The organism is Streptomyces sp. MMS24-W38 (assembly GCF_059889265.1).
Genome location: NZ_JCBCPP010000001.1, coordinates 2,236,934 through 2,352,276, shown reverse-complemented (window position 1 = coordinate 2,352,276; position 115,343 = coordinate 2,236,934). Strand labels below are relative to the sequence as shown.

General features: G+C 71.4%; 97 protein-coding genes, 3 pseudogenes and 1 riboswitch (2 of these 101 running past the window's edge). Of the genes and pseudogenes, 62 read left to right on the top strand and 38 right to left on the bottom strand.

Going from position 1 to position 115,343, the window contains the following annotated elements:
- Positions 1-1,786: the 3' portion of a DNA helicase PcrA gene (pcrA, locus tag AC6F7H_RS09375; protein ID WP_500756484.1), read on the top strand. It extends 698 nt beyond the left edge of the window; only the last 1,786 of its 2,484 coding nucleotides appear in the window; its start codon lies off the left edge, out of view; it ends in the stop codon at positions 1,784-1,786.
- A gap of 71 nt (positions 1,787-1,857) precedes the next feature.
- Here the strand turns inward: pcrA and AC6F7H_RS09370 are convergent, their stop codons facing one another.
- Together AC6F7H_RS09370 and AC6F7H_RS09365 are read right to left on the bottom strand one after the other, a co-directional pair.
- Positions 1,858-3,603 carry a M23 family metallopeptidase gene (locus AC6F7H_RS09370; RefSeq protein ID WP_500756483.1) on the bottom strand — a complete coding sequence of 582 codons (1,746 nt, stop codon included), beginning with the start codon at positions 3,601-3,603 and terminating at the stop codon, positions 1,858-1,860.
- A 178-nt stretch (positions 3,604-3,781) separates the two neighbouring features.
- Positions 3,782-4,648: an esterase/lipase family protein gene (locus AC6F7H_RS09365; RefSeq protein WP_500756482.1), complete on the bottom strand. Its 867-nt coding sequence runs from the start codon at positions 4,646-4,648 to the stop codon at positions 3,782-3,784.
- A 454-nt stretch (positions 4,649-5,102) separates the two neighbouring features.
- On the opposite strand from AC6F7H_RS09365, the gene icmB reads away from it, so the two are divergent.
- Positions 5,103-5,519 (top strand): coenzyme B12-dependent isobutyryl CoA mutase small subunit, encoded by a 417-nt coding sequence (gene icmB, locus AC6F7H_RS09360; protein WP_279334358.1) that lies wholly within the window; start codon positions 5,103-5,105, stop codon positions 5,517-5,519.
- A 144-nt stretch (positions 5,520-5,663) separates the two neighbouring features.
- On the opposite strand, the gene AC6F7H_RS09355 is transcribed toward icmB, so the two are convergent.
- Positions 5,664-7,379 (bottom strand): DUF5691 domain-containing protein, encoded by a 1,716-nt coding sequence (locus tag AC6F7H_RS09355; protein ID WP_500756480.1) that lies wholly within the window; start codon positions 7,377-7,379, stop codon positions 5,664-5,666.
- Between the two features lie 344 nt (positions 7,380-7,723).
- Positions 7,724-9,079 carry an SWIM zinc finger family protein gene (locus AC6F7H_RS09350; protein WP_500756479.1) on the bottom strand — a complete coding sequence of 452 codons (1,356 nt, stop codon included), beginning with the start codon at positions 9,077-9,079 and terminating at the stop codon, positions 7,724-7,726.
- 132 nt (positions 9,080-9,211) lie between these two features.
- On the opposite strand from AC6F7H_RS09350, the gene AC6F7H_RS09345 reads away from it, so the two are divergent.
- The 6 genes from AC6F7H_RS09345 (at position 9,212) to sucD (ending at position 17,973) form a co-directional block, all read left to right on the top strand.
- Positions 9,212-10,522 carry an AAA family ATPase gene (locus tag AC6F7H_RS09345; protein ID WP_500756477.1) on the top strand — a complete coding sequence of 437 codons (1,311 nt, stop codon included), beginning with the start codon at positions 9,212-9,214 and terminating at the stop codon, positions 10,520-10,522.
- Positions 10,519-12,906 (top strand): DUF5682 family protein, encoded by a 2,388-nt coding sequence (locus AC6F7H_RS09340; protein WP_500756476.1) that lies wholly within the window; start codon positions 10,519-10,521, stop codon positions 12,904-12,906. The genes AC6F7H_RS09345 and AC6F7H_RS09340 overlap by 4 nt, the downstream gene beginning before the upstream one ends.
- Before the next feature lie 62 nt (positions 12,907-12,968).
- On the top strand, positions 12,969-14,132 hold the full coding sequence (locus AC6F7H_RS09335) for a VWA domain-containing protein (protein WP_500756474.1): 1,164 nt from the start codon (positions 12,969-12,971) through the stop codon (positions 14,130-14,132).
- Positions 14,133-14,376: 244 nt separating this feature from the next.
- Positions 14,377-15,291: a hypothetical protein gene (locus AC6F7H_RS09330; RefSeq protein WP_500756473.1), complete on the top strand. Its 915-nt coding sequence runs from the start codon at positions 14,377-14,379 to the stop codon at positions 15,289-15,291.
- Between the two features lie 597 nt (positions 15,292-15,888).
- Positions 15,889-17,067 (top strand): ADP-forming succinate--CoA ligase subunit beta, encoded by a 1,179-nt coding sequence (gene sucC, locus AC6F7H_RS09325; RefSeq protein WP_500756472.1) that lies wholly within the window; start codon positions 15,889-15,891, stop codon positions 17,065-17,067.
- Between the two features lie 21 nt (positions 17,068-17,088).
- On the top strand, positions 17,089-17,973 hold the full coding sequence (sucD, locus tag AC6F7H_RS09320; protein WP_500756470.1) for a succinate--CoA ligase subunit alpha: 885 nt from the start codon (positions 17,089-17,091) through the stop codon (positions 17,971-17,973).
- Between the two features lie 90 nt (positions 17,974-18,063).
- On the opposite strand, the gene AC6F7H_RS09315 is transcribed toward sucD, so the two are convergent.
- A complete protein-coding gene (locus AC6F7H_RS09315) occupies positions 18,064-19,221 on the bottom strand; it encodes a helix-turn-helix domain-containing protein (protein ID WP_500756469.1) in 1,158 nt (385 codons plus the stop codon).
- Positions 19,222-19,317: 96 nt separating this feature from the next.
- Here AC6F7H_RS09315 and AC6F7H_RS09310 point away from each other — a divergent pair, with 96 nt between their 5' ends.
- The gene (locus tag AC6F7H_RS09310; RefSeq protein WP_500756467.1) at positions 19,318-20,949 is read left to right on the top strand and encodes a cell division protein PerM; all 1,632 of its coding nucleotides are present in this window, start codon (positions 19,318-19,320) and stop codon (positions 20,947-20,949) included.
- Positions 20,950-20,991: 42 nt separating this feature from the next.
- On the opposite strand, the gene AC6F7H_RS09305 is transcribed toward AC6F7H_RS09310, so the two are convergent.
- On the bottom strand, positions 20,992-21,786 hold the full coding sequence (locus AC6F7H_RS09305; RefSeq protein WP_500756466.1) for a hypothetical protein: 795 nt from the start codon (positions 21,784-21,786) through the stop codon (positions 20,992-20,994).
- Positions 21,787-22,144: 358 nt separating this feature from the next.
- Here AC6F7H_RS09305 and purN point away from each other — a divergent pair, with 358 nt between their 5' ends.
- Both purN and purH read left to right on the top strand, forming a co-directional pair.
- Positions 22,145-22,783 carry a phosphoribosylglycinamide formyltransferase gene (purN, locus tag AC6F7H_RS09300; protein WP_500756465.1) on the top strand — a complete coding sequence of 213 codons (639 nt, stop codon included), beginning with the start codon at positions 22,145-22,147 and terminating at the stop codon, positions 22,781-22,783.
- Entirely contained in the window at positions 22,780-24,366 is a 1,587-nt protein-coding gene (gene purH, locus AC6F7H_RS09295; RefSeq protein WP_500756464.1) for a bifunctional phosphoribosylaminoimidazolecarboxamide formyltransferase/IMP cyclohydrolase, read from the top strand. Before purN ends, purH begins: the two co-directional genes overlap by 4 nt.
- A 232-nt stretch (positions 24,367-24,598) precedes the next feature.
- Here purH and AC6F7H_RS09290 read toward each other — a convergent pair whose 3' ends face one another.
- Positions 24,599-25,177 carry a hypothetical protein gene (locus AC6F7H_RS09290; RefSeq protein WP_500756462.1) on the bottom strand — a complete coding sequence of 193 codons (579 nt, stop codon included), beginning with the start codon at positions 25,175-25,177 and terminating at the stop codon, positions 24,599-24,601.
- A 397-nt stretch (positions 25,178-25,574) separates the two neighbouring features.
- Here AC6F7H_RS09290 and AC6F7H_RS09285 point away from each other — a divergent pair, with 397 nt between their 5' ends.
- From AC6F7H_RS09285 to AC6F7H_RS09230, 12 genes are all read left to right on the top strand, one after another.
- Complete coding sequence (locus AC6F7H_RS09285; protein WP_500756461.1) at positions 25,575-26,429, top strand: bifunctional methylenetetrahydrofolate dehydrogenase/methenyltetrahydrofolate cyclohydrolase; 855 nt, start codon at positions 25,575-25,577, stop codon at positions 26,427-26,429.
- A 64-nt stretch (positions 26,430-26,493) separates the two neighbouring features.
- Positions 26,494-26,985: a DUF3017 domain-containing protein gene (locus tag AC6F7H_RS09280; RefSeq protein ID WP_500761728.1), complete on the top strand. Its 492-nt coding sequence runs from the start codon at positions 26,494-26,496 to the stop codon at positions 26,983-26,985.
- 476 nt (positions 26,986-27,461) lie between these two features.
- A complete protein-coding gene (locus AC6F7H_RS09275; protein ID WP_500756460.1) occupies positions 27,462-28,553 on the top strand; it encodes a helix-turn-helix domain-containing protein in 1,092 nt (363 codons plus the stop codon).
- A gap of 437 nt (positions 28,554-28,990) precedes the next feature.
- Positions 28,991-29,980, top strand: coding sequence for a malate dehydrogenase (locus tag AC6F7H_RS09270; RefSeq protein WP_500756457.1), 990 nt, complete (start codon positions 28,991-28,993; stop codon positions 29,978-29,980).
- Between the two features lie 306 nt (positions 29,981-30,286).
- A complete protein-coding gene (locus AC6F7H_RS09265; protein ID WP_500756456.1) occupies positions 30,287-31,807 on the top strand; it encodes an aldehyde dehydrogenase family protein in 1,521 nt (506 codons plus the stop codon).
- A 184-nt stretch (positions 31,808-31,991) separates the two neighbouring features.
- Positions 31,992-33,527, top strand: a complete 1,536-nt coding sequence (locus AC6F7H_RS09260) for a GMC family oxidoreductase (protein WP_500756455.1) — start codon at positions 31,992-31,994, stop codon at positions 33,525-33,527.
- On the top strand, positions 33,527-34,651 hold the full coding sequence (locus tag AC6F7H_RS09255; RefSeq protein WP_500756454.1) for a quaternary amine ABC transporter ATP-binding protein: 1,125 nt from the start codon (positions 33,527-33,529) through the stop codon (positions 34,649-34,651). Before AC6F7H_RS09260 ends, AC6F7H_RS09255 begins: the two co-directional genes overlap by 1 nt.
- Positions 34,651-36,594 (top strand): ABC transporter permease, encoded by a 1,944-nt coding sequence (locus AC6F7H_RS09250; protein ID WP_500756452.1) that lies wholly within the window; start codon positions 34,651-34,653, stop codon positions 36,592-36,594. Before AC6F7H_RS09255 ends, AC6F7H_RS09250 begins: the two co-directional genes overlap by 1 nt.
- Before the next feature lies 1 nt (position 36,595).
- Positions 36,596-37,552, top strand: a complete 957-nt coding sequence (locus AC6F7H_RS09245) for an ABC transporter substrate-binding protein (RefSeq protein WP_500756451.1) — start codon at positions 36,596-36,598, stop codon at positions 37,550-37,552.
- Positions 37,553-37,831: 279 nt separating this feature from the next.
- Complete coding sequence (locus tag AC6F7H_RS09240; RefSeq protein ID WP_500756450.1) at positions 37,832-38,170, top strand: hypothetical protein; 339 nt, start codon at positions 37,832-37,834, stop codon at positions 38,168-38,170.
- Between the two features lie 35 nt (positions 38,171-38,205).
- Positions 38,206-39,429, top strand: coding sequence for a glutathionylspermidine synthase family protein (locus AC6F7H_RS09235; RefSeq protein WP_500756448.1), 1,224 nt, complete (start codon positions 38,206-38,208; stop codon positions 39,427-39,429).
- A gap of 421 nt (positions 39,430-39,850) precedes the next feature.
- Positions 39,851-39,956, top strand: a riboswitch (ZMP/ZTP riboswitch).
- Positions 39,957-39,987: 31 nt separating this feature from the next.
- Positions 39,988-41,436 carry a glycine hydroxymethyltransferase gene (locus AC6F7H_RS09230; RefSeq protein WP_500756446.1) on the top strand — a complete coding sequence of 483 codons (1,449 nt, stop codon included), beginning with the start codon at positions 39,988-39,990 and terminating at the stop codon, positions 41,434-41,436.
- Positions 41,437-41,499: 63 nt separating this feature from the next.
- On the opposite strand, the gene AC6F7H_RS09225 is transcribed toward AC6F7H_RS09230, so the two are convergent.
- The 3 genes from AC6F7H_RS09225 to AC6F7H_RS09215 all read right to left on the bottom strand — a co-directional run bounded on the left by AC6F7H_RS09225 (position 41,500) and on the right by AC6F7H_RS09215 (position 43,818).
- Positions 41,500-42,255, bottom strand: coding sequence for a hypothetical protein (locus AC6F7H_RS09225; RefSeq protein WP_500756445.1), 756 nt, complete (start codon positions 42,253-42,255; stop codon positions 41,500-41,502).
- 133 nt (positions 42,256-42,388) lie between these two features.
- Entirely contained in the window at positions 42,389-43,264 is an 876-nt protein-coding gene (locus tag AC6F7H_RS09220) for a hypothetical protein (RefSeq protein ID WP_500756443.1), read from the bottom strand.
- Complete coding sequence (locus tag AC6F7H_RS09215) at positions 43,261-43,818, bottom strand: RNA polymerase sigma factor (RefSeq protein ID WP_109377775.1); 558 nt, start codon at positions 43,816-43,818, stop codon at positions 43,261-43,263. Before AC6F7H_RS09215 ends, AC6F7H_RS09220 begins: the two co-directional genes overlap by 4 nt.
- A 124-nt stretch (positions 43,819-43,942) precedes the next feature.
- Between AC6F7H_RS09215 and trpS the strand changes: the two genes are divergently transcribed.
- From trpS to AC6F7H_RS09200, 3 genes are all read left to right on the top strand, one after another.
- Complete coding sequence (trpS, locus tag AC6F7H_RS09210; protein WP_500761726.1) at positions 43,943-44,956, top strand: tryptophan--tRNA ligase; 1,014 nt, start codon at positions 43,943-43,945, stop codon at positions 44,954-44,956.
- A 187-nt stretch (positions 44,957-45,143) separates the two neighbouring features.
- Positions 45,144-45,722, top strand: coding sequence for a 2'-5' RNA ligase family protein (locus tag AC6F7H_RS09205; protein WP_500756441.1), 579 nt, complete (start codon positions 45,144-45,146; stop codon positions 45,720-45,722).
- Positions 45,723-45,762: 40 nt separating this feature from the next.
- The gene (locus AC6F7H_RS09200) at positions 45,763-46,674 is read left to right on the top strand and encodes a YihY/virulence factor BrkB family protein (protein WP_500756440.1); all 912 of its coding nucleotides are present in this window, start codon (positions 45,763-45,765) and stop codon (positions 46,672-46,674) included.
- Here the strand turns inward: AC6F7H_RS09200 and AC6F7H_RS09195 are convergent.
- Positions 46,622-47,914 (bottom strand): D-alanyl-D-alanine carboxypeptidase family protein, encoded by a 1,293-nt coding sequence (locus AC6F7H_RS09195; protein WP_500756438.1) that lies wholly within the window; start codon positions 47,912-47,914, stop codon positions 46,622-46,624. The two genes, AC6F7H_RS09200 and AC6F7H_RS09195, sit on opposite strands and share 53 nt — an antisense overlap.
- Before the next feature lie 172 nt (positions 47,915-48,086).
- On the opposite strand from AC6F7H_RS09195, the gene AC6F7H_RS09190 reads away from it, so the two are divergent.
- Positions 48,087-48,335, top strand: coding sequence for an SCO4848 family membrane protein (locus AC6F7H_RS09190; RefSeq protein ID WP_500756437.1), 249 nt, complete (start codon positions 48,087-48,089; stop codon positions 48,333-48,335).
- A gap of 24 nt (positions 48,336-48,359) precedes the next feature.
- Positions 48,360-49,679, top strand: coding sequence for a metallophosphoesterase (locus AC6F7H_RS09185; RefSeq protein WP_500756435.1), 1,320 nt, complete (start codon positions 48,360-48,362; stop codon positions 49,677-49,679).
- 33 nt (positions 49,680-49,712) lie between these two features.
- On the opposite strand, the gene AC6F7H_RS09180 is transcribed toward AC6F7H_RS09185, so the two are convergent.
- From AC6F7H_RS09180 to AC6F7H_RS09150, 7 genes and pseudogenes are all read right to left on the bottom strand, one after another.
- Positions 49,713-50,486: a TetR/AcrR family transcriptional regulator gene (locus tag AC6F7H_RS09180; RefSeq protein ID WP_500756434.1), complete on the bottom strand. Its 774-nt coding sequence runs from the start codon at positions 50,484-50,486 to the stop codon at positions 49,713-49,715.
- Between the two features lie 63 nt (positions 50,487-50,549).
- Positions 50,550-51,161 (bottom strand): annotated as a pseudogene (locus AC6F7H_RS09175) (Uma2 family endonuclease).
- A 155-nt stretch (positions 51,162-51,316) separates the two neighbouring features.
- Complete coding sequence (locus AC6F7H_RS09170; RefSeq protein WP_500756432.1) at positions 51,317-52,096, bottom strand: succinate dehydrogenase iron-sulfur subunit; 780 nt, start codon at positions 52,094-52,096, stop codon at positions 51,317-51,319.
- Positions 52,096-53,850 carry a succinate dehydrogenase flavoprotein subunit gene (gene sdhA / locus AC6F7H_RS09165; RefSeq protein WP_500756430.1) on the bottom strand — a complete coding sequence of 585 codons (1,755 nt, stop codon included), beginning with the start codon at positions 53,848-53,850 and terminating at the stop codon, positions 52,096-52,098. The genes AC6F7H_RS09170 and sdhA overlap by 1 nt, the downstream gene beginning before the upstream one ends.
- Positions 53,851-53,869: 19 nt before the next feature.
- Positions 53,870-54,352, bottom strand: coding sequence for a succinate dehydrogenase hydrophobic membrane anchor subunit (locus AC6F7H_RS09160; RefSeq protein WP_500756428.1), 483 nt, complete (start codon positions 54,350-54,352; stop codon positions 53,870-53,872).
- A gap of 5 nt (positions 54,353-54,357) precedes the next feature.
- Positions 54,358-54,738 (bottom strand): succinate dehydrogenase, cytochrome b556 subunit, encoded by a 381-nt coding sequence (sdhC, locus tag AC6F7H_RS09155; RefSeq protein ID WP_109377789.1) that lies wholly within the window; start codon positions 54,736-54,738, stop codon positions 54,358-54,360.
- A 237-nt stretch (positions 54,739-54,975) separates the two neighbouring features.
- Entirely contained in the window at positions 54,976-55,548 is a 573-nt protein-coding gene (locus AC6F7H_RS09150; protein ID WP_500756426.1) for a 2-oxo-4-hydroxy-4-carboxy-5-ureidoimidazoline decarboxylase, read from the bottom strand.
- 307 nt (positions 55,549-55,855) lie between these two features.
- Here AC6F7H_RS09150 and AC6F7H_RS09145 point away from each other — a divergent pair, with 307 nt between their 5' ends.
- From AC6F7H_RS09145 to AC6F7H_RS09135, 3 genes are all read left to right on the top strand, one after another.
- Positions 55,856-57,436 (top strand): beta-N-acetylhexosaminidase, encoded by a 1,581-nt coding sequence (locus AC6F7H_RS09145; protein WP_500756424.1) that lies wholly within the window; start codon positions 55,856-55,858, stop codon positions 57,434-57,436.
- Between the two features lie 116 nt (positions 57,437-57,552).
- Complete coding sequence (locus tag AC6F7H_RS09140; RefSeq protein ID WP_500756422.1) at positions 57,553-58,092, top strand: hypothetical protein; 540 nt, start codon at positions 57,553-57,555, stop codon at positions 58,090-58,092.
- A 108-nt stretch (positions 58,093-58,200) separates the two neighbouring features.
- Positions 58,201-58,761, top strand: a complete 561-nt coding sequence (locus tag AC6F7H_RS09135; RefSeq protein WP_500756421.1) for a hypothetical protein — start codon at positions 58,201-58,203, stop codon at positions 58,759-58,761.
- A 91-nt stretch (positions 58,762-58,852) separates the two neighbouring features.
- Here the strand turns inward: AC6F7H_RS09135 and AC6F7H_RS09130 are convergent, their stop codons facing one another.
- Complete coding sequence (locus tag AC6F7H_RS09130; protein ID WP_500756419.1) at positions 58,853-59,347, bottom strand: DUF1877 family protein; 495 nt, start codon at positions 59,345-59,347, stop codon at positions 58,853-58,855.
- Between the two features lie 189 nt (positions 59,348-59,536).
- Here AC6F7H_RS09130 and AC6F7H_RS09125 point away from each other — a divergent pair, with 189 nt between their 5' ends.
- From AC6F7H_RS09125 to AC6F7H_RS09105, 5 genes are all read left to right on the top strand, one after another.
- Entirely contained in the window at positions 59,537-59,920 is a 384-nt protein-coding gene (locus tag AC6F7H_RS09125; RefSeq protein WP_500756417.1) for a hypothetical protein, read from the top strand.
- 249 nt (positions 59,921-60,169) lie between these two features.
- Positions 60,170-60,787: an RNA polymerase sigma factor gene (locus tag AC6F7H_RS09120; RefSeq protein WP_500756415.1), complete on the top strand. Its 618-nt coding sequence runs from the start codon at positions 60,170-60,172 to the stop codon at positions 60,785-60,787.
- 234 nt (positions 60,788-61,021) lie between these two features.
- Positions 61,022-61,951, top strand: coding sequence for a hypothetical protein (locus AC6F7H_RS09115; protein WP_500756414.1), 930 nt, complete (start codon positions 61,022-61,024; stop codon positions 61,949-61,951).
- 372 nt (positions 61,952-62,323) lie between these two features.
- Positions 62,324-62,998: an RNA polymerase sigma factor gene (locus AC6F7H_RS09110; RefSeq protein WP_500756412.1), complete on the top strand. Its 675-nt coding sequence runs from the start codon at positions 62,324-62,326 to the stop codon at positions 62,996-62,998.
- On the top strand, positions 62,998-64,128 hold the full coding sequence (locus tag AC6F7H_RS09105; protein WP_500756410.1) for a hypothetical protein: 1,131 nt from the start codon (positions 62,998-63,000) through the stop codon (positions 64,126-64,128). The genes AC6F7H_RS09110 and AC6F7H_RS09105 overlap by 1 nt, the downstream gene beginning before the upstream one ends.
- A 214-nt stretch (positions 64,129-64,342) precedes the next feature.
- Here the strand turns inward: AC6F7H_RS09105 and AC6F7H_RS09100 are convergent, their stop codons facing one another.
- Positions 64,343-65,212, bottom strand: coding sequence for a L,D-transpeptidase family protein (locus tag AC6F7H_RS09100; protein WP_500756409.1), 870 nt, complete (start codon positions 65,210-65,212; stop codon positions 64,343-64,345).
- Between the two features lie 322 nt (positions 65,213-65,534).
- On the opposite strand from AC6F7H_RS09100, the gene AC6F7H_RS09095 reads away from it, so the two are divergent.
- The 3 genes from AC6F7H_RS09095 (at position 65,535) to leuE (ending at position 68,502) form a co-directional block, all read left to right on the top strand.
- Positions 65,535-67,133, top strand: a complete 1,599-nt coding sequence (locus tag AC6F7H_RS09095; protein WP_500756408.1) for an acyl-CoA mutase large subunit family protein — start codon at positions 65,535-65,537, stop codon at positions 67,131-67,133.
- Between the two features lie 93 nt (positions 67,134-67,226).
- A complete protein-coding gene (locus AC6F7H_RS09090; protein ID WP_500756406.1) occupies positions 67,227-67,802 on the top strand; it encodes a Uma2 family endonuclease in 576 nt (191 codons plus the stop codon).
- 43 nt (positions 67,803-67,845) lie between these two features.
- A complete protein-coding gene (gene leuE / locus AC6F7H_RS09085) occupies positions 67,846-68,502 on the top strand; it encodes a leucine efflux protein LeuE (RefSeq protein ID WP_500756405.1) in 657 nt (218 codons plus the stop codon).
- A 19-nt stretch (positions 68,503-68,521) separates the two neighbouring features.
- Here leuE and AC6F7H_RS09080 read toward each other — a convergent pair whose 3' ends face one another.
- Positions 68,522-68,722, bottom strand: coding sequence for a hypothetical protein (locus tag AC6F7H_RS09080; protein WP_500756404.1), 201 nt, complete (start codon positions 68,720-68,722; stop codon positions 68,522-68,524).
- Positions 68,723-69,019: 297 nt separating this feature from the next.
- Between AC6F7H_RS09080 and AC6F7H_RS09075 the strand changes: the two are divergent.
- The 6 genes and pseudogenes from AC6F7H_RS09075 to AC6F7H_RS09050 form a co-directional block, all read left to right on the top strand.
- Positions 69,020-69,136: pseudogene (locus tag AC6F7H_RS09075) on the top strand (IS5/IS1182 family transposase); the annotation flags it as partial.
- A gap of 148 nt (positions 69,137-69,284) precedes the next feature.
- Positions 69,285-70,108, top strand: a pseudogene (locus tag AC6F7H_RS09070) (IS5 family transposase).
- Between the two features lie 367 nt (positions 70,109-70,475).
- Positions 70,476-73,733, top strand: a complete 3,258-nt coding sequence (locus AC6F7H_RS09065; protein ID WP_500756403.1) for an ALF repeat-containing protein — start codon at positions 70,476-70,478, stop codon at positions 73,731-73,733.
- A gap of 90 nt (positions 73,734-73,823) precedes the next feature.
- Positions 73,824-74,207 carry a hypothetical protein gene (locus AC6F7H_RS09060; protein ID WP_500756402.1) on the top strand — a complete coding sequence of 128 codons (384 nt, stop codon included), beginning with the start codon at positions 73,824-73,826 and terminating at the stop codon, positions 74,205-74,207.
- A gap of 28 nt (positions 74,208-74,235) precedes the next feature.
- Positions 74,236-74,748: a hypothetical protein gene (locus tag AC6F7H_RS09055; protein WP_500756401.1), complete on the top strand. Its 513-nt coding sequence runs from the start codon at positions 74,236-74,238 to the stop codon at positions 74,746-74,748.
- A 149-nt stretch (positions 74,749-74,897) separates the two neighbouring features.
- Entirely contained in the window at positions 74,898-76,964 is a 2,067-nt protein-coding gene (locus tag AC6F7H_RS09050; RefSeq protein WP_500756400.1) for a trypsin-like serine protease, read from the top strand.
- Between the two features lie 156 nt (positions 76,965-77,120).
- On the opposite strand, the gene AC6F7H_RS09045 is transcribed toward AC6F7H_RS09050, so the two are convergent.
- From AC6F7H_RS09045 to AC6F7H_RS09005, 9 genes are all read right to left on the bottom strand, one after another.
- Complete coding sequence (locus AC6F7H_RS09045) at positions 77,121-78,344, bottom strand: acyltransferase family protein (RefSeq protein WP_500756398.1); 1,224 nt, start codon at positions 78,342-78,344, stop codon at positions 77,121-77,123.
- A 63-nt stretch (positions 78,345-78,407) separates the two neighbouring features.
- Complete coding sequence (locus AC6F7H_RS09040) at positions 78,408-79,334, bottom strand: class I SAM-dependent methyltransferase (protein WP_500756397.1); 927 nt, start codon at positions 79,332-79,334, stop codon at positions 78,408-78,410.
- Between the two features lie 263 nt (positions 79,335-79,597).
- Positions 79,598-80,683 carry an acyltransferase gene (locus tag AC6F7H_RS09035; RefSeq protein ID WP_500756395.1) on the bottom strand — a complete coding sequence of 362 codons (1,086 nt, stop codon included), beginning with the start codon at positions 80,681-80,683 and terminating at the stop codon, positions 79,598-79,600.
- Positions 80,684-80,808: 125 nt separating this feature from the next.
- A complete protein-coding gene (locus AC6F7H_RS09030; RefSeq protein ID WP_500756394.1) occupies positions 80,809-82,164 on the bottom strand; it encodes a polysialyltransferase family glycosyltransferase in 1,356 nt (451 codons plus the stop codon).
- Positions 82,165-82,167: 3 nt separating this feature from the next.
- Positions 82,168-83,133, bottom strand: coding sequence for a glycosyltransferase family 2 protein (locus AC6F7H_RS09025; protein ID WP_500756392.1), 966 nt, complete (start codon positions 83,131-83,133; stop codon positions 82,168-82,170).
- 122 nt (positions 83,134-83,255) lie between these two features.
- Positions 83,256-85,478: a polysaccharide pyruvyl transferase family protein gene (locus tag AC6F7H_RS09020; RefSeq protein WP_500756390.1), complete on the bottom strand. Its 2,223-nt coding sequence runs from the start codon at positions 85,476-85,478 to the stop codon at positions 83,256-83,258.
- Positions 85,475-86,737 carry a hypothetical protein gene (locus AC6F7H_RS09015; RefSeq protein WP_500756388.1) on the bottom strand — a complete coding sequence of 421 codons (1,263 nt, stop codon included), beginning with the start codon at positions 86,735-86,737 and terminating at the stop codon, positions 85,475-85,477. The genes AC6F7H_RS09020 and AC6F7H_RS09015 overlap by 4 nt, the downstream gene beginning before the upstream one ends.
- A gap of 136 nt (positions 86,738-86,873) precedes the next feature.
- Complete coding sequence (locus AC6F7H_RS09010; protein ID WP_500756387.1) at positions 86,874-88,208, bottom strand: alpha-2,8-polysialyltransferase family protein; 1,335 nt, start codon at positions 88,206-88,208, stop codon at positions 86,874-86,876.
- On the bottom strand, positions 88,205-89,185 hold the full coding sequence (locus AC6F7H_RS09005; RefSeq protein WP_500756385.1) for a glycosyltransferase family 2 protein: 981 nt from the start codon (positions 89,183-89,185) through the stop codon (positions 88,205-88,207). Before AC6F7H_RS09005 ends, AC6F7H_RS09010 begins: the two co-directional genes overlap by 4 nt.
- Before the next feature lie 198 nt (positions 89,186-89,383).
- Here AC6F7H_RS09005 and AC6F7H_RS09000 point away from each other — a divergent pair, with 198 nt between their 5' ends.
- From AC6F7H_RS09000 to AC6F7H_RS08985, 4 genes are read left to right on the top strand one after another with little or no spacing between them, the layout of a single operon-like run.
- A complete protein-coding gene (locus tag AC6F7H_RS09000) occupies positions 89,384-90,715 on the top strand; it encodes a DUF6716 putative glycosyltransferase (RefSeq protein ID WP_500756384.1) in 1,332 nt (443 codons plus the stop codon).
- 32 nt (positions 90,716-90,747) lie between these two features.
- Positions 90,748-92,016 carry a cytidylyltransferase domain-containing protein gene (locus AC6F7H_RS08995; RefSeq protein WP_500756383.1) on the top strand — a complete coding sequence of 423 codons (1,269 nt, stop codon included), beginning with the start codon at positions 90,748-90,750 and terminating at the stop codon, positions 92,014-92,016.
- Between the two features lie 12 nt (positions 92,017-92,028).
- Entirely contained in the window at positions 92,029-92,976 is a 948-nt protein-coding gene (locus AC6F7H_RS08990; RefSeq protein WP_500756382.1) for an N-acetylneuraminate synthase family protein, read from the top strand.
- 47 nt (positions 92,977-93,023) lie between these two features.
- Positions 93,024-94,097, top strand: coding sequence for a hypothetical protein (locus AC6F7H_RS08985; protein ID WP_500756380.1), 1,074 nt, complete (start codon positions 93,024-93,026; stop codon positions 94,095-94,097).
- A 939-nt stretch (positions 94,098-95,036) separates the two neighbouring features.
- Here the strand turns inward: AC6F7H_RS08985 and AC6F7H_RS08980 are convergent.
- Positions 95,037-95,198, bottom strand: coding sequence for a type II toxin-antitoxin system HicB family antitoxin (locus AC6F7H_RS08980; RefSeq protein ID WP_500756378.1), 162 nt, complete (start codon positions 95,196-95,198; stop codon positions 95,037-95,039).
- A gap of 183 nt (positions 95,199-95,381) precedes the next feature.
- Positions 95,382-96,071, bottom strand: a complete 690-nt coding sequence (locus AC6F7H_RS08975; protein ID WP_500756376.1) for a class I SAM-dependent DNA methyltransferase — start codon at positions 96,069-96,071, stop codon at positions 95,382-95,384.
- 397 nt (positions 96,072-96,468) lie between these two features.
- Between AC6F7H_RS08975 and AC6F7H_RS08970 the strand changes: the two genes are divergently transcribed.
- The 9 genes from AC6F7H_RS08970 (at position 96,469) to AC6F7H_RS08930 (ending at position 107,011) form a co-directional block, all read left to right on the top strand.
- Positions 96,469-97,746, top strand: a complete 1,278-nt coding sequence (locus AC6F7H_RS08970) for an amidohydrolase (RefSeq protein WP_500761724.1) — start codon at positions 96,469-96,471, stop codon at positions 97,744-97,746.
- Positions 97,747-97,962: 216 nt separating this feature from the next.
- Positions 97,963-99,021 carry a BMP family lipoprotein gene (locus AC6F7H_RS08965; protein WP_500756375.1) on the top strand — a complete coding sequence of 353 codons (1,059 nt, stop codon included), beginning with the start codon at positions 97,963-97,965 and terminating at the stop codon, positions 99,019-99,021.
- Between the two features lie 307 nt (positions 99,022-99,328).
- Entirely contained in the window at positions 99,329-100,378 is a 1,050-nt protein-coding gene (locus tag AC6F7H_RS08960) for a BMP family lipoprotein (protein ID WP_500756373.1), read from the top strand.
- A 206-nt stretch (positions 100,379-100,584) separates the two neighbouring features.
- Positions 100,585-102,153 (top strand): ABC transporter ATP-binding protein, encoded by a 1,569-nt coding sequence (locus AC6F7H_RS08955; protein ID WP_500756372.1) that lies wholly within the window; start codon positions 100,585-100,587, stop codon positions 102,151-102,153.
- Positions 102,153-103,277: an ABC transporter permease gene (locus tag AC6F7H_RS08950; protein ID WP_109377824.1), complete on the top strand. Its 1,125-nt coding sequence runs from the start codon at positions 102,153-102,155 to the stop codon at positions 103,275-103,277. The genes AC6F7H_RS08955 and AC6F7H_RS08950 overlap by 1 nt, the downstream gene beginning before the upstream one ends.
- Positions 103,274-104,548, top strand: coding sequence for an ABC transporter permease (locus tag AC6F7H_RS08945; protein ID WP_500756371.1), 1,275 nt, complete (start codon positions 103,274-103,276; stop codon positions 104,546-104,548). The genes AC6F7H_RS08950 and AC6F7H_RS08945 overlap by 4 nt, the downstream gene beginning before the upstream one ends.
- Positions 104,545-104,958 (top strand): cytidine deaminase, encoded by a 414-nt coding sequence (locus AC6F7H_RS08940; protein ID WP_500756369.1) that lies wholly within the window; start codon positions 104,545-104,547, stop codon positions 104,956-104,958. The genes AC6F7H_RS08945 and AC6F7H_RS08940 overlap by 4 nt, the downstream gene beginning before the upstream one ends.
- 94 nt (positions 104,959-105,052) lie before the next feature.
- Entirely contained in the window at positions 105,053-106,330 is a 1,278-nt protein-coding gene (locus AC6F7H_RS08935; protein WP_500761722.1) for a thymidine phosphorylase, read from the top strand.
- 96 nt (positions 106,331-106,426) lie between these two features.
- Positions 106,427-107,011, top strand: a complete 585-nt coding sequence (locus tag AC6F7H_RS08930; protein ID WP_500756368.1) for a Uma2 family endonuclease — start codon at positions 106,427-106,429, stop codon at positions 107,009-107,011.
- 1 nt (position 107,012) lies between these two features.
- On the opposite strand, the gene AC6F7H_RS08925 is transcribed toward AC6F7H_RS08930, so the two are convergent.
- Positions 107,013-107,933, bottom strand: a complete 921-nt coding sequence (locus tag AC6F7H_RS08925) for an AEC family transporter (protein ID WP_500756366.1) — start codon at positions 107,931-107,933, stop codon at positions 107,013-107,015.
- A 139-nt stretch (positions 107,934-108,072) separates the two neighbouring features.
- Here AC6F7H_RS08925 and AC6F7H_RS08920 point away from each other — a divergent pair, with 139 nt between their 5' ends.
- Entirely contained in the window at positions 108,073-108,474 is a 402-nt protein-coding gene (locus AC6F7H_RS08920; RefSeq protein ID WP_500756364.1) for an STAS domain-containing protein, read from the top strand.
- Here the strand turns inward: AC6F7H_RS08920 and AC6F7H_RS08915 are convergent.
- Together AC6F7H_RS08915 and AC6F7H_RS08910 are read right to left on the bottom strand one after the other, a co-directional pair.
- Positions 108,358-109,374 carry a sigma-70 family RNA polymerase sigma factor gene (locus AC6F7H_RS08915; protein WP_500756363.1) on the bottom strand — a complete coding sequence of 339 codons (1,017 nt, stop codon included), beginning with the start codon at positions 109,372-109,374 and terminating at the stop codon, positions 108,358-108,360. The genes AC6F7H_RS08920 and AC6F7H_RS08915 overlap by 117 nt on opposite strands.
- 170 nt (positions 109,375-109,544) lie before the next feature.
- Positions 109,545-110,870: an MFS transporter gene (locus AC6F7H_RS08910; RefSeq protein WP_500756361.1), complete on the bottom strand. Its 1,326-nt coding sequence runs from the start codon at positions 110,868-110,870 to the stop codon at positions 109,545-109,547.
- A gap of 63 nt (positions 110,871-110,933) precedes the next feature.
- Between AC6F7H_RS08910 and AC6F7H_RS08905 the strand changes: the two genes are divergently transcribed.
- Positions 110,934-111,887 carry a LysR family transcriptional regulator gene (locus AC6F7H_RS08905; RefSeq protein WP_500756359.1) on the top strand — a complete coding sequence of 318 codons (954 nt, stop codon included), beginning with the start codon at positions 110,934-110,936 and terminating at the stop codon, positions 111,885-111,887.
- Between the two features lie 28 nt (positions 111,888-111,915).
- Here AC6F7H_RS08905 and AC6F7H_RS08900 read toward each other — a convergent pair whose 3' ends face one another.
- Entirely contained in the window at positions 111,916-112,677 is a 762-nt protein-coding gene (locus tag AC6F7H_RS08900; protein WP_500756357.1) for an alpha/beta hydrolase, read from the bottom strand.
- Between the two features lie 402 nt (positions 112,678-113,079).
- Between AC6F7H_RS08900 and AC6F7H_RS08895 the strand changes: the two genes are divergently transcribed.
- Positions 113,080-114,237 carry an adenosine deaminase gene (locus tag AC6F7H_RS08895; protein WP_500756356.1) on the top strand — a complete coding sequence of 386 codons (1,158 nt, stop codon included), beginning with the start codon at positions 113,080-113,082 and terminating at the stop codon, positions 114,235-114,237.
- A gap of 135 nt (positions 114,238-114,372) precedes the next feature.
- Positions 114,373-114,735, top strand: coding sequence for an ATP-binding protein (locus AC6F7H_RS08890; RefSeq protein WP_500756354.1), 363 nt, complete (start codon positions 114,373-114,375; stop codon positions 114,733-114,735).
- Between the two features lie 100 nt (positions 114,736-114,835).
- On the opposite strand, the gene AC6F7H_RS08885 is transcribed toward AC6F7H_RS08890, so the two are convergent.
- Together AC6F7H_RS08885 and AC6F7H_RS08880 are read right to left on the bottom strand one after the other, a co-directional pair.
- Positions 114,836-115,036: a PspC domain-containing protein gene (locus tag AC6F7H_RS08885; RefSeq protein ID WP_500756353.1), complete on the bottom strand. Its 201-nt coding sequence runs from the start codon at positions 115,034-115,036 to the stop codon at positions 114,836-114,838.
- An 82-nt stretch (positions 115,037-115,118) separates the two neighbouring features.
- Positions 115,119-115,343, bottom strand: partial view of a VanZ family protein gene (locus tag AC6F7H_RS08880; RefSeq protein ID WP_500756351.1) — the final stretch only. The gene runs 357 nt beyond the window's last position; the window shows 225 of its 582 coding nt (coding positions 358-582); its start codon lies beyond the right edge, outside the window; the stop codon is at positions 115,119-115,121.

The window sequence follows — 115,343 nt, the reverse complement described above, 5'->3', positions numbered from 1 at the left end:
CCTCGCCCAGGCCTACGCGCTCTACCAGTCGCGGCTGCGCGAGGCCAACGCGCTCGACTTCGACGACCTGATCATGACGACGGTCAACCTGCTGCGCGCCTTCCCGGACGTCGCCGAGCACTACCGCCGCCGTTTCCGGCACGTCCTGGTGGACGAGTACCAGGACACCAACCACGCCCAGTACGCGCTCGTGCGCGAGCTGGTCGGCGACTCCGAGCACCCCGGCGACGGACAGCCGGGCGCGCACGAGCTGCCGCCCGCCGAACTGTGCGTGGTGGGCGACGCCGACCAGTCGATCTACGCCTTCCGCGGCGCGACGATCCGCAACATCCTCCAGTTCGAAGAGGACTACCCGAACGCGACGACGATCCTGCTCGAGCAGAACTACCGCTCCACGCAGACGATCCTCAGCGCCGCCAACGCCGTCATCGAGCGCAACGAGTCCCGCCGCCCCAAGAACCTGTGGACCAACGCGGGCACCGGCGCGCAGATCACCGGATACGTCGCCGACACCGAGCACGACGAGGCCCAGTTCGTCTCCGACGAGATAGACCGCCTCACGGACGCGGGCGAGGCCAAGGCCGGGGACGTCGCCGTCTTCTACCGCACCAACGCCCAGTCCCGGGTCTTCGAAGAGATCTTCATCCGGGTCGGCCTGCCCTACAAGGTCGTCGGAGGCGTCCGCTTCTACGAGCGCAAGGAGGTCCGGGACGTCCTGGCCTACCTGCGGGTGCTCGCCAACCCCGAGGACTCGGTGCCGCTGCGCCGCATCCTCAACGTCCCCAAGCGGGGCATCGGCGACCGCGCGGAGGCCATGATCGACGCGCTCTCCCAGCGCGAGAAGATCAGTTTCCCGCAGGCGCTGAAGCGCGTCGACGAGGCGTACGGCATGGCCGCGCGCTCCACCAACGCGGTGAAGCGGTTCAACACGCTGATGGAGGACCTCCGTACGATCGTCGAGTCCGGCGCGGGCCCGGCGACGGTTCTGGAGGCGATCCTCGAACGCACCGGCTACCTCGCCGAGTTGCAGACCTCCACCGACCCGCAGGACGAGACCCGGATCGAGAACCTCCAGGAACTCGCCGCCGTGGCCCTGGAGTTCGAGCAGGAGCGGGGCGAGGGCGAGTCGGTCGCGCTGTCCGACTTCCTGGAGCAGGTCGCCCTGGTCGCCGACTCCGACCAGATCCCCGACGAGGACGAGGACGGCTCCGGCGTCATCACCCTGATGACCCTGCACACCGCCAAGGGCCTGGAGTTCCCCGTCGTCTTCCTGACCGGCATGGAGGACGGCGTCTTCCCGCACATGCGCGCCCTCGGCCAGACCAAGGAGCTGGAGGAGGAGCGGCGCCTGGCGTACGTCGGCATCACGCGTGCGCGTGAGCGGCTGTACCTCACCCGGTCGACGCTGCGCAGCGCCTGGGGGCAGCCCTCGTACAACCCGCCCTCGCGTTTCCTGGAGGAGATCCCGGCCGCCCATCTGGAGTGGAAGCGGACGGGTGCGAGCTCCCCGGTGGCCTCCGGACCGGTGTCCGGGGTGGCGGCCTCGCTGTCGTCGTCCCGCTCCCGCTCGGCGGCGTCGGGCGCGTCCGGCTTCGCCACGCGCCGGGCCGCCGAGAAGCCGGTGGTGTCGCTGGCGGTCGGGGACCGTGTCACGCACGACCAGTTCGGGCTCGGCACCGTCGTCGCGGTGAAGGGCACGGGGGGCAACGCCGAGGCGACGATCGACTTCGGGGACACCAAGCCGAAGCGACTGCTGCTGCGGTACGCGCCGGTCGAGAAGCTGTAGCCGGGTGCCGGGACCGCCCGGCACCGGAGCCGGGCGGTGAGCCCCCGCTGTCGCCGGGCGGCGGGGGTGGTCTACGTCGGGTCGAGGCCGTGGCTGCGGAACCACGCCAGCGGGTCGATCGCCGAGCCGCCGCTCGGGCGGACCTCGAAGTGGAGGTGCGGACCGGTGGAGTTGCCCGAGTTCCCGGAGAACGCGATCGGCTGGCCGGCCTTCACCGCCGTGCCGGAGGGGACCTGGTAACTGGAGAGGTGGCAGTACCACGTCTCCGTGCCGTCCATCGCGGTCACGATCATCATGTTGCCGTAGGCGCTGTTGTACTGGGTGCGGACCGTGCCGTCGGTCGCGGCCATCACCGTCGCGCCGTACGAGACGGGGAAGTCGATTCCGCTGTGCACGGACATCCAGTTGATGCCGGACTGGCCGTAGTAGGCGCTGAGGCCGTGCTGTGCGACGGGAAGCGCGAACTTCGGGCGCAGCCGCTCCTTGCGGGCCGCCTCCTCCGCCGCGGCCTTGCGGTCGGCCTCCTGCTGGGCCTTCAGGTCGATGCGTTCCTGGGTGCGGCTGGCCCGGTCGGCGAAGTCGTTGGCCCCGGCGGAGAGGCTCTCGAGCTGGGTGTTGAGTTCGTTGTTGACGGTGGCGGGCTGCACCGGCGGCGGGTCCGCCGCGGTCGTCCTGGTCTCCGGGCCGCCGCCGTCCTCGGCCAGATCGCCGACCGAGGCCGCCGCGATACCGGCGACACCCATCACACACGCCGAGGGCACGGCCACCGTCAGCAGCGCGGAGCGCTTGGCGGGCGTGCGGCGGCGGGAACGGGACCCGCCGCGTGACGCCGCGCGCGGTGCGGGCAACGGGGTGGACTCCTCCTGCTCGTCGAGCAGCGGGGCCGTCGTGGGCGGCTCACCGGCGTCGTCCGGTGCGTCGTGCACGGGCTCGTAGGAGACCTCCTCGTAGGAGACCTCGTAATCGACCTCGTGGAGCTCCTGATCGGATTCCTGGGAATCGAAGCCCGGGGAGGGGGCGGCGGTGGAGGACCGCAGGTCCGGGTGCCGCTCGAACGTGGCGGTGGCCTGCTGGTCGAACGGTACGGCCTGATGCTCGTAGGAGGGGGTCTCGTAGGACTCGGAGACCTGGGTGGCCGTGACCTGTGTGGCCGTACTGCCGTCGGAGTTCCACTGCGTGGCGTCGTAGGCGCCGGTGTCGAAGGTCTGGGTGCCCCAGTGCCACTGCTGGGTCGGATCGGCGGTGCTCTGGGCCTGGTCGGGCTGGAGCCAGGCGCCGGCGTCCCACTGGCCGCTCGCGTCGGGTGCCGTGGCCTGCGGCGGGACCGTCGGCGTCTGCTGCTGCCCGGTGGTCCAGGCGGTCGCGTCGTAGCCGCCCGTGTCGTAGGTGACCTGCTGCTGAGCCGGGTAGGCGTCGTAGTACGCGGGGTCATGGCCGCCCGCGGACCAGTCCCCGGTGGCGTATGAAGCCGGGTCGTGACCGCTTCCCGAGAGGTTGCCGAAGAGGGGGTCGGCGGTGAAGGCCGCGGTGGCCGGAATGTCGGTTCCGAAACCCGTTGAGTCGAAACCGTTGGTGTCGTAGCCGCTGTACGTGGTGAAGTCTCCGTACTGGGCTTCCTGGGTGCCGTAGGACGCGTAGTGCGCCGAGACGGCGTCGGAAGCCGGGGGCGGGGCCATTGTCCCCGACGGGTGACGGTCGTTCACCAACTTCTCTTTCGCCTCGACAACAGGGGCTGGCAGAGCAGTGCGGCGACTGTACCCGGCGGTACGCGGGCGCGACAATCTTCCACAGGTTTCGCGCGCGCAGGAAACGGGCATTCGGTTGCGTTTTGGCGGCGGGTATTTACGGTCTTGGCCTTGTGTTCGAAGTCTGTTCGAGATTTGTATGCGTTCACGTCGCCAAGTCGGCCGGGCGGAGCGGCTGTTGTTCGGGTGGGGAAGTGCTGCCGTCGTGATGGTCGAGGGGTGTGCGCTTCGGGCGTGTCGCCGCCTCCCGTCACGCCACCGTCAGGCCGCCCGCATGGCCGGTGGACGGCTCTCCGGGGTGCGCCGCGTCGAGGGCCTCCCGTATGCCGGTCGCCACGGCGGGGTGCACGGGCAGGGCGAGGTGGCCGACGCCGCCCACCCGCACGTTCTGCGCGACCAGGTCCCGGTGCCGGATGCAGGCCGATTCCAGCGGGTCCATGATGTGGTCGAGGTCGCTCCAGAAGGCGACGAAGCGGGTGCGGCAGCCGGGCGCGGGGCGGGCGAGCTCCTCGACCACCGGTGAACCGGGCCGCATCTGGCGCACGATGGGGTGCGCGTTGGCCAGCGGCGCGACGCGCGTGCCGGAATGCGGGGTACCGAGCGTGACGAGGGTCCGTACGCGGATGTCACCGCCCAGGCGCTGCGCGTAGTACCGCGCTATCAGCCCTCCGAGGCTGTGCCCGACGATGTCGACGCGGCTGCTGCCGGTGCGCTCGCACACTTCTTCTATGTGTCGGCCCAGCAGTTCGGCCGCGACGCGGATGTCGCAGGTCAGCGGAGAGTAGTTGAGCGACTCGACCTGTTGCCTGCCGTGCTGGGCGAGACTGCGGCGCAGCAGCAGGAACACCGAGCGGTTGTCGATGAAGCCGTGCAGCAGCACGACCGGGGGCCGGCACTCCGTCGGCAGCTTCGCGGTGCCGTCCGGTGGGGGGAGCTCAGACGTCGTGTCCCGCCGCTCCTGCACGATGCCGGCGGGATAGAGGAGCATGTGGCCCACCAGGATGGCGAGCTCCAGGGCGGTGGCCTTCAGCAGGGCGGTGGAGAGACCTGCCAGCCGGCTCGGCACCAGGCGCCGGCAGAGCGGCAGAAAGGGGAGTACTGCCTCCGTGACCTTCATGGCCGACCTCCTGTCGGCACGCGAAGGACAGCTCTGTCCCCCATGTGCCCTCATGGGGTTCGCTACGAAAAGCGGTCGACGCCGCGCCCGTCAGGAGCCTTGACTGGTCGCGGCAGTGGGACGACCTCGTTGCGAATCCCTTATACGCATGTTCCCACTGTTGTCCGCGTGTCGCACGGGCAGCAGTACCCGGCTCGTGAGGCACCGGGACGGTGCGCGGTGAACATGTCCCTCTGTGTGATTTCCCCCTCGCTCCGCACCGTGAAACTGCCGGTTGCGGGATGCTGGGGGATAACGTTCGTTCACTTCTCCGGTCCGGTACGGGCCGGGGCGTCTGTGCCTTGGCGGCGTGTTCGGTGGGCGGCGGAGGCCTGCGGCACGTGACGGGTGCGGCATGGCTTGTATGTGCGGTATTGCTCGGTACGGATGGATGTAGTCGCTTCAGGAGGCAGTAATGGGTGTGGCAGCCGGTCCGATCCGCGTAGTGGTGGCCAAGCCGGGGCTCGACGGCCACGATCGTGGGGCCAAGGTGATCGCGCGGGCCCTGCGCGACGCCGGTATGGAGGTCATCTACACCGGGCTCCACCAGACTCCCGAGCAGGTCGTCGACACCGCGATCCAGGAGGACGCCGACGCGATCGGTCTGTCCATCCTCTCCGGTGCGCACAACACGCTCTTCGCGGCGGTGATCGAACTGCTCAAGGAGCGGGACGCGGCGGACATCTTGGTCTTCGGCGGGGGGATCATCCCCGAAGCGGACATCGCTCCGCTGAAGGAGAAGGGCGTCGCGGAGATCTTCACCCCGGGTGCGACGACGGCGTCGATCGTGGACTGGGTGCGCGCGACCGTGCGGCATCCCGCGGAGGCGTAGACCCTGGCCCGGGCGACCCCCGTCGACCGCGCGGGCCCCGGCTCGGAACCGACGGTGTGGGCTCCGGCTCCGATGCAGACCACGCGGCCGGCCCCGGGTTCATCCGCGAGGGTGGTGCGCGGTGGTGGTGGGGGAGCCGGGGAGTCAGGGGTGGCCGGGTGGCGCCGGGGTCAGCTCCGCCAGCATCGCGGCGCGCAGCCGCAGCGTGGTGACCAGTCGCTGGAACGCCTCCGACCAGTAGCCACCGGAGCCCGGCGAGGCGTCCTCCGGCTCGTCCGGTACGGCCAGGAGCGCATCGAGGTGGCCCGCCTCCGAGGGGTCGAGGCAGCGCTCGGCCAGGCCCATGACACCACTGAAACTCCAGGGATAACTCCCCGCGTCCCGGGCGATGTCGAGCGCGTCCACCACGGCCCGGCCGAGCGGTGGTGCCCACGGCACCGCGCACACGCCGAGCAGCTGGAACGCGTCCGGCAGCCCGTGTGTCCCGATGAACCCCGCCACCCACTCGGCTCGTTCGGCCGCGTCCAGCGTGCCGAGCAGCTTGGCCCGTTCGGCCAGGGACACGGCTCCCGGGCCGCCCGCCTCCACCGCGGCGGGCTCGCCGAGCAGCGCCCGTGACCACTCCGCGTCCCGCTGGCGCACCGCCGCGCGGCACCATGCCGCGTGCAGTTCGCTCCGCCAGTCGTCCGCCACGGGGAGGGCCACGATCTGCCGGGGGGAACGTCCGCCGAGCCGCCGCGACCAGGTGCCCAGGGGGGCTGCCTCCACCAACTGCCCCAGCCACCAGGACCGTTCGCCCCGGCCTGTGGGAGCCTTGGCCGTCACCCCGTCGCGCTCCATGTCCGCGTCGCACTCGTGCGGCGCCTCGACGGTGAGGGTGGGTGTGTCCCGGGTGTGGTCCACGGCCACGCACACCCCGGCCCGGACCGCCATACGCTCCGCGAGGGCCGAACCGGGCAGCGCCGACAGCAGCTCGGCGGCCGTCGCCCGTACGTTGCGGCTGCGGTCGGCGAGTGCCAGCTCCAGGAACGGCTCGTCGTCCGGGGCGAGACGGGTGCGCAACGAGTCGAGGAACATCAGCCGGTCCTCGGCCCGCTCCGTCGCCCAGGTCGTCGCGAGGAGTTCGCGTGCGGCGGCGGGCCGGTGGGAACGGAGGGCGGCGAGCAGGGCGACCCGTTCCGCGAAGAGGCCCTCCTGCCAGAGCCGCAGGGACGACTCCGTGTTCTCGGGGGCCTCGGGGCCCTTGGGAGCCTCGGGGTTCACGGCGTTCATGGTCCCCGGCAGTGACATGCCCCCTCCCGGCGTCGAGCGCAGGGCGAACCGCCAGTCCGGGTTGAGGCGGGCCAGCCACAGAGCGCGCGGCCCCGCGAACCGCAGGGCCGCCGGTCGCAGGTCCGTACGCCCCCGCGCGGCGTCGAGCAGCGCGGGCAGCGCCGGGGCGGGCGCCGCGAAGCCGTGAGCGTTCGCCGCCGCCAGCCACTGGGGCAGCAGCTCCATCAGGTCCGGTGCCGTGCCCCGGCGGCCGCCGCCGGAGGTGCCGGGGCGGTCGGCGAGCAGCATCGTGAGCCTGCGGGCGGCGGCGGGTGGCAGCGCGGGGCGCGGGTCCCGGGGCGCCGGTCGCGGACGCTTCGCCGCCCCGGCGGGGCGCAGTCCGGCGCGCCGCCGCACGGTCGCCACGGCCGCCGCGTCCAGCAGGGCCCTCGGGGCGTCCGCGCCGGGCGCGGCGCCGGCCGGAGTACGCCGGTCCGTCCCCAGCAGCGCCGTGGTGACGAGGTCCTCCCAGGCGCCGGGGAGGGACGGGTCTGCAGAGTGCGGCGCCGACGCGGCCGAGGGTGCGGCCGGTACGGAGGTCCTGCTCATCTGATCTCCTTCGAGGGAAACCCGTCCTTCGGGGGCGATGAGTCGTCGGCCGCCCACGGCCCCGGATAGGGTGATATGTGCGGGATGCCCGGTCGGTGAGAACCAAGCTGACCGGGCATCCCGCCGGGCCGGCGGGATGTCAGGTCTGTGGAGCCGGCGTAAGACCGATGACCGGTACACCAGTCCTCGCTGTTGGTTCGGGTCGGCTGCTGTCGATGAAACAGAAAGATCGACCCGTGAGGGTTGAATCCCCCTGCTCGGCCGGGGGAGATGTCAAGAGATTCCTTTCCGTCGGACGCACGGGAGCGGCCGGAGGCGGGTGGGGCCGGCGAAGTGCGGACGGCTCAGCACAGCGGCACCACCTCGCCGGGTCCCTCCGGCCAGGCCGCCAGCGGGGTGAATCCCCGGTGGCCGCACTCGCCGAAGACCGTGACCGGCGCACCGCCCGAGAGGGCGACGAGACGCCACAGGGCGGGACGGGAACGCGCGGCCGCGGTGAGCGGCAGGGCGGTGTCCTCGTCGGCGTCCGCGAGCTGCCAGGAGTCACCGTCCGGGGCCGGTATCACCCGGTCCAGGGTCACCGGAACGGAGTCCAGCCAGGGATCGTCGCGCAGCGCGGCGCCGTAACGGGCGGCGGCCCGGGCCGTCGTCGTCCCGGGGGGCCGCTCGGCCGTAGGGGCGGGCGCCGCGAACCGCTCACCGAGCGCCGCCCGCGACTGCCCGCTGCCCGGGTAGGCGGACAGCTCCGCGTCCAGGGCCAGACCCACCGGCAGCGCGAGTTCCGGAGCACGCCCCGCGGCCCTGTAGGAGAGGAGCAGCGCGGTGCGCCGCGAGTCCGTGCCGTACAGCCAGATCCGGCGGGTCGTCAGGCGCGCGTCCGCCGAGTCGTACTGGGCGAGGACCAGCCAGCGGTCCCGCACCGGCGGGCCGTCCGCCGAGGTCGGCAGACCGATGCGGGAGCGGACGGTCGCGGCCAGCCCCTCCGGCAGCCGGTCACGGCGCAGCCAGCCCTGATCGAGGAGGTGGAGCAGCGCGCACTCCTCCAGCAGTCGCACCGGCCACCCCGGGCCCGTGCCCGGAATCGCCCCCAACTCCCGGACCCTGGTGGCCAGTCCCTGCGCCTGTGCGTCGACCATGCGGGCCGCCGTCTCCTCCCACAGGCCGTACCCGGACCGCTCCGCCGCGGCCAGTCCGCCGCGGAGCAGATCCGCCAGCCGCTGCTCCAGCTCCGACGCACCCGCGGTGACCCGCTCGGCCCGGCGCTCCGCCCTGCGCCGGGCCGCCTCCGGATCGGCGGGTCCGGACGGGGAACCCGACGGGGCCGCGGTCCCGTTCCGTTCCGCGCGCCCGCGCCTGCCCGTGATCCACTGCCCGGCCCACTCCGGCACCTCCGTCCGCGGCACCGCCCCCTCGTCGCCCGCCCAGAGCAGCAGCAGACCCAGGGCGTGCTTGCACGGGAACTTGCGACTCGGGCAACTGCACTTGCACGCGGGCCCGGAGACGTCCGCGATGTCGACCACCGTCCGGTACGGCTTGCTGCCGCTGCCCTCGCACAGCCCCCACACCGCCCCCTCGCCCGAACTGCCGGCCTCGGACCACGGACCGGCCGCGCCGAGCTTGCTTCCCGCTGTGCGCGACGCGACGTCAGGCGCCAAGGCCAGCACCTGGTCCGCGGTCCAGCGCACCCCCTGCTGAGTCATGTCGTCGAAGGTAGATCCCCCCACTGACAATCGCCCTCGCATGAGCGTTTTCCCAGGTCACAGCGATTGTCAGTGGTGTGGTGCACGGTGGGTACCAGATCCGAACCGGCCGAGCTGGAGGGGGACTCCGCCATGTCTGTGTCTGCCGAACCGACGGATGCCGAACCGACGGATGCCGAACCGACGGATGCCGAACCGACGGATGCCGAACCGACGGATGCCGAACCGACGGATGCCGAACCGACGGATGCCGAACCGACGGATGTCGAACCGACGTCTGCCGCCCCGGCACCCGTCGACCCGAGCCGGAACGGCTCCGCGCCCGTGAACGGGGGCGCGGGGGCCACCCCGCCCGCGCCTGCGGCCGAGGTGCTGCGGGCGCATGCCGAGGACGCCTTCGCCGCCGAACTCACCGCGCTGGCCGCGCAGGACGACCGTCCGCGGCCGGCCCGCTGGAAGCTGTCCCCGTGGGCCGTCGCCACCTACCTGCTCGGCGGCACACTGCCGGACGGCACCGTGATCACACCGAAGTACGTCGGCCCGCGCCGCATCGTCGAGGTCGCCGTCACCACCCTGGCCACCGACCGCGCCCTGCTTCTGCTCGGCGTGCCCGGCACCGCGAAGACCTGGGTGTCCGAGCACCTGGCCGCGGCGGTCAGCGGCGACTCCACCCTGCTGGTCCAGGGCACCGCGGGCACCCCCGAGGAGGCCATCCGCTACGGCTGGAACTACGCCCGGCTGCTCGCTCACGGCCCCAGCCGCGACGCCCTCGTGCCCAGCCCCGTCATGCGCGCGATGACGGAGGGGACGACGGCCCGCGTCGAGGAACTGACCCGGATCCCGGCCGATGTGCAGGACACGCTGATCACGATCCTGTCGGAGAAGACGCTGCCGATACCGGAACTGGGCCAGGAGGTGCAGGCGGTCCGCGGCTTCAACCTGATCGCCACCGCCAACGACCGCGACCGGGGGGTCAACGACCTGTCCAGCGCCCTGCGCCGCCGGTTCAACACCGTGGTGCTGCCGCTGCCCGAGACCCCCGAGGCGGAGGTCGACATCGTCTCGCGCCGGGTGGACCAGATCGGCCGCTCCCTCGACCTGCCGACCGCGCCCGACGGCATCGACGAGATCCGCCGTGTCGTCACCGTCTTCCGCGAGCTGCGCGACGGGGTCACCGCCGACGGCCGGACGAAGCTGAAGTCACCCAGCGGCACCCTGTCGACCGCCGAGGCGATCTCCGTGGTCACGGGCGGGCTGGCGCTGGCGGCCCACTTCGGGGACGGCGTGCTGCGGGCCGGGGACGTGGCGGCGGGCGTGCTCGGCGCGGTCGTCCGCGACCCGGCGGCGGACCGCGTCGTCTGGCAGGAGTACCTGGAGACCGTCGTCCGCGAACGCGACGGCTGGAAGGACTTCTACCGGGCCTGCAGGGAGGCAGGCGCGTGAGCGAGGTGGAGCAGCCCGGCGGTGGCCGGGGAGCGGGACCGCTGCTGCTCGGGGTACGGCACCACGGACCGGGGTCGGCGCGGGCGGTGCGGGCGGCCCTGGAGGAGGCCCGTCCGGGAGTCGTCCTGATAGAGGGTCCGCCCGAGGCGAACGATCTGATTCCGCTCGCCGCGGACGACGGCATGCGTCCGCCGGTCGCCCTGCTCGCCCATGCGGTGGACGAGCCAGGCCGCTCGGCGTTCTGGCCGCTCGCCGGGTTCTCCCCGGAGTGGGTCGCGATCCACTGGGCGCTGGAGCACGGCGCCCCGGCCCGCTTCATCGACTTGCCGGCCACCCACACCCTGGCCTGGGGGAGGGGCGAGGCGAACGACGGAGAGCAGGCGGACACCGGGCAGCAGACCGATGTGCGGATCGATCCGCTCCGGGTGCTGGCCGAGGCCGCAGGGTACGACGACGCCGAGCGGTGGTGGGAGGACGTCGTCGAGCACCGCGGAGTGGGGGAGGAGGGCGACGCGCTCGCCCCGTTCACCGCGCTGGAGGAGGCCATGACGGCGCTGCGTGAGGTGTACGGCAGCGGGGGACACGACCGGGATCTCGTGCGCGAGGCGTACATGCGGCTCCAGATCCGGGCGGCGCGGCGGGAGTTCGGGGGCGGCGTGGCCGTCGTCTGCGGGGCCTGGCACGTGCCCGCGTTGCGGCGGAAGGCCACCGTCACCGCCGACCGGGCCCTGCTCAGAGGCCTGCCGAAGGTCAAGACGGACATGACGTGGGTGCCGTGGACGAACCGCAGGCTGTCCCGGTTCAGCGGATACGGCGCGGGCATCGACTCGCCCGGCTGGTACGGGCATCTGTTCGGCGTGGAGGACCGGCCGGTCGAGCGGTGGATGACGAAGGTGGCGGGGCTGCTGCGCGCCGAGGACCGGATCGTGTCCTCCGCCCATGTCATCGAGGCGGTACGGCTGGCGGAGACACTCGCCGCGATGCGCGGCCGGCCCCTGCCCGGACTGGGCGAGACGACGGACGCGGTACGGGCGGTGATGTGCGAGGGCTCCGACGTGCCGCTGGCACTGGTGCACGACCGGCTGATCGTCGGTGACGTGCTCGGAGAGGTGCCGGCGACGGCCCCCGCGGTGCCCCTGCAACGGGACCTCACCCGGACACAGCGCCGGCTGCGGCTGAAACCCGAGGCCGCGGAGCGGGAACTGGAACTCGACCTGCGCAAGGAGACCGACGGGCAGCGCAGCAGGCTGCTGCACCGGCTGCGGTTGCTCGGCATCGGCTGGGGGGAACCGGCGGCCTCGTACGGGAACACGGGCACGTTCCGGGAGACATGGCGGCTGTGCTGGGAGCCGGAGCTGTCCGTGCGGGTCGCCGAGGCCGGGATATGGGGGACGACCGTACTCGCCGCCGCGACCGCCAGGGCCGAGGCGGACGCCGTCGCGGCGCGGGACCTCGCCGCCGTCACCGGGCTCGCCGAGCACTGCCTCCTGGCCGAACTGCCCGACGCGCTGCCCACGGTGATGCGGATACTCACCGACCGCGCGGCCCTCGACACGGACGTCGGCCATCTCGCCCAGGCCCTGCCCGCCCTGGTCCGCTCGCTGCGCTACGGCGATGTGCGCGGCACCGGCACCGCGGCGCTGGCCGAGGTCGCCGCCGGGCTGGCGGAGCGGGTCCTGGTCGGCCTGCCCCCGGCCTGCGCCGGACTGGACGCGGACGCCGCCGACGAGATGCGGCGCCATCTCGACGCCGTGCACGGGGCGGTGGGACTCCTCAACGACGTTCCCGCGCGGGGCCACGGGAACCTGCGCGCCCGCTGGGCGTCGGCACTGCGGAAGCTGGCGACGCGGGACACCGTGCCCGGTGTCGTACGGGGGCGGTCCGTCCGCCTGCTGCTGGACGACGGGGAGTTGGCGCAGGACGAGACGGCCCGGCAGATGGGGCTGGTGCTGTCGTCACCGGGTACGTCCCCGGCGGACGCGGCGGCGTGGATCGAGGGGTTCGTCGGCGGCTCGGGGGGCGGGCTGCTCCTCGTCCACGACGAGCGGCTCCTCGCACTGGTCGACGCGTGGCTGACGGGGGTGCCGGCGGAGGCGTTCACGGACGTACTCCCGCTGCTGCGGCGGACCTTCTCGGCGTACGAGCCCGGGGTGCGGCGCACGCTCGGCGAGCTGGTCCGGCGTGAACCGGGGGCGCGGGGCGGTGCGGAGAGCGCCGGTCGTGGGACACCCGGCTTCGCGGCCGGCCTCGACACCGGCCGGGCGGACGCGGTCCTGCCCGTGGTGCGGCTGCTGCTGGGGCTGGGACCGGGAGTGGAGGAGGCGGCCGGAGGCGACGGAGGCGGCGAGGACACAGACGCCGGCCTGGTGGGAGCGGTGCGATGACGGCCGCCCGGCCACCGGACGAAGGAGCAGGGGACGAAGGAGCAAGGGACGGAGGGAAACGTATGACGGCAGCGGTGACGGACCCGGCGCGGGAACGGCTGCGACGGTGGCGGCTGGTGCTCGGCGGGGGCGCGGCGGACGGCACCGGACGCGCGCTGTCCGGCCAGGACGCCGCCATGGACGGAGCGCTCACCGCGCTCTACGGCAAGGGGGACAAGCCGCGGACGGGGCGGGAGCGTTCGGCTGGACTGGGGGCGTCCGCGCCGTCGGTGGCGCGCTGGCTCGGGGACATCCGGACCTACTTCCCCTCCTCCGTCGTCCAGGTCATGCAGCGCGACGCCATCGACCGGTTGGGGCTCGCCACCCTCCTGCTGGAACCGGAGATGCTGGAGGCGGTCGAGGCCGACGTCCATCTCGTGGGCACGCTGATGTCACTCGACAAGGCGATGCCCGACACGACGAAGGAGACGGCACGGGCCGTCGTCCGCAAGGTCGTCGACGAACTGGAGAAGCGGCTCGCCACCCGCACCCGGGCCACCCTCACCGGCGCCCTCGACCGGAGCGCCCGCGTCAGCCGGCCCCGCCACCACGACATCGACTGGAACCGCACGATCGCGGCCAACCTCAAGCACTACCTCCCCGAGTACCGGACGGTCGTGCCCGAGCGGCTCATCGGCTACGGGCGTGCCGCGCAGTCCGTGAAGAAGGAGGTCGTCCTCTGCGTCGACCAGTCCGGGTCGATGGCGGCGTCCGTCGTCTACGCCTCGGTGTTCGGGGCGGTGCTCGCGTCCATGCGGTCCGTCGACACGCGGCTCGTCGTGTTCGACACGGCGGTGGTCGACCTCACGGACCAACTCGACGACCCCGTCGACGTGATCTTCGGTACCCGGCTCGGCGGGGGCACGGACATCAACCGGGCGCTGGCGTACTGCCAGTCGAGGATCACCCGGCCCGCGGAGACGGTGGTCGTACTGATCAGCGACCTCTACGAGGGGGGCATCCGCGACGAGATGCTCAAGCGGGTCGCGGCGATGAAGGCGTCGGGGGTGCAGTTCGTGACGCTGCTGGCGCTGTCCGACGAGGGGGCGCCCGCCTACGACCGGGAGCACGCGGCGGCCCTCGCCGCGCTGGGCGCGCCGGCGTTCGCCTGCACGCCCGACCTGTTCCCGGAGGTGATGGCCGCGGCGATCGAGAAGCGGCCGCTGCCGATACCGGAGCCGGTGTGAGGAGGGAAGAGGAAAGAAGGGAGAGAGGAAAGAAAGGCGAGGGGAGAGAAAGGCGAGGGGAGAGGGAGGGGCGATTTGTCGATCCTTCGTCGTCCGACTCGGGTCGGCAAAGGCGGACATGACGCCCCATCGGTGAGAGAGGGCTTGCGCACCCTCCGGAGTCGCGTGCGAGGATCGACGACGCTCGACGCCTGAGGCATCGAGTTTCCTTCATGTACCGCCGTCCACGAGGAACCTTCCTCCCTTGACCTGGTCAGCCCTCCTGCCCGGTGCCGCTCTGCGCGCGATGCGCACGGCGGCCGGCAGGCGTGCGCTGCACCTGGCGTTCCTGGTGGGCGCGGTGCTCGTGCTCGGCGTGCTGTGCGGGGAGCGGGCCCAGGCGGCGGACGGCGGCGGCCCGGTGAACACCTCCTCCGCTTCTCCGGTCACCGGTGCGGTGGTGTCGGTTTCGGGGTCGGTGGGTGAGCGGGTGGTGACCCCGGTCGCCGATCGGCTGGGCGGGGTTGTCACCGACCTGACCGAGGTGCCCGCGAAGGTGCTCCCGGTACCGTCTCCGCCTTCACGCCCGCAGGCTCCCGCCCTGCCGACCTTGCCCGGTCTGACGCAGCCCGCGCCCCTTCCGGAGTTCCCGGGGCTGCCCGAGGTCCCGGTGGAGCCCCGGCTCCCGCGACTGCCCGCCGTCCCGCCGGACGCACCGGATGCACCGGACGCACCGGACACGCTGGACGCACCGGGCGCACCAGCCCCCCTCCCGGTGCCGTTCACTCGGTCGGAAGCCCCCGCGCCACCGGCGACCGACGCCTCCGTTCCCACCGCGCGGCCCGAAGCCCCGGAGGCCGCCCCGTACGGCCCGGACGCCGGAGGTGCCGGCGCAGGCCTCGCCGTCGACCCGCTGCCGTGCGACGACACCGAGCACCGTGCCACGCCCCCCGCGCCGCACAGCGACCCGGCCCCGGCCTCCCACGCTCCCGGCGGGAGCCCGGACGGCACGACGGGCCACCGCTCCGCGGCGGACCACACCGCACCACGCCACGGCGACGCGCACGCCGTCACCCCGGGTCACCGTCTCCGCGTCCGGCTCGTACCCGGCGCCACCGTGTCCACCGAGGCGGCCGAGCCCCGGGACCGGTGCCGGGACGTACCGGTCTCTCCCGCCTAGGCGGAGCCCCCGCGGGCAGGCCGCGCAGCTGCGGAGGTCCTCCCCGGCTGTCCGGGCGCGAGCGCACCCCCGCGCCCGTACGGGCGCCCTGCATCCGCACGCCCGTACACCCCATACGCCCCGTACGCCCCGCGTACCTCGTACGTACGGCACCTGACTCGCGAGTAAGAAAAGCTTCACGGGGGTACTCGGAACCGGACGGCCGAACGCCATCGGCTGGTCCGGCCGCAACCCCGTGGATGGGGTGATCGGCCCCCATTGGGGTGGGGGCCGGCCACCCCGCACCCGGAGGGCAGGGACGTCGTCCCTGCTCCGGGTGCACGGCGGGCCTCACCGGGTCAACCCCAGCCCGGTGAGGCCCCACACCGATGGCACGCTGTGCCACTGTTTGCGGCATCATGTGACAGGTATCACCGCTCATGTGTGACCCGCGATTTAGAGACACCTTGCAACCGGGGCTAACCTGCGAGACGGACATGCCGCGCGCTCGGACACCGTGTGCGCTCCCTCTGTGACACTGCGGACGTAGTCACGTTGCCCTTCGCGGCACGCCCACGCATCCAACGAATCGCGAATCACTGATAGGGACGGAAGCGCGTGGACCTGTTCGAGTACCAGGCGAGGGACCTCTTCGCCAAGCACGATGTACCGGTGCTGGCCGGTGAAGTCATCGACACGCCTGAGGCGGCGCGCGAGATCACCGAGCGTCTGGGCGGCAAGTCCGTCGTCAAGGCCCAGGTGAAGGTCGGTGGACGCGGCAAGGCCGGCGGTGTGAAGCTGGCGGCCACTCCGGATGAGGCCGTCGCCCGTGCGACGGACATTCTCGGGATGGACATCAAGGGCCACACGGTCCACAAGGTGATGATCGCCGAGACCGCTCCGGAGATCGTCGAGGAGTACTACGTCTCCTTCCTCCTCGACCGTGCCAACCGCACGTTCCTCTCCATCGCGTCCGTCGAGGGCGGCATGGACATCGAGGAGGTGGCGGCCACCCGTCCGGAGGCCGTCGCCAAGACGCCGGTGGACGCCAACGAGGGTGTGACCCCCGAGAAGGCGCGCGAGATCGTCGAGGCCGCGAACTTCCCGGCCGAGGTGGCCGACAAGGTCGCCGACGTCCTCGTCACCCTGTGGAAGACCTTCATCGCCGAGGACGCGCTCCTCGTCGAGGTCAACCCGCTGGCCAAGGTCGCCTCCGGTGACGTCCTCGCCCTCGACGGCAAGGTCACCCTGGACGACAACGCCGAGTTCCGTCACCCGGACCACGAGGCGCTCCAGGACAAGGCCGCGGCCAACCCGCTCGAGGCCGCCGCCAAGGAGAAGAACCTCAACTACGTCAAGCTCGACGGCGAGGTCGGCATCATCGGCAACGGCGCGGGGCTCGTGATGAGCACCCTGGACGTCGTCGCCTACGCCGGTGAGGCGCACGGTGGCGTCAAGCCCGCCAACTTCCTCGACATCGGCGGCGGCGCCTCCGCCGCCGTCATGGCGAACGGCCTGGAGATCATCCTCGGCGACCCGGACGTCAAGTCCGTGTTCGTCAACGTCTTCGGTGGCATCACCGCCTGTGACGAGGTCGCCAACGGCATCGTGCAGGCGCTGCAGCTGCTCGCGGACCGGGGCGAGGAAGTCACCAAGCCGCTGGTCGTGCGGCTGGACGGCAACAACGCCGAACTGGGTCGCAAGATCCTCTCCGACGCCAACCACCCGCTGGTGCAGCGCGTGGACACCATGGACGGCGCGGCCGACAAGGCCGCCGAGCTCGCGGCCGCGAAGTAAGGGACGAGGGACACCACAGCCATGGCTATCTTCCTCAACAAGGACTCCAAGGTCATCGTCCAGGGCATGACCGGTGCCACGGGCATGAAGCACACCAAGCTCATGCTGGCCGACGGCACGAACATCGTCGGCGGTGTGAACCCGCGCAAGGCCGGCACCTCCGTCGACATCGACGGCAACGAGATCCCGGTCTTCGGCACGGTCGCCGAGGCGATGGAGAAGACGGGCGCGAACGTATCCGTCCTCTTCGTACCGCCGGCCTTCGCGAAGTCCGCCGTCGTCGAGGCGATCGACGCCGAGATCCCGCTCGCGGTCGTCATCACCGAGGGCATCGCCGTCCACGACTCGGCCGCGTTCTACGCGTACGCCGTGGAGAAGGGCGACAAGACCCGGATCATCGGCCCCAACTGCCCGGGCCTGATCAGCCCCGGTCAGTCGAACGCCGGCATCATCCCGGGCGACATCACCAAGCCGGGCCGGATCGGCCTGGTCTCGAAGTCCGGCACGCTGACGTACCAGATGATGTACGAGCTGCGGGACATCGGCTTCTCCTCGGCCGTCGGCATCGGTGGCGACCCGGTCATCGGCACGACGCACATCGACGCGCTGGCCGCGTTCGAGGCCGACCCCGACACCGACCTGATCGTGATGATCGGTGAGATCGGCGGCGACGCCGAGGAGCGGGCCGCGGCCTACATCGCGGAGAACGTGACGAAGCCGGTCGTCGGCTACGTCGCGGGCTTCACCGCGCCCGAGGGCAAGACCATGGGCCACGCCGGCGCCATCGTCTCCGGTTCGTCCGGCACCGCCCAGGCGAAGAAGGAGGCCCTCGAGGCCGCGGGCGTCAAGGTGGGCAAGACGCCGACCGAGACGGCCAAGCTGGCGCGCGAGCTCCTCGCGGGCTGAGCCACCGCAGAACACGGGTGGGCCCGTTCCCTCAGGGGGGACGGGCCCACCGTCGTTTCCGGCCGTGCCGCCCGTCACGATGCCGACCGGTCACCGCGGCTGCGGTGCCAGTCGTTGCGGGCCGTGCTGCAGCTCCTTCCGGAGCTTGTTCCGCAGCTTCCGTTCCTTGTCCGAAAGGGGGCCCGGGGCCATCTGCGGCGGCACCCCCTGGACGATCTCCCCGGGCGGCGGCGGTGGGTCGTAGCGCGTGGGCGCCGTGGCCAGGGTGAACGCGGTGGCGCCGATCAGGGCGACCGTGAAGGCGATGACGGCCCGGGTCCGGAACCGGGCCCTGCGCTCGCTGCCGCCCCGCACCTCCGGCGGCTTGGCGGACCGCAGGTGCTCGGCGGAGGCCAGCTCGGCCAGCCGTTCGTGCAGCACCCGCGGGTCCGACAACTCCGGCAGCCGGGCCGCGACGATCTCGTGCGCGTGCAGCAGCCGGCTCGCGGCCGCCCGCGTGCTGGCCTCCGTCTCCGCCGCGGTCTCCGGCAGGCCGAGGCCGACACCGTCGTAGAGCACGAGCGTGCGGCGGTACGGCGGTGGCAGGTGCAGCAGGACGTCCAGCAACTCCCGGTCGGACTGCTCCGCGGGCGGCGGTTCCGGGCGCCGGTGGCAGGGCCGGAACCGGTGCCACGGGGACAGCGCCCACTCGTACGCCGCCGCACGCACCCAACCGGCCGGGTCGCGGTCGCGGGCCACTTCGGGCCAGCGGTCCCAGGCCAGTTGGAAGGCCCGCTCGACCGATTCGCGCGCCAGTCCGCGGCGGCCGGACAGCAGATACGCCTGCCGTACGAGCGCCGGGGCACAGAAGGAGTACAGGGCGTCGAAGGCCTGAGCGGGCGTCAGGGCGGAGGGATCGCCGTCCTCTTGGCCGGACGGGGCGAGTGCCGACTCGGGGTGTTCGGAGTATTCGAAGGATGCGGAGGACGCGGAGGGCGCGGAGCGAGCAGGGTGTTCGAGGGGCCGCCCAGGCCGCTCGGACCGCCTGGGCCGCTCCGTCGGCGCGGGCGCCGTCGTGGTCGTCAGCAGTTTCGCGTACATCTCCCGCTTCCGGCCGCGCGGTGTGCTGCGACCGGACTCCCACGCACGCACCGTCTCGCGGCTGACGCCGATCCGCTTCGCGAGCTGAGCCTGCGTCAGCGAACTGGATTCACGTAGGCGTCGTCGTTCCCCGGGCGAGGGGAGGGGGGTAGCAGGGCTCCGTGTCACAGGACGCCCCTTCGTGCGAGAAGGTACATAAAGTTATATTGAGCGACACAGCGGTGCTTCGCCCGTTACGAGGGGAAAGCGCGTGTCGTTGGGAGCATGGCGGGTGTGATCCAGACGACTGCCCGCCGATCGACGCCGGCCCTGCTGCTCACCCGGATGCGTGACCGCCCGCCCGGACTGACCTCAGGTCTCCTCGGTGGTGCTCTCGCCGCGGGACTCGGACTCGCCGCGTTCGCCACGCTCGTGATCCTGCTGTGGATCAGCTCGCCCTACCCCGACAGCGGACCTGACGGCGCGCTGCACATCGCGGCGGCGCTGTGGCTGCTGGCGCACGGCACCGAGCTGATCCGTACCGACACGCTCTCCGGTGTGCCGGCGCCCCTGGGCGTTCCGCCGCTGCTGCTGCTCACGGTCCCGGTGTGGCTGCTGCACCGGGCGGCCCGCGACGCCACGGACGGGGACGAGTCGGACGACGCTCCGCTCGTCGACGGCCCGACCGCATGGGCGGGCGTCGTCCTCGGCTACCTGACCGTCGGTGTGCCCGCCGCGCTCTATGCCGCGGGCGGTGAGCTGCGGCCCGCGTGGGCGTCGGCGGGCGTGTGCGTTCCGCTGGTCGCCGTGCTGGCCGCGGGGGCGGGGGTGTGGCGGGCGTACGGCTGCCCCAGTGGGCCGCTGGAACGGACCGTGGGGGCACTGCTGCCGAGGAGGGTGCGTCATCTGCTCCTCGGCCCGGACGGACGCCTCGGGGTCGCGGCACGCGCGGCGACGGCCGGAGCCGCGGTGCTCGTCGGCGGCGGGGCACTGCTGCTGACGGTGTCGCTGGTGTGGCACGGTGGGGAAACCCAGGCGGCCTTCCTGCGGTTGACGGAGGGATGGTCGGGGCGGGCCGCGGTGTTGCTGCTCGGCGTCATGCTGCTGCCGAACGCGGCGGTGTGGGCGGCGGCCTATGCGATGGGCCCCGGGTTCCTCCTCGGGGCCGGCACCGCCGTGACCCCGTTCGCCTCCGCCCCGGCCCCGCTGCTGCCCGCCTTCCCGCTGCTGGCGGCGGTGCCGGACGCGGGGCCGGGGACGCCGGTGAACTGGGCGGCCGGGGCGGTGCCGTTGGCGGCCGGTGTGGTGACGGGGTGGTTCGTCGGGAAGGGCGCCACGGCGACCGGACATCCGGCGCCGCCGGAACGGGAGGGCCTGCGGTCGGAGCGGGCGCCGGACGCGGCCTGGTCGCGGAGCCGGACGGCCGGCGCCGCCGGGGTGGCGGCGGTGTTGTGCGCGACCCTGCTGGCGCTGTCCGCCGCGCTGGCGGGCGGGCCGATGGGGGTCGCGGCGCTCTCCCGCTTCGGGCCGGTGTGGTGGCAGGTGGGAGGCGCGACGCTGGTGTGGATCGGACCGGTGGCCACGGCGACGGCCCTGGCGGTACGGGCACGGCGGTGCCGCACGCCTCGGGACGAACCGGCGGAACGGGCACCGGCGGGGACGGGACCAGGGACAGGGGCGCAGGCGTGGGTGCGGGTGCCGAGGATCGGCAGGCCGCGCAGGCGGCCACCGGAGGGCGAGGCGCGCACCACGGGCGCGCGACGGCCCCCGGACGCCTCCGGCCCCTACGACTTCCTGCCCGCGGACCCCATCCCGGTCGGACCCGGTGCTCTCCCGGCTCCCGACGCTCCCGCGGTTCCCCCCGCGCCCCGCGCCCCCGAGCCCCCGAACACACCTGAGCCGCCCCCCGCGGTGTGAGGGGGCGGCTCAGGTGTGTGGGAGCGGCTGTCGGCAGGTCTCTCAGTCGGCCGTCCCGAGGAAGTTCCGGAGTTCGTCCGGCAGGAGGGTGTTGCAGGACTGCCTGGCCTCCTGGGTGAGGGCGTCATGCGTACAGGTGTAGTAGTCCCGGTACACCAGCTGTGCCGTGAAGTTGGCGGCGACCAGGGCGAGTGCCAGGGAGGCCGTGACCAGCCCGCTCACCGCGGCCGTGGTCTGCGGGCGGCCCTTCTGCGCCGGTGCCGGGGAGTCGGGGTCGGAGGCCGCGCGGGGTTCGGCGCGCAGGGCGCTGATCGCCCAGTACAGGGCGAGCGCGCCCAGCAGCAGTGCGACGTAGGGCCAGCTGAACAGGGCGAAGAAGAAGGCCCACATGCCGGACAGCAGGGAGTAACGCGCCCGGCGCTGGACCGGGTCCGTCGGGTCCCAGCGCGGTCCGGGGCCCTGGGGCCCGCTGTTCCCGCCGCCCTGTCCCTCCGGGCTGCGCGGGCGATCGCCGAAGCCGCCCGAGGAACGGCCGGGCTGCCGGTCACTCCACCGCCCGCCCCACGGGGAGCGGCCGCCGTCTCCCCGGCCGCCACCGTCACCGCCCTCGTCGCCGGACGGGTGCCGGGGCTGCCAGGACTGGTCGGGGGTCCCCTCCGGGGGCGGCGCGAACGGGTTGTTCTCCTCGGAGCCACGGCGCCGCTCGCCGCCGCTGCCCTCGTCCCGGGGCGTCTCGGGCGGCGAGGAGGGGCGCTCCCGCAGCAGCACGGCGCCACGCTCCCCTCCCTGTGCCGACGGCTGGGGGAACGTGAGGAATCGCAGGCTGCGGTCCGGCATCAAGTGAGCGTCTTCCCCTTTTAACGAAGTGCGACTGATCGAGTACGGCTGGCCACGGACGACTTCCACGGCTGAGCCGGAGTGTTCCGTCCGTTCTCCGGTCCCGGGCTCCCTCCTGTGAACGCTTGGTGCACAGGAGGCGTTCCCGGGCGACCCGAACGTTCCCGGACCGGCTCTTCCCAGACGCTACCTTCCAGCCACGCCCCCGTCCCGTGAGAGCCGCCCAGTGTGCCGGTATCGTTGCTGACGGTCGGCCGCTTCGTAGGCTTCCCCGTATCCGAGGGAGCGAAGCATTCGTACGAATACACAAAGCGCTGTGCCTCCGACCGCACGAGCGCTCCCGAGAAAGGGCCCCACCGTGGCCGCCAAGCCCGTGGCCGAGCGCCCCAGGCGCCTCGTCGTGCTGGTCTCCGGATCCGGCACCAACCTGCAGGCGCTCCTCGACGAGATCGCCGCCACCGGCGCCGAGGCGTACGGAGCCGAGATCGTGGCCGTCGGCGCCGACCGCGAGGGCGTCGAGGGGCTCGCCCGCGCCGAGCGCGCCGGGCTGCCGACCTTCGTGTGCCGGGTCAAGGACTTCGCCGACCGCCAGGAGTGGGACGCGGCGCTCGCCGAGGCGGTCGCCGCCCACGCACCCGACCTCGTGGTGTCCGCCGGGTTCATGAAGATCGTGGGCAAGGAGTTCCTCGCGCGCTTCGGCGGGCGGTTCGTCAACACCCACCCCGCCCTGCTGCCCAGTTTTCCCGGAGCCCACGGCGTACGGGACGCGCTCGCGTACGGCGCCAGGGTCACCGGCTGCACCGTCCACTTCGTCGACGACGGTGTCGACACCGGGCCGATCATCGCGCAGGGCGTGGTGGAGGTCCGGGACGAGGACGACGAGAGCGCGCTGCACGAGCGCATCAAGGAAGTCGAGCGAAGGCTGCTCGTCGAGGTCGTGGGGCGGCTCGCCCGCAACGGCTATCGCATCGAGGGACGAAAGGTAGTTATCCAGTGACCGCCGAGAGCAACAAGCGGGCCGTCCGACGGGCGCTCGTCAGCGTCTACGACAAGACCGGGCTCGAGGAGCTCGCCCGTGGCCTGCACGAGGCGGGCGTCGAACTCGTCTCCACCGGGTCCACGGCCGGCCGCATCTCCGCCGCAGGCGTCCCCGTCACCAAGGTCGAGGAGCTGACCGGCTTCCCGGAGTGCCTGGACGGCCGGGTCAAGACCCTGCACCCGAAGGTGCACGCCGGCATCCTCGCCGACCTGCGCCTCGACAGCCACCGGGAGCAGCTCGACGAGCTGGGCGTGCAGCCGTTCGACCTGGTCGTGGTCAACCTCTACCCGTTCCGCGAGACCGTCGCCTCGGGCGCGACGCCCGACGAGTGCGTGGAGCAGATCGACATCGGCGGCCCCTCCATGGTCCGCGCCGCCGCCAAGAACCACCCGTCCGTCGCCGTGGTGACCGACCCCGCCCGGTACGCCGACGTCCTGTCCGCCGTCCGCGACGGCGGCTTCGACCTCGCCATCCGCAAGCGCCTGGCCGCGGAGGCCTTCCAGCACACGGCCGCGTACGACGTGGCGGTCGCCTCCTGGTTCGCCTCCGAGTACGCCCCCGTCGACGCCGCGGCCGACAGCAGCTCCGCTGCGGGGCGGTTCCCCGACTTCCTCGGCGCCACCTGGGAGCGCAAGAACACCCTGCGCTACGGCGAGAACCCGCACCAGCCCGCCGCTCTGTACGTCTCCGGCACAGGCGGCCTCGCCGAGGCCGAGCAGCTGCACGGCAAGGAGATGTCGTACAACAACTACACGGACACCGACGCCGCGCTGCGTGCCGCGTACGACCACGCCGGGCCGGCCGTCGCGATCATCAAGCACGCCAACCCGTGCGGGATCGCGACCGGCGCGGACGTCGCCGAGGCGCACCGCAAGGCGCACGCCTGTGACCCGCTGTCCGCCTTCGGCGGCGTGATCGCCGTCAACCGCCCGGTGTCCAAGGAGATGGCCGAGCAGGTCGCGGAGATCTTCACCGAGGTCATCGTCGCGCCGGACTACGAGGACGGCGCCCTCGAAGCCCTCACCAAGAAGAAGAACATCCGCGTGCTGCGCACCCCCGAGGCCCCGGCCGCCCCCGTCGAGGTGAAGCCGATCGACGGCGGAGCCCTGCTCCAGGTCACCGACCGCCTCCAGGCGGAGGGCGACGACCCGGCCACCTGGACGCTGGCCAGCGGCGAGGCCCTCTCCGAGGCGGAGCTGGCCGAGCTGGCCTTCGCGTGGCGGGCCTGCCGGGCCGTGAAGTCCAACGCGATCCTGCTCGCCAAGGACGGCGCCTCGGTCGGCGTCGGCATGGGTCAGGTCAACCGCGTCGACTCCGCGAAGCTGGCGGTGGAACGGGCCGGCGCCGAGCGCGCCCAGGGCGCCTATGCCGCCTCGGACGCCTTCTTCCCCTTCCCGGACGGCCTGGAGATCCTCACCGCGGCGGGCGTCAAGGCCGTGGTCCAGCCGGGCGGTTCGGTCCGTGACGAGCAGGTCGTCGAGGCGGCGAGGAAGGCCGGCGTCACGATGTACTTCACGGGCACGCGCCACTTCTTCCACTGACGGACCGTCCGCCCGGTCGCTCACACGGGCGACCGGGCGGACTAACCCCCTGCTTGTCCACCTCGCACCGGCCGACCTCGGGGACACCACGGGCGCGCCGGCCCGGGCCGGAGACGGCCCCCTGCAGCTTCCGCCGTTTCCGGATCCGCTCGCCCCGGACGCGCCGAGGGCCGTGTCCCACCCGTTCGGGGAGACACGGCCCTCGGCGGCGGTGTGCTCGGGGCGGTCGCTCTCAGTAGCGCGGGCGGTTGAACCAGGCGCTGCCCGCGGCGTTGCCGACGAACACGGCGATCAGGATCGCCAGCACCGTGTGGATCAGGCCCACGAAGACGAAGGGGTAGATGCCGAGGATGGCGGTGATGATGCCGAAGATCAGCGCGGTGATGCGGACACCGTTGCCGCCCTTGCCGAACTTGACGGCCAGTACGAGTGCGAACACGCCCCACGCCAGTGCGAACAGGGTCAGACCCCAGAGCAGGCCGGACGAGTAGTCGGCGAGCTGATCGAACGCGGGCTCCTCACTCAGCGCCGGGTCGTTCTTCGCGGCCTGCACGCCCACGGCACTGATCGCGAACAGCGCCACGCCGATGAGCTGCAGGCCCACGATGACCCACAGCAGCACACGTGCCGTGCTCACCGTTCCCGGCATGGACGTCGGTATCGGGGCACCGGGGTAGGCACCCACCGGCGGCGCCGCCGGGTAGCCGTAGCCGGGCTGACCGGGGGGCTGCTGCTGGGGGTAGCCGTAGCCGGGCTGGCCGGGCTGCTGCTGCGGCTGTCCGTAGGGGTTGTTCGGGTCGCCGAAACTCATGGCGCTTCTTCCTCCGTTGTCGCTGCGGGTGCGGGGACGACGCGGGGCGCGGTTCGGAGGAAGTTCTGCAGACGCGGTCCGTCCCCCCGGTTCTTGCCCGCGGCACCGTGCCGTTCATCGTTCTTGACCGATCTGCCGATTGTCCAGCCGCAGACGGTATGTGTTGTGCAAGTGCAACATTGCTGATCTTGGCCGGATACGGGTGAAACACGGCCGGTCCGAGGGTGGACTGGAGGTGAAATATGGGATCGCGAACCTCGCGGTCGTCCGGGACGAGCCGGGGACGCGTCCGGAGCACCTCCGGAACGCGTCCGGAGCACGGGCGGAGCGCGTTCGGAGCACGGATCGAACGCGCGCGGATTGGTACCGGGGCCCGGTCATCCGCGAGGATGGGTCCATGACTGCCCAGATTCTCGATGGCAAGGCCACCGCAGCAGCGATCAAGTCCGATCTGACCGCCCGCGTGGCGGCGCTGAAGGAGAAGGGCGTCACGCCCGGCCTCGGCACGATCCTCGTCGGCGACGATCCCGGCAGCCGGAAGTACGTCGCCGGCAAGCACCGCGACTGCGCCCAGGTCGGCATCGCCTCCATCCAGCGGGAGCTGCCCGACACGGCCACGCAGGAGGAGATCGAGGCGGTCGTCCGCGACCTGAACGAGGACCCGGCCTGCACCGGATACATCGTCCAGCTGCCGCTGCCCAAGGGCATCGACGAGAACCGCATCCTGGAACTCATGGACCCGGACAAGGACGCCGACGGCCTCCACCCGATGAACCTCGGCCGCCTCGTCCTGAACGAGCCGGCCCCGCTGCCCTGCACCCCCAACGGCGTCCTCACCCTGCTGCGCCGCTACGGCGTGGAGATCAAGGGCGCCGAGGTCGTGGTCGTCGGCCGCGGAGTGACCATCGGCCGTCCGATGCCGCTGCTGCTGACCCGGCGCAGCGAGAACGCCACCGTGACCCAGTGCCACACCGGCACCCGCGACCTGTCGGCGCACCTGAAGCGCGCGGACATCATCGTCGCCGCCGCCGGCTCCGCCCATCTCGTCCGCGCGGAGGACGTCAAGCCCGGTGCGGCCGTCCTGGACGTCGGGGTCTCCCGCAACGCCGAGGGCAAGATCGTGGGTGACGTGCATCCGGACGTGGCCGAGGTGGCCGGCTGGGTCTCCCCGAATCCCGGCGGTGTCGGCCCGATGACCCGGGCCCAGCTGCTGGTCAACGTGGTGGAGGCGGCAGAGCGCAGTGTCGGCTGACAGCGACGCCCGCGAGGGGCGGGCACCCGGGTCGGCGCCGGAGCGGCCTCAGGCGCCGGAGTCGGTGTCGGCCCCGGCCTCGGCGCGGGCCGAGAACGCCGAGGCCCCCGACCTCGCCGAGGCCCCCGACCCCGTCAGCGCGCCCGACGCCGAGGGGAGGCCGCGGCGCACCACCCGCCGCTTCCCGCGGTTCACCAGGGACACCGCCCGCCCGGAGGGCGGCGGCCGGGCCGCCGCCGGCGACGCCCCCGCGCCCGCCCGGCAGTGGCCGATCCTCGCCGTGCTGCTCACGGCCGGACTCGGCCTGCTGCTGACCGTGTTCGACCTGTTCCGGATCGGCACGCTGCTGATCGGCGTGGCGCTGCTGGCGGGCGGTGCGCTCCGCTGGGCGCTGCCGGGTGTCGGCATGCTCGCCGTGCGCTCCCGCTTCACGGACATCGTCACGTACGGCGTCCTGGGGCTGGCGATCGTGCTGCTGGCGCTGATGGTGCAGCCGGATCCCAAGCTGAAGATCCCGTTCCTGGAGGACCTGCTGCACTTCACGGTCAGCAGTTAGCGGGGCCTGTCCCAGGATGATCCGGGGAATCCGGGGGACGTAGCGGAACGGTCACTTCCGTGCCACAGCGACCGGACAGCCGTTGAACAGGGGGTTCGGCGTGCAGGAAGGTTGTTTCCGGCGGCGGCCCGTCCTTTCACGGGGGTGAGGACGGGCCGCCGTTCACGGCAGGGCGGGCACTTCGGGCGACCGGCGTGACCGGTGTGACCATCCTGACGATCCCGGGCAATCCGCGCCGCCCTCCCGTGTTCTGCCCGGTTCTGTTCGGTCGAGGGGGCTGCCGGTGGGAGACTGGGCCACGAGCGAGCGAGCGCGCGACGGCGCATGCCCGCGGCCCTGACGCTCCTGTGCGCCCCCACCCCGGGAACTGAGATCCTGACTGGCGGCATCCATGTGGGTAGCCGGAACGGCGACTCGGCAGAGGGCCACCACGCGCGAGGGACATACCAGTACGACCGGGGAAGAGGGGGGAAGCAATGCCTCGTTGGAAGGCCTTGCCGGATGAACTCGATCCGCAGATCAGGGAGTTCACGAGCCAGCTCAGGCGCGTCGTGGACCGCAGCGGCCTGAGCGTCGCGTCGGTCTCCGACCGCACGGGCTACAGCAAGACGTCCTGGGAGCGTTATCTGAACGGCCGGCTGCTCGCGCCCAAGGGCGCGATCGTGGCCCTGGCCGAGGTCACCGGAACCAATCCGGTGCACCTGACCACCATGTGGGAGCTGGCCGAGCGGGCCTGGAGCCGCTCGGAGATGCGGCACGACATGACGATGGAGGCGATCAGGATCTCGCAGGCGCGCTCCGCGCTGAGCGAGCTCGCCGGACCGCCGTCGAACGGCGGGGGCGGCAGGGGCCGCAAAGGCGGCGGTGCTCCGGTCCGGCCAGGCGTCGCCGGACCGGCCGGCGTCTCACCGGCAGTGCCGCCGCAGCCGACCGCCTCGGACGTCCGTGACGCCTCCGGGGCGAACTCCTGGGGCATGGCCGGGTACGCCGGGCCCGCCCCGTCGGGCCGCCGCGGCGCCGCCGCCCCTCCCGCGCCGCCCCGGGGCGGCGGAGGCCGTGGCGGCTCCGGTGGCCCGGACGGCAAGCGGCGGACGGGGATGTTCCTCACGGGCGCCGTCGGAGTGCTGGTGGTGATCGCCGCCGCGTTCTACGTCATCGGGAGCGACGACGGCAAGAAGGGCGAAGCCGGGAAGTCCCCCTCGCCCACCGCCTCCGCCCCCGTGGAGCTGCCCGCCGGAGTGAAGTGCAGCGGCGACGGCTGCGACGGCAAGGACGCGGAGAACATGGGGTGCAGCGGCGACCTCGTGACCACCACGCAGACGGCGACCGTCGGCGCCACCACGGTCGAGGTCCGCTACAGCAAGACCTGCGGCGCCGCATGGGGCCGTATCACCCAGGCGACGCAGGGTGACGAGGTCGAGATCGCCGGGGGGAAGTCGAAGCAGAGCGACAGCATCACCGAGGTCGGCGACACGGTCGCCTACACCCCGATGATGGCGGTCGAGAGCGCCGCACAGGCCAAGGCCTGCGTGGTGCTGGCCTCCGGTGAGGAGGGGTGCACGGAGTAGGGCGGTGCCGAGGCGGCGAGCCGGGCGCGCCGTGCAGCCGCCCGTGAAGTTCGTGGCGCGGTGTGCGCATGGGACGGCGGAACCGGGGCACGTGAACCTCACCCCCACGGGAGTCCGGCACGATCGGTCCCCCGATCGGCGGCCGCCTCCGACCCTCTCCCGGACAGGCGGCCGCCTTCCCCGGGCACGCTCGTGCACACGTTCGCCACTCTGTGGGACTGACCACATGGAGCCTGGGCGTCCACGATCGTGGATGCCGCGATAGCCTGACCGCTGGATCTCTCTTGACGCCAAGAGATCGATCACCGGTACTCGCCACGATGACCCGTCCGCACCGGTGACCGATCATCGTGGCGGGCACCGGTCACGCGCCGGAGCGGGATCCGTACCCCCCGGGGCCGGGACGCCCCACCGCCAGCTGTCATACGGAGAACGCCATGACCCGCACTCCCGTGAACGTCACCGTCACCGGCGCGGCCGGCCAGATCGGTTACGCCCTGCTCTTCCGCATCGCCTCAGGCCAGCTGCTCGGCGCGGACGTGCCGGTCAAGCTGCGCCTGCTGGAGATCACCCCCGCGCTCAAGGCGGCCGAGGGCACGGCCATGGAGCTGGACGACTGCGCGTTCCCGCTCCTGCAGGGCATCGACATCACGGACGACCCGAACGTGGCCTTCGACGGTGCCAACGTCGCCCTGCTCGTGGGTGCCCGTCCGCGCACCAAGGGCATGGAGCGCGGTGACCTCCTGGAGGCCAACGGCGGCATCTTCAAGCCGCAGGGCCAGGCCATCAACGCCCACGCCGCGGACGACGTCCGGGTGCTGGTGGTGGGCAACCCGGCCAACACCAACGCGCTCATCGCCCAGGCCGCCGCCCCGGACGTACCGGCCGGGCGCTTCACCGCGATGACCCGTCTGGACCACAACCGCGCGCTGACCCAGCTGGCGAAGAAGACGGGTTCGACGGTCTCCGACATCAAGCGTCTGACCATCTGGGGCAACCACTCCGCCACCCAGTACCCGGACATCTTCCACGCCACCGTCGCCGGCAAGAACGCCGCCGAGGTCGTGAACGACGAGAAGTGGCTGGCCGAGGACTTCATCCCGACCGTCGCCAAGCGCGGTGCCGCGATCATCGAGGCCCGTGGCGCCTCGTCGGCCGCCTCCGCCGCCAACGCGGCCATCGGCCACGTCCACACCTGGGTCAACGGCACCGCGGACGGCGACTGGGTCTCCATGGGCATCCCGTCGGACGGCTCCTACGGCGTCCCCGAGGGCCTGATCTCCTCCTTCCCGGTCACCGTGAAGGACGGTAAGTACGAGATCGTCCAGGGCCTGGAGATCAACGACTTCTCCCGTGCCCGCATCGACGCCTCCGTCAAGGAGCTCGAGGAGGAGCGCGAGGCGGTCCGCGGCCTCGGCCTCATCTGATCCCGACGGATCCGTCCGATCAGTCGGATCCGTCCGACCCGTCCGCTCCGCCCGACGGGCTTCGGGTCAAGGGCCCCGTACCGGTCTCCGGTACGGGGCCCTTCCGTGTCGCGGGGCGCGGGGTTTCCACCCTTTCGACCGCATCTTCCGTGATGTAGCACACCTCCGGGCATGAATCGTGCATGCATTCGGGTCTTGTGGGCAGGCGCCACCCCGTTCCGTGGGTGACGCCCGTGTGACTCGACCTGGTCACTGGACCTGTGTCACTCATGGGCGCTGAACAGGAACGGAAGGCAGCAGGCGATCATGGCGGACAGTGCAGAGCTCCAGGTGCGTACCTCGATCCACGCGGGAGGCGAGTGGCGAGCAGCCCTCTCGGGGGCCACCCGCGAGATCCTCGACCCCGCGGACGCGCTGCCGTTCGCCGTGGTCGCGGAGGGCGACGAGAAGGACGCCGACCTGGCGGTGGCCGCCGCCCGGCGGGCGTTCGACGAGGGCCCGTGGCCGCACACCCCCGTCGCCGAGCGGGCCGCGCTGCTGCGCCGCGTCGCCGGTCTCCTCGTCCGGGACAGGGAGGCGCTCGGCCTGCTGGAGAGCCGGGACGCGGGCAAGACCGTCGAGGAGGGGCGCGTCGACATCGACTGTGTCGCCGACGCCTTCCGCTACTTCGCCGACCTGGTCGCCGGGGAGGCTCCCGGCCGGGTCGTCGACGCGGGTTCCACCGACGTCCACAGCGTCGTCGTGCACGAGCCCGTCGGTGTCTGCGCGATGATCACGCCCTGGAACTATCCGCTGCTCCAGGCCAGTTGGAAGATCGCCCCCGCCCTCGCGGCCGGCAACACCTTCGTCGTCAAGCCCAGCGAGATCACCCCGCTGACCACCGTGGCGCTCATCGACCTGCTGATCGAGGCGGGGCTGCCCACCGGGGTCGCCAACATCGTCACCGGGCCCGGTCACACCGTCGGCGCCCGGCTGGCCGAGCACCCCGACGTCGACCTGGTCTCCTTCACCGGCGGACTGGTCAGCGGCACCAAGGTCGCCCAGGCCGCCGCGCCGAGCGTGAAGAAGGTCGCCCTCGAACTCGGCGGCAAGAACCCCAACGTGGTCTTCGCCGACGCCTGCGCCACCAGGGACGGCTTCGACACCGCCGTCGACCAGGCCCTCAACGCGGCCTTCATCCACAGCGGCCAGGTCTGCTCGGCGGGCGCCCGGCTCATCGTCGAGGAGTCGGTCCGCGACCGCTTCGTCGACGAACTCGCCCGCCGCGCCGAGAAGATCAGGCTCGGCCGGGGCACCGCGGACGGCGTCGAGTGCGGACCGCTGGTCTCCGAGCAGCAGCGCGACAGGATCGAGGCGTACGTCGCCTCCGCGCTGAAGGAGGGGGCGGTGCTGCGCTCCGGCGGCAAGCGGCCGGAGCCGTCCGCCGACCGGCCCGAGGCCGGCTACTTCTACGAGCCGACCGTCCTCGACCACTGCCACCGCGAGATGCGGGTCGTGCGCGAGGAGGTGTTCGGACCGGTGCTCACCGTCGAGACCTTCCGCACCGAGGACGAGGCCGTCGCCCTCGCCAACGACACCGAGTACGGGCTGGCCGGCGCCGTCTGGACCGCCGACGCGGGCCGCGCCCGGCGGGTGGCCGGACGGCTGCGCCACGGCACCGTGTGGATCAACGACTTCCACCCCTACCTCCCGCAGGCGGAGTGGGGCGGCTTCGGCAAGAGCGGAGTGGGCCGCGAACTCGGCCCGGCCGGCCTCGCCGAGTACCGCGAGACCAAGCACGTCTACCAGAACCTCGCGCCGAAGCCGGTGCGTTGGTTCGCGGGCTGAGCCGCCACCGCCGAGCGGCACCCGGAGCGAACGCGGTGCGTGCGGCCCGGGCCGCACGCACCGCGTGACGCCGTACTGCTTCGAACGACACCCCTGGCCAGGGCTCCGCCCGAGGCCCGCCGACATCGCTCGGCACCCTTTGTCCCCCCCGTCTCGTCTTCGAGTCCCCGTAGGAGCAACATCCATGCCGGATCACACCCACGAACGCACGTACGACTACGTTGTCATCGGCGGCGGTACCGCAGGGTCCGTCATCGCCTCCCGGCTGACCGAGAACCCGGACGTCACCGTCGCGGTCATCGAGGGCGGCCCCAGCGACGTCGGCCGCGACGACGTGCTGACCCTGCGCCGCTGGATGGGCCTGCTCGGTGGCGAGCTGGACTACGACTACCCCACCACCGAGCAGCCCCGCGGTAACTCGCACATCCGGCACAGCCGGGCCCGGGTCCTCGGCGGATGCTCCTCGCACAACACCCTGATCGCCTTCAAGCCGCTCCCGTCCGACTGGGACGAGTGGGAACAGGCCGGTGCCAAGGGCTGGGGCGCGGTGCAGATGGAGGCGTACTACGCCCGGCTCAAGAACAACATCGTCCCGGTCGACGAGAAGGACCGGAACGCCATCGCCCGTGACTTCGTCGACGCCGCCCAGGGCGCGCTGGGCGTGCCGCGGGTCGAGGGCTTCAACAAGAAGCCGTTCGACGACGGCGTCGGCTTCTTCGACCTCGCCTACCACCCGGAGAACAACAAGCGCTCCTCGGCGTCGGTCGCGTATCTGCACCCGGTGATGGACGAACGCCCCAACCTGACGATCATGCTGGAGACCTGGGCGTACCGGCTGGAGCTGAACGGCACGCGCGCCGAGGGGGTCCACGTCCGCACCAAGGACGGCGAGGAGATCCTCGTACGGGCCCAGAACGAAGTCCTGCTGTGCGCCGGCGCGGTCGACTCGCCCCGGCTGCTGCTGCACTCCGGCATCGGTCCGAAGGCCGACCTGGAGGCGCTCGGCATACCCGTGGCGCACGACCTTCCCGGGGTCGGCGAGAACCTGCTCGACCACCCCGAGTCGGTGATCGTCTGGGAGACCGACGGCCCCATCCCGGACAACTCCGCGATGGACTCCGACGCGGGCCTGTTCGTGCGCCGCGACCCCGAACACGCGGGTCCCGACCTGATGTTCCACTTCTACCAGATCCCGTTCACGGACAATCCGGAGCGACTGGGCTACCAGCGGCCGGAGTTCGGCGTCTCCATGACCCCGAACATCCCCAAGCCGAAGAGCCGCGGCAGGCTCTACCTGACCAGCGCCGACCCCGAGGTCAAGCCCGCGCTGGACTTCCGCTACTTCACCGACGAGGACGACTACGACGGCCGTACCCTCGTCGACGGCATCCGCATCGCCCGCGAGATCGCGAAGACCGAGCCGCTGGCCCACTGGCTCAAGCGCGAGGTGGCCCCCGGCCCGGACATCACGGGTGACGAGGAGCTCAGCGAGTACGCCCGCAAGGTCGCCCACACCGTCTACCACCCGGCGGGCACCTGCAAGATGGGGGCGGAGGACGACGAAACGGCCGTCGTCGACCCCGAGTTGAGGATTCGCGGCCTGCAGGGCATCCGGATCGCCGACGCCTCCGTCTTCCCGACCATGACCGCCGTGAACCCGATGATCGGCGTGCTGATGGTCGGCGAGCGGGCCGTCGATCTGATCGGGAGCGATGCGTGATGAGTACCGCCACCGCTGCCGCCGCGCCCGCCGATCCAGGGGCCGGCTCACCCGTCTTCTCCGTCGACGGACTGTGGAAGGTCTTCGGCCCGAAGGCCGACCGTGTGCCCGGCGACCCCGAACTCGCCGCGCTCGACCCGGCCGGACTGCGCGCCCGCACCGGATGCACGGCCGCCGTCCGGGACGTCGGCTTCGACGTCCGCAAGGGCGAGGTCTTCGTCGTCATGGGCCTGTCCGGCTCCGGCAAGTCCACGCTGGTGCGCTGTCTGACCCGGCTGATCGAGCCGACCGCGGGCACCATCGCCATCGACGGCGAGGACGTCCGCGCCATGGACAAGGCACGGCTGCGCGAACTGCGCCGGCACCGCGCCGCCATGGTCTTCCAGCACTTCGGACTGCTGCCGCACCGCACCGTCCTCGACAACGTGGCCTACGGCCTGGAGATCCAGGGCATGGGCAAGGCGCAGCGGCGCGAGAAGGCCGCCGAGGTCGTCGCCAAGGTGGGCCTGGCGGGCATGGAGCAGCGCAGACCCTCCCAGCTCTCCGGCGGCCAGCGCCAGCGCGTCGGGCTCGCCCGCGCCCTCGTCGTCGACCCCGAGGTGCTGCTGTTCGACGAGCCGTTCAGCGCGCTCGACCCCCTCATCCGGCGCGACATGCAGGAGGAGGTGGTCCGGCTGCACCGCGAGGAGGGCCGCACGATGGTCTTCATCACCCACGACCTCGGCGAGGCCCTGAAGCTGGGCGACCGCATCGCCCTCATGCGCGACGGGCGGGTGGTCCAGCTGGGCACCCCCGAGGAGATCGTGGGCTCGCCCGCCGACGACTACGTCCGTGACTTCGTCCGGGACGTCCCGCGCGAACAGGTCCTCACCGTCCGTACGGCCATGCGCCCCGCCTCCTCGGCGGAAGCGGCCGGCAGCGGCCCCGCCGTCCGTCCGGACGCCACGGTGTCGGAGGCCATCGAGGCCGTCGCCCGCGGGGGCGGTCCGGCCCGGGTCCTCGACGAGGGCCGTTGCCTGGGCGTCGTCGACTCCGACGCGCTGCTGTCGGTGATCGCCGGAACGGAGCAGCCCACCGGAACGGAGCAGCCCGACGGGACGGAGCTGCCCAAGGAGGCCGTCTGATGGTGACCGTCACCGCAGTCGCTCCCCGGACCGGCCGGTCCGGTCTGCTCGGACACCTCGCCGTGCGCAAGCTCCTGCTGCTCACCGTGGCCGCCGCGGTCCTCGTCCCGTTCGCCGTCGCGCGCTGGGCCGGCGGCAGCTGGCCCGAGGCGCTGACCGTGGACGTCTCCGGACCGCTGGCCGGGGCCAGCGACTGGATCATCGACAACCGGGACTCCCACCCCCTCTTCCTGTACTTCTTCGGCCACGTCAGCAACGTCGTCGTCGTCACCGTACGAGCCGTCTACCTCGCCCTCCTCGCCGTCGGATGGGCGGGGGTGACCGCCCTCGCAGGGCTCGTCGCCTGGCGTGTCGCGGGCATCCGCCTCGCACTCGGCACCACCGTCGCGTTCCTCGCCTGCGGACTGCCCGGCATGTGGGTGCCCACCATGCAGACGCTCGCCCTGATGGTGGTCGCGGTCACCGCGTCCGTCGTCGTCGGCGCGCTGCTCGGGCTCGCCGCCGGGCTCTTCGACCGGATGGACCGCGTCCTGCGCCCGGTCCTGGACACCATGCAGGTGCTCCCCGCCTTCGCCTACCTCCTGCCGGTCGTGCTGATCTTCGGCATCGGCGTCCCGGCCGCCGTCCTCGCCACGGTCGTCTACGCCGCGCCGCCCATGGCCCGGCTGACCGCGCTCGGTCTGCGGGGCGCCGACAAGGAGGTGCTGGAGGCGGTCGAGTCGCTCGGCACCACCTCCCGCCAGCGTCTGCTGACCGCCCGCATCCCGCTGGCCCGCAAGGAACTCCTCCTGGGGCTCAACCAGACGATCATGATGGCGCTGTCCATGGCCGTCATCGCCTCGGTGATCGGCGCGGGCGGTCTGGGCGACCGCGTCTACCAGGCGCTGGCCTCCGTCGACGTGGGCGCGGCCCTCGCCGCCGGCATCCCGATCGTGCTGCTCGCCGTCGTCCTCGACCGGGTGACCGGCGCGGCCGGGGCGAACCTCGGCCAGGCGACCGGGCCCCGCACGCACTGGCTGTACGTCGTGGCCGGCGCCGCGGTCGTGGCCGTCGCCGGACGGCTGACGGCACGCCTGGAGTGGCCCGACGGATGGGTCGTGTCCATCGTCGAGCCGGTCAACCGGGCCGTCGGCTGGATGACCGACCACCTGTACTCGGGCGTCCCCGTCATCGGCGGCACCGCCGACTGGGCCGCACGCTTCACCACCTGGGTCCTCGACCCGATCCGCGACGGACTGCAGTGGCTGCCCTGGTGGTCGGTGCTGCTCGTCGTCGCCACCCTGGCCTGGCTGATCGGCACCTGGCGCACCGCGCTCACCGCCGTCCTCGCCATGGCCGCCATCGGGGTGCTCGGCGTGTGGACCCCGTCCCTCGACACGCTCTCCCAGGTCCTCGCGGCCGTCGCCGTCACCCTGGTCGTCGGCTTCGCGACGGGCATCGCCGCGGCACGCAGCGATCGCGTCGACCGTCTGCTGCGGCCCGTGCTGGACGTGTTCCAGACGATGCCGCAGTTCGTGTACCTGATCCCGGTCGTCGCCCTGTTCGGCGTCGGCCGCGCCCCCGCCGTCGCCGCGGCCGTCGTCTACGCGCTGCCGGCCGTCGTCCGCATCACCGCGCAGGGGCTGCGCCAGGTCGACCCGGCGGCCCTGGAGTCGGCCCGCTCGCTCGGCGCGACCAGCGCCCAGCAACTGCGCCAGGTCCAGCTCCCGCTGGCCCGCCCGGCGCTGCTTCTCGCCGCCAACCAGGGCGTGGTCCTGGTCCTCGCCGTCGTCATCATCGGCGGCATGGTCGGCGGTGGCGCACTCGGCTACGACGTCGTCTTCGGCCTCGCCCAGGGCGACCTGGCGACCGGCCTGGTCGCCGGTGCCGCGATCGTCTGCCTGGGCCTGATGCTCGACCGGGTGACCCAGCCCACCGAACGCCGCGCGAAGAAGGGAGCCTGACATGCGACGCCGTACGACCTCCGCGGTGGCCGGAGTCTTCGCGCTCGCGCTGCTCACCGGCTGCGGTGCCGCGGACATGACCAAGCAGGCCTCGCCGTACGCCAACGCCAAGGGGGCCCGGACGGTGAACCTGGCGGTGCAGTCCTGGGTGGGTTCCCTGGCCAACGTGGCCGTCGCCCAGCACCTGCTGGAGAACGAGCTCGGCTACCGCGTCGACATCGTCCAGGTCGACGAGGTGCCCGCCTGGGACGCGCTCAGCCAGGGCCGGGTCGACGCGATCCTGGAGGACTGGGGCCACCCCGAGCAGGAACAGCTGTACGTCGAGGACAAGAAGACGATCGCGCGCGGTGGCGACCTCGGGGTCACCGGGCACATCGGCTGGTTCATCCCGACGTACTTCGCCGAGCAGCATCCCGACCTGAAGAGCTGGAAGGACCTCAACAAGTACGCCGACCGGTTCCGCACCGCGGAGAGCGGCGGCAAGGGCCAGCTGATGGACGGCTCACCGGCCTACCTCACCCACGACAAGGCGCTGGTGAAGAACCTGGAGCTGGACTTCAAGGTGGTGTTCGCCGGCTCCGAGGCCGCGCTGCTCACCCAGATCAAGCAGTTCGCCAAGGAGAAGAAGCCCTTCCTCACCTACTGGAACACCCCCCACTGGCTGTTCGAGAAGGTGCCGATGACCGAGGTGATGCTGCCCCCGTACGAGGAGGGCTGCGACGCCGACCCGGCGAAGGTCGCCTGCGCCTACCCGACCGCCCCGCTGCAGAAGTACCTCAACGCGGACTTCGCGGGGGACGGCGGCGAGGCGGCGGACTTCCTGAAGAAGTTCGAATGGTCGACGGAGGACCAGAACGAGGTCGCCCTGATGATCGCCGACCAGAAGCTGACACCTCAGGAGGCGGCGGAGAAGTGGGTGGACGGCCACGAGTCCACCTGGAAGAAGTGGATGTCCTGACGGCCTGTCCGGTCCGGGCACGACGCGTGGCCCCGAGCCCACCGGGCACGGTGGGCTCGGGGCCACGCCCTGGACGCCTTGTGCAGAGCCTTTTCGTGAGGCTCTCGGTGGCGCACCAAGCGCGCACAGGGGATCAAAAGCCGTGAAACAAGGGGGGAGCGAGGCCGGCATCGGGGGTCTCGCGGACACGTCGGGCGGGCGGCGCCTAGGCTGTCCGCCGCGAGCCGGGGAGCAGGGGCCCGGCGGCTGGTGCACGCGGTACAAGGGGGAGTCGGAGACATGGCGGAGACAAGGCGACGGCTGCGGTCCGGCACGGTGATGCTCGGCGGCGTGAGCCTCCTCGCGGCAGCCCTGTCCGCGTGCAGTTCGGATCCGGACCGCCGCTGCGTGGACCGGAACAGCTACGACTACCCCGACGGCTACAAGATCGTCGCCGACAAGAACTGCACGACCTCCGGTTCCGTGGGCAAGGGCACGTCCACCGGGTCGAAGCGGGTCGACGCCGACTGGTACTACGACGCGGACGTCAGCAGCGGCCGGGCCCACGACGGCACCTTCAGCCGGAGCGGGGCCGTCGAGCGGGGCGGCTTCGGCTCCTCCGGCAGCGGCGGCGGCTGAACACCCCGGCGAACGAAGGAACGAAGGACCCGCCCGTGGAACGCCGCACCATCGAGCCCCGCCCCGGCTGGCAGCAGACCGTCGAGGAACAAGGGCTCATCTACCCCCTCACCCTTCCCCAGGCCCTCGAGTCCGCCCGGGCGGCGGGGATGCCCGTCCCCGACGACGCCTGGGTGCCCTACTGGGACGAGAGCGCCTACTACGTCTTCGGCCTGGACGAGGTCGAGGCGCTGGAGGAGGTCGTCGAGGAACTGCACCGCATGTGCCTCGCGGCCGCCGAACACATCGTCACCGCCGGCCGCTTCGCCGACCTCGGCATCACCGACCCGCGGGTCGTCGAAGCGGTCACCGAGGCCTGGCACCGGCGCGCCGAACTCCCCTCCGTCTACGGCCGCTTCGATCTCCGCTACGACGGAACCGGACCCGCGAAGCTCCTGGAGTACAACGCCGACACCCCCACCTCCCTCGTGGAGGCGGCCTCGCCGCAGTGGTTCTGGATGGAGGAGCGCTTCCCCGGCGCCGACCAGTGGAACTCGCTGCACGAACGTCTCGTCGAGGCCTGGAGGAAACAGGCCGCCCTCCTCCCGCCGGGCAGCCCCCTGCACTTCGCCCACTCCTCGGCCGACGAGATCGGTGAGGACCTCATGACCGTCGCCTACCTCAAGGAGACCGCCGAACAGGCGGGTCTCGACACCGAGTGGCTCTCCATGGAGGAGATCGGCTGGGACCGGCTCTCCGGCCGCTTCGTGGACAAGAGCCTCCGGTTCATCCGCAGCATCTTCAAGCTGTACCCCTGGGAGTGGCTCACCACCGACCGCTTCGCCGACCACGTCCTCGACACCCTCGACAACGGCGGTGGCACCGGCAGCACCCTGTGGATCGAGCCGGCCTGGAAGATGCTGCTGAGCAACAAGGCCCTGCTGGCGATCCTCTGGGAGCTCTACCCGGACCACCCCAACCTCCTTCCGGCCCACCTCGACGGCCCGCGCGACCTGGCGTCGGGCCCCGGCTACGTGGCCAAGCCGCTGCTCGGCCGCGAGGGCGCCGGTGTGACGATCCACCAGCCGGGCAGCGCCCCCGTCGTCCGCGACGAGCCCTGCTGCTACCAGCAACTCGCCCCGCTGCCGGACTTCGACGGCAACCACGTCGTCCTCGGCGCCTGGACCGTCGGGGACGAGTCCGCCGGCCTCGGCATCCGCGAGTCCTCGGGCCTCATCACCGACGAGTACGCCCGCTTTCTGCCCCACGTGATCCTCTAGCGCCTCGGCAGGCGACGTTCGCCCCGTCGCGACCCCCGGCACGCTCCCCCGAGTTCTCGGCTCCTCCCCCGAGTTCTCGGCTCCGCTCGAACAGGGGGGACCCCCATGAACAGGGGGGACCCCCATGAGCAGGGGGGACCCCCATGAGCAGGGGGACCCCCATGAGCAGGGGGACCCCCATGAGCAGGGGGACCCCCATGAGCAGGGGGACCCCCATGGCGCCGCTCCTTGACGGGCAAACGCCGCCTGCCGAGGCACTGGCGCACCGAAGGGACGCGGGAAGGTGCCGATACGCGACTCCGTCGCGCGAGCGCGGTCGGCCACGGCGAACCCGCGAACGGCAACCGGCAGCCGCCGGGCGGACGCTCCCGCTCGCATGGCGGACGCCTCGCCACGGCACTTCGTGCCGCCCGGTAGGCTGACCGAGGGCCGTGACTGGCGTGCTGGGATGGGACCGACCATCGGGGAGCGGCCCCCGGATCACCCCTGGGTGCCCGGTACGAGTGCCGTGCGCCTGGGCCATGCCGTGAACGCCGAACGCCACGTCCGGAGGTCCTCATGTCCGCCGAGCCCCTCTCCACCGCTTCCACCGCCTTCCGCTCCGCCCTCGACGTGATCCGCGCCGTCGAGCCGCGCGTCGCCGACGCCATCGGCCAGGAGATCGCCGACCAGCGCGAGATGCTCAAGCTGATCGCCTCCGAGAACTACGCCTCCCCGGCCACCCTCCTGGCGATGGGCAACTGGTTCAGCGACAAGTACGCCGAGGGCACCGTCGGCCGCCGCTTCTACGCCGGCTGCCGCAACGTCGACACCGTCGAGTCGCTGGCCGCCGAGCACGCCAGGGAACTGTTCGGCGCCCGCCACGCCTACGTCCAGCCGCACTCGGGCATCGACGCCAACCTGGTCGCCTTCTGGGCCGTGCTCGCCCAGCGTGTCGAGGTGCCCGCCCTGGAGAAGGCCGGCGTCCGCCAGGTCAACGACCTCTCCGAGGCCGACTGGGCCGAACTGCGCCGCGCCTTCGGCAACCAGCGCATGCTCGGCATGTCCCTGGACGCCGGCGGCCACCTCACCCATGGCTTCCGCCCGAACATCTCGGGAAAGATGTTCGACCAGCGTTCCTACGGAACCGACCCGGCCACCGGCCTCCTCGACTACGAGGCGCTGCGCGCCTCCGCCCGCGAGTTCAAGCCGCTGATCATCGTCGCCGGCTACTCCGCCTACCCCCGTCTGGTGAACTTCCGGATCATGCGCGAGATCGCCGACGAGGTCGGCGCCACGCTCATGGTCGACATGGCCCACTTCGCCGGTCTCGTCGCCGGCAAGGTCCTCACCGGCGACTTCGACCCGGTCCCGCACGCCCAGATCGTCACCACCACCACCCACAAGTCGCTGCGCGGCCCGCGCGGCGGCATGGTCCTGTGCGACGACTCGCTCAAGGACCAGGTCGACCGCGGCTGCCCGATGGTCCTGGGCGGTCCGCTCCCGCACGTCATGGCCGCCAAGGCGGTCGCCCTGGCGGAGGCACGGCAGCCCTCCTTCCAGGACTACGCCCAGCGCGTCGTGGACAACTCCCGCGCCCTCGCCGACGGCCTGATGCGCCGCGGCGCCACCCTGGTCACCGGCGGCAGCGACAACCACCTCAACCTGATCGACGTCGCCACCTCCTACGGCCTCACCGGCCGCCAGGCCGAGGCCGCCCTGCTCGAGTCGGGCATCGTCACCAACCGCAACAGCATCCCGGCCGACCCCAACGGCGCCTGGTACACCTCCGGCATCCGCATCGGCACCCCCGCACTGACCACGCGCGGTCTGGGCACCCCCGAGATGGACGAGGTCGCCGCCCTCATCGACCGCGTGCTGACCACCGCGGAGCCCGGCACCACCAAGTCCGGCGCCCCGTCCAAGGCCGCCCACGTCCTCGACGCGAAGACCGCCGACGAGATCTCCCGCCGCGCCACCGACCTGGTGGCCGGCTTCCCGCTGTACCCGGAGATCGACCTCGGCTGAGGAGTTCCTTCTCGAGGTGTCCCACGGCGGTCCGGCCATGTGTCGGGCCGCCGTGCGCCGTCGTCAGGCGTCCAGCAGTTCCTGCCTCGGTCCCGGATCCTCCCGGTCCTCCCGCCGGCGGATCAGCGGCAACCGCGTCACGTACGGGCGCAGCACCAGGGCCAGCGCCGCTCCGGCCGCCAGGCCCGGTATCGCCCACCACCAATCGGTGCCGTCGTCCGTCGCCGGTGCGGCGCGGGTTTCGGAGGCTGGCGCAGTCGCATCCTGGTCCGCCCCGGGGCCGGCCTGCTCCGTCCCCGCCCCGGCCTGCTCCGTCTGCCACGGTGCCGGGTAGTTGTCGGGGGCCGATCCCGTGCCTGTCGTCTTGCCCATCACGCCCAGGTCGAACAGGAACTTGTGCACATCCGACGGGTGCTCGGCGCGGTGCCAGAGGCCGTTCGGCGATTCCGCGAGGTCCCCCGCCGTGTGTATCCACACGTCTTGGCCCATGTCCGCCAGGAAGACCCGGTCCACGCGCCACGGCGTCACGTCGTGCACCATCCACGTCACATTGATCAGCCGGGCCGAGGCCGAGGCCGCCTCCGGCGGCATTTCACGGGTGCCCCTGCCGACGGGGCCGAGCAGTCGCTCCAGCATGCCGTACGCCTTGTCGGAGTTGTACAGCGATGCCGTTTCCCCGCTCCCCGGAGAGACCACCAGCACGCTCGTCGGCCCCCCGGCGGAGGCGGGCGACGCTCCCCACAGCATCAGGGCCAGTGCTGCCGCCAACGCGCCCACGCCCGCCGTCAGTTGTCGAATACTGCCCTTCCATCCGCGCATCCGGACCCCCACTCGGCCGGTCGATCCCCGTGCGGCCCGCCCACGGGCCGCCTGTCACTTCTGGTACACCGCCCGAGCCGCCGGGGTTCCCAGCCGGCCCCCGCGCATTCCGCGACTTCGGGAGGCGGCCCGGCTACCGGCCCGCCTCCTCGACCGCCTCCGCGATCTCCAGCGCCCGCGCCTTCGACCCCACCCCTTCCAGCCGCAGCGTCACACTGTCTCCGGCCGCCCCCTCACCGTCCACCCCACCCCCGTGGGCCCACAACAGGGTCGGCCCCGCCGTGCGCTCCGCCCGGGTGAACCGGTGACCGTCCGTGTCCACCATCCAGAAGCTCAGCAGATGAGCCCGCGGGAGCCAATAGGCCGACCCCGGGACCCCATCCTCATCGTCCTCCCCGCCCAGCGGCAGCCACTCCGGCTGCTCGCGCACGGTCTTGGTGAAGGTGATGTCCAGGCGGGCCGGGAACTCGTCCAGCCGGATCGTCCGCCCCTCCTCCCGCCAGCACAGGCTCACCAGGAACCGCCCCCGCGGCAGCCCGCTCACCGTCACCGCGTCCGGGACGCCCAGCGTCTTGGGCACCAGCGGCGTGAACCCCGCCCGCCGCTCCGCCTCACCGAGCGACATCGAGCGCCCGCAGCCCCGCACCTCCGCACCCGGTGAGGGAACCGCCGACGGGTCGTACCGCACCTCGACCCCGCCGAAGCCGAACCAGTCGGTCATCGCCGCCCGCACCGGAGACGTCAGCGCCAGCACCGTCAGCAGCCCGCACACCGCCGCGACCAACGACCGCCATCGCGCCCGCGTCCAGCGCCGCGCCGCCCGCAGCCGCTCCCCGGCACCCGTCGGCTCGGCCGCCGGAACCGGCACCTGCTCGGCGAGTATCTGCCCCAGCACCCGCTCGACCATCGACTCGGACTCCGCAGCCCCACCCGGCCCGTCCAAGGACCGGCCGAAGGCCCGCAACTCCTCCCGCAGGCGCTCGGCCTCACCGTCGTACCGCTCACTCACGCCGTCTCACCCCCTTCCCGGGGCCGGAAGTCGGGCAGCAGGCGCTCCAGCTTGCGCAGGGCGCGGTTCAGGCGGGACTTCACCGTGCCCCGGGGCCAGCCCAGGGCCTGTGCGGTCTCCCGCTCGTCCATCTCCAGCAGATAGCGGTAGGTGACGACCAGTCGGTGCTCCTCGCTCAGCTTCTCCAGGGCGGCCGCCAGCGCCCCGCGGCGCTCCGTCTCCAGCGTCGCCACCGCCGGATCGGCCGACTCCGGTATCACCGGTCGTGCTTCCGCGAACGCCGCCTCACGGTCGGCGAGGGTGTTCCGGCGCACCGCCGCACGTACTGTGTTCCTCGTCTCATTGGCCACGATCGACAGCAGCCACGGCCGGAACGCCATGCCGTCCCGGAACCGGCCCAGCGCGCAGTACGCCTTCACAAAGGCCTGCTGCACCACGTCCTCCGCGTCCGCCCCCGCCCCGAGCGCGGCGGCCGCCCTGAGCGCGATGCCCGTATGGGCCCGCACCAGCTCCGCGTACGCCTCCGGCTCCCCGGCGCGTACGCGTGCGATCACCGCAGCCTCATCGACGATGCGGCCCCCCTCCCGCGTCCTCACACTCTTGTTACACCCCCGGACGCGGATCGGTTCCCACCTGTTTCCGGTCGGTTCCGACCGCCCCCCGCGGCCTGAGAGAATGGTGAGCATGGCTTCTCCGCGCGTGCTCTCCGGTATCCAGCCGACCTCCGGCTCGTTCCACCTCGGCAACTACCTCGGTGCCGTCCGCCAGTGGGTCGACATGCAGAACACCCACGACGCGTTCTACATGGTCGTCGACCTGCACGCGATCACGGTCCCGCAGGACCCGAGGCAACTGCGGGAGAACACCCGTGTCGCCGCCGCCCAGCTCCTCGCGGCCGGCCTCGATCCGGAGCGCTGCACGTTGTTCGTCCAGAGCCACGTCCCCGAGCACGCGCAGCTCGGCTGGCTGATGAACTGCATCACCGGCTTCGGCGAGGCCTCCCGGATGACCCAGTTCAAGGACAAGTCCGCCAAGCAGGGCAGCGACCGTGCCACCGTCGGCCTGTTCACGTACCCGATGCTGATGGTCGCCGACATCCTGCTCTACCAGGCCGACCAGGTCCCGGTCGGTGAGGACCAGCGCCAGCACCTGGAGCTGACCCGCGACCTCGCGGACCGCTTCAACCAGACCTACGGCGACACCTTCACCGTCCCGAGCGCGTACATCCTCAAGGAGACGGCGAAGATCTACGACCTTCAGGACCCGACCGCCAAGATGAGCAAGTCGGCGGCCACCCAGAAGGGTCTGATCAACCTGCTCGACGAGCCGAAGGCCACCGCGAAGAAGGTCAGGAGCGCGGTCACGGACACCGACACGGTGATCCGTTTCGACCGCGAGCACAAGCCCGGTGTCAGCAACCTCCTGACGATCTACTCGACCCTCACCGGAGCGGGGATCGGCGAATTGGAGGAGCGGTACGCCGGCAAGGGCTACGGTGCGCTGAAGACGGACCTCGCGGAGATCATGGTCGAGTTCGTGACTCCCTTCAAGGAGCGCACCCAGCAGTACCTGGACGACCCCGAGACGCTCGACTCGATCCTGGCCAAGGGCGCGGAGAAGGCGCGTGCCGTCGCCGCGGAGACCCTCGCCCGGGCCTACGACCGGGTGGGCTTCCTGAGCGTCAAGCACTGAACGGACCGGGTCGCCGGCCGTGCTGAACGCGACCCGGGCACCGATCCGTACCACCGGGCGAGCGCCGTACATCACGTCGGCTGCGCCTGCCCGGGACGGGGCCGTGGTCGTACAGTCGGGTAGAGGGTGACCGCTTCGGCGGTCACCAGGTGCTCAGCGGAATCACCATCACAACGAAGGAGACGACGTGGGGACCGTAACGATCGGTGTGTCGATCGCGGTCCCGGAGCCCCACGGCAGCCGGCTTCAGCAGCTGCGCGCGGGCTTCGGCGACGCCGCTGCTCACGGTATCCCCACGCATGTCACCCTGCTGCCGCCGACGGAGGTCGACGGGGGCGACCTGACGGCCGTCGAGGCGCATCTGAGCGAGGTCGCCGCGACCGGTCGGCCGTTCCCCATGCGGCTGTCGGGCACCGGCACCTTCCGGCCGCTGTCGCCGGTCGTGTTCGTCCGGATCGTGGAGGGCGCCGAGGCCTGCACCTGGCTGCAGAGGCAGGTCCGCGACGCGTCCGGTCCCGTCGCCCGTGAGCTGCAGTTCCCGTACCACCCGCACGTCACCGTGGCGCACGGGATCGACGAGGCGGCGATGGACCGCGCCTTCGAGGAACTCGCCGACTACGAGGCGCACTGGCCCTGCACCGGCTTCGCGCTCTACGAACAGGGCGCCGACGCGGTGTGGCGCAAGCTGCGGCAGTTCCCGTTCGGCTCGCTGGTGGTGCCGCCGCAGGCCGGGCGCGCGGACCACGGCTCCGTCTCCGCGCGCTGACAGGGGTTCCGGCCCGGCGGGACGGGGGCAGAGGCGGTTCATGGACTGGCTGAAGAAGATCCCGGTCGTCGGCCCGTGGGCGGTACGGCTGATGCGCACGCACGCGTGGCGGTCGTACGAGCGGATGGACCGCGTGCACTGGACGCGGCTGGCCGCCGCGATGACGTTCACCAGCTTCGTCGCGCTGTTCCCGCTGCTCACGGTCGCCGCCGCGATCGGCGTCGCCACGCTCGGCCAGGAGCAGCAGGACACCCTCCAGGAGAAGATCACCCAGCAGGTGCCCGGCATCTCCGACCAGCTGGACCTCGGGGGCCTGGTGGAGAACGCCGGCACCGTGGGCCTCATCGCCGGTGCCGTCCTGCTGTTCACCGGCATCAGCTGGGCCGGATCCATGCGCGAGTGCCTGCGCGCGGTGTGGGAGCTGCCCGACGAGGAGGAGAACCCCGCCCTGCGCAAGGCCAAGGACGCGGGCATCCTCATCGGGCTCGGCGGCGCGGTCCTGATCACCCTGGGCGCGTCCGCCGTCGCCTCCGCGATGGTCGGCAGGATCAGCAGGGGCATCGGGCTGGAGGAGGGCGGCTGGGGCGGGATCGTGCTGCACGTCGCGGCCTTCGCCGTCGCCGTGGGCGCCGACTTCCTGCTCCTGCTGTACGTCCTGACCCTGCTGCCCGGCGTCGAACCCGCCCGCCGCCGTCTGGTGGTGGCCGCGCTCACCGGAGCGGTCGGTTTCGAACTGCTGAAACTGCTGCTCAGCGGCTACATACAGGGGGTGGCCGCGAAGAGCATGTACGGCGCGTTCGGCGTCCCGGTGGCCCTGCTGCTGTGGATCAACTTCACCGCGAAACTGGTCCTGTTCTGCGCCGCCTGGACCGCGACGACGCAGAACGAGGGGACCGGGCTCACGGACGCGAGCGGCGGCGCACCAGATCCGGCAGTGGCCAACGGCGGTTGACCAGGAACACCCCGCCCGCGAGCAGCACCAGCGCCCCGCCCGTGACGGCGAGCGCGGTTCCCATGCCGTCGGTGCCGCCCCCGGCCGGGGCGCTCGCCACCGGCTCGGCGCCCGCGGCGCCGGGCGTGGCGTCACCGGCGCCGCCCGCCTCGCCGGGGGAGGCGGAGGCATCCGCCTGGGCGCCCGCCCGCACGGCGCTCTTCGGCGGCACCAGCTCACCCACCGGATCGACCTTGCCGGCCGCCTTGAAACCCCAGTCGAAGAGCTTCGCGGTCTCCTTGTAGACCGCGTTGCGCACGTCCTCCTGCGGGTTCATCACGGTGACGAGCAGCACGGTGCCGTCCTGCTCGGCGACCCCGGTGAAGGTCGCACCCGCGTTGGTGGTGTTGCCGTTCTTCACTCCCGCGATGCCCTCGTAGACGGGCACGTCGGAGTCGCCGGACAGCAGCCGGTTGGTGTTCTGGATCTCGAAGGACTTGCGGACCTCCTTGCCCTTCTTGTTCTTCTTCGTCTCGCCCGGGAAGTCGGCGCGGACCGTCGAGGCGTACTCCCGGAAGTCCTTCTTCTGCAGCCCGGAACGGGCTATCAGCGTCAGGTCGTACGCGGACGACACCTGGCCCTCGGCGTCGTAGCCGTCCGGGCTCACCGCGTACGTGTCGAGGGCCTGGAGCTCCTCGGCGTGCTCGTTCATCTCCTGGACGGTGGACTCGACGCCCCCGTTCATGGCGGACAGCACCCGCACGGCGTCGTTGCCGGAGCGAAGGAAGACGCCGAGCCACAGGTCGTGGACGGTGTAGGTCTCCTCCTCCTTGATCCCGACCATGCTGGAGCCGGGACCGATACCGGCGAGGTCGGAGGGGGCGACCTTGTGCTCGGCGGATCCGGGCCACTTCGGCAGCAGCGTGTCGGCGAACAGCATCTTCAGGGTGCTCGCCGGGGCCAGCCGCCAGTGCGCGTTGTGCGCGGCGAGCACCTCGCCGGACTCGGCGTCGGCGACGATCCAGGAACGGGCCGACAGTTCCTTCGGCAGCACCGGTACCCCGCTCGCGAGGTTGACCTGCGTTCCCGGCTGCCCGAGCCGGGCGCCGCCCACCGACGACATGGTCGCCGGGGGAGTGGCCGAAGGACTGCTCGAAGGGCTCGGCGCCGCGAGTGCGACGGGAGTGGTCAGCGCGGTGGACAACAGAATGGCGGAAGTGACCAGCAGCGATCGCCGGATGGAGTTTTTGGGTGCGAGCACGGACGGAAACGTACATGCCCTGCCCATGGAAGTCCCCTTCCCGTCCCCACCCCGCGAACGGAACCGGACACCGTCCGGCGATACTGGATCCATGCCGTGCCCGTCCGGGGGAAAACCCCCGGCCCCCTGGCCGACTCCGGGTGCCCGGCGTTGCGATGAAAGGTTCGATCTGGTGAAGCTCAGCCGCCCCGTCTCCTGGTTCCTGCTCGCCTTCGGGGTGTGGAGCTGGATCATCTGGATCACTTTCGTCAAGAACCTGGTCAAGGACGGCAGCGGGCTCGCGTTCGACGACGGCGAGCCGACGGCGTACTTCTGGGTCCATCTGCTGCTGGCCGTCGTCTCCTTCGTATTGGGGACGGTCGTCGGAGCCATCGGGTTGCGTGGTCTGCGCGCACTGAGCCGGACGTCACGCGCGTCGTAACGGAAAACTGGGGAACACCGCACCGTGCCCATCGTCTTCGTGCTCGTCGCACTGCTGGTCCTCGCCGTTCTGGTGACGGGCAACTGGTACATGTGGCGCCGTCTGTTCCGCGACACGACCCGGGGGCCGGGCGCCGTGCGCCGCTGGGGCGTCCTGGTGTTCGCCGGAGGCTGGGCGCTGACCTTCGCGGCCTTCTTCGCCACGCGCAGCGGTGCCCCGTTCTGGCTCAAGCAGGTCCTGGCCTGGCCGGGTTACCTCTGGCTGGCCCTGTGCCTCTACCTGCTGCTGGGGGTGCTCGCGGGTGAGGTCGTACGCCCGGTACTGCGCCTGGCCCTGGAGCGCCGGGCGGCGCGGCGGACGCCACCGGCGCACGGGGAACCGGCGCCGATACCCGCGGGGGCGACGGCCGCCGCACCGGGAGCGGCGCAGTCGGCGGGCCCGGACACCCCTGCTCCCGGCGCCGACCCCGCCCCTTCCGTCCCTCCCGCCCCTTCTTCTCCTTCTTCGGGCCCTGCCGGCCCCTCCCGTCGTCTCTTCGTCTCCCGGGTGGTCGCCGGGGCCGCCGCCGCGGCGGCCGTCGGGACGGTCGGGTACGGCACGCACGGCGTGGTGCGCGGACCGCGGGTGAAGCGGGTCACCGTGCCGCTCGCCAAGCTGCCCCGCGCGGCGCACGGTTACCGGATCGCGGTGGTCAGCGACATCCACCTGGGACCCGTTCTCGGCCGGGGCTTCGCGCAGAAGGTCGTCGACACGATCAACTCGACCCAGCCCGACCTGATCGCCGTCGTCGGCGATCTGGTGGACGGCAACGTGAAGGAACTCGGCCCGGCCGCGGCCCCCCTGGCGCAGCTGACGGCGCGGCACGGCTCCTTCTTCGTCACCGGGAACCACGAGTACTTCTCCGGTGCCGAGGAGTGGGTCGAGGAGGTGCGCCGGCTCGGTCTGCGTCCCCTGGAGAACGCCCGCACGGAACTTCCGCACTTCGACCTCGCCGGGGTGAACGACCTGGCCGGTGAGAACCACGGCCAGGGCCCCGACTACGCGCGGGCGCTCGGCGACCGGGACCGGGCACGCGCGTGCGTGCTCCTCGCCCACCAGCCGGTGATGGTCCACGAGGCCGTCGACCACGGCGTCGACCTCCAGCTCTCCGGCCACACCCACGGCGGCCAGCTCTGGCCCGCCGGCTACCTCGCCGCCGCCGCCAACCCGACCCTCGCGGGCCTGGACCGGTACGGCGACACCCAGCTGTACGTCAGCCGCGGCGCCGGTGCCTGGGGCCCGCCGACCCGGATCGGCGCGCCGTCGGACATCACGGTGATCGAACTGGCGTCGAAGCAGACCTGACGGCGGTCCCGTGCGCCTGCGCGCGGGGCGTGGTCAGCCGAGCGGTGCGGGGCGGCCGTGCTCGGCGGATGCCGTGCCGCGGGGTTTCGCCGGGTCGGGCAGGGCTCCGGTCAGGCCCGGCAGGAAGTCCGTGAACAGCTCGTGGACCTCGCGGACCAGGGGGCGCAGCACGCGGAAACGGGCCAGGGCGACACCCCGCGCGGTGATGCGGGCGCCGCGCTCGGCGAGGCGGTGACTGCGCTCGCGGTCCTCGGTGCGGTCGAAGACCCAGTACAGGACGAGGCCCATCTGGGCCAGCCACATCAACTCGGGCAGCACCTCCCGCAGTTCCGGTGCGACCTTGGCCCCCGACCCGGCCAGCACCTCCTGGTGGACACCGATCGCCAGCACGCGCGCGTGCTCCGACTCGGGGGAGAAGGGGCTGAGCGGGCTGTCCGGGTCGGCGGCGTTCTTGAAGAACTGCACCGCGAACTCGTGATACGGCGTGGCGATGTCCAGCCACGCCTTCAGCACGCCCGCGAGCCGGGCCTCCAGCTCGGTCTCCCGGTCCAGGATCTCCCGCACCACCTGCCGGTGCTCGGCGGCGATCCGGTCGTAGAACCCCTGGATCAGGTGTTCCTTGCCCTCGAAGTAGTAGTACGCGTTGCCGACGGAGACCCCGGCCTCCGTGGCGATGGCCCGCATGGTCGTCCTGTCGTACCCGCGCTCCTGGAACAGCCGCATGGCCGTCTCCAGGATCAGGGCGCGGGTCTGCTCGGACTTGCTGGGTGCGGCGCCGTCGCCGGGGCCGTCGTTCTTCGCGGGCACGGGAGGAGAGCCTAACCGGACGCCGGCGGTGACCCTGAGCCGGCTGGAGGAGTTCCGCGCTCCTCAGTCGCCCGTTTGGGGCTGCCCGGCCCGGAGGATCTCGGTCACGTCCAGGGTGACCTTGGCGCCGATGGAGTCGGGGAGGGTGACCTGCCGGCCGGGGGAGTGGAAGCGGTGGGTGGCGTACTCGTTCCCGACCGGATCGGTCAGGACGTGGAGGCGTTGGTGCTTGCGGTCGACGACCACGTACACGGGAACCTTGGCCTCGGCGTAAGCGGCTACCTCGGTCTTCAGATCGTTCTTCCAGTTGCTGGAGGTGACCTCCAGGACGAGGCGGAAGCAGACTGGTTCGTAGGAGTTGTTCTCGACGAGGTGGTCGTCGAGGTCGGCGTCCACCACCGCCAGGTCCGGGATGGAATAGTCCTCGGTGTCGTTGGGCAGCCAGAGGCCGATGCCCTGGAGTACTTCGGTCTCGCCGTCGTCAAGGCCCGCCGCGATGAACGGGCGCATGAGTTTGGTCAGGGCTCGGGCGTGCGGGGCCGTCCGGTGGCGGGGTCACGAGGAGCCGGCCTCCGATGATCTCGACGCGGTAGCCCGGATTGCGGTCCATGAGACGGTTCGCCTCCGCGATCAGCGAAGCTCGTCGTGGGGCCGCTCGACGGATGCTGCGGACATCACGTGCCTCCCAGGGGCTGGTGTCGAGACCGTCATCGTAGGGCGGACGACGCCCTCACGTCCGTTGCAGCCACGTTCACCCGATGGTGTGGCATATGCCAGAGGGTCCCGTTCCCACTGGGAACGGGACCCTCGGTGACCGGGGCGGACGGCCGTCAGAAGCGGCGCGTGATGAGCGCCCGCTTCACCTCCGCGATCGCCTTGGTGACCTCGATGCCGCGCGGGCACGCGTCCGTGCAGTTGAAGGTCGTCCGGCAGCGCCAGACGCCGTCACGGTCGTTGAGGATCTCCAGGCGCTGCTCGCCGGCCTCGTCACGCGAGTCGAAGATGAAACGGTGCGCGTTGACGATCGCGGCCGGACCGAAGTACTGGCCGTCGTTCCAGAAGACCGGGCACGAGGACGTGCAGGCGGCGCACAGGATGCACTTCGTCGTGTCGTCGAAGCGCTCGCGGTCCTCGGCGGACTGCAGCCGCTCACGCGTCGGCTCGTTGGTCTCCTTCGTGATCAGGAAGGGCATCACGTCCCGGTACGCCTGGAAGAACGGCTCCATGTCCACGACCAGGTCCTTGAGGACCGTGAGGCCCTTGATGGGCTCGACCGTGATCGGCTTCTCGGGGTTGAGGTCCTTGATCAGCGTCTTGCACGCCAGGCGGTTGGTGCCGTTGATCCGCATGGCGTCGGAGCCGCAGATGCCGTGGGCGCAGGAACGGCGGAAGGTCAGGGTGCCGTCCAGGTCCCACTTGATCTTGTGCAGCGCGTCGAGGACACGCTCCTTGGGGTCGATCTCCAGCTGGAAGTCTTCCCAGGTCGCCTCGTCGGAGACCTCCGGGTTGAAACGGCGGACCCGGACGGTGACGGTGATGTAGGGGGAGTCGGCGAAACCGGGCTCGGGCGATCCGGCCGCGTCCGCCTTGTCCAGAACAGGGGTAGCCATCAGTACTTACGCTCCATCGGCTGGTAGCGGGTCTGGACGACCGGCTTGTAGTCGAGACGGATGGACTCGGTGCCGTCGTCGCCCACCTCGCGGTACGCCATGGTGTGGCGCATGAAGTTGACGTCGTCGCGGTTCGGGTAGTCCTCGCGGTAGTGACCGCCGCGGGACTCCTTGCGGGCCAGCGCGGAGACGGCCATGACCTCGGCCAGCTCGAGCAGGTTGCCCAGCTCGATGGCCTCCAGCAGGTCGGTGTTGAACCGCTTGCCCTTGTCCTGGATGGCGACGTTCTTGTAGCGCTCGCGCAGCTCCCCGATCTTCTCGACCGCCGTCTTGATCGTCTGCTCGGTGCGGAACACCATGACGTTGGCGTCCATGGTCTCCTGCAGCTCGCGGCGGATCTCGGCCACCCGCTCGGTGCCGGTGGAGGACCGCAGCCGCTCGATCTGCTCGGTGACGAACGACTCCGGGTTCTCCGGCAGCTCGACGAAGTCGGTCGTGTGCGCGTACTCGGCCGCCGCGATGCCCGCCCGCTTGCCGAACACGTTGATGTCCAGCAGCGAGTTGGTGCCCAGGCGGTTGGCGCCGTGCACCGACACGCACGCGACCTCGCCGGCCGCGTACAGGCCCGGCACGACGGTGGTGTTGTCCGCCAGGACCTCGCCCTGGACGTTCGTCGGGATGCCGCCCATGGCGTAGTGCGCGGTCGGCTGGATCGGGATCGGGTCCGTGTACGGCTCGATGCCCAGGTAGGTGCGCGCGAACTCCGTGATGTCGGGCAGCTTGGCGTCCAGCTGCTCCGGCGGGAGGTGGGTCAGGTCCAGGTAGACGTGGTCGCCCTCGGGACCGCAGCCGCGGCCCTCGCGGATCTCCGTGTAGATGGACCGGGACACGACGTCACGGGAGGCGAGGTCCTTCATGACCGGCGCGTACTTCTCCATGAAGCGCTCGCCGTCCTTGTTGCGCAGGATGCCGCCCTCACCGCGGGCGCCCTCCGTCAGCAGGATGCCCATGCGCCAGATGCCGGTCGGGTGGAACTGGAAGAACTCCATGTCCTCCAGCGGCAGCCCGCGCCGGTACACGGCCGCCTGGCCGTCACCGGTCAGGGTGTGCGCGTTGGACGTCACCCTGAAGAACTTGCCGTTGCCGCCGGAGGCGTAGATCACGGACTTCGCCTGGAAGACGTGGATCTCGCCGGTGGCCAGCTCGTACGCCACCACACCGGCCGACCTCTTGACGCCGTCGACCTCGGTGATCAGCTGGTCCAGGACGTAGAACTCGTTGAAGAACTCCACGCCCTCCTTGACGCAGTTCTGGTACAGCGTCTGGAGGATCATGTGACCGGTGCGGTCGGCCGCGTAGCAGGAACGGCGGACCGGGGCCTCGCCGTGGTTGCGGCTGTGGCCGCCGAAGCGGCGCTGGTCGATGGTGCCGTCCGGGGTGCGGTTGAACGGCAGGCCCATCTTCTCCAGGTCGAGGACGGAGTCGATGGCCTCCTTCGCCAGGATCTCGGCGGCGTCCTGGTCGACCAGGTAGTCACCGCCCTTGACCGTGTCGAAGGTGTGCCACTCCCAGTTGTCCTCCTCCACGTTGGCCAGCGCGGCGGCCATGCCGCCCTGCGCGGCGCCCGTGTGGGAGCGGGTGGGGTAGAGCTTGGTCAGGACGGCGGTGCGGCTGCGCTTGGTCGACTCGATGGCCGCGCGCATGCCCGCGCCGCCGGCGCCGACGATGACGGTGTCGTACTTGTGGATCTTCATGTTTCTCGCAACCCCGTGCCTAGCGGATGTTCGGGTCGAAGGTGAAGATCACCAGCGTGCCCAGCAGGATGGTGAACACCGTGGCGGTGTAGAGCAGGCCCTTGAGCCACAGCCGGGTGTTCGCGCGTTCCGCGTAGTCGTTGATGACCGTGCGCAGGCCGTTCGCTCCGTGCAGCATCGCGAGCCACAGCATCAGCAGGTCCCAGACCTGCCAGAACGGCGAGGCCCAGCGGCCCGCCACGAAGGCGAAGCCGATCTTGGAGACGCCGCCGTCCAGGACGAGCTGGATCAGCAGGTGCCCGATGACCAGGACGACCAGGACGACGCCGGACAGGCGCATGAACAGCCAGGCGGCCATCTCGAAGTTGCCCCGGGTGCTCTTCGGGGTCTTCTTGGTGCGCGCGCGGGGCGGCTCGATGAAGGGAGCCGGGTTGTCGACCGAGTAGAGCGAGGCGCCCTCGACGGGGCCGATGCCCGAAGCGGTGGATTCAGACGTGGACATTGGCGTCAGCTCCCGAACAGTTCACGAGCGGCGTGGCCGAGCACGGGGTAGATCGCCCCGAGCATCAGCACGACCCACACTGCGACGACGGTCCAGAGCATCTGCTTCTGGTACCGGGCGCCCTGGATCCAGAAGTCGACGGCGATGACACGCAGGCCGTTGAGCGCGTGGAAGAGGATGGCGGCCACGAGGCCGTACTCCAGCAGCGCGACGATCGGCGTCTTGTACGTGGCCACGACGGTGTCGTAGGCCTCCGGGGACACCCGCACGAGGGCGGTGTCCAACACGTGAACGAACAGGAAGAAGAAGATGAGGACGCCGGTGACTCGGTGAGCCACCCAGGACCACATTCCTTCCCGGCCGCGGTACAGCGTTCCAGCCGGCACGGAAATTTCCTCCGGGAGCGGGGGTCGGGGCCGCGCCGGCTTTCTCCGTGTCGGTCGGGCCCGGCCGGGTACGGTCCACCGGCCCCCAGCATCGTAGCCACGTGTCGCCGTGAGGCGGACAGGGGCCCTGCCGCTGTGATCGAACTGGCACGCTTACGGGCTAGAGAGGCGGCTTCCGGGACGGAATGTCCGGTGATGTTCCGGGGAGGGTGCCGGCGGGGCGGCTGCCGCGGCCTGTCAGCGGTCCCCGCCCGAGAGGAGGGCGGTCAGGCGGCCCCGTGCCAGGCGCCGGAGTTCCTCCCCCGCGACCAGACGCTCCTCCTCCGGATCGTTGGCCAATCGTGACCGGATGCCTTCGAGTACGTGGTCCAGGACCTCGTCCGGTTTCAGGTCGTCGACATAGATGACGAACGGGTGCCCGAACCGGCTCTCGTAGGCCGCGTTGGCGGCGTCCAGCGCCGTGTGGGCGGCGGAGTACGCGTCCTCCGGGAGGCCGGGGAGGGCCTCCGCGGTCAGGGCCGCGAGGCGCTCCGCGCGGGGCAGGTCGTAGGCCGCCTCGTCCGCTGCCGCCAGGAGGGAGTCCAGGTCCGGGTACGGGCGGTGGGTCGCGACGCGCACCGCCCAGCCGGGGCTGTGCAGACAGGCCAGGAGGGCGCGCTCGGCGTCCTCGGCGGACGCGGCGTTGAAGCGCTCCAGCGGGGACGGGGCGCCGCCGGGAGTGTCGGTCGAGCCGGGCGTGTCGGGCGTGGGTGCGCCGCGCGACTGTCCGGGTATGGCGACACGGCCGGGGCGATGCGGAAGACGGTGCACAGGCAGCGTGGGTCCTCGGGGGTGTCACGGGTGTGTCGGTGGGTGGGCGTGCCGGTGGGCGAGGTGGCGGGGTGACGAGGCGGTGAGGGATCAGGTAGTGGATGGTGCGAGAGTTGTGTCGTCACGTTATCGAGTGAGTCCATGACGTGTCCGATCGATATCCGAAATTCACCCGGACGGGAGAGTTTCGGAACAGCCCGTCGAGGCCCTTCACCTGTACGAGTCGTAGGTTGGCCGTGTGAGTCAGCACAGGCAGGGCAGTCGTCGGGCACGTCGGGCAGCGGTTCGGAAGAAGAAGCAGCGGCGGATGCTGGTCGTGTCCCTGGCCGCGGGCACGGTGGTCGCTGCGTCCGGGGTGGGCCTCGGGCTCTGGGCGACCTCGGACGACGCCGGTTCCGCCGCCTCCCGGTCCGAGGACTCCGCGGGCTCGCCGCCGGAACCGAGCCCCACCCGCTCCTACCCCCTGTCCCAGGCGCCCCGGACCATACCCGCCGTCCGCGACCACAGCGCCGAGCGCGGCCCCGGCTGGCGTCCCGAGCGTGGTCACCGGGTGGTCGTCGGCGATCCGGCGCTGGCCGACGAGGGCCGCCTCATAGCCGGTGAGCTGGGCCTGACGTACGCGGGGAAGAAGGACGACGAGCGCGCCGGGGACCTGCGTCTGGTGCTGAACAAGGACAAGGGCGCGAACCCCGAGTCGTACACCATGACCGTGCGGGGCGGCCGGGTGACCGTCAGCGCTCCCGCCGAGGCGGGCGTCTTCTACGGCACCCGCACCCTCAAGCAGCAGATACGCGGCGCCGAGACCGCCCCCGAGGGCGTCGTGCGCGACGAGCCCGCCAAGCAGCGGCGCGGGATGATGCTGGACGTCGCGCGCAAGCATTTCACCGCCGACTGGATCGAGGACCGGGTCCGCGAGCTCGGCGACCTGAAGTTCAACGAGCTGGGTCTGCACTTCTCCGACGACCAGGGCTTCCGCATCGAGTCCGACTCGCACCCGGAGATCGTGTCCGCCCAGCACCTGACCAAGGCGCAGGTCAAGCGGATCGTCGACCTCGCGGCGAGCCGGCACATCACCGTCGTGCCCGAGATCGACTCGCCCGGCCACCTCGGCGCGGTCATCGCCGCCCACCCCGACCTCCAGCTGCGCAACGTGAACGGCGGCGTGGTGCGCGGCGCGATCGACATCTCCAAGAGCGCGTCCGCCGAGATCGTCGACGACCTGCTGAACGAGTACGCCGGGCTCTTCCCCGGCGGGCAGTGGCACCTCGGCGCCGACGAGTACCAGGCGCTGGTGGTCTCCGACCCGGAGGCCTCGTTCCCGAACCTGGCCGCCGCCGCGCGGGAGAAGTACGGCTCCGGCGCCACCGTCGCGGACCTGGCCACCGGCTGGCTCAACGACCGGGCCGACACCGTCCGCGCCCACGACCGCACGCCCCGCGCCTGGAACGACGGATTCTTCAAGGGCGGCTCGGTGCGGGCCGCCAAGGACATCCAGGTCGCCTACTGGACCGGCAAGGAGATCGGGGCCCGCCAGCCGGCGGAGTACCTGAGTGAGGGCCGCGACGTCATCAACTACAACGACGAGTTCCTCTACTACGTGCTCGGGGAGCCGCAGACCTTCGTCTACCCGACGGGCGAGCGGATCTACGAGCAGTGGACGCCGCTGGTGCTGCGCGGCACCACCGCGGTGCCCGCCAAGTACGACGGACAGATCCTCGGCGGGTCCTTCGCCGTCTGGTGCGACCTGGCGAACTCCCAGACCCAGGAGCAGGTCGCGGCCGGGATTCGGATGCCGCTGCGGGCGACGGTGCAGAAACTCTGGCACCCGGGCGGTGAACCGGAACTGTCCTGGGCGGAGTTCCGGGCCCTGGCGGACAAGCTGGACTGAGCCGGCGGTTGCGACAAGGTCACGAACGGACGGATTGCGGCGTATTCCTGCGAACCCCCGTGCGACTGTGGTGGTCTTCTGTCGAGCCGAGACCGACACGGGGGGAATACCGGCACATGGGCTACTGGGGGTATTTCGTCGTGGGCCGCGGGGAGTGGCCGCTCGCCGAACTGGACGCGCTGGCCGGCGCCCGGGGCATGACCCTGCGCACGTCGGCACCGGGCGGCTGGCAGATCTGGGAGTACCCGAGCGGCGACGGCGGCATCGGGAACATGAACGACCTCGCCGGACAGACGGGCGCGCCCGCGCTGTTCGGCTACGTGATGGACAGCGCCTGCGTGGTGGTGGAGGCGGCGGCGCCGGAGAGCGGCGCGTGGACGACCTGCCTGGCACGCGCCGCGACGGCGGGCTACCTCGGCGCGGGAACGGGCGGCGGGGAGCAGGACGGGGTGGAGCGGGAGGGGCTCACGCTGGAGGACTACTTCCTCGAGCCCCGGGACGCCGCGGACCGTGCCGTCGAATGGGCCGCCGAGGCCGGCCACACCGCGTCCGCCGAGGCGCTGGTTGAGGTCCTGACCGCCGAGCCCGGCCCCGGGACCGTGGCTGAAAACCTCTTCTTCCGCTTACTCGACCGGCTCGGAGTGGTGCCTCTGTGACACTCCCGGGCCGTCGCACGCAGTAAGGGGAAATGCGGCCTCCGCCCCGTGAGGTCCGTGAAAGTGGCCTTGTCAGGGGCCTGCGAAGACCCGCTGAGGGAGACGTGGATGAGTCTGGTGGAACTGATCGCGCAGGCGGACGAGCGCGGGCTGGCCGTGAGCGGGTTGGCTTGTTTGGATCGGTGCGTACCGCTGTTGGGCGGCGACGACGAGACGCTGCGCCCCCTGTGGGCGAGCCTCGCCGAGGACGCCGCCGCCGACGACTGGACGCAGCGGCTGGAGCAGACGCGGGGCAAGCTCGACGGGGCCGCCGACGGTGACGCCGTGGCGCTCGCGCACCGGATGCTCGCCACCGCCCCCGCCGGGCGCTCCGCCCCCGCACTGCGGGAGTGGGCCCACGCCTGCTCCGTCGCCGCGCTGCGGATCCACCGGATCCTGGACGGCGCCGATCCCGCCGAGGCCGCCACGGACACGGTCGACGCACCCCGCGAAGGCCGTACCGAGGGCATGTCGCCGCTCGTCGCCGCCGAGCTGCGCCGCCAGATCACGGTCCTGGAGGTGCTGGCCGGCCACGGCCCGGCCGGACTGCGCCGCGCGCTCGAGGTGTCGACGGAGGGCCGCCGCGTACTGGTCGCCGCACTGTCCCGCCGGAGCCGCAGAGACGGCTGACCGCCGGGCACCGGCGACCGGCAGGCATCGACGACCGGCAGGCATCGACGACCGGCAGGCATCGACGACCGGCAGGGACGGTCGTTCCGGGTCAGGGCAGGAGCCACTTCACCACGGCCTCCTGCTGCCGTGCCGTGTGCGTGTAGAACGTGGTCAGGTCGCGGTGGGCCGCCGCGAAGGCGTCGCGCGCCTGCGGCTCCACGTCCGGGCCGCCGTAGCGCGGAAGGATCCGGTCACGGGCCCGTCGCCACAGCATGTCGAAGTCGGCGGTCTTCAGGAAGCCGGCGACGCGGCCGGCCTGGGCCGAGGTCAGCAGCAGGAAGGGCGGCCGGTCCGGGCCGGGCGGGGTGACCGGACGGCCGCCGAGGACCACGTGGGCGGGCGGGCCGTCCGGGGTGTGCCGCGGGGCCGCACCGGTGTAGAGGAACTCCTGGTCGAGATACCCCTTGTCCAGGATCTCCTCGCGATGCCGGCCGATGCGTTCGCGCACGGCCTCCCAGTCGTCCTCGAACAACCGCAGCAGCCAGGCGGGGCTGTTGCGCAGGGCCGGGGGCGGTACGGCGCGCAGGTGGAAGTACGTACTCATCGAAGACAGGAGCGCAGCAGACCCCCGATCCGTCACCCCCGTGTCGACGATCCCGCCCGAACGAGCACGTTCTGTGAGCGCGGTGCGGCGGCCCCGGGGCGGTTCTGCGCCGGTCGCGGGACGGGACGGAACCGCGGTGACGAATCCGTCGGCCCGGGCGCTCTACTGAGTGTGACGACTGCGACGACTGTGACGACACGGCAGGAGACCAGGCCTTCGGCCGCGACCAAGCCCGCGCGGTGGGCGGCGGACATCGTGACGGCGATGCGTGAAGGGGCACGGCTGCGACTCGACTACTCGGCGCGCAGTCTGTGGAGCGTCGACCGCACGATCGAGGACATACGCCAAGAGGCGGCCCCGTACGCCGCCGTGGAGACGGTACTGCGCGGATTCGGCGCCTATGCCGGTGAGGTGATCGTGCGTCAGACCGGCGGAGAGTGGTGGGCCTCGGGCGGCGACCACTGGGTCCGCACCCCCGACGGCCGCTTCTGGGACCCCGTGGACGAGGCCCGCCGCTGCTACACGGGTGACGGATCACTGCGCCTGCTGTGCCGGGACGCGTCGCGGCCGTGACGCGCGGCGCCGCGCACGCGCCACGGCCGGGGTTCCGCGTCCCGCACGGGACCCCGGCCATGGTGTGCGGATACGGCGCCGGGCCGGTCCGTGGGCCCTCGGTCCCTCGCGACTGGAGGGCCGTACGGGGCGGTTGACGAGCTGTGACACTTTCGTGGCGCCGAGCGCTGATGACCGTGGGGCGGGCCACGACCCGATGTGCCGCACCAAGCGGTCGCCCCACGAACTCGGTACGGACGAGGACGGTTCTTGGGCAAGGGAGGGAAACCCCGCCGCGCGAAGGCGCACGACGGGGAGCTGGGCGCGGCTGTCGCGCGGGCCCAGGACGGGGACGAGGCCGCCTTCGCCATGGCCTACCGGCTCGTCCAGCCCGGACTGCTCGGGTATGTGCGCGGGCTGGTCGGTGACGACGCCGAGGACGTGACGTCGGACGCCTGGCTGGAGATAGCCCGCGACCTGGGCGGGTTCAAGGGCGACGGAGCGGGGTTCCGGGGCTGGACGGCGACCATCGCCCGGCACCGGGCGCTGGACCACCTGCGCCGGCAACGGGTGCGGCCCCGCCCCTCGGCGCTGGAACAGGACGTGCTGGAGCTCCCCGGCCGGCAGAGCACGTACGAGATGGCGCTGGAGGCCATTTCCACGGAGCACGCCCTGGCGCTGGTCGCGGGACTGCCCCGGGACCAGGCCGAGGCCGTACTGCTGCGGGTGGTCGTGGGCCTCGACGGCCCCGCCGCCGCCCGCGTCCTCGGAAAGCGTCCGGGCGCGGTACGGACGGCCGCGTACCGGGGTCTGAAACGCCTGGCCGCGCAACTGGGTGTCGAAAGTGTGACGGATGAGGCCTCCCGGACGCTGGGTGAGTCGAAGTGACCCGTGACCGGGGCGCGTGACGACGGACGGGGGCGGTGCCCCGCTCGGACCGGCCGGCCCCGGGGACCCGCGGCCTCCGGCCCGCCGAGCGGTCTGAACAGGTCGGACGCGCGGAACGTATGCGTCGGTCGGGCCGTACCGCCCGAGTGAGCGGGGCGCGCGGGCCGTGTGGACCGGCCGTGCCGGGCGGGGCCGGGAGTGAACCGAGTGGATCGACCAGGGACGGAAACGGACATGGGTGAGCGGAGGAACGACGGCGCGCCGTCCGGCCGTCGGCGTGGGCACCCCGAGGGCGCGTCGCAGGGCCACCGCCCGGCCGGACAGGGCCGCCCCGGCTCCGGTCCGCACGCTGTCCGCGGCACCGCGGGCCTCGAGGCGCTGCTCGTCCGGGCGCTGGTCCGGGACGGTGTCGACGACGGGGCCGAGCAGCGGGCCGTGGCCGCGTTCCGGGAGGCGCGGGAGACGGGCGCGCATCGCACCGGCGCCCTCACCCGGGGCCGGGACGACTGGCGGCCGCGGGAGCGGCGCCCCGGCCGCTTCTCGGTGAAGGTCACCCTCTCCGTGCTGATCGCCGGTCTCGGCCTGGGCGGGGTCGCCGCCGCCGGGATCGGCGCGGCCGGCTCGACGGTGGACGGCCCCGGGGACGACGGGAAACGGGGCCGCACCTCGGCTTCGGCCGGCACCTCGGCTCCGTCCAGTACCTCGGCTCCGTCCAGCGCCTCGGCGTCCGGGGGTCCGTCCGCCGACCGGTCCGCCGGCGCCGGTGCGGACTCCCGGCCCGGTTCCGACTCCGCCGCGCCGGAGCGCCCCGCCCGGGCCCGGGACGTCGAGGCCCACTGTCGGGCGTACGAGCGGGTCGAAGGGCGCGGCAAGGCGCTGGAGTCGGTCGCCTGGCAGCGGCTCATCGAGGCGGCGGGCGGCGCGGCGAACGTCGACGCGTACTGCGCCGAGCGGTTGCGGTCGGCGACGGGTGAGGCGAAACCCGGCGGCACCGGTGCGCCGGCCGACAGGACCGGTGGCGCGGGCGGGGCGGCCGGAAACAGCTCCTCCGGCACCGGCGCTTCGGGCAACGGCGCGGGCAACGGTGCAGGTAACAACGCGAGCAACGGCGCGAGCGGCAGCCAGGGCAAACCTGCTCAGCCGGGTGGCGGGAAGAACCCGTAATCCCGTCCCGTCAGCCGCCAAGGCAACGGCCGAGGCCGCCACCCCCCACAGGAGAGGCCCCGGCCGTCGCGCGGCACGGGCCGCGCGGCGGCCCGTAACTCCTACAGCGCCATGCGTGCGTTTTCTGTCACACCGGACGGTCACAGGTCTGTTGAACCATGCACGAAAATCACCAACAAGCGCCGCCGGGCATGGACGGGGAGAGGTTTCAGGTCGTAACGTGCCTTTCGCGCCAGGCCGTGAAGGACAAACGACCACAACCATCACGGGCCCCGGGGCAGGCCCTAGAGTCCGTAATCGATCGAGCAATCACGACGGCGAGTACCCGGTCCGCGGAAGCGGTGCCGACTGAGGCGCAGAAGGGCGCGCGCGGTGTTGGGGGACGACGCGGAGTTGACCGCCGCGCTGGGGGCGGCACAGGACGGGGACGAGACCGCGTTCCGCACTGTGTACCGAGCCGTGCATCCGCGGTTGCTGGGATACGTGCGCACACTCGTCGGCGAGCTCGACGCAGAGGACGTGACGTCCGAGGCATGGCTGCAGATCGCCCGGGACCTGCAGCGGTTCAGCGGTGACGCGGACCGGTTCCGCGGCTGGGCCGCCCGGATCGCCCGCAACCGCGCACTCGACCACATACGCATGCGCGGGCGCCGCCCCGCGATCGGTGGCGACGAGACCGAACTGACCGGGCGGGCCGCGGCGTTCGACACCGCGGACCGGGCCATCGAGGCGATGGCCACCGACGGCGCCCTCGCTCTCATCGCCCGACTGCCGCAGGACCAGGCCGAGGCCGTCGTCCTCCGGGTGGTCGTGGGCCTCGATGCGAAGACCGCCGCCGAGACGCTGGGCAAACGGCCGGGCGCCGTCCGCACGGCCGCGCACCGGGGCCTGAAACGGCTGGCCGAGATGCTCGACGGCGATCCGGAGGCACATCCGGAATCCACCGGGGTGCTCGATGCCCTCCCCCTCCAGAGAGAACCGCGCCGCCCCGCGGTGACGTCCGCGAGTGTGACGCATATGCGAGCGCGGACGCAGAAGGACATGTGATGGCCGACGAGCAGTACAGGTGGCTGAACCGCGAAACCGCGGAGCGACTGCTGAACGGAGAGCCACTCGAAGCTGCCGACCCGGCCACCCGTGACCAGGCAGAACGCCTCGCCCGAACGCTCGGCGCGCTTTCCTCCCCACCCCTGCCGGCCGACGAGGAACTCCCCGGTGAGGCCGCCGCGTCGGCCGCCTTCCGCAAGGTGCGCGAGGAACGCGCGGGACAGCTGCACGTCGACCCGTCCGACCCGTCCGTCGCGCACCGGGCCGAAACACGGGCCGAAACGCGGGCCGTCGACGCCGGGCTGATCCGCATCGGCGCCCCGCGCGCGGACGGTTCCGGAGCCCGGCGGGGGCCCCGCTGGGCGCGCCCCGTGCGCTACGGGCTGGCGGCCGCGCTGACCGTGGGCATGCTCGGTGGAGCGGCGGTCGTGACCGCGACCGGCGTCCTGCCGGCGTTGTCCGCGGGGTCCGCGGGGCCCGCCCCCACGGCCTCCGCCACGGCCACCGCCACCCCCGAACGCCTCCAGCCGCACCCGCCGCAGGGGGACCCGCGGGGCGGAGACACACCGGAGGGCGACCCGGGCAAGCGGTCCGGGGACGACGAAGCGGCTGCGGGACAGGGGGACGGGCCGGACGCCGGCGAGGACGGGGACGGCGGTACGGCGACGCGGCCGGGCGACCCGGCGGCCGGGGCCGGCCGCGGGCAGATCGCCTCGGCCTGCCGCGCGCTGCGCGACGGCAGGAAGCTCCAGGGCGACCGCAAGCGAGTCCTGGAGAACGCCGCGGGCGGCCCCTCCCAGGTCGGGTCGTACTGCGAGAACGTCCTGGCCGCCCGGGCCGGGGGAACCGGCTCAGGCGGCGGCACGAGCTCCGGCAGCAGCTCCGGTTCCGGCTCCACGGCGCAGAACAACGGCGACCCCGGCACCCGCAACAAGGGCAGGGGCAACGGAAACAGCGGAAACAGCGGAAACAGCGGAAACAGCGGAAACAACGGAAACAGCGGAAACAGCGGAAACAACGGAAACAGCGAAAGCAAGGGCAACAGCAGCAACCAGGGCGCGGGCAACGCCAACGGCGGCGGCAACGCCAACGGTGGCAACAACGGCAAGGGTGCCGACAAACCCGGCTGACCTGTGGCTTTGCGGGCTTTGGGCACCTCTTGGCCGCCATGTGTGACGTTTTTGGCCGCCGGGGCGCAGTAATGAGTGAGCCGACTGGTCATCGGCTTTCGGCGCTGAGCCAGGGTTCCCCCCGTACCTGTGGCTCGTGCCTCTCGGCGCGGGCGGGACACGTTCCCCCGGTCCCGCCCGCGCCCTTTCTCACCCCTCCGTGCCCGCGCGGCGCTCACCCGTGGACGACGACCTTGTCGCCGGTGCGCACCTGCCCGTACAGCCGGGCGATGGCGGCCTCGTCCCGCACGTTGACGCAGCCGTGCGAGGAACCGGCGTAGCCCCGCGCGGCGAAGTCCGCCGAGAAGTGCACGGCCTGGCCGCCGCTGAAGAACATGGCGTACGGCATCGGCGAGTCGTAGAGCGTCGACCAGTGGTCGCGGGACTTCCAGTAGACCTGGAAGACGCCGTCGCGGGTCGGTGTCGGGTCGGCGCCGAAACGGACGGGCAGCGTCGTCACGGTCCGCCCGTCGATCATCCAGCGCAGGGTGCGGGTGGACTTGCTGATGCACAGCACCCGGCCCGTCCGGCACCGCGCGTCGGGTGCGGCGGCCGGCTGGCCGCCCATCAGGTACAGCTCCCACTTGCCCGGTTCGTGCGTCATGCCGAGCAGCCGCTGCCAGGTGACGGTGTCGGTCCTCCCGGTCCGCGGCAGCCCGCGCTTGCCCTGGAACCCCTCGACCGCCTCCCTCGTCCGGCCGTCGTACGTCCCGGTGGGGCCGTCGAACAGCCAGGCGACCTGACGCAGCCGGGCCTGGAGCTCGCGGACGTCACGCCCCGAGTCGCCGGGCGACCAGAGCACCCGCGCGGGCGGCCGTGGCGGCGCGGCGGTCTCCGCGCCGCCACGGCGGCCTTTTCCTCCGCCGTCGGAACCGGGCCCGGAATCCGGGGGCCGGTACGCGGACGGCGTCCCGTCCGGTCTCTCGATGTGTATCGGTGAACGCCGCTTGCCGTCCGCGTCGACGGGCTGCACCGTGCACCCCACGGCACCGCCGGTCAGGGCGGCCAGCGCCAGAAGCGCGGCCACCGCTCTCCCCGTCCCCATGCCCGTACTACGCACGCGGCCCCCCCGTCGTCTCGCCGGTCGCGGTCGGTCGTCATCCAGGATTTTTCCCTGAGATGTTCCCCGAGCGTGACCGCTTCCGAACCACGGGGCATGGTGGTGTGTGACGGGAAGACGGCCGGGGCGGCGTGTGCTGTGAGCGCGGTCCCACCGGCCCTGTGAGCAAGGTCCCAGCGTGCGCCTCTGCACCGGGCCGCACCCGCACGGCTACAGTCCGTCGAGGCGTCGGGTCTTCACTGGCGAGTAACTGACGGGTAACAGGCGAGCGGTCCGAGCAGCACCGCTCAGCGGGAGGCATCACACCATGGCGCGCGAGTCGGACAGTGCCCGGTCCACCGAGAGCGGACTGCCCATCGAACCGGTCTACGGGCCGGAGTCCCTGGAAGGCTGGGACCCGGCCGAGCAGCTGGGTGCCCCGGGGGCGTACCCGTTCACCCGGGGCGTGTACCCGACGATGTACACCGGCCGCCCCTGGACGATGCGCCAGTACGCCGGTTTCGGCACGGCGACCGAGTCCAACGCGCGGTACAAGCAGCTGATCGCCAACGGCACGATGGGCCTGTCGGTCGCCTTCGACCTGCCCACCCAGATGGGCCACGACTCGGACGCCCCGATCGCCTCCGGCGAGGTCGGCAAGGTGGGCGTCGCCATCGACTCGATCGACGACATGCGGGTGCTGTTCGGCGGCATCCCGCTGGACCAGGTCTCCACGTCGATGACGATCAACGCGCCCGCCGCCCTCCTGCTGCTCCTGTACCAACTGGTCGCCGAGGAGCAGGGGGTGCCGGCCGACAAGCTCACCGGCACGATCCAGAACGACGTGCTGAAGGAGTACATCGCGCGCGGGACCTACATCTTCCCGCCGAAGCCGTCGCTGCGGCTGATCGCCGACATCTTCAAGTACTGCAGGGCCGAGATCCCGAAGTGGAACACGATCTCGATCTCCGGCTACCACATGGCGGAGGCGGGGGCGTCCCCCGCGCAGGAGATCGCGTTCACGCTGGCCGACGGCATCGAGTACGTCCGTACGGCGGTCGCGGCCGGGATGGACGTCGACGACTTCGCCCCGCGCCTGTCGTTCTTCTTCGTCTCCCGCACGACGATCCTGGAGGAGGTCGCCAAGTTCCGGGCGGCCCGCCGGATCTGGGCGCGGGTGATGAAGGAGGAGTTCGGGGCGAAGAACCCGAAGTCCCTGATGCTGCGTTTCCACACGCAGACCGCCGGTGTGCAGCTGACGGCCCAGCAGCCCGAGGTCAACCTGGTCCGCGTCGCCGTCCAGGGCCTCGCGGCGGTGCTCGGCGGCACCCAGTCCCTGCACACCAACTCCTTCGACGAGGCCATCGCGCTGCCCACCGACAAGTCCGCCCGCCTCGCCCTGCGCACCCAGCAGGTCCTGGCCTACGAGACGGACGTGACGGCGACCGTCGACCCCTTCGCGGGTTCCTACGTCATCGAGAAGATGACCGACGAGGTGGAGGCCGCGGCGCTGGAGCTGATGGCCAAGGTCGAGGACCTCGGCGGCGCGGTCAACGCCATCGAGCACGGCTTCCAGAAGAGCGAGATCGAGCGCAGCGCCTACCGCATCGCCCAGGAGACCGACTCCGGTGAACGGGTCGTGGTCGGCGTCAACCGCTACCAGCTCGACGCGGAGGAGCCGTACGAGCCGCTGCGCGTCGACCCGGCGATCGAGGCCCAGCAGGCCGAACGCCTGGCCAAGCTCCGCGCGGAGCGCGACCAGGGCGCCGTGGACTCGGCACTCGCCGCCCTGAAGAAGGCGGCGGAGGGCGAGGACAACGTCCTGTACCCGATGCGCGAGGCCCTGCGGGCGCGGGCGACGGTGGGCGAGGTGTGCAACGCGCTGCGGGAGATCTGGGGGACGTACGTGCCCAGCGACGCGTTCTGACCTGGGCTGTTAATCCGTACGGGCGATCATGGGCGGTATTTCGACCCGCCCCGGTTACTCTCGTGGAGAGTGGGCCCCGAAAAGGAGGACGCCATGGCCGTACTGCAGCAGGAGCTGACCCTGGGCGAGGCTGCCGACCAGCTTGCCCGTGCACTGCCTGGCCACCGCGTGGAGATTCTCCAGGGGAGGCTCACTGTGACACCGCCGCCGGACGGCTCGCATCAGCTTGCGCTGACCAAAATCGGTAGGGCGTTCGACCGTGCTGGGATCACCGAGACCGGGCTGGAACACGTCCAGGGTGTCGGGCTCTGGTTGCCGACACTGCCGGCGGACTTCGCGATCCCGGACTTCTCCGTTGTCGACGAGGACTTCCGCGACGCCTACGTCACCAAGAACTACTACGCGCCGAACGTCTTCCGCCTCGTCGTCGAGATCACGTCGTCGAACTGGTCGGACGGCCTCGGTCCCAAGGTCGAGTGCTACGCCCAGGCGGGCATCCCGGCCTACCTGGTCGTGGACCGCAAGCACGACGAGGTCCTGCTCTACACGGAACCGGCCGAGGGCAAGTACCCCGGCCCCCAGCGCTTCAAGCGCGGTCAGGACGTGGCTGTCCCGGAGTCGGTCGGCGTGCGCGTGGAGCTCTCCGTGGACACGCTTCTCGACGGCTGAAATACCGGCGCGGAGTGTTGCGACCTCGTGCGACACTCCCTCCATGTTCGGCGTCACAGACCTCCCCACCTACCTGGCAGGGCTCGTCCTCATCGTGCTGCTGCCCGGCCCCAACTCCCTGTACGTGCTGTCCGTCGCCGCCCGCCGGGGCGTGCGGGCCGGGTACACCGCCGCGGCCGGGGTTTGGTGCGGGGACGCGGTGCTGATGACGCTGTCGGCCGCCGGAGCCGCCTCGCTGCTCCAGGCGAACGCCTTCCTGTTCGGGATCGTGAAGCTGCTGGGCGCCGGATATCTGACCTGGCTCGCCATCGGCATGCTCCGCGCCGCCTGGAAGATGTGGCGCACGCGCCGGGAGAGCGACCCGGCCGGGACTCCGGCCGCCGCCACCGCCGCCGCGGAGCGGCCCTTCCGCCAGGCGTTCGTCATCAGCCTCTTCAACCCGAAGGCGATCCTGTTCGTCGTCGCCTTCTTCGTGCAGTTCGTCGACCCGGGCTACGCCTATCCCGCCCTGTCCTTCGTGATCCTCGGCGCCATGCTCCAACTCGCCAGCGGCCTCTACCTCAGCGCACTGATATTCGGCGGCACCCGGCTCGCCGACGCCTTCCGCCGCCGCCGGAGCCTGTCGGCGGGCGCCACCTCGGCGGCGGGTGCCCTGTTCCTGGGCTTCGCGGTGAAGCTTTCTCTGGCGTCATCGTCATGAATCCAGCGATCCGGCTTCTTCACCCAGGGCCGCCGGAGAGCCCGGACAGCCGCAGAGGTTCCGGGTTGCTCCTGCGGTGCAGTGACGACAGCACCCGGAACACCTCCCGGGCCACGGGGTGAATCCGGGCCGTCTGCGGAGCGGTCTCCCAGGCATCGGACAGGCTCTCCAGAGCCCCGTCACGGTCACCGACGTCCAGCAGCGCCCTGGCCAGGTTCATACGGGACGGAGCGACACGAGTAGGCGGCAAGCCCTCCAGAGCCGCATCGAGGTCCTCGGCAACGGCCAGTGCCTCCGCGGGGCCGCCCCAGGTCCAGCCGAGCGGCCAGCACGTGCGTGGTCGTGTCCTGAGGACCGAAGATCATGCCGTGCCGGTTCCAGTCCCGGTCGAACCACTCGGAGGCTTCCCAGGCCGATCTGATGTGCCGCTCCGCTTCCCTTCCCTCTTGCCCTGGAGCCTTCCGGCAAGGGTCATGCCCCGAAGTGATCGCCTACACCATCACAAGGGACGCCATCGGTCATCGAGCGAACCATGTCCTGGCCGACCGGCTATCGCTGCCTCAACCACCGCTACGAACGCAACCCCCGCAACTACCCGGCATCCCCCGGCCTTGCCGCAGCCCTCTGCTGCTACGGAGGAGTGCCCTCCCTCCGGTCACGAGTCAGGGTGTCCGTCTCCTCCGCTTCCGTCTTCGGAAGTCCGTCTGGTTTGAAAACGATGCAGAACCGCCCGGAAGCCGGCGAAACCGGACCCTCCGGCATGCTCGTGCTCATGCTGGGCCGTGAGCGGGCGGAAGCCGTACCCCAGCGACTGTCCGACGCCCGATGGGCCTTGATCGAGCCGACGCTGACGGCTTGGAGAAAGGCCCGGCTCGATCGCAGGCCGACCGGGCAGCCGGCCGAAGTCGAACTGCGCGAGGTGTTCAAGGTGATTCTCTACGTGAACCGCATGGGAATCCCCTGGAAGTGCCTCCCGCGCGACGTCCCGAACCACGGCACCGTCTACGCCTGTTACGCCGCCTGACGCGACGAGGGAATCTTTGCCCGGCTCACCTACGACCTGACCGGACTGGCCCGGGTGAAGGAGGGACGCAAGCCCGAACCGACCGCCTCCGTGATCGACATCCAGAGCGTGAAGACCTCCACCAACGTGCCCGTGACCAGCCAGGGTACCGACGCCGCGAAGAAGATCGTGGGCCGGGAAAGAGGCATCCTCACCGATGCGTTCGGGCTCCTCCTCGCCGTGAACGTCACCGCCGAAGGCCTCTCCGAGAACGCCGTGGGAATGCGACTCCTTGACCAGGCCAAGGAAACGTACCCGACCATCTCCAAAAGCTGGGTCGACACCTGCTACAAGAACGCCGTCGTCGAACACGCAGCCACCTGCGGCATCGGCGTCGAAGTCGTCGGCAGAAACCACGGAGTTCGCGGCTTCCATGTCGTCAAAAGGCGCTGGGTCGTAGAACGCGGCATTGGATGGATCATGATGCACCGCTGCCTCGCCCGCGACTACGAGACCCTTGCCGCCGGCTCCGAAGCCATGATCCACGTCGCCTCGATCGACCACCGCGCCAAGCGCATAACGGACGAGACCACACCCACTTGACGAGGAACCTACTGGGTCATAAGGGGCGATGGAATTGGATCGAACGCCTTCTCATGAAGGGTAGTACGGAAGGTGACCTCAAAGTTGCAACCGGGTGTTTCGCGGGAGCGCGATATTTGGTCTCTGTTCCGGTGGATGTACTGCAGTGCATGCCTACGATCATCAGGCCCGTTATCAACTCCCCACCCAGAGGGCCATTTTGGACACCACGTTCTGGAGCAGACGCAGAGTGCTGACCGTGGCCGCCGCCACCACCATGGCGACGTCCCTTCAGATGCTCCCAGCCGTAAGGGCCTTAGCCGCCACGACAGGGGACGGTGAAGCTCCCAGCCTCCCGTCGCTCCCGGGAACCGCGCGGGCGAAGGCGGTGACCGCCTGGAAGACGGGGGGCAAGTCGACGCGGAAGGCGGCGGCCGCGGCGCTGGCCGGCACCGATGCGGACGTCGAGAAGTTCGTCGCCACGGGACTTCCCTCGGCGATCGCCGAGGACAACCGGGCCGCCCTCTTCAAGTCCCTTGCCCTGTCCGGCAAGGGGACGACCGCCGAGATCTCCCGCGTCCTGGCGGCCGGCGACGCGGAGATCGCGAGCTTCCTCGCCGGCGGATACCAGGCAGCACACAAGGAGGACTTGAGTGTCCTCACCTTCACCCTGAAGGCGCAGGGTGGTAGAAGTGTGCAGGCTGCAGCGGACACCGCGCTCGCCGACGGCTCTGCCGACGCGCTGATGAAGTTCGTCAGCGAGGCCCAGTTCTCCGCGCGTCTGTCAGACGAGACCGCCGAGGTCTTCAAGATCCTCAACGGCGCGGGTCCAGAACTCAGCACCTACGCGCAGCGCGCCCTGGGCGACGGCAGCGCCGACGCCATCCGCTGGTTCCTGGAGATCGGGCAGAACATCGCCCGGGCCCGGGACAACGAGGCCGCCACCATCGAGCAGCTCGTCGCTGTCGTCGAACGCCAGGCAAAGCGGGCCGAGTTGACGACCGAACAAGCCAAGGAGGCGTCAGGCAAGGCGAAGCAGGCCGCGGCGAAGGCCAAGGAGGCTGCCCTGGAGGCCGCTGCGGAGGCGGACGCGGCGAAGGAGGACGTGGCCAAGGCCGCGGCCGCCTCCCGTAAGGCTGCCAGTGCCGCGAAGGGTGCGGCACAGGCGGCGAGCACCGCCATCGCCGCCTCCCGTGCCGCGCAGTCCGCGTCCCGGCGCGCCGCCTGGGCCGCGCACGCCGCGACGTCGGCCGCGGCCACGGCGGCCCATGCCGCCTCGGCGGCCTATCAGGCGGCCATGGCCGCTTCCAAGGACGCGGCCAAGACGCAGGCGGCCAAGGACGCCGCGATCGCCGCCCGCAATGCCGCCGCGAAGGCGCGTACGGCGGCGAAGGCCGCGGATGCAGCCAAGGTCGCATCGCAGCAGTCGGCCGCGGCCGGCAGCTCAGCCGCAGCCGCCGCACGTGACTCTGCCGCCGCCGCGAATGCCGCGGCCACCGCAGCAGCCGCCGCCGGTGTCGCCCAGTCCGAGGCCGCCGCTGCTCGTGCCGCCGCCGCCGAAGCGGATGCCGAGGCCGGGCGTGCCACCCGTGCCGCCGCCGCCGCGCAGTCCCTGGCCAACACCGCGGCGACCGCGGCCGAAGCAGCCAGGAACGCGGCCAATTCCGCCGCTGATCACGCCGAGGCCGCGGCCGACGCAGCCGACGAGGCCGTCAAGTACGCAGGTCAGGCCGTCGATTTCGCCAACAAGTCCACTGCGTACGCCAACGAGGCCCAGAAAGCGGCTGAGGCAGCGGTCAAGGCCGTCCAGGACGCGCAGGAGGTGGAGCGGCAGGCGCGGGACGCGGAACTGGCCAAGATCGACGAGTTCACCGCGCAGGGCAGGGCCGAGGCCGCGCTCCTGGCGGACCTGGAGAAGAAGGAGGCGGAGAGCACCCAGAACGACCTCACTCAACAGCAGGCCCTTGACTCGGCCACCCGGGATCTGATCGCGGCGGCGGAGCAGGCGTTCGCGGCGGGTGACCATGCGACTGCCGTGGACAGCGGCCGCAAGGCATGTGTCAGCCTGCTCGCCTCGCGCGGGACCTGGACCCGGGAGGCCGCGGAGTACGCCCTGGCCGCCGGTGACGAGTCGGTTCTCAACTGGATCGACACCGACCGGGTCATCGCGCAGAAGCAGGACGACCGCGAGACCGTCCTGTTCATCGGCCAGGTCTCCACTCCGGATGTGGCGGGAGCGGTACAGGCCGCTCTGGAGTCCACGGACGAGGGTGCTCCCGCCGCCTTCCTCAACACCGGTGCGATCGAGGCGGCCAGGACCGACAACACCGCGGCCATCTTCAGCATCCTCGGCAAGAAGCCCGGCCCGGCGGTCAAAGCGGCAGCGAACGCCGCCCTCGCGGACGGCTCGGCCAAGGCGGTGCACGAGTTCTTCACCACGAAGTTCGGCCCGGCCCAGGCCGAGGACGACAATGCGGCGGTCTTCGCGATCCTCAACGGCGCCGGTCCTTACACCAAGATGGCGGCGACCGTGGCGCTCGAGGGCCCGAGCTGGATGCGCCGTGACTTCCTCACCACGGCCCACCCCAGAATGCTCCAGCTCGACGCGGACTCGGCCGCCCACATCGCGGCGATCCAGGCCATGCTCGCGCACGCCGCCAAGCTCGCGCAGGACGCGGTGACGAACGCGGCGTACGCGCAGAAGGTGGCGGCGGAGGCCCGACGGGCGGCGGAGGACGCGCAGAAGTGGGCGCAGGCGGCCACGAACTCCGCCCTCAAGGCACAGGAGTACAAGGAGCAGGCGGACGCCCACGCGGACACGGCGGAGAAGTCCGCCGCAGACGCCCGGGCCTCCGCGGACAAGGCGAAGGCCGCGGCCCGGACCGCCCGTGGTGCCGCCCGGCGCGCCAACTACTCGGCGAACCAGGCGATGGCGGCCGCGGCGCAGGCGGTGCGGTCCTCCATCGCCGCGCAGGCGTCCGCGAACGCCGCCGCCGCCTCGGCCACTCAGGCGGGCAGGGACGCCCAGGAGGCGGCGAACGCCGCGTCCGAGGCCAAGCAGATCGCCGCCGAGAAGCGCAGGCAGGAGCAGGCGGAGGAGGCCCGCAAGGCCAAGGAGGCGGCCCGCAAGGCCAAGGAGCAGGGCGTCGACCAGTCCGACACGGCGGACAGCGACAAGACGAAGAAGCCCAGCGAATTCCTCGGCATGAACGAGGAGGAGTGGCGGAACGCGGCCGGCTACCTCGGCACCGTCTCCACGGTCACGGGAAGCATCGCCGCTCTGGGGTTGCTGGTCCCGCCGCCGGCCGGCGAGGTCATCTACGGCGCGTTCGGAGCCGTCTCCCTCGTCACCGGTGTGGCAAGTGCGGTCATCACTGGATTCACCGACGGCTGGACCTCCGAGGCCTTCGTGACGTCGGCGTTCGGTGTAGCCATCGGAATCGCCACCACAGGCATCCCGTTCACCAAGTTCGGCGGGACGGTCGGCACCATCACGAACGCCTTCGACGGGCTCGGGGGCGGACTGAGGTCGGCCGGCGTCCAAGCCCGCCGGGTGGGCTCGTCGCTTCTGTCGCCCGCGGTCGGCGCCGTCACCGGCGCGGCATCCGCGATCGGCGACGCCTGGGACGACCTGACCCCGTGGTGAACCGGCCACGTTGATTTCCCGGGGCGGCACGCATGTGCGCGCCGCCCCCACTTCTCTGCGTTCCACCTCAAGAGGTTCGCCACTGTGTTCATGGGCCTGTCCATATCCTTCTGGGCCGCTCTTGCCGCTGCCGTCACCCCTATTCACATCGCAGTAATGCGATGGTGCATGCCCACGCCACGGACGAAGCTGAATATGTCTTTCGGCCCGCTGGCCAGCGGTATTGTCCTGCTGATGTTTGCCCTGGTGAAGGGGTATTCCCTCGCTCTCACGCTGTTTCTCTACAGCGGAATCCTCATCACCTTCATCATCATGCTGGCGCCCGTACGGAAAAGGATTTCCGCAGGAATCCTGGAACAGGAGAAGAACCCTTTGGAGAAGGTTTCTCCGGACATGGGGGCGCTGTGGTGGTGCTGCCTTTCCGGGATGGCCTGCGCGATCGCGCTCATTTACCCCCTGTACGCCATGAAATAGCAATGCCAGTCACGGCAGAAGGATGCACATGAAATTCGTCAGATGGATAGCTGTCACCTCTGTGGCCGTCGCAGCCTGCGTTGCCGGCGTCTCGGCCGTCGCGCCGTTCGACGGCACCACCACCGCCACCCGATCCACCGTGCTGGTGGCGGACGAAGCTCCGGGCTATGCGGTAGAGGATTTCAACTACCCGCAGGCCGAAAAGATCGAGGCCGAGAAAGGCATCGTCCTCAAGCGGGGAGACGGGCACATCGTTCTCGCCGAGTGCGGGAGCGAGGCTGGGCTGCTGGAGATCTACACGCGCGCGGCCGACAAGGTCTGCTTCCGCACCACCGGTGACTCCGGCTATCTGAGCCTGGAGATCAAGTCCGTGTACGGCGTGAAGGGTGCTACGGACCTGAACGCCGACATGACGCTGCAGGCTCCGGACGGGACGCCCCAGGAGATAACCGTCCCCAAGGACTCCTTCACCCCGGTCGGGGAGTCGGTCGACCCCGAGGGTCAGGAACACATGCTCGTCGAGATCTCCACCAGCAAGTGACCCCGCCGACCTCCCCGGAGGAAGTACCCATGCACCGCCCTCGCACACTCCGATCAGGGCCACTTGCCGTGCTCGCGGCATCGCTCGTCGCCACTCCGTTCTTCATGTCCACACCTGCCGCTGCTGTTACCGGGACCACCACCGACAGCGTGCGCAGTTTCACCGCCCGGCTCGACATCGGCGACGGGCAGCGTGCCTGCTCGGCGACGCTGGTGCACGCCGAGTGGCTGCTCACCGCCGCCAGCTGCTTCACCGGCGGCCTCATCGAACCCACTCCCGGCAAGCCCGCCGAGAAGACCATCGCCACCATCGGCCGCACCGACCTCACCACCACAACCGGCCAGGTACGCCAGGTGGTGGAGCTGGTCCCACGCACCGACCGTGACCTGGTACTCGCACGTCTCGCCCGGCCGGTCACCGCCGCCCCCGTGGCTCTGGCCGCCGCCGCACCAGCCGTCGGCGAGCAGCTGACCGTCGCCGGCTACGGCCGGACGAAGGACGAGTGGGCCCCGCTGAAGCTGCACACCGGCGCGTTCTCGGTGGACGCCGCCGACGCCACCACCGCCACCGTCGCCGGCCAGGACGGCGCCACGATCTGCAAGGGCGACGCGGGTGGCCCCGCCTTTCGCGAAGCCGACGGAACCGTCAAGCTCGTCGGTATCAACAGCCGCTCCTGGCAGGGTGGTTGCTTTGGATCCGACGCGGCCGAGACCCGCACCGGCGGCGTCGCCACCCGGGTCGACGACCTGAAGGACTGGGTGGCCGACGAAGTCGGCGCGACCCGGGTGACCGACTTCGACTGCGACGGCACGGAGGACGTCGCGGTCGGCGACCCGACGGCGTCGGTGAACAGCCGGTCCAACGCCGGCCTGGTGCGCGTCGTCTACGGCGGCGGGCGCGAGTCCACAGTGATTCACCAGGACCTTGGTCTGGTGACCGGCGGTGCCGAGGCCGGCGACGCCTTCGGCAAGACGCTGGCTGTGCTCGACTACGACGAGGACGGTTGCACCGACTTGGCCGTGGGCGTACCCACGGAAGACATCGGCGACGTAGTGGACGGCGGCCAGGTGACCGTGCTCTACGGCTCCAGGGAGGGACTGGGCCTCGGCAAGGCCTCGTTCAACCTCCAGCAGGGCACCGGCACGGGAGAGATCAAGGAGCGTGCGTCCGAGGCGGGCGACCTGATGGGCGCTGCCCTGGCTGCCGGCCGGACTGCTTCCGGTGAGCCGTACCTGCTGATAGGCGTGCCCGGCAAGAACCTCAAGGGCCATGTGAACGCGGGCCTGGCGTACTACCTCCGGGGCACGACCAACGTCTCGATCCACCAGGACGACCCGGGCGTGGTGGGCGTCATCGAGGACGGTGACCGGTTCGGTGCCTCCGTCGCAGCCTCCCCGAATCACCTCGCGATCGGCGCACCCGGTGAGGCGGTAGGCACGTCCTCGGACGCCGGCGCGGTCAATGTGTTCAAGCACCAGCTCAGTACAGACGGCATCCCCGCCCCCGTGGCCTTGGTCGACCAGGACACCGAGGGCATCAGCGATGCTGCCGAAGCCGGTGACCTGTTCGGTGCGTCGCTGTCGATGACCTCATACCGTCCGTCCGGTGCCGCCGCCGCGACCGACTCGATCATCGCCGTCGGTACGCCCGGTGAGACTCTCTGGGTGGGCACGGACTCCTTCAAGGGGGCCGGGCAGGTGACCACGCTCAGGGTTACAGCGGCGGGTGCCGTAACGCAGCTGGCAACCGTTCACCAGGGAGTCGAGGGAGTCAACGGCGCTTCGGCGGCCGGTGACGGCTTCGGTACCGAGGTGGCCGCTGTGAACACCGCTCCGGATGCGCCGGGCACTGCCGGGACGATGCTGTTGGCGGTCGGTGTGCCCGGAAAGGACATCAGCACGGCCACGGACGCGGGCATGGTGCAGACCTTCTCGCTCCTGGGCGCGCCCGGCGACTCCGACCACTGGATCGAGGCCGGCAACGCCCGTGGTCTGCCGGGGACTCCGGGACCGTCGCAGCGCGTAGGCGCCTATCTGAACGGCACCGGCACCCACCTGTGGATCGGCATGCCGCACGGCCCCGCCGAACGTGGAGCCGTCCACGCACTGCCGTGGTCGAACGCCATGGGTGGTGCCGACGGCACAGTGACGAGCCATCAGCCGGGCCTGGGCGGACTGCCACTGACCGGCAAGGCATTCGGCATGACGATGCGCTGATCCTCCTACCGTGCGGGCCCCGGGGCAGCGGCCTTTCCCACCGGGACCGACTCGGATCGCGCCTGGTTCCTCAGTCGGATCCGAGCCCTCTCACCTTGAAGAAGACCCTGTTCTCCCTCGGGCTGCCCAGCTGGGCAGCCCGAGGGCTGCCGGTGGTCAGGCCGCCTTGGACAGCGGTTCGGGAGAGGGCCGGGACAGGCGGATCCGGATCTTCGGGGTCAGGGTGTCCTCCACGTACCGGTTCAGCAGCCGGGCCAGCAGCAGCATCGTGGCGATCGTCAGGGCGAAGGTCTCCGCCGAGCCGATGCCCAGGCCGCGGTGCAGGGCGTGGATGACCACCCAGCCCAGATGCTCGTGGACCAGGTAGAACGGGTAGGTGAGGGCGCCCGCGACGGTCAGCCGGCGCCAGTTCGCCCAGTCCAGCAGGCCCAGCGCGATGGCGGCGACCGCGACGAAGCCGAGCGTGACGATCAGAACGATGCCGAACGAGGTCCGGTGGGAGAAGACGTCCGGGCTCGGCGCGTGCCACAGGTCCTGGACCGCGTAGTGCTGGCCGATCAGCCAGCTCACCCCGACGATGCCCCAGGCAGTGGGGTCTCCCCTGCTCGAGCGAAGCCGAGAGCTTGGGGAAGCGTCCTTGCGGTCGCGGTGGACGAGGTGCAGGCCGATGCCGCCGATGAAGAACGGGGCGTACTCGGGCATGAGGGCGAGGTCCAGCAGCGGCTCGTTCGCGGCGTCGGCGATCGCGGCGACCATGGTCCATACGGCGCAGAACAGGACCACCCGCTGCCGGCTCGCCCCGGGCATCACCACGAACAGGGCGAACAGCGCGTAGAAACGGATCTCCACCCACAGCGTCCAGCACACGCCCAGCACCCGGTCCACGCCGAGCGGCTGCTGGAGCATCGTCATGTTCACCAGCGCGTCGCTCGGTGAGACCGCGTCGTAGACGACCACAGGCAGGGCGAACACCGCCGTCACGAGCAGGACCGCCATCCAGCAGGCGGGCAGCAGCCGGGAGGCACGGGAGGCGAAGAAGGACCGCAGCGGCCGGCCCCAGCCGCTCATGCAGATGACGAATCCGCTGATCACGAAGAAGATCTGGACGCCGAGACAGCCGTACGAGAAGTACTCGTGGAGGGTGGGGAACTGCTCCTTCGGCGAGCTGCCCCAGGCCGTGCCGACATCGCCGCCCCGCCCGCCGTAGTGGTAGGCCGCGACCATCAGCGCGGCCAGCAGCCGCAGCCCGTCCAAAGCGTGCAGACGGCCGCCGGAGGTTCCGGACCGGGACGGGGCGGCGGTGGGGCTGTCCCGCGGTTTCACGGGCGCCGTGGCGGTGGGCCGGGGCTGCGGAGCCGGGCTGACGGCCGTCTCGGTCACGCTGGTGGTCCTCCGTGCTCGTACTGTCCGCGCCGTCCGCGACCCTGCCCCCCCGTCCGGGTGTCAGGAAGCCCTTAGGAACGCGGAGTGGGACGCCTTGCCGAGGTAGGTGAAACGGGTGTCGCTCGTGAGGTGCTTGTCCAGCGCCTCCTTGATGCCCGGCCATTTGGGGTCGCCGAAGTCGTCGAGGACGACGACCGCGCCCGGGGCGGCGATCTCCTCCGCCCATTCGAGGTCCCTGGCGACACCCTCGGCCGAGTGGTCGCCGTCGACGACGATCACGCCGTAGCGGCGGTCCGAGACGGTGGCGCGGGTGTCGGGGTCCTCGGAGAAACCGCGCTGGATCCGGGCGGCCAGGCCCGCCGGACCGGCCAGGGCCAGGTTGGTGCGGACGGCGTGCTCGTCGACCGGGGTGCCGGAGGGGTCGTTGCGCCGCGGCGTACCGGGCTGGAGCTGCACGCCGGCGAAGGGGTCGACGATCGTCACGCCAGGGCTGCGGCCGTCGCGCTCCAGCATCCGGATCAGTCCGGTGGAGAACATGCCGTAGAGCGTGCCGATCTCGAGGACCTCGTCGTTCGGCGGGTCGAGCAGGGGGATGGTGCCGAGCTTGCCGCAGATGTTCATGGTGCCGCCGGCGATCCGGCCGACCCCGAGCGACTCCAGTGAGACCAGCAGCCGGAACGCGGTGGCGACGTTGCGCTCGGCGGCGGCCCGGTCCCCCGCCAGCTCGGCCACCTCGGAGTGCAGGCGGCCCAGCGGACCGGGGCTCACCACGCGTGAAAGGCCTCGACCACGAGAGCCGAGCAGCAGGTCAAGGGTGAGTTGCCCGCGTTTCATCTCCTCGACGGCAGCGTGGAGTCGTGCTCTCTCCGCCGTGTCCGCGGCGGCCGCCGAGCGGATGCGCCGCTCGATGCGTCGGTCGATGAGGTCGGCCACCGGGCGCAGCAGGCGCCGGGAAGCCGAGCTGGTCAGCAAGGAACGGCTGTTCATGGAACCGAATGCCTCAATCCGTCGGGAGTCGAGCAGGAGTGATGCGGCTTGCGGGTTGGCAACAGGCTAGGGGCGGGGCCGCGGTGGGGGGAGGAATACGAAGTCGATCGGCAGGCGAACAAGTGGCGAACTCCGTATGGAGCCCTCACGGGATTCGGGTGCGCCGGAGGCCGGTGGACGCGGGAACGCCGAAGGCCCCGCCCCCGCGAGTCCGGTCGTCCCGGCGGGGTGGGGCCTCTCCATGCGTACGCGCTCCGGTCGACTCAGCCGAGCAGGCGTCGCAGGTTCAACCTCCCCCACAGCAGGCTGGTGGCGAACGACAGGGCGATGACGGTGATCAGCAGGCCCACCAGGAGCAGCCCCGCCACCGGTCCGCTCAAGTCCGGCGACACCAGCGGGGCGACGATCTCCTCGACGAACAGCACATGCACCATGTACGCGCCGAGCGCGGCGTTGGCCAGCTTCCGCAGCAGGGGCCGCCGCTTCTCGGGAACCCTGACCCTGCTGATCAGAAGCAGCACACAGATGCTCATGAGGGCGACGAACAGATGCGCGTTGGGCATCACGTAATGGATCTGCGTGTTGTACCAGAGGGCCCCGACCATGGTGAGCGGCAGCAGGAGGAACAGCGGCCAACGCGACCGCACGGCGCAGGCCGGGAGGGAGAACAGCAGCGCGCCGCCGACCGCGTACACCAGTGAGTAGGTGCCGAAGCCCCAGGCCGAGGACGGCATCTCGTGATCCGTCACCTCGGCGAGAGTGGTCAGCACGCTGGGGAGGACCGCGATGCCGAGCAGGGCCGCCCCGAGTCCCCAGGGCCGCTTGCCGGCCTTGAGCAGCACCGCGAAGGCGAGCAGCGTGATGATCGGGATGTAGGCGTACATGAACCACAGGTGGTAGGCGGGCTGCACGGAGCCGAAGAGGGAGTCCGTGGCCAGCTCGGTCACGGGCCGGTCGTTGCGGTCGCGCAGCCAGGCCCAGACGAGGTAGATCGCCGTCCACGCGAAGAGCGGAACGAGGTTGCGGACGATCCGCTGCCACATCCGCGCGCTGTCCCGCGGGGGCGCGCCGACCAGCACGGCCCAGCCGGCGATGGCGAAGTACATGGGAACGGCGAACGGGTTGATCGCCTCCGCCACGTGTCCCGCCCAGTACGATCCGGAGCCGTTCTCCGGATCGTTGCCGGTGGAGCGGATGAACTGGGCGCCCACGTGTCCCAGCATGATGGTGGCGGAACAGATCAGCCGCATCAGGTCGATGTCGAAGCGGTGTTCGCGCGGTGCGGCGGTCTGTCCGGAAGGAGCGCTGCTCTGCTGCTGCGGCAGGAGCACTGCGGTGTCGTTCGGCACCGGGCCACTCTCCGTGTGCCCGGTGTACGGGAGTTGACGAGTGAATGGCTCCACTGTGACCGGTGAGTCTCGGTTGGCGGCCCGGGGCGGGTGAGAGGGCTGGTCTTCCGGTGGCCGGGGTTGCGTCACCCCTTCCGGACGCCGCGCCGTACCGTCCTGCGCACCACGCGCTTCGCCCGGCTCACTTGGAGCCTGGCGCGCGATCGGGGCTTGCTGCCGGGAAGGCGGAGCTCGGCCAGCCGCGGTTCGGGGAAGTAGTGGCCGGGGCTGCCGGCCAGGTTGCGTCGCAGCCAGTCGGCCGTCGACTCCCGCAACTGCGGGTACGTCTTGGGCTGCATGCAGAAACCCATCGCGCTCACCAGCGGTGACAACGTCTCGGGGGCCGTGCCGACGAGCGCCGGGTCCTGGTCGCGCTCCAGATCGGGTACCAGATGGTCGACCACGGCCAGGGGCACGCGGTTGCTGTTCGGATAGGGCTTGAGGCGCCCCATCACCAGTCCGGTCCCCACCCGTGCGACGGGCACGTCGTAGTAGGCGGAGGCGGTCACCATCGCCGTCGAGAAACAGCCGACGACGAGTGCGGGACGGCAGTGGTGGTACAGCGTCTCGGCCAGCAGCGGCGCGTCCAGCACGGTGAGCCGGACCCCGGCGTCCGCCGCCGCTTTGCTCAGTGCCGCCGAGTAGCCGGCGGGTGCCGTCGGATGGGGCTTGAAGACCACGGACCGGTGGCCGGCGCGCACGGCTCCGGTGAGCATGCGGACATGGAGGTCCTCCTCCTCCTGCGCGCTCAGGATGTTGATCGCCGCCAGGTACTGGCCGAGCAGCACGGCCGTCGGCGCCTCCTCCAGGACGGGCGCCAACCGCGGGTCGTCCGCCGCGTCCCGGGAGATCTCGTCGAGCACCTCGCGGAACGCCTCGTCCGGGACGACCTCGGGCCCGACGCCGTACTCGGACAGCAGCAAGGGCTTCAGACCGGGGATCAGGTCGAGGTGGAGCAGCCGCCGGATGCGGCGGGCGATGGTCAGCGGCAGCTTGTCCCGGGTCGGGCCGTAGCTCATGAGGCCGTCGGCGTACACGTGGACGGTGCTCTCGGAGAAGATCGCCGCCAGCGCGCGGGCCGGGTTGACCTGGATCGACTCGACGGCGAGTTCGATCAGGTCCCGCTCGCCGATGCCCCACTGCAGACGGAACGCCTTCTGCCACATCACCGTGTCGTTGCCCCGTGGGCCCCAGGCGCTGGGGTGGTGGGGACTGATCGCCTCGTTCCAGCTGACCACCGAGTCGAACCGGCCCGCTATGCGTGCGTAGCCGTGCATCTCGTCGAGCCGCAGGGCGGTCTCCGGTATGGCGGCGTTGTTGGAGACCAGCAGGATGCGCCGGGCCCCGTCGTGCGGTCCGAACAGGCCCGCGTCGAGCGCCGCGGCGAGGGTGGCCGCTCCGTAGAGGGTCGAGACCTGGAAGATCTGGGTCTTGCGGGACATGGATCAGGCAGCCTTCCGCCCGTCACGCAGGCGGCTGAGCAGCCTGCTCCGAGTGCTGTCGATGGTTCTGAGGGTCTCCTCGAGCGCATGCTGGGGCATGCGGTGCAGCGCGTCTCGCGTCTCCCGCCGCAGCCGCTGCGCCGCCGAGGGCTCGTACTCGTCCGCCTTGCCGATGTGGAAGGCGATCATGGCGCAGTAGGTCCGTACGGCCTTGAGGAGGAAACGTTCTGCCTCCGGGTCCTTCTGCAGCTCCCGCAGCAGCGTGTCGTACGACGGGATGAAGTCCAGCTGACGGGAGTCCTTGATCTGGGTGAGCGAGGTCGCCACGCCCCGCCGGTAGAACACGCCGTGCACACCGAGGGACGCGTACGTCCTGGCTTTCAGGTGCAGCTGCCAGATCCACAACCGGTCCTCCGCCGTGCGGAGTTCGGTCGCGAAGCGCATGCCGCCGTCGTCGAAGAGACGCCGGTGGTAGATCCCCGCCCAGACGAAGGGGTAGTCGACCATGGTCTCCATGTCGGCCGGCGCTATTCCCTCGCGCGGATCCATCACGATGTTGCGCGCCGGTGCCGAGGGCCGCCGGATCACCCGCTCGGTGCCGGTGGCCTGGACGTGATCGGTACGGGCGAAGTCGCAGCCCAACTCGTCCATGGCACGCACCAGTTCGGCGAGGTGGCCGGGCCCGTACCAGTCGTCACCGTCGAGGAACGTGATGAACTCGCCGTCCGCCGCGTCGATACCGCTGTTGCGCGCCTGGGCTATCCCCATGTTCTTCTCGTGCCGGATCACCCTGGCGCGGGGCCGCCGCTCCGCCCACCGGTCGATCACCGAGGAGGTGGAGTCCGTGGAACAGTCGTCCACGAGCAGGAACTCGACATCGGGTCCCGCGTTGTTGGCGAGGCTTCGCAGCGTGCTTTCGGCAAACGCTCCCACATTGTGCATGGGGACGACGACGGACAATCTCGGCACGGGGGCCTCTCACGCTTGAAGGAGGGAGATGGGGAACAGTCTGTCGACTTTTTCGAAAGGGAAGATGCGGCCCGAGGCGGAGAGGTGAATTCCGTACGCGTCACAGGTGAATTCTCGGTGTCTCACGCTCGGCCGAAGGTCTCCCGGAGTTCGTCGATGTTCGACCGGGTGGTTTCCCACAGGAACTTCTGCGCGTCGTGCACGTCCGCCACGGCTGCCGCGTGGTCGTCGAGGATCGCCGCGGCCCGCTCCGTGAGCCGTGTGCCGAGTTCCCGGTCGTGCACGGACAGCCCCCACTCCGCGCGGCCGATGTCGGTCAGGAAGTAGGCGAGCTTCGGGTGGGAAACCAGACTGAGGATCGGGGTGCCGCAGCCGAAGGGGATCATGCCCGCGTGCCCGCGCATGCCGATCACCAGCCGCGACCGGCCGTACAGATCGCGGATGCCGTCGTTCGACATGTCGTACAGCTGCTCCACGGGCAGACTGAGGCCGTGCTCCCGGCGCAGGTCGTGCACGAACTTCTCGTCGGCGGGCATGTGGGCCGCGTACCGCACGTCGGCCCTCTCCCGCAGGGCCCGCAGTGCGGTGGCCATCTGGGCGAGGAAGTGGCCGTAGTCGTGGCCGAACCGCAGTCCCGCGCGGTCGTACGCGCAGTTGACCAGGACGGTGTCGGACCGCTCCGCCGGGTCGAGCAGTCCCGGGACGAGATACCGGGCCACCGTGGTCGGGCAGGGCTGGTAGCGCACCCGGTCGCGCAGTTCCTCGGGCAGTAGCTCGCGGACCCGCTCGATCGAGCCGTGGTTGCGCAACCCGAAGAACGCCGACCGCTCGACGAGGACCCGCAGACTCTCGGCGAACCGGGCCCGGCGGTAGAGCTGCCCGTCGAACACGTTGTAACCGACCGCGAACACCGCCAGGGGAGCGGTGATCCGGGCCAGGATCCCGTCCGGGACGTTCCACTGCCAGTGGCTGTTGCCGTTGGGGGAGGTGTCCGGGAGGAAGAGCCCGCCACCGCCCACGATCACCCCGCGCCGGGCGTTCAGCCGCTCCAGCGCCGCCTCGTCGACCAGGTGGTGCACCGGCTGCGGGTACCAGCGGCGCGGCCCGGTGTCGGCGTCGAAGCACATGCGCACGGCCTCGGGCAGGACCTTGTCCCCGGCGTTCTCCTGCCCCTCCGCGAACAGCGCCACGTGCGCCAGCTGGTCCGCGGCGGCGGCCGGCCGCCGCGGTTCCGGACCCTTCGCGCGGGTACGGACGTACCAGCTGTGGCACCCGGCGTCGGTGGGGTCGGCGTCCAGGCCGTCCCGGGCGTACGCGTGCGCGTCCTCCTCCCGCCCGCACAGCCACGCCAGGCGGGCGAGCTGGGCGAAGGCGCGCGGGGCGACATCGGGTGACGCCGCCGCCAGCAGCAGGTGGGCCTCGGCCTCGTCGTAGCGCGACAGCGCCATCAGCGACAGGCCGAGCGTCTCGTGGCACCGCGGCGCGTCCAGCCGGTCCGCCACCACGGGCGCCAGGACGTCGACGGCCTCGTCGTGGCGGCCCTGCCGGCGGTACACGTCGGCCACCGTGCGGGCGAGGTCGAGGGAGGGGCGCGCCTCGAGCAGGGGAGGGGCGCAGTGCGCCAGGAGATCGGGGTGCTTGCCGCCGGGCAGGGCGCAGTAGGCGGCCCGGAAGTCGTCGTCGCTCATCTCGAAGCGGCGCCGCGCCTCGGCGGCCGGACCGTACCCGGGCGCGTCGAACGGTTCGGTGAAGTGGAGGACGGCGACGTTCGGGGGCACCGGCGTGTCGTCGTACAGCCGCCGGGAGAGGAAGTCGTAGCGCGCGTCCAGCGGGACCAGGACGTCCGCCGGCGCGTCCGGACCGTCCTCCTCGAGGACGTCGGCGAACCGGACCGCCACGGCGTCGTCCACGTCGGCGCGCTGGACGACCAGGAGGCCGTCGGGCAGGACGACGCGCCGCGCACCGCCCTCCGCGTCGCACAGCAACTGCGGTACGGCGCCCACACCGCGGCGCATCCGCAGCAGCTCACCGATGTCCCCGAGGACGACCATGGCCGGACCGAGGGCGATGACGGTGTCGTAGCCCTCCAGCCGGAAGAGGTCCGTGCGGCTGTCCGCCCGGCGCGTGACGATCCGCGGGTGCAGGCGGCGCAGCGCGTCGAACGCGGCGTCGGGCAGCCCCGGGTGCAGGACCACGAAGTCCTCGCACACGCCCGGGTTGGTCAGCGCCAGGCTGCGTATCAGCGTGGGGAGAGCGGGCACGCGGTCGGAGTCGGTGTGGACGGCGAAGGCCATCCGGCGTCTGCCGGTGACAGTGCTCCGGTCGTCCGCGGAGGAGTGGGTCATCTCAGGGCGATCCTCATCTTGCTGTCGTCGACGCGCGTCGCACGGTCCATGACCCACTCGGCTTCCCTCGGCCGCAGCCGGCCCGGCAGGCCGAAGCCGATGAGGTCCAGCCGGGGGCTGACATCCAGGAAGTCCAGCAGCCTCAGGACGGTGAAAGCGGTGGTGGTCGCCGTTTCCCAGCTGTCCTCACCCAGCAGCGCGGGGTCGGTCAGGGGCCGGCGCAGGGAGGCGTCACCGATGTGCTCCTGCGCCCCGGGCACGAGCCGCTCTCGGGTGGCGCGGCGCCATCTTGCGGCCGGGTCGCCGAACACCAGCCGGATGCCGGCCGGCTCGGTCCAGGCGGGCCCGTTCCACGGGGTGTCGCCCCGCAACGAGACGGCGTGCAGGTCGGTGCGCTCGCCGGTGTCCTTGGGGCGGATGCGGAACGAGTCGCAGCGCACCACCAGGTCGTAGCCGTCGATCTCGGCGCCCAGCCCGTTCCCGGCTGCGCTCCCGGCCGCGTTCCCGCCGTGCGAGACCAGGCACACCGTCCGCCCCGCGACCAGGCCGCGCAGACCACTGACGCCGATCGGGGTGCTCCCGCCGAGCAGCGGGTCGGGTGTTCCGGTCCGCTCGACGAGCCGTCGGTACGTGCCGTACAGCGCCAGCAGGCGCCGTACGTCGGGGTCGGCGATGCCGCGCTCGGCCACCCGTGCCCTTACGTGGGCGGCGAATTCGGGCGCCGCGCTCGCGCTGGGCCGTCCATGCGGGCCGTGCAGAGGGGAGTCGGCCCCGGGGGAGAGGGCGACGGCCGCGTCCAGGCACGCCTTCCGGCGGCGCAGGGTGTCGACCCTGCGGGCGATCTCGGGTGCTTCGGAGCCGTTCTGCCGCAGCGCGAGGTGGCGTTCGTAGCTCTCCAGAGCCTCCTCGTCACGACCGAGCCCGTCCAGGGCCAGGCCGTGCAGCCGCCAGGCGCCCTTGGACCGCTGACGGATCAGGGTCGCCGTCTCGGCGACGCCCAGGGCGAGGCGCAACGCGCCGTCCCCACCGGTCTCGAGCGCACGCTCGCCGACCTGGAGCAGGGCGTCGAAGGGGTCGGCGGACGGGGTCTCGAGGGAGACGGCGAAGGCGCCGATGGCCTGCGTCAGCCGGGCGGGGGCGGGCGTGGTGCCCTGTGCCGCGAGGTACTCGCCGCACAGGCGCGTGCTCCGGGCGAACAGGGCCGGCCTGGCGGCTTTCTTCTGCCGTGCCTTGAACAGTCCCGCCAGGGGGTTCGTCATACGTTCCACCGTTCTCGGATCGGAGGCCGAATGTGCCCCACTGTCACGAGCCGAGGGTGGCTTTCCGGCGGATGAACGGTGAACACTGTCCTTCGGACAGCCGACCGGTCCCCGCCGCCCGGCCGCACGTCGTTCCTCACCGCTTGACCGCGCGCCGGACGGCCCGCGCACGCCGCACCACTCTGCGTGCCGTCGCGTTGTGCCGCAGGAACGCCAGACGCTGCGGAACGCCGCCGGGCAGGCCCAGCGAGGTGAGCCGCCGCTTCTTGAAGTACCGCCGGGTGCCGCCGTCCAGCCGTGTGGACAGGTAGCGCTCGGCCTGCGGCCGCAGTTCCCAGAGGATCTTCGGCTGCATCGCGAAGCCGACGGCGCGGACCAGGTCGCCGAGCGCGTCGGTGCCCATGGCCCCGCGCCGCTCGGCGACCGCCGCCGCGTCCGTCGGAGCCGGCAGCAGCGCGTCGACGATGGTGACCGGGATCCGGTTGCTGTTCTCGTAGGGCGTCAGCCGGTCCAGCAGGGTGTCCGTGCCGACCCGGGCGACCGGCAGGCCGTACAGGGCGGACGCGGTCAGCAGGGCCGTGGAGAAGCAGCCGACGACCAGGGCCGGGCGCATCCGCTGGTACAGAACCTCGGCCAGGACCGGGGTGTCCACCACCGTGAGGTCGACGCCGAGCCGCTCGGCCTCCTCCTCCAGGGTGCGGGTGAAGCGCGCCGGGGCCGTGGGGTGCGGCTTGAACACCACCCGGCTGTGACCGAGGTGCACCGCGCCCTTCAGCATCCGCACATGCAGGTTCTCCTCCTCCTCGGCGGAGAGGATGTCCAGTGCGGAGAGGTACTGGCCCAGGAGCAGCGCGGGCTCCGCCACATCGGGCAACTCGGCGCCGGTGTCCGCCAGTTCGGTCAGCACCTTGGTGAACGCCGGGGTCGCCACCACCTCCGGTGCCACCCCGAACTCAGTGAGCAGCAGCGGCTCGAGCCCCGGCACCAGGTCGAGGTGGAGCAACCGCTCCACCCGGGTGCCGACCAGCGGGTCGATCTTGTTGCGGGTGGGGCCGTAACTCATCAGACCGTCCGCGTAGACGGTGACGGGCGCGTCGATGAAGATCTGCGCCACCCCGAGCGCCGGGCTGACCTGGATGGACTCCACGACGAGCGCCACGTCGTCGTCGCCCAGGTTCCACAGCAGCCGCAGATGGCGCTCCCACAGGGGCACGTCCTCGAGGCGCGGCGCCCAGCTGCCGGGGTGGAACGGGAAGACGGTCTCGTTCCACGACAGCACGTCGTCGAACCGGGACCGCAGGCGCTCGAACCCGGGCATCTCGTCCACGGTGGGCGTCGTCTCGGGCGTCGTCGCGTTGTTGGAGACCAGCAGGATCCGCCGGCCGGCCGGGGCGAAGCAACCCGAGTCCAGGGCGGCGGCGAGGGTGGCCGCCCCGTAGAGGGTCGACGCCATGAAGATCTGAGTGGTCACGCGGCGACCTCCGCGGCCGGCACCGGACGGCGGCGCAGCCGGCGCAGCCGGCCGGCGCGCTCGGTGTCCATCGAGTCGAGTGCGTCGTCGAGCACGTCCTGCGGCATGCGCCGCAGCGCGGCGGTGCCCATGTCCTTCAGTTTCCGGGCCACGGACGGCTCGAACCTTTCGATGGATCCCAGGTGGTGGGAAATGATGGCGCAGTAGGTGCGCACGGCCTTCGGCAGCAGCGTCGCGGCCTCGGAATCCCGCGCGGTCTCCTCGATCACCTGGTCGAACGCGCGAATGAAATCGAGCTGCCGGGCGTCGCCGATCTGGGTCAGTGACGAGGGGACACCGCGCCGGTAGAACACCCCGAGCAGGCTGGTCACCGCGAAGGACTCCGCCTCCCGGTGCAGCTTCCAGATCCAGGGCCGGTCCTCGGCGGTGCGCAGTCCGTCGGTGAAGTGCAGCAGGCCCCGTTCGACGAGCCTGCGGTGGTAGATGCCCGCCCAGGCGTAGGCGTAGTCGACGGAGGTGGTCCGGTGGGCGGGGAGGATCGCGTCGCGCGGGTCGAGCGGCACGTTGCGCCGGCCGTGCGGGACGCGGTGCACGGTACGGGCCCGCGCCGTGCACTGCACATGGTCGGTGCGGACGAAGTCGCAGTCCAGGTCCTCGATCACGGAGACCAGCCGGGCACAGTGGCCGGGTGCCAGCCAGTCGTCACCGTCCAGGAAGGTCAGGTACTCGCCGCGGGCCCGGTCGATGCCGGTGTTGCGGGCGGTCGCGAGACCGCCGTTCTGTTCATGTCTGACCAGTACCGCCCCCGGCAGTTCACGCTCCGCGCGCGCGAGGAGATCCGCGGTCCCGTCGGTCGAGCAGTCGTCGACGAGAATGAATTCGAAGTCGTCCCGCGCGTTGGCGCGCAGACTCCGCAGGGCATCGGGGACGTATCGGCGCACGTTGTAGAACGGCACGATGACGGAGAGCTTGAGCACGTCGCCGACGTTAGGCGGCGGCCCGTCATCCGCCTTTACCCGCACCTGGATACGCGGTGAACGACGCGTGTCGAAGCAGTGAAGCGGACATTTTTTCAGACGCCGGACGGGCCGATTCGTCATTCGGCGATCTTCTGTTAACCGTTTGTTGGATTCGGGTTGGGCCACTGCTGGAAATTGCTTCCTAGCGTCTTCGCCGTGCCAGTAAGTGCAACGAAGACCCTGCGAGTCGCCGTCCTCGCGGATTCCGACACCCGGTGGAAATGGGGCGCGCTCACCGCGAACCGCATCGCCCCGGAGGACTCGGACATCCGGCTGGACGGTTATCTCCTGCGGGGCCGTGCGACTCCCACCGCCCGTCAGCTCGAAGAGGTCGGCGTCCAGGCGGACGCCCTCCACGAGGTGACCGCGGTCCAGTTCCTGCACACCATGCGGGAGGAGTCGTACGACGTCCTCGTCCTCGCCCTGGTCGGCGGCGGGGTCCAGGCGATGCTGCACGGGCTCGGGCGCGTCTGGGAGGACGGCCCCGCCGGCCGGCCGAAGCGGCCCGTCGTGGTCACCGGATACGTGGGCGTCGTCTACGAGAAGCTCGCCGACGGCCTGCTGCTGCGCCACGGCGCCGACCTCGTCCTCGCCAACTCCCGCCAGGACGCGGACCGTTTCCGCGTCGTGTACGAAGGAGTGGGCGCCGACGCCGGCTCGGTGACCGAGGTCGCGCTGCCCTTCCTCGGCGGCGCCGCCCACCCCGGGGAGGGGGAGCACGACCCCTACACGGTCGTCTTCGCCGCCCAGCCCTCCGTCCCGGAGAGCCGCAAGGACCGCACCTACCTGTTGGACCGGCTGATCGAGCACGCCCGCCGGCACCCCGAGCGCGAGGTGCTGCTCAAGCTGCGCTCCAAGCCGGGCGAGCACACCACGCACATCGAGGAACTGCCGTACCAGAAGCTGGTCCAGCGGTTCGACCCGCCGTCCAACTTCCGCCTGGTGTACGGGCACATGGGCGAGGTGCTGGACCGCACCGACCTGCTGGTCACGATCAGCTCCACCGCCGCCCTGGAGTCCCTGCACCGGCGCATCCCGACCGTCGTCCTCACCGACCTCGGGGTGCGCGAGGCACTCGGCAACCACCACTTCGTCGGCTCCGGCTGCCTCGCCTCCTGGGACCAGCTCGACGCCGGGCACCAGCCCGTGCCGGACGAGGAGTGGGTGTCCCGGCAGGGCGTCGCGACGGGTGGTTCGTACGCCACCGCCTTCGACGCCGCCCGCGCCCGCGTCGCCGAGCTGCTCGACCGCCCCGGCGGCCTGCCGCCGCTGGCCCCGTACTACACGCCCGTCACCGCGCCCGGCTACCTGCCCGGCCTGCTCGCCCGCCACCACCTCGGCCCGGACGGCACCCCGCTGCCCGGCGCCCCCGCCGCCGACAAGGAGCCCGGGCCGGTCCGGCAGATCGTGCGCCGCGCGGCGCGCGGCGCCTACCGGCACGGCGTCCAGCGGGTGGCCCCGGTGATCCGTCGGATGGGCGAACTGTGACCGCCTCCCTTCCTGCTCGAGGAGCTGATCCCATGACCGAACCGCAAGCGGGCCGAAGCGGTGCGCCGGTGCGCCGGGTGCTCGCCGTGATCCCCGCACGCGGCGGCTCCAAGGGCGTGCCCGCGAAGAACCTCGCGCCGGTCGGCGGCGTACCCCTGGTGGCCCGCGCCGTCCGCGAGTGCCGGGCCGCGCGCCACGTCACGGACGTCGTCGTCTCCACCGACGACCAGGCCATCGCCGCCGCCGCCCGGCAGGCCGGCGCCGAGATCGTGCTGCGCCCCGCCGCCATCGCGGGCGACCTCGCCACCTCCGAGGCCGCCGTCCTGCACGCCATGGACGCCCACGAGGCCCTGCACGGCGCCCCGGTGGACGTCGTCCTGCTCGTCCAGTGCACCAGCCCCTTCCTGGTCCGCGAGGACATCGACGGGGTGGCCGGCGCGGTCGCCGAGCAGGGCGCCGACACGGCGGTGACCGTGGCTCCCTTCCACGGCTTCGTCTGGCGGGACGCGACGGACTCGACGGACGCGACGACGGCGGACACCCGACCGGACGCCGGCAGCGGCGGGTTCGGCGTCAACCACGACAAGTCGTTCCGCCCCCGCCGCCAGGACCGCCCCCAGGACCTCCTGGAGACCGGCGCCGCCTACGCGATGGACGCGGCAGGCTTCCGCGAGCACCAGCACCGCTTCTTCGGCCGGACCGAACTCGTCCGCACCGACCCCGCGCGGGTCCTGGAGATCGACGACCCGCACGACCTCGCCCGCGCCCGCGCCCTCGCCCCGCTCTTCGACGCGGGTCGGCCGGACGCCCTCCCGACCGCCGACGACATCGACGCGGTCGTCCTCGACTTCGACGGCACCCAGACCGACGACAGGGTGCTGATCGACGCCGACGGACAGGAGTTCGTCGCCGTGCACCGCGGCGACGGACTCGGCATCGCCGCCCTGCGCAGGAGCGGACTGAAGATGCTGATCCTGTCCACGGAACAGAACCCGATCGTCGCCGCCCGCGCACGCAAGCTCAAGCTCCCCGTGCTGCACGGCATCGACCGCAAGGACCTCGCACTGAAGCAGTGGTGCGAGGAACAGGGCATCGCGCCCGAGCGCGTGCTCTACGTCGGCAACGACGTCAATGACCTCCCGTGCTTCGCCCTCGTGGGCTGGCCCGTGGCGGTCGCGAGCGCCCACGACGTCGTGCGCGGCGCCGCACGCGCGGTCACCACCCTCCCTGGTGGCGACGGCGCGATCCGGGAGATCGCCAGCTGGATCCTCGGCCCCTCTCTCGATTCCCTCCCCAAGTAAGGAAACACCGTCATGAGCACCGTGAACCCCAGCGCCCGCATCCGCCGCTTCGGCACCCGCGAGGCCGGCCCCGGCCGCCCCGTGTACGTCACCGGTGAGATCGGCATCAACCACAACGGCGACATCGAGAACGCGTTCAAGCTGATCGACGCCGCCGCCGAAGCCGGCTGCGACGCCGTCAAGTTCCAGAAGCGCACGCCCGAGATCTGCACCCCGCGCGACCAGTGGGACATCGAGCGCGACACCCCCTGGGGCCGGATGACGTACATCGACTACCGCCACCGCGTGGAGTTCGGCGAGGAGGAGTACGGCCAGATCGACGCCTACTGCAAGAAGAAGGGCATCGACTGGTTCGCCTCCCCGTGGGACACCGAGGCCGTCGCCTTCCTGGAGAAGTTCGACGTCCCCGCCCACAAGGTCGCCTCGGCCTCCCTCACCGACGACGAGCTGCTGCGCGCCCTGCGCGCCACCGGCCGCACGATCATCCTCTCCACCGGCATGTCCACCCCGAAGCAGATCCGCCACGCGGTCGAGGTCCTGGGCAGCGAGAACATCCTGCTCTGCCACGCCACCTCCACCTACCCGGCGAAGGCGGAGGAACTGAACCTGCGGATGATCAACACCCTCCAGCAGGAGTTCCCGAACGTCCCGATCGGCTACTCCGGCCACGAGACCGGCCTGCAGACCACCCTGGCCGCGGTCGCCCTCGGCGCCACCTTCGTCGAGCGCCACATCACCCTGGACCGCGCCATGTGGGGCTCCGACCAGGCCGCGTCCGTCGAGCCGCAGGGCCTGACCCGCCTCGTCCGCGACATCCGCACCATCGAGGCCTCCCTCGGCGACGGCGTCAAGAAGGTCTACGAGTCCGAGCTGGGCCCGATGAAGAAGCTCCGCCGGGTCCCCGGCGTCGTCGCCGAGGCGGAGATCGCCGCGGCCGCCGGCGAGCCGCTGACCGTCTGACTCTCCCCACCCACCATCCCCTTGACGACGGGAACGGTCGTACGTCGATGAGCCCCCGCGCCGGGAACGCCGGCTCCCACACTCTCGCCTTCGTCGAGAGCCCGGTACAGCTGCTGAACGTGCTGGAGTGGGCGCACGCGCATGCGCCCGGCGCGGGGCTCACCCTCGTGGTGCTGTCCCCCGTCGACCCCATGACCCGCGGCCAGTTGCGCCGCATGTCCGAACTGGCCCGCGAGGAGGGCCACGAGGTCCGCTGGGAGGAGGCGCGCGGCGGAGCCGCCGCACCCTTCCAGACCATCGCCGGCCTGGCCGGCCCGCTGCGCCGGGCCGACCGCGTCATCCTCGGGGACCCCTTCTCCCGGTACGTACAGCTCCTGCTGACGATCACCCGGGCCCACGACCTCGTCGTCGTCGACGACGGCACGGCGACCATGGAGTTCGTCGGCCAACTCGCGCGCGGCGAACGCCTGGTGCGCTGGCACCGCAAGGGCGGCCGGCGCGGCCCCCGGGACCTGCTCCTCGCCCCGGTGTCCGGCGTCGCCCGGCGCAGGCTCACCCCGGGCGGCCGGCGCCGGGTGGAGGTCTTCTCCTCGATGCCGGTGGCGGACATCCCGCCCGGAGTCACCGTCAGCGCCAACGCCTTCGCCTGGACCAGGGCCCGGTTCGGCCCGCCCCGCATCACCAGGACCGCCGACATGGTGGGCACCTCCCTGGTGGAGACCGGCGTGGTGGACGCCGACGCCTACCTGGAGGCCGTCCGCTCCCTCGCCAAGACCCACGGCGCGACCCGCTACTTCGCCCACCGCCGCGAGAGCACCGAGAAACTCCACCGGCTCGCGGTCGAGACGGGCCTCGAGATCGTCCGCCCCGAACTCCCCCTGGAGCTGATCGCCCGCCGGGGCCCCATCGGCGGCACCGTCCTCAGCTTCCCGTCGACCGTCGTCCACACCCTCCCCCTCGCCCTGTCCGGCACGGAGGTGCGCATCGCGGTCTGCGACATCAACCCCGCCTGGCTCACCGAGAACGCCTCCCCCCGCGCCCAGGGCTTCCTCTCAGGCGTCACCGGCACAGCCCGCGACGTCCACCGCCTCTCGGCGGTCTCGGCGGCACCTGCGGTCTGAGGCCCGTTCTGTCACGAGTGCTGCCGCGCGAGCGGGTGCGGTCCTGGATGTCCGCCGCAACCACATGCACGGCCCGGAACCGTTCGGCCGATCAGGGCAAGGGGCTCGAGCGGGAACCGAATCGATCGTTCTCTGGTCAGCGTGAGTGAAGCAGCTCGGTCGCCGCGGGAACGTCGGCCGGTCCGCTTGCCCGTGCGGCGTGGTTTCCAGGGGAGGACAGTGGTGCACGTCTTGAAGACAGAAGGTGGGGCGCCCACTTCCGCGCCGGGGTGCGGCTGGTACATGCTGGCTCCCGCCTTGGCCGCCTTGGGTGTGTACGGCGGCACAGCCTGGACCGTTCGGTCGTGGGCGAGTTGCCCGCTCGGCAACGACGCCAGCAACAACATAGGGCTGCAGATGCTGATGCCTGTCGTGTGGCTCTGCATGACCCTGCTGTTGTTTCTGCTCCAACTCACGCTGCGGCGGTGGCGCCCTCAGGGAGGGGTGGCGGCCATGTGGCTCGTGCCGCTCGCGGCTGTCATCGCACTGACCTTGCTGTACCGGTTCGGAATGGGTTGGCCGTACCACCCACCCGGGGGTGAGTGTGCGGAGGGCTACCCGCTCTTCCCGTTCACAGGTAAAACGGGCCCGTCCTCCGCCGAGTAGGTTCTGGCTGTCCCCTTCGGCTGTCCGGTACTGCTGTCCCTGATCGCCGCCCGTGAGGCTCGTGCTCTGGCACTCATGAAAGACCGGAGCAGCGCACGCAAGCGGCTCGCCGACTCCATGCGCATGGTCGACCGTTCCGGCCGCGGACGCCCGGCCCCGGGCTGGGCCGCTTTCCACGGGCAAACTGAACTGGACTACGCCCAGGGCCGGGCTTCTCGCTATGTCGGTGGGGCTCGTCCCGTTCGAGGGCCTTCGCGACAGTTGGGCTGGAGAGGCCAGAGGGGGCGGCAGGACTCATGTGGCGCGCCGGATTTCGACGGGCGCGGTGATCACGTCGGTGACCTCGGGTGCAGGCGCGTCCTCGAAGTACAGCTCCAGTGCCTCGCGGAGGTTCTCCAGGGACTCCTCGATGGTCTCTCCCTGCGAGGTGACCTCGACCTGGAGGCAGCGTGCCACGTACCAGTCGCCTTCGTGGGTGATCGCGGCGGTCAGGTGCAGTGCTTCAGCCGCTGAAAGGCGTCCCCGGCCTGCACTGGCCCGGGTGCATAGGCCGGCCCATGCCGGACGACGTGCCGAAGAGCCGCTGTCGGCTGTCGGATCACGGGGGTTCGTGCCGCCTGTGTGAAGGCCGGGCCGGCGTCAGCCTTGTGCCGTCTCCGGTCTGCGGGCCAGGAGGAGGGCGCGGGGGCGTTTCTCGTCGGTGGTCGGTTCCCGCAGGGTCTGGGCGGTGAGTTCCAGGCCCGCCTCGGTCAGGTGGGTGATGACCGTGGCGGGGGAGCGCCAGTGGTAGTCCAGGGAGACGGGGTGGCCGAAACGCTCGTCCAGGTGCAGGCCGCCGTCCTCGTCGCCCGACTGGAAGGCCAGCAGGACCGGGGCGCCCGGTGTCAGGACGCGGTGGAACTCGGTGAAGAGGCCGGTGAGGTGGTCGTCCGGGATGTGGATGACCGAGTACAGCGCCACGATGCCGCCCAGCGTCCCGGTCGGCAGGTCCAGCGCGGTCATCGAGCCCACGTGGAACCGCAGCTCCGGATGCGCCGCGCGGGCCAGGGCCACCATGCGGGGTGAGAGGTCGACCCCGAAGACCGGCAGACCGAGCCGGTGCAGCCGTGCGGTCACGTGTCCGGGGCCGCTGCCGAGGTCGGCCACCGGCAACCGGGGGGTCCCCTCGCCCGACCCGGCGGTCCGGGCGAGGTCCGCGAAGGCCGTGAGAAAGGCGCGTTCCAGGGGCAGATCGGCCAGTCCGTCGGCGAACCGTTCGGTGTAGTCGTCGGCGATGGCGTCGTACGAGACACGGGTGGCGTGGAGGAACTCCGGCGGGTCGACACGCATGGCCCCGCACCCTATCGGCGGAACCCGGTGTCCCGGAGACGCTTTCACCCGTACGCGTGGACGACGACGGTGACGCGGGCTCCGTGTCCGTCACCTGAACCGGCCCGCGTACGTCGGGCGATGCGTGGTACACCGAGGAGAGGTGAAGTGCGGTGAAACGGGCACCGGAGAACGGCGGAACGGCGACGGAAGCACAGCGGAACGGCCGTTGTGACCGATATCACGCGCCGACGGGCCGGGTGGTCTCACACTCCGCGCAAGAGCGACGAGTTTACCCATCCCGATGTACGGCTATGCGCGGGGTCGCCAGTTTTTCTTCCCCTGACGGGCTGATTTTTCTTGATCGGGGAGCAGCGGACCGTCCCGGCGTCCTACCCTTCAAAGGGTGAAGCAACTGATGTCACTGGAGTCCGAGGTCGATCTGCCCGGAGGGGCGGTGCTTCCGGGCGCCCTCCCCGAGATGCTGCGCACCGAGCTCATCGCGTTCCGGCGCGACCTGCACATGCACCCCGAGCTCGGCAACCAGGAGTTCCGCACCACCGCGGCGATCAAGGAGCGGCTCGAGCGGGCCGGCCTCGCGCCCCGCGTACTCTCCAGTGGAACCGGCGTCATCTGTGACATCGGGGTGACGGACGACACCGGCATCGCCGCCGACGCGCCCGCGGACCTCGGCACGGACACGGGCATCGGTACGGGCGCGGGCATACTCGCCATGCGCGCCGACATCGACGGCCTGCCCATCCCCGACACGAAGACCGAGTGCCCGTACCGCTCCACCGTGCCCGACCGCGCGCACGCCTGCGGCCACGACGTGCACACCACCGTGGTGCTGGGTGCCGGGCTCGTCCTCGCCGAACTGCACCGCCAGGGCCTGCTGCCCCGGCCGGTGCGGCTGATCTTCCAGCCCGCGGAGGAGGTGCTGCCCGGCGGCGCCTCCGAGGCCATCGTGGACGGCGCGCTCGACGGGGTCGGGCGGATCATCGCCGTGCACTGCGACCCCCGGGTCGACGCCGGGCGGGTCGGGCTGCGCCAGGGCCCCATCACCTCCGCCTGCGACCGTCTGGAGATCGCCCTCGACGGCCCCGGCGGCCACACCGCACGGCCGCATCTGACCACCGACCTGGTCACCGCCGCCGCCCGGGTCGTCACCGACGTGCCCGCCCTGGTGGGCCGACGGGTCGACAGCCGCAGCGGGCTCGCCGTGACCTGGGGCAGGATCGAGTCGGGCCACGCGCCCAACGTCATCCCGCAGCACGCCGAACTCTCCGGCACCGTGCGCTGCCTCGACCTGGATACCTGGCGGCTGGCCCCCGACCTCGTGGTCGCCGCGATCGACGAGGTGGCCAACCTGCACGGCGCCAAGTCGGAGATCAACTACGTGCGCGGGGTCCCCCCGGTGGTCAACGAGGCCGGCGTCACCGAACTCCTGCGGGACGCCATGATCGCCCGGCGCGGCTCGGAGTCCGTGGAGAACACCGAACAGAGCCTCGGCGGCGAGGACTTCTCCTGGTACCTGGAGCGGGTCCCCGGTGCCATGGCCCGTCTCGGGGTCCGTCCCCCGGGCGAGCGCACCGTGCGCGATCTGCACCAGGGCGACTTCGACGTCGACGAGCACGCCATCACCGTCGGCGTCGAACTCTTCACCGCCGCCGCCCTGCTGGACGCCCTGCGGTAACTGCCCCTGTTTTCCCTCCACTTGAGCTCCCCCTTGCGTTCCCCTTGCGCTCCGCTCGTGCGTGCGTCGGGGGAGGGGCGGCGTGGTGCGCTTGTCGCATTGGCGGCACGAATGGATAACAGCCCCGCGGTCCCCCGTTCCCAGGAGTGTCTACGCGCGTTAATCTGCGCCGAACCGAGCACCCGATGGGGGGCTTTGCGGAATGGGGAACTTCAGATGCGTCGGATATCCAGACTGACTCGCGTCGCGGTGGGCGTCGCGTCGCTCGCACTCGCCGCCACGGCCTGCGGCGGCACCAGCAGTGACAGCGGCGACAAGGGCGGCAAGGGCGGCACCAAGGAAGACCTCGGTCTCGCCATCGCCTACGACATCGGCGGCAAGGGCGACCAGTCCTTCAACGACGCCGCGTACGCGGGCCTGGAGCAGGCGAAGGAGGAGTTCGGCTACAAGACCGCCGACATCGAGCCCACCGAGGGCGAGACCGACGCGGACAAGGAGCAGCGCCTGTCCTCGCTCGCCAAGCAGGGCTACAACCCCGTCATCGGCGTCGGCTTCGCCTACGGCCCGGCGATGGAGGCCGTGGCCGCGAAGTACCCCGACACCACCTTCGGCATCGTCGACTCCGTGGTCGAGGGCAAGAACGTCGCCTCCCTCGTCTTCGCCGAGGAGCAGGCCTCCTACCTGGCCGGCGTCGCCGCCGCCAAGGCCACCAAGACGAAGACGGTCGGCTTCGTGGGCGGTGTGGACATCCCGCTGATCCGCAAGTTCGAGGCCGGCTTCCAGCAGGGCGTCAAGGACACCGACCCGAAGGTCAAGGTCATCCCGCAGTACCTCACGCAGACCGCGGAGGAGGGCGGCTTCTCCAGCCCGGACAAGGGCAAGGCCGCCGCCGAGGGCCAGATCGAGAAGAAGGCCGACGTCGTCTACCAGGCGGCCGGTCTCTCCGGGCAGGGCGTGATCGAGGCCGCCGCCAAGGCGAAGGTCTGGGCGATCGGCGTCGACTCCGACCAGTACAAGCAGGAAGCCCTCGCCGGCTACAAGGACTTCATCCTCACCTCCGCCACCAAGGAGGTCGGCGGTTCGGTGTACGCCCTCGCCAAGTCCGTCGAGGAGGGCAAGCCGCGGACCGGCACCCAGGTCTTCGACCTGAAGGTGGACGGCGTCGGCCTCTCCGAGAGCAACCCGAAGATGGCCGAGATCAAGGGCCTGACGGAAGCCGTGGCCAAGGCCAAGGAAGGCATCGTCGACGGCTCCATCAAGGTCAAGTCGGAGTAGTCGGCAGGAGCCGGTGACACCGACCGGCCGTACGAGAGCGTCGGCTGTACCAGAGGGCCGGCCGTCACGTCGAGCACAGGGGCGGGCACCCGAGCGGGTGCCCGCCCCTGTGCGTCGACTCCCGCGCCCCGCACGGCCACCCTCCGTTCGCGATCGGCAACGGTGTGAAACGGTGAGAAGGTGGGATTGGCCACGAGCCCATAACAAGGTGGACAGAAGGGTTTTCCCGGGAGGTCTACGCGCGTTAATCTGCGGCGAGCAGCGCCGTAGCCGAATCTTCCGGCGCTTGTACGAAGGAGCACCACACATGCGCCGGTTTTCCCGGATCACGGTCGCAGGCGCAGCGACCGCCTCTCTGGCCCTCACGCTCTCCGCCTGCGGCGGTACCTCGACTTCTTCCGGTTCGTCGGAATCCAAGGGTGACAAGGGCATCGCCATCGCGTACGACGTCGGCGGCCGGGGTGACCAGTCCTTCAACGACGCCGCGTACGCCGGTCTGAAGCAGGCGGAGAAGCAGTTCGGCTACAAGGCCACCGACGTCGAGCCCACCGACGGCGAGACCGACGCGGACAAGGCGCAGCGGCTGGCCTCGCTGGCCAAGCAGGGTTACGACCCGGTCGTCGGTATCGGCTACCTCTACGCCTCCGCGGTGAAGCAGGTCGCGGAGAAGTACCCGGACACCACCTTCGCCGTCGTGGACGACGCCACGGTCGAGGCCGACAACGTGGCCGACCTGGTCTTCGCCGAGGAGGAGGCCTCCTACCTGGCGGGTGTCGCCGCCGCCGAGACCACCAAGACCGATGTCGTGGGCTTCGTGGGCGGCGTGGACATCCCGCTGATCCACAAGTTCCGGGCCGGCTTCGAGCAGGGCGTCAAGGACACGAACCCGGACGTCAAGGTCATCCCGCAGTTCCTCACGCAGACCGCGGAGGAGGGCGGCTTCACCAGCCCGGACAAGGGCAAGGCGGCCGCCGAGGGCCAGATCGAGAAGAAGGCCGACGTCATCTACGCGGCGGCCGGTCTGTCCGGTCAGGGCGTCATCCAGGCCGCCGCCGCCAACAAGGTGTGGGCGATCGGTGTGGACTCCGACCAGTACAAGCAGGAAGCCCTGGCCGAGTACAAGGACTGGATCCTCACCTCGGCGATGAAGGACGTCGCCAAGTCCGTGTACAAGCTCGCACAGTCGGTCGAGGACCGCAGCCCCCGGACCGGTATCCTCAGGGGCGATCTGAAGGCGGGTGAGGTGAGCCTGTCGAACTCGAACCCGAAGTTCGCGGACAACGCCAAGCTCCAGGACGTCATCGAGACGGCCAAGAAGAAGATCATCAGCGGCGAGATCAAGGTCAAGTCGAGCTGAGCCCGCAAGTCCTGAGCAATGTGTGACCCACGGGGTCGCGACCGCTCGACGGGGTGCGGGGAGCAATCTCCCCGCACCCCGTCGGTTCGGTGTGCCGCCCCCTTTGATGCCGTCGGGGCGCTACGCGCGTAGACGACCCCCGTCCCCAGGAGTGCGCCATCAACGCGTCCAGCAGCCCTCCGGCCGGAGCTGCGGTCAACGAATCGGTGACCGCCGTCGAACTCGCCGGGATCACGAAGCGTTTCCCGGGCGTCGTGGCCAACCACGACATCCACCTCACGGTCCGCAAAGGCACCGTGCACGCCCTCGTCGGTGAGAACGGGGCCGGCAAGTCGACGCTGATGAAGATCCTCTACGGCATGCAGAAGCCGGACGAGGGCACCATCGCGATCCACGGCGAGAAGGTCGCCTTCTCCTCGCCGGCCGACGCCATCGCCCGCGGCATCGGCATGGTCCACCAGCACTTCATGCTCGCCGACAACCTCACGGTCCTCGAGAACGTGGTGCTCGGCAGCGAGAAGCTGTACGGCATCGGTGCGAAGGCCCGGCGCAGGATCAAGGAGATCTCCGACCGCTACGGCCTCGGCGTACGCCCCGACCTGCTGGTCGAGGAGCTCGGTGTCGCCGCCCGCCAGCGCGTGGAGATCCTCAAGGTCCTCTACCGCGGCGCCACCACGCTGATCCTCGACGAGCCCACCGCCGTCCTGGTCCCGCAGGAGGTCGACGCGCTCTTCGACAACCTGCGCGAGCTCAAGGCGGAGGGCCTGTCGGTCATCTTCATCTCCCACAAGCTGGGTGAAGTCCTCTCCGTGGCCGACGACATCACCGTCATCCGCCGCGGCACCACCGTCGGCACCGCCGTACCCGCCGAGACCACCCCGCGCGAGCTCGCCGAGATGATGGTCGGCAGCGAACTGCCGACGCCCCAGACCGCCGAGTCCACGGTCACCGACCGCGCGGTGCTCACCGTCGACAAGCTGCGCCTGGCGGCCCCCGGCGGCAAGGCCCTGCTCGACGACATCAGCTTCACCATCCACGAGGGCGAGATCCTCGGCATCGCCGGCGTCGAGGGCAACGGCCAGACCGAACTGGTCGACGCGCTCATCGGCCTGCGGACCGCCGACTCCGGCGTCATCCGGCTGGCCGACGAGGAGATCACCGCCTGGCCCACCCGCCGGCGGCGCGAAGAGGGCATCGGCTACATCCCCGAGGACCGGCACCGCCACGGGCTGCTCCTCGAATCCCCCCTCTGGGAGAACCGCATCCTCGGCCACGTCACGGAGAAGCCCAACGCCAAGGGCGTCTGGCTGGACCTGAAGGCCGCCCAGCAGGACACCCGCCGCATCGTCGAGAAGTACGACGTCCGCACCCCCGGCATCGACGTCACCGCCGCCTCCCTCTCCGGCGGCAACCAGCAGAAGCTGATCATCGGCCGCGAGATGAGCCACCGGCCCCGCTTCCTGATCGCCTCCCACCCCACCCGCGGTGTGGACGTCGGCGCGCAGGCCGCGATCTGGGACCACATCCGGGAAGCGCGCCGCGAGGGCCTCGCCGTTCTCCTGATCTCCGCCGACCTGGACGAGCTGATCGGTCTGTCCGACACCCTCCGGGTGATCTACGACGGCAAACTGGTCGCGGACGCCGACCCCACGACCATCACCCCGGAGGAGCTCGGCACCGCCATGACGGGTGCGGCCACCGGACACCTCGAACACGAAGAGACCCCCGAGACCCGGGCCGACGCCCCCGAGTCTCCGGAAGACGAGGCCCGCTGATGAAGAAGTTCGACAAGGAGCGCGTGCTCCTCGCGGTGGCCGGCCCGGTCATCGCGCTCGCCGTGGCCTTCGTGCTCAGCGCGATCGTGCTGCTCGCCTCGGGCAAGAGCCCGGTCGAGCCGTTCGCCCTGATGTTCGAGCAGGCGACGTTCTCCGACATCCAGGTGCTGATCATCAACCAGGCCTCGATGTACTACATCGCGGCCCTCGCGGTGGCCATCGGCTTCCGGATGAACCTCTTCAACATCGGTGTCGACGGCCAGTACCAGCTCGCCGCCATGATGGCCGCCATCGTCGGCGCCCACGCCGCTCTGCCGGCCGCCCTGCAGATCCCGCTGCTGCTCCTGACCGCCGTCCTCACCGGCGCCTTCTGGGCCGGCATCGCCGGTGTCCTCAAGGTCACCCGCGGGGTCAGCGAGGTCGTCGCCACGATCATGCTCAACGCGATCGCGACCTCCGTGATCGGCTACCTGTGGCTGCCGACCGTCTTCGGCGTCAAGGTCGGCAACAACAACACCACCGGCGTGATGCACGAGTCCGGCTGGGTCCCCGGCATCGACCTGGGCGAGGCCGGCGAGATCTACGGCCTGGTCGTCCTCGCCGCGCTGCTCGGCATCGGCTACTGGGTCGTCCTCAACCGCACCCGCTTCGGCTTCGACCTGCGCGCCTCCGGCGCCTCGCAGACCGCCGCCGCGGCCAGCGGGGTCAGCCCCAAGCGCATGGTGCTCAGCGCCATGCTGATCTCCGGCGGCCTCGCGGGCCTCGCGGGCCTGCCCATCCTGCTCGGCGACACCCACACCTACAGCCTGAACTTCCCGACCGGCATCGGCTTCCTCGGCATCGGCATCGCCCTGCTCGGCCGCAACAGCCCGGTCGGCATCGCCTTCGCCGCCCTGCTGTGGGCCTGGCTCGACAAGGCCTCGCCCGAGCTGGACTTCCACGGCTACGACAAGGAGATCGCGGTCATCATGCAGGGCCTGATCGTGCTCTCGGTCGTCGTCTCCTACGAGGCCGTCCGCGAGTGGGGCCTGCGCCGCCAGCAGCGCCGGGTCGGCGCGGAACTCGCCGCGGGTCACGTCCTCGGCGCCGACAACAACTCCACGAAGGAGGTGGCCGGCCGATGACCGCCCCGACCACAGCGACCGACGTCAACCAGCCCTCGCTGCAGCCCGCGGCGCCCACCGGCCGCCGCATGTCGTGGCCCGTGCTGCTGCTGGTCATCGCCGGCGCCCTGGCCCTGGTCTCGATCGTCCGCATCATCACCGGCGCGGACGGCATCACCAACGTCAGCCAGATGTCCACCGCCCTCCAGCTGGCCGTGCCCATCGGCCTCGCCGGACTCGGCGGTCTGTGGGCCGAGCGCGCGGGCGTCGTCAACATCGGTCTCGAGGGCATGATGATCCTCGGCACCTGGTTCGGCGCCTGGGCCGGATTCCAGTGGGGCCCGTGGACCGGCGTCCTCGTCGGCCTCATCGGCGGCGCCCTCGGCGGCCTGCTGCACGCCTTCGTCACCGTCACCTTCAACGTCAACCACATCGTCTCCGGTGTGGCCATCAACATCCTCGCCCTCGGCGCCACCCGCTACCTCGCCCCGCTGGCCTTCGAGGGCCACCAGGGCGGCTCCGCCAAGCAGTCCCCGGCGGTCGAGTCGCTCGGCCACTTCACCGTGCCGGGGCTGTCCGACGGACTGCGCGACCTCAACGAGAAGGGCTGGTTCTTCGTCTCCGACATAGCCGGCCTGCTCGGCGGACTGGTCACCAACGTCTCCTGGCTGACCCTCATCGCCATCGCGCTCGTCCCCGCGACCTGGTGGATCCTGTGGCGCACCGCCTTCGGCCTGCGGCTGCGCTCCTGCGGCGAGAACCCGGTCGCCGCCGAGTCCCTCGGCGTCAACGTCTACAAGTACAAGTACATCGCCGTGGTCATCTCTGGCGCCCTGGCCGGCCTCGGCGGTGTCTTCCTGTCCATCGTCGCCAACCCCTTCTACCTGGAGGGCCAGGTCAGCGGGCGCGGCTACATCGGCCTCGCCGCGATGATCTTCGGCAACTGGATGCCGGGCGGCCTCGCCATCGGCGCCGGCCTCTTCGGCTACACCGACAGCCTCAACCTGCGCGGCGGCTCCGCCAACGTGCACGCGCTGCTGCTGCTCGGCGCGCTGCTGCTGGTCATCGGCGCGATCTGGCTGGTGGTCCGCAAGAAGTACGTGCACGCGCTCGTCACCCTGGTCGTCGGCGCCCTCGTCTACGCCTGGTACGCCGGCACCAACGAGGTCCCCAACCAGGTCGTCTCCGCCACGCCGTACGTCATCACCCTGGTGGTCCTCGCGCTGTCCGCACAGCGGCTGCGCATGCCGAAGGCGGACGGACTGCCCTACCGGAAGGGGCAAGGCGGATGACCCCGCCCGAGGCCACCACGGCCGGCATCGACTGGGAGGCCCTGCGCGCGGTCGCGCGCGAGGCCATGACCCACGCGTACGTCCCCTACTCGGGCTACCCGGTCGGTGCCGCCGCCCTGGTCGACGACGGACGCACGGTCTCCGGCTGCAACGTCGAGAACGCCAGCTACGGGATCGGCCTGTGCGCCGAGTGCGGGCTGGTCTCGGAGCTGCACCGCACCGGCGGCGGCCGGCTCACGCACTTCACCTGCGTGGACGGCAACGGCGAGATCCTCGTCCCGTGCGGCCGGTGCCGGCAGCTGCTGTACGAGTTCGGCGGTCCCGAACTGCTGCTGGAGACCCCGGCGGGCTTCCTGCCGCTGTCGGAGATGCTGCCCCAGGCCTTCGGCCCGCAGCACCTCGCCGAGTAACTCCCCTGCGGCCCCTCCGGTCGACTGTCACCACCGTCGGCCGGAGGGGCCGCGCCGTACTCTTCGCTCTCCGGAAGGAATGCCAGCCATGGCCATGGACGTCATCTCCGTCATCCGCACCAAGCGGGACCGCGGGGAACTCAGCGACGAACAGATCGACTGGGTCGTCGACGCGTACACCCGCGGGGAGGTGGCCGACGAGCAGATGTCGGCCCTCGCGATGGCGATCCTGCTCAACGGAATGAACCGGGCCGAGATCGCCCGCTGGACGGCCGCGATGATCGCCTCCGGTGAGCGCATGGACTTCTCCTCGCTGTCCCGCCCCACCACCGACAAGCACTCCACCGGCGGCGTCGGCGACAAGATCACCCTGCCGCTGGCCCCGCTGGTCGCGGCCTGCGGCGCGGCCGTTCCCCAGCTCTCCGGCAGGGGACTCGGCCACACCGGCGGCACCCTGGACAAGCTGGAGGCGATCCCGGGCTGGCGCGCGCTGCTGTCCAACGACGAGATGCTGTCCGTGCTGGACGGCGTGGGCGCCGTCATCTGCGCGGCCGGCGACGGCCTGGCCCCCGCCGACAAGAAGCTCTACGCCCTGCGCGACGTGACCGGCACCGTCGAGGCGATCCCGCTGATCGCCTCCTCGATCATGTCGAAGAAGATCGCCGAGGGCACGGGCGCGCTGGTCCTGGACGTGAAGGTGGGCAGCGGCGCCTTCATGAAGACCCTGGAGGACGCCCGCGAACTGGCGTCCACGATGGTCGGCCTCGGCACCGACCACGGCGTGCGGACCGTTGCCCTGCTCACCGACATGTCGACCCCGCTCGGCCTGACCGCGGGCAACGCCCTGGAGGTCCGCGAGTCGGTGGAGGTCCTGGCGGGCGGTGGCCCCGCGGACGTGGTCGAACTGACCCTCGCCCTGGCCCGCGAGATGCTGGACGCGGCCGGCCTGAAGGACGCCGACCCGGCGAAGGCCCTGGCCGACGGCTCCGCGATGGACGTCTGGCGCCGCATGATCGCGGCACAGGGCGGCGACCCGGACGCGGCCCTGCCGACGGCGCGCGAACAGCACGTGGTGACGGCGACCGCCTCCGGCGTCCTCACCCGCCTGGACGCCTACGACATCGGCGTCGCCGCCTGGCGCCTCGGCGCGGGCCGCGCCCGCAAGGAGGACCCGGTGCAGGCGGGCGCCGGCGTCGAACTGCACGCCAAGCCCGGCGACACGGTCACCGAGGGCCAGCCCCTCCTCACCCTCCACACGGACACCCCGGACCGCTTCGCCTACGCCCTGGAGGCGGTGGCCGGCTCCTACGACATCGCGGCCCCCGGTACCGCCTTCACGGCCACGCCGGTGGTGCGGGAACGCATCGCCTGACCTGCGGTTCCTCCTTCGGGTGAACGGGATCGGTGGACCGCCACCGGTCCCGTTCGGCATGCTGTAGTCGGTGACGCACCGATAGGAGAAACCGCCATGAGCGCACTCGCCGTGAGCCAGGACCCCGAGCAGAGCTGGGACGACCTCGTCCGGTTCTGGGAGGAGATGGAATGGCCCGAGGGCAGCAAGGTGGAGATCATTGAGGGGATCATCACCGTGTCACCTGCTCCCGCGTACCGTCACAACGTGATCGCGGCCCGCATTCAGCGGCGTCTTTACTCTGTGATTCCCGAGCACTGGGAAATCTTCCAGACCCAGGAAATCGCCGTGCCCTCACGTCTGGGGATGTTCATTCCGGACCTTCTGGTGGCCCCGGTTCGGGACGACTCGGAGACGGAAAACCACATGCCCGCAGCCCTCGCCGAATTCGTCGTCGAGGTGACCTCCAAGTCCAACGCGCGCCACGACCGCGTCAGTAAGCTCGCCGCCTATGCCACAGCGGGCATCCCGCTGTACCTCCTCGTCGACCGCTGGGCCCCCGACGGCCCGACCGTGACGCTCTTCGGCGAACCGCACGGCGATGTCTACCGCCCCCTGGACTCGGTGAAGTTCGGCGAGCCCATCAAGCTCCCCGCTCCGTTCGACCTCGTCATCGACACCAGCGAGTTCCCCGAGAGCTGAGTCACCCCAGCAGCGCCGCCGTCACCACCAGCACCGGTACCGACAGCAGGGTCGACACCAGGATCGCCTCCCGGGCCAGGGTCTCGCCGACGCGGTAGCTGCTCGCGTACGTGAAGATGTTCTGCGCGGCCGGGAGCGCCGCCGTCACCACCACGTCGAGCAGCTGTGCCCCGCGCAGTCCGAAGACCCCCACCGCCAGCGCCCAGGCGACCACCGGCTGGCCCACCGACTTCAGCGCCACGGCGAGCAGCACCGCACCGCGCTCACCGCCCCGCAGGGGCAGGGCGCTGCCGCGCAGCGAGATGCCGAACGCGAGCAGGACCGCCGGAACCGCCATGTTGCCGATCAGCGTCACCGGGTCCATGACCGGGCCGGGGATCTCCAGGCCGGACGCCGACACGGCCACCCCCGCCAGCGAGCCCAGCGCGACCGGGTTCCGCAGCGGTGTGAGCAGCCGCTGCCACAGCGGCAGCTTCTCCCCGGCGGTCGACAGGTCCAGGATCGTCAGCGCGACCGGGGTGACCATCACGAGCTGGAACAGCAGCACCGGCGCCACCAGCGAGGCGTCGCCGAGGACGTACACGGCGATCGGGATGCCGAGGTTGCCGGAGTTGACGTAGCTGGAGCACAGGGCGCCGATGGTGGTGCGGCCCACGCCCCAGCGGCGTGCCACACCCACTGCCACGAAGACGCCGGCCACCGCGGCCGTGCTCAGCGCGGTGACCAGCAGTCGGCCGGAGAAGACCACCGACAGGTCCGCCTCGGCGAGAAGGGTGAACAGCAGGGCCGGTGAGGCCACGTGGAAGGCGAGCTTCGTCAGCACCTCGTGGGCCTGCCGGCCCAGATACCCCCGGCGGCCGACCACATAGCCGACGCCGATGACCACCGCGATCACCGCGAAACCGCTCAGCACCCCCTGCACAGCGGCTCCTCGCCGGGGCGGCGGGCACCGGACATCGCGGACGGGGAGGGTATGTGGCACATGCACCCAACTCTCGAGGGAGAGTCATGTCCGGGTCAATGTGATCTTCCCGGCGCCCGCACGTCGGCGGGAGACCGCGATGAATTACGCGCCCGTGCCCGGTCTACCGCTCGTGGACGCCAAGACACCGCCCGTACTCGTGCTGCGCGGCCCCGTCACCCGGGACGGGGTGAGCGGGCCGAGCGAAGCGCTGCGGACACTGCTGGACGACGGCGGCCGGGGCGGCCGGGGCGGCGTCATCGTCGTCTGTGACGTGGGAGGGCTGGGGCCGCCGGGGCTCGCCGCCGTGAACCTGCTCGCCCGCCTCCAGCTCCTGGCCCGCCGGACCGGGGGCCGGATACGGCTGCGCGACCCCGACCCCGCCCTATGCTCCCTGCTCGACCTGGTCGGCCTCCTCTTCGAGGTGGAGGGGCAGCCCGAACAGCGGGAACCAGCGCCGGGTGTCGAGGAAGCAGTGGAACCCGGTGATCCGGCCGTCTGAGATCTCCAGCAGCTGGACCGCCCACGGAGTGAAACCACCCGCCTCCGGGTCCGGCTTGTAGTGGGCGAACCCCGGCAGGCCGTTGGCCTGGAGAGGCAGCAGCCGCGAACCCGCGCAGGAGGCGCCCAGCGTCGTCATGAAGCCCGTGATGTCGGCGGTGCCGGTCAGCCACAGGTCGAACGGCGGCATCGTCATGATGGCGTCCTCGTGCAGCAACGCCGTCAGCGCCGACATGTCGTACCCCTCGAACGCCGCCACATAACGCTCCAGGAGCTTCTGCTGCTCCTCGTCCAGCGGGTCGGAGACGGACGCGTCGGCGCCCGGCCGGCGCCGCTCCGCGAGCGTCGCCCGCGCCCGCTGCAACGCGCTGTTGACGGACGCCACCGAGGTGTCGAGCAGCTCGGCCACCTCGCTCGCCCGCCAGGCCAGCACCTCCCGCAGCAGCAGCACCGCCCGCTGCCTGGGCGGCAGCTGCTGGAGCGCGGCCATGAAGGCGAGCCGCACGGACTCCTTGGCGACCGCCGCCTCCGCGGGGTCCTCGACGGTGGGCAGCACCCGGGAGTCCGGCATCGGCTCCAGCCAGGTGTGGTCCGGCCGCGGCGAGAGGGCCGCCCGGGCCAGCGGGGTCGACTCCGTCAGATCCATCGGCCGGGCGCGCTTGTTGCCCGCCGCCAGCATGTCCAGGCAGACGTTGGTCGCGATGCGGTACAGCCAGGAGCGCAGACTGGAACGGCCCTCGAACGTGGCGAAGCTGCGCCAGGCGCGGACCATCGTGTCCTGCACCGCGTCCTCCGCATCGAAGGAGGAACCGAGCATCCGGTAGCAGTACCCGGTCAGCTCGACGCGGTGCGCCTCGAGCCTGGCGTCGAGATCGGTCGTCGTCGCCGTGCCGTTCGTCATCGTCCACCCACCCCTGTGGCCTGTCTGCGGCGCGCCTTCGCACCCAGCACTTCGGAAGCTACCGCAGGGCACCGACAACGGTCCCTCGAGTGGACGAACGTGCAGGTCGGAGGGGCGAGTTCAAGGAGCGGAACGAAATCCTCCACCCGCCGGGCCGGGCGTGCGCGGCCTCACGCGGGGGCGAGCCGCCGCCGCTCCACCCGGGCCGCCCGGGTGCCCAGCACCGTGATGGTCACGACGCCGGCCACCGCCACCAGGCCGACCCCCACCGTCCCGGCCCAGCCCCCCGAGTGGAAGGCGAGCGCGCCGACCGTGCTGCCCACGCTGGAGCCGACGTAGTAGGCGGACTGGTACAGCGCCGACGCCTGGGCGCGGCCCTCGGTGGCGGTCCGTCCGACCGCCGAGGACGCGACCGCGTGGCCCGCGAAGAAGCCCCCGGTGATCAGCACCAGGCCCAGCAGGATCAGGGACAGCGAGCCGGCCAGGGACAGCAGCAGACCCGCCGCGGTGGTCCCGCCCGCCGCGTACAGCGCGCCCCGACGGCCCAGCCGGTTCACCAGCCGCCCCGCCGCCGACGCCGACACCGTGCCGACCAGGTAGACCAGGAAGATCGAGCCGACGAGGCCCTGGGGGAGCGAGAAGGGCGCCTCGCTCAGGCGGTAGCCGATCACGGTGTAGACCCCGCCGAACACCGTCATGAACAGCGCGCCGATCGCGTACAGGCGCCGCAGCAGCGGGTTGGCGAGGTGGCCCCGGACCGCGCCGGCCAGCACGCGCGGGCGCAGCGAACCCGGCCGGAAGTGCCTCGGTGCCGGCAGCAGCAACCGGAACGCCACCGCGCACGCCACCGCGAGCACCCCGATCACGCCGACGGCGACCCGCCAGCCCCACTCCTGCGCCACCCATCCGGTGACGACCCGGCCGCTCATCCCGCCGACGCTGTTGCCCGCGACGAACAGCCCGATCGCGGTCACCAGGGCCTTCGGCCTGACCTCCTCCGCGAGATACGCGGTCGCCGACGCGGGCACCCCGGCCAGGGCCGCCCCCTGGAGCGCCCGCAGCGCCACCAGGGCGCCCAGCGACGGGGCGAAGGGGACCAGCAGCCCGACGGTCACCGCGACGGCCAGGGAGGCCGTCATGACCGTACGGCGTCCGTAGCGTTCCGACAGCGCGCTCATCGGCAGTACGAACAGCGCCAGACCGCCGGTGGCCGCCGCCACCGTCCAGCTCGCGTCACCCGCGGTCACCCCGAGGTCTCCGGAGATCAGCGGCAGCAGGGCCTGGGTGGAGTACAGCAGCGCGAAGGTCGCGACACCCGCCAGGAAGAGGGCGAGGCTCATCCGCCGGTAACCGGGACCGCCGGGGGACATCCGGGAGTCGGGGCCGCCCGGGGCGGCGGACGCCGTGGCGGAAGGCGAGGGAGAAGGTGAGGGAGAGGAAGTCACGGACGGGCCGGCGTCCACCCGCGTGGACGCCCCGGTACTGACGGAAGACATGCCTCGAACCTACGGACGGCCCCGCTCATCCGTCCAATGCACGGAATCGAGATAATCGTTCCCATGGTGCATCAGCAGAGGTCACAGAGGCAGCTGTCACCGTCCGGTGACACAGAAGACATCGTCGCGCTGCTCGCGCCACGTCTCGTCCACTTCGCCGGCGTCGCCCGCACGGAGCACGTCACCCGTGCCGCCCAGGAGATGCAGGTCCCGCAGTCCACGCTCTCCCGGTCCATGGTCCGCCTCGAACACGACCTGGGCGTCGACCTGTTCGCACGGCACGGCCGCACCCTCTCGCTGACCCCCGCCGGCCGCACCTTCCTCGCCTCCGTCGAACGCGCCCTCGCCGAGGTCGAGCGGGCCGCCGACGAGGTGCGCGCCGACGCCGACCCGGCCACCGGCAAGGTCGCCTTCGGGTTTCTGCACACCATGGGCGCCGAGACCGTGCCCGGCCTGCTGCACGCCTTCCGCGCCGACCACCCGCGCATCCGCTTCAGCCTCGTCCAGAACTACGGCGAGGCCATGCTGGAGCGCCTCCGTGCGGGCGAGCTGGACCTGTGCCTGACCTCCCCGGTCCCGGACGCCCCCGACCTCGTCGCCCGCCGCCTGGACGAGCAGAAACTGCGCCTGGTCGTCCCCGCCGACCACCGGCTCGCCGGCCGGCGCCGTATCCGCCTCGCCGAGGCCGCCGACGAGACGTTCGTGACCCTGGAGCCCGGATACGGGCTGCGCCGCATCACCGACGACCTCTGCGCGCAGGCCGGTTTCCGGCCCCGGGTCGCCTTCGAGGGCGAGGAGGCGGAGACCCTGCGGGGCCTGGTGGCCGCCGGTCTGGGCGTCGCCCTGCTGCCCCCGCCGGCCGTGCCGCGCCCCGGGGTGGTGGAACTGACCGTCACCTCCCCGCGGGCGGCCCGCGAGATCGGCGTCGCCTGGCTGGCCGGCCACCCGGACACCCCGCCGGTGGTGGCCTTCAAGAAGTTCCTGCTGTCGAGAAGGGGCCACCTGCTCCCGAACTGAACGCCCCCCGCGACCCGCCGCCCACCGTCTACCGACGTAACGACGCGCCGAACCCCGAGGCCAGCGGCATCCGCAGCCCCAGGGGAGGGGGCGCCGCCAGGGCATCCTGCACCGGACGGGAGAACGCCCGGCCGAAGAGCGTTCCCATCATGAAGTCCTCGCACAGCGCCAGCACTTCGTCCCGGTACTGGTTCAACCCGTGTCCGTCGGCGTGCACTTCGAAGCGGCACACGTTCCGGTTCGCCTTCTTGACCCGCGCCGCCAGCCGGAAGGACAGTTCCGGGTCGGCCCGCGCGTCACGGGTGCCGTGCACGATCAGCACCTGCCGCCCGGCCAACTGCTTCACCGGTTCGGGGACCGCGGCCACATCCTCCTCGGGCAGCCAGGGAGCCAGCGCCAGTACGGAGCTGACGGCCTCGTGGCCGCCCGCGCGCAGCGCCGCCCGGCCGCCCATGCCGAGACCGGCCAGGCACACGGGAACATCCCCGTAGAGCCGCACGATCTCGTCCACGGCCCAGGCGGCGTCACGCGCGAGATGCGCCTCACTGCCGTTCCAGCCCCGGTAGCGGTAGTGGACGACATGGGCGGCGAGACCCTCGGCCCGGCCCGCACGGCCGAGACGGTGTCCCAGGGCGCGTACGGAGGCGGCCGCCACCACGGGGGACGGCCTGCGGCTGGAGACCGGCTCGCCGCCGGGGAGCAGCAGCACCGCGCCGCTCACCGCTTTCGGCTTCGGGCCGAGCGCCCTCCCCAGCCGGGCCGTGCGCGCCGGCGTCGCATGCTGTGACATGGCAGCAGAGTGTCAGAAGCCCCGGTGTACGCCACCCTCGCGTGCGGTCACCGTTACGTATCGACGGATTCGCGCACCGGTGATCCATGCGCGTGGGCGCCGGAGCCTGCCCGGCGGACCATGCCGCAGACGCGGCCTCTGACACGCCCACCTGTCGCGTTGTCGTCACTCTCCCCCACTCTCGGCTGCTCCCTTACTCTCGACTTCTCCCCCGCGCTCGACTTCTCCCCCACTCTCGACTTCGCTCGAGCGGGAGGGGCCCCCATGAGCGGGAGGGGCCCCCATGAGCGGGAGGGACCCCCATGAGCGGGAGAGATCCCCATCGCCCCCGCTCACCCGCGCTGACAAGGCGCCGCCGATCTCCTGCGACCTGATCCGCCGGACAGGCCCTAGAGTGCGGCAATGACGAGCCAGACCACTGCGAACACCCCGCCCCCGGACCAGATCCGCCGGGCGCCCAAGGTGCTGCTGCACGACCACCTCGACGGCGGCCTGCGCCCCGGCACCGTCGTCGACCTGGCCCGCGAGGCCGGTTACTCCGGGCTCCCCCAGAGCGACCCCGACAAGCTCGGCCTCTGGTTCCGGGAGGCCGCCGACTCCGGTTCCCTGGAGCGGTACCTGGAGACGTTCTCGCACACCGTCGGGGTCATGCAGACCCGTGACGCCCTGGTGCGGGTCGCCGCCGAGTGCGCCGAGGACCTCGCCGCGGACGGTGTCGTCTACGCCGAGGTGCGCTACGCCCCCGAACAGCACCTCGAAGGCGGGCTGACCCTCGAAGAAGTCGTCGAGGCGGTCAACGAGGGCTTCCGGCAAGGGGAGCGGCGGGCGCGGGAGGACGGAAACCGCATCCGCGTCGGCGCGCTGCTCACCGCGATGCGGCACGCCGCGCGGTCCCTGGAGATCGCCGAACTCGCCAACCGCTACCGGGACCTGGGCGTCGTCGGCTTCGACATCGCGGGCGCCGAGGCCGGTTACCCGCCCACCCGGCACCTCGACGCCTTCGAGTACCTCAAGCGGGAGAACAACCACTTCACCATCCACGCCGGTGAGGCCTTCGGGCTGCCGTCCATCTGGCAGGCCCTCCAGTGGTGCGGCGCCGACCGGCTCGGACACGGGGTGCGCATCATCGACGACATCCAGGTCCACGACGACGGCTCGGTCGAACTCGGTCGGCTCGCCTCCTACGTCCGGGACAAGCGCATCCCGCTGGAGCTGTGCCCCAGCTCCAACCTGCAGACCGGGGCGGCGGCCTCGTACGCCGAGCACCCCATCGGCCTGCTGCGCCGGCTGCACTTCCGGGCCACGGTGAACACCGACAACCGCCTCATGTCGCACACCAGCATGAGCCAGGAATTCGAGCATCTGGTCGAGGCGTTCGGTTACACGCTCGACGACATGCAATGGTTTTCCGTCAATGCGATGAAGTCGGCGTTCATTCCTTTCGATGAACGACTGGCCATGATCAATGACGTCATCAAGCCCGGATACGCCGAGCTGAAATCCGAATGGCTGTTTCGGAAAACCGCCTCCACCAGCAGTTCTGTGACTGAAGAAAGCTGACCGGGGCGTCCGTGGATTCCGGGAGGGCGGGCGGCCTTCACCAATCGTCCGCATTTCGAGGTTTGCGGCGGGCGGCGCCGGGTGTTTACGGTCGAGGACCGCTCGTTCCCCCATTCCATTTCGAGGACGCATTTCATGAAGCAGTCTGCTGCCAAGACCCTCGGTGTCGCCGTTCTCGGCGCCGCCTTCGCCGCCGTCGGCGCGGGTACCGCAAGCGCAGCTTCGGCCGCCCCGGCCGTCCCGAACACCGGGGCCGCGCTGGACACCGTCGCTCAGAGCCTTCCGGCTGAGGACGTCTCCCGTGTGGCGCCGAGCGCGGACGGGGCCCTGCAGACGGGGCAGGACGTGGTCGGCACGGGCATGACGACCGCGCGGCCGGCCGCCGAGCAGCTGACCTCCGAGGGTCCCCAGGAGCAGGTCGGCGGTCTGCTCGGGGGCCTGCCGACCAAGGAGCTGCCCACTCAGGGCGTCGCCGTCAACGGGGTCCCGCTCGGCTGACCCGTTCCCTCTGATCCACCCGCGCGGACCCCCTGTCGATGGGGCGCGCCCCGATCCCGGGGTGCGCCCCATCGGCGTTCGCGCGCAGCGGCACACGGACTCACCAGGCCGTGTGCGCCTTGTCCTCCGACGGGAACAGGATCCACAGCGCTATGTAGACCAGGAACTGCGGTCCGGGGAGCAGGCAGGAGACCAGGAAGATCACGCGCATCGTGGTCGCGGAGGTGCCGAAGCGCCGGGCCAACGCGGCGCACACGCCGCCGATCACACGGTTGTTGGTGGGGCGGGCGAGGCGGGACATCGTGGACTCCTTCGTGGTGTGTGCGGTTCAGTGACCCACGGCGCCGCGTCGGCTTCCGTCGGCTGTTCTACCGCTCTCCACACTACGGAGACGAAGGGGGCAAAGCGTCACTCCACGGGGCGATCCCGACCCTGGGAATCGTCGGGGTCCGACCCTGAGCCGGCTCCTCCTGGCGAAGTCCGGCGCCGGACCGGCGTACGGCCCGGCGGCGCAGCCAGGCGCGGCCCGCCGGTACCACGGTGACATGCGCGAGCGCCGCACCCACCGTGTTCAGCAACAGCGCGTCGACGTCCACGACCCTGCCGGG

Coding starts and splice junctions, on each gene's coding strand:
- AC6F7H_RS09370 (WP_500756483.1), bottom strand. CDS start 3,603: ATGCCCGTTTCCTGCGCGCGCGAAACCTGTGGAAGATTGTCGCGCCCG.
- AC6F7H_RS09365 (WP_500756482.1), bottom strand. CDS start 4,648: ATGAAGGTCACGGAGGCAGTACTCCCCTTTCTGCCGCTCTGCCGGCGC.
- icmB (WP_279334358.1), top strand. CDS start 5,103: ATGGGTGTGGCAGCCGGTCCGATCCGCGTAGTGGTGGCCAAGCCGGGG.
- AC6F7H_RS09355 (WP_500756480.1), bottom strand. CDS start 7,379: ATGAGCAGGACCTCCGTACCGGCCGCACCCTCGGCCGCGTCGGCGCCG.
- AC6F7H_RS09350 (WP_500756479.1), bottom strand. CDS start 9,079: ATGACTCAGCAGGGGGTGCGCTGGACCGCGGACCAGGTGCTGGCCTTG.
- AC6F7H_RS09345 (WP_500756477.1), top strand. CDS start 9,212: ATGTCTGTGTCTGCCGAACCGACGGATGCCGAACCGACGGATGCCGAA.
- AC6F7H_RS09335 (WP_500756474.1), top strand. CDS start 12,969: ATGACGGCAGCGGTGACGGACCCGGCGCGGGAACGGCTGCGACGGTGG.
- sucD (WP_500756470.1), top strand. CDS start 17,089: ATGGCTATCTTCCTCAACAAGGACTCCAAGGTCATCGTCCAGGGCATG.
- AC6F7H_RS09310 (WP_500756467.1), top strand. CDS start 19,318: ATGGCGGGTGTGATCCAGACGACTGCCCGCCGATCGACGCCGGCCCTG.
- AC6F7H_RS09305 (WP_500756466.1), bottom strand. CDS start 21,786: ATGCCGGACCGCAGCCTGCGATTCCTCACGTTCCCCCAGCCGTCGGCA.
- AC6F7H_RS09290 (WP_500756462.1), bottom strand. CDS start 25,177: ATGAGTTTCGGCGACCCGAACAACCCCTACGGACAGCCGCAGCAGCAG.
- AC6F7H_RS09285 (WP_500756461.1), top strand. CDS start 25,575: ATGACTGCCCAGATTCTCGATGGCAAGGCCACCGCAGCAGCGATCAAG.
- AC6F7H_RS09275 (WP_500756460.1), top strand. CDS start 27,462: ATGCCTCGTTGGAAGGCCTTGCCGGATGAACTCGATCCGCAGATCAGG.
- AC6F7H_RS09270 (WP_500756457.1), top strand. CDS start 28,991: ATGACCCGCACTCCCGTGAACGTCACCGTCACCGGCGCGGCCGGCCAG.
- AC6F7H_RS09265 (WP_500756456.1), top strand. CDS start 30,287: ATGGCGGACAGTGCAGAGCTCCAGGTGCGTACCTCGATCCACGCGGGA.
- AC6F7H_RS09260 (WP_500756455.1), top strand. CDS start 31,992: ATGCCGGATCACACCCACGAACGCACGTACGACTACGTTGTCATCGGC.
- AC6F7H_RS09255 (WP_500756454.1), top strand. CDS start 33,527: ATGAGTACCGCCACCGCTGCCGCCGCGCCCGCCGATCCAGGGGCCGGC.
- AC6F7H_RS09250 (WP_500756452.1), top strand. CDS start 34,651: ATGGTGACCGTCACCGCAGTCGCTCCCCGGACCGGCCGGTCCGGTCTG.
- AC6F7H_RS09245 (WP_500756451.1), top strand. CDS start 36,596: ATGCGACGCCGTACGACCTCCGCGGTGGCCGGAGTCTTCGCGCTCGCG.
- AC6F7H_RS09240 (WP_500756450.1), top strand. CDS start 37,832: ATGGCGGAGACAAGGCGACGGCTGCGGTCCGGCACGGTGATGCTCGGC.
- AC6F7H_RS09230 (WP_500756446.1), top strand. CDS start 39,988: ATGTCCGCCGAGCCCCTCTCCACCGCTTCCACCGCCTTCCGCTCCGCC.
- AC6F7H_RS09225 (WP_500756445.1), bottom strand. CDS start 42,255: ATGCGCGGATGGAAGGGCAGTATTCGACAACTGACGGCGGGCGTGGGC.
- AC6F7H_RS09200 (WP_500756440.1), top strand. CDS start 45,763: ATGGACTGGCTGAAGAAGATCCCGGTCGTCGGCCCGTGGGCGGTACGG.
- AC6F7H_RS09170 (WP_500756432.1), bottom strand. CDS start 52,096: ATGGCTACCCCTGTTCTGGACAAGGCGGACGCGGCCGGATCGCCCGAG.
- sdhA (WP_500756430.1), bottom strand. CDS start 53,850: ATGAAGATCCACAAGTACGACACCGTCATCGTCGGCGCCGGCGGCGCG.
- AC6F7H_RS09160 (WP_500756428.1), bottom strand. CDS start 54,352: ATGTCCACGTCTGAATCCACCGCTTCGGGCATCGGCCCCGTCGAGGGC.
- AC6F7H_RS09145 (WP_500756424.1), top strand. CDS start 55,856: ATGCTGGTCGTGTCCCTGGCCGCGGGCACGGTGGTCGCTGCGTCCGGG.
- AC6F7H_RS09140 (WP_500756422.1), top strand. CDS start 57,553: ATGGGCTACTGGGGGTATTTCGTCGTGGGCCGCGGGGAGTGGCCGCTC.
- AC6F7H_RS09135 (WP_500756421.1), top strand. CDS start 58,201: ATGAGTCTGGTGGAACTGATCGCGCAGGCGGACGAGCGCGGGCTGGCC.
- AC6F7H_RS09130 (WP_500756419.1), bottom strand. CDS start 59,347: ATGAGTACGTACTTCCACCTGCGCGCCGTACCGCCCCCGGCCCTGCGC.
- AC6F7H_RS09115 (WP_500756414.1), top strand. CDS start 61,022: ATGGGTGAGCGGAGGAACGACGGCGCGCCGTCCGGCCGTCGGCGTGGG.
- AC6F7H_RS09105 (WP_500756410.1), top strand. CDS start 62,998: ATGGCCGACGAGCAGTACAGGTGGCTGAACCGCGAAACCGCGGAGCGA.
- AC6F7H_RS09100 (WP_500756409.1), bottom strand. CDS start 65,212: ATGGGGACGGGGAGAGCGGTGGCCGCGCTTCTGGCGCTGGCCGCCCTG.
- AC6F7H_RS09095 (WP_500756408.1), top strand. CDS start 65,535: ATGGCGCGCGAGTCGGACAGTGCCCGGTCCACCGAGAGCGGACTGCCC.
- AC6F7H_RS09090 (WP_500756406.1), top strand. CDS start 67,227: ATGGCCGTACTGCAGCAGGAGCTGACCCTGGGCGAGGCTGCCGACCAG.
- leuE (WP_500756405.1), top strand. CDS start 67,846: ATGTTCGGCGTCACAGACCTCCCCACCTACCTGGCAGGGCTCGTCCTC.
- AC6F7H_RS09080 (WP_500756404.1), bottom strand. CDS start 68,722: ATGAACCTGGCCAGGGCGCTGCTGGACGTCGGTGACCGTGACGGGGCT.
- AC6F7H_RS09060 (WP_500756402.1), top strand. CDS start 73,824: ATGGGCCTGTCCATATCCTTCTGGGCCGCTCTTGCCGCTGCCGTCACC.
- AC6F7H_RS09055 (WP_500756401.1), top strand. CDS start 74,236: ATGAAATTCGTCAGATGGATAGCTGTCACCTCTGTGGCCGTCGCAGCC.
- AC6F7H_RS09040 (WP_500756397.1), bottom strand. CDS start 79,334: ATGAACAGCCGTTCCTTGCTGACCAGCTCGGCTTCCCGGCGCCTGCTG.
- AC6F7H_RS09030 (WP_500756394.1), bottom strand. CDS start 82,164: ATGTCCCGCAAGACCCAGATCTTCCAGGTCTCGACCCTCTACGGAGCG.
- AC6F7H_RS09020 (WP_500756390.1), bottom strand. CDS start 85,478: ATGACCCACTCCTCCGCGGACGACCGGAGCACTGTCACCGGCAGACGC.
- AC6F7H_RS09015 (WP_500756388.1), bottom strand. CDS start 86,737: ATGACGAACCCCCTGGCGGGACTGTTCAAGGCACGGCAGAAGAAAGCC.
- AC6F7H_RS08995 (WP_500756383.1), top strand. CDS start 90,748: ATGACCGAACCGCAAGCGGGCCGAAGCGGTGCGCCGGTGCGCCGGGTG.
- AC6F7H_RS08990 (WP_500756382.1), top strand. CDS start 92,029: ATGAGCACCGTGAACCCCAGCGCCCGCATCCGCCGCTTCGGCACCCGC.
- AC6F7H_RS08985 (WP_500756380.1), top strand. CDS start 93,024: ATGAGCCCCCGCGCCGGGAACGCCGGCTCCCACACTCTCGCCTTCGTC.
- AC6F7H_RS08975 (WP_500756376.1), bottom strand. CDS start 96,071: ATGCGTGTCGACCCGCCGGAGTTCCTCCACGCCACCCGTGTCTCGTAC.
- AC6F7H_RS08970 (WP_500761724.1), top strand. CDS start 96,469: ATGTCACTGGAGTCCGAGGTCGATCTGCCCGGAGGGGCGGTGCTTCCG.
- AC6F7H_RS08965 (WP_500756375.1), top strand. CDS start 97,963: ATGCGTCGGATATCCAGACTGACTCGCGTCGCGGTGGGCGTCGCGTCG.
- AC6F7H_RS08960 (WP_500756373.1), top strand. CDS start 99,329: ATGCGCCGGTTTTCCCGGATCACGGTCGCAGGCGCAGCGACCGCCTCT.
- AC6F7H_RS08950 (WP_109377824.1), top strand. CDS start 102,153: ATGAAGAAGTTCGACAAGGAGCGCGTGCTCCTCGCGGTGGCCGGCCCG.
- AC6F7H_RS08945 (WP_500756371.1), top strand. CDS start 103,274: ATGACCGCCCCGACCACAGCGACCGACGTCAACCAGCCCTCGCTGCAG.
- AC6F7H_RS08940 (WP_500756369.1), top strand. CDS start 104,545: ATGACCCCGCCCGAGGCCACCACGGCCGGCATCGACTGGGAGGCCCTG.
- AC6F7H_RS08935 (WP_500761722.1), top strand. CDS start 105,053: ATGGACGTCATCTCCGTCATCCGCACCAAGCGGGACCGCGGGGAACTC.
- AC6F7H_RS08930 (WP_500756368.1), top strand. CDS start 106,427: ATGAGCGCACTCGCCGTGAGCCAGGACCCCGAGCAGAGCTGGGACGAC.
- AC6F7H_RS08920 (WP_500756364.1), top strand. CDS start 108,073: ATGAATTACGCGCCCGTGCCCGGTCTACCGCTCGTGGACGCCAAGACA.
- AC6F7H_RS08915 (WP_500756363.1), bottom strand. CDS start 109,374: ATGACGAACGGCACGGCGACGACGACCGATCTCGACGCCAGGCTCGAG.
- AC6F7H_RS08910 (WP_500756361.1), bottom strand. CDS start 110,870: ATGTCTTCCGTCAGTACCGGGGCGTCCACGCGGGTGGACGCCGGCCCG.
- AC6F7H_RS08905 (WP_500756359.1), top strand. CDS start 110,934: ATGGTGCATCAGCAGAGGTCACAGAGGCAGCTGTCACCGTCCGGTGAC.
- AC6F7H_RS08900 (WP_500756357.1), bottom strand. CDS start 112,677: ATGTCACAGCATGCGACGCCGGCGCGCACGGCCCGGCTGGGGAGGGCG.
- AC6F7H_RS08895 (WP_500756356.1), top strand. CDS start 113,080: ATGACGAGCCAGACCACTGCGAACACCCCGCCCCCGGACCAGATCCGC.
- AC6F7H_RS08890 (WP_500756354.1), top strand. CDS start 114,373: ATGAAGCAGTCTGCTGCCAAGACCCTCGGTGTCGCCGTTCTCGGCGCC.
- AC6F7H_RS08885 (WP_500756353.1), bottom strand. CDS start 115,036: ATGTCCCGCCTCGCCCGCCCCACCAACAACCGTGTGATCGGCGGCGTG.